This window comes from Caproiciproducens sp., from assembly GCF_053840905.1.
Map to the genome: position 1 here is coordinate 56,212 of NZ_JBNLXQ010000007.1, position 95,676 is coordinate 151,887.

Consider the following 95,676-nt stretch of genomic DNA (forward strand, 5'->3'; position numbering starts at 1 on the left):
CGATTTTCCTCGCGATTTTGACGCAGTCCTCAATATTTTCCGCAACGGCGCTCTGCGCGCAGGGCTGCTGGATACGCTCCATGGCTTCCTTGAACAGCTCCCTGTCCTCCGCCATCCGGATGGTGTCGGCGTTCGTGCCGATCATTTCCACGTTGTTTTCCTTTAAGAAGCCGGTCTCTTCCAGCTCCACCGCAAGGTTCAGCGCGTTCTGGCCGCCCAGGGTCGGAAGGATACTGTCCGGGTTTTCCTTGAGAATTACCTTTTTGATGGTTTCAACAGTCAGAGGCTCAATATAAACCTTATCGGCGATCTGCTTGTCCGTCATGATGGTAGCCGGGTTTGAGTTGATCAGGATGACCTCTACGCCCTCTTCGCGGAGTGCGCGGCAGGCCTGTGTTCCGGCGTAGTCGAACTCCGCGGCCTGACCGATAATGATCGGACCGGAGCCAATGATGATCACCTTTTTGATATCTGCTCTCTTCATATCTGGCCTCCTCCTGTCAGCTTGAAAAATTGATCGAAAAGAAAGCCTGTGTCAAGCGGGCCCGGAGAAGCTTCCGGATGGTACTGCACAGAAAACACTTTTCCGTTTTTATAGTTCAATCCCTCAATACTGCCGTCATTCATGCTGATAAAGCGGACGTCGGCTACTGAAGGATTGATCGTGTCGCCATTGACCACAAAGCCGTGGTTCTGGGAAGTGATATACACCCTGTTGGTACTTAAATCCTTGACCGGGTGATTGATTCCTCTATGGCCATATTTTAATTTATAAGTATCAAATCCCTGAGAAAGCGCCATCAGCTGATGTCCCAGGCAGATCGCAAAGGTTGGGACGCCATGAGCGTACACCCTTTTCAGTTCAGAAATAGCCTTTGTGCACTCCTTCGGGTCGCCGGGGCCATTGGAGAGCATGATGCCGTCCGGTGAAAAAGACATCATATCCTCAAAAGAGGCGTCGTACGGGAAGCATTTTACGGTACAGCCGCGCTTCACCAGCGAACGGATGATGTTGCTCTTCACCCCATAATCCGCCAGAGCGATCTTAACGGGTCCGTCGCCGTACACCTTCTGTTCCCCGCTGCTGACAAGAGGGACGCAGGATTCCAGCACAAAGGCTTCGATCTGTTTTTTCATTGCCGAGGGATCAATCTGATCTCCGTATGCAATCATGCCGCGCATGGTGCCGCTCTCACGCAGCACCTTCGTAACGGTGCGCGTATCCACCCCCTGAATACCGGGAACGTGGTTCTGCTTCAAAAAGGTGTTCAAATCCACGTCACGGCGGAAATTACTGGCCGCGCCGGAAACGGACCGTACGATAAAAGCCCGCAGCCACGGCTTTGTAGATTCCGCGTCGTCATAGCAGATGCCGTAATTCCCGATGAGGGGATAGGTCATGACGACGCCCTGCCCCGCATAGGACGGGTCGGTCAGCAGCTCCGTGTAGCCGCACATGGCGCTGTTGAACACGACCTCGCAGAGAACGTCATGTTCATCGCCAAAACCCGCCCCCTCAAAGGTCATTCCATTTTCAAGCATCAGCAATGCTCTCATTTAATCACCAACCATTCTTATTATTCAACATCAATCGCAATTGTTCAGACAGCAAATCGGCTCGTTACGCTTTGAAGGAGCGGATGATTCTTTCCACCGCTTTTTCCGTATTTTCCTTCGTGTTAAAGGAAGTCAGGCGGAAATAACCTTCGCCGCCCACGCCGAAGCCGGAACCCGGAGTACCGACCACGCCGGTTTTTTCAAGCAGAAGATCGAAAAACTCCCAGGAAGTAAGTCCGTCGGGCGTTTTCAGCCAGACATAGGGCGAGTTCACGCCGCCGTAGACTTCAAATCCCGCCTTTTGCAGGCCGTCCACAATGATTTTGGCATTCTTGAGATAGTAAGCGATATTTTCCCTGACCTCACGCCGCCCTTCCTCGGAAAAAACCGCCTCTGCGCCGCGCTGGACGACATAGGAAACACCGTTCATCTTTGTAGACTGGCGCCGGTCCCACAGCTTGTTCAGAGAGACTCCGCCAAATACCAGCTCCTTCGGAATCACAGTGTACGCGCAGCGCGTTCCGGTAAAGCCGGCGGTCTTTGAAAAGCTTCTGAACTCGATCGCGCATTTTTTCGCGCCCTCTATTTCATAAATGCTGTGCGGCATGTCCTCTTCCGTGATAAACGCTTCGTACGCGGCGTCGTAGAGGATAACAGACTGATTCGCAAGCGCGTAATCCACCCACTTTTTCAGCTCCCCGCGGCTGATTCCCACACCGGAGGGATTGTTGGGAAAGCAGAGATAGATCATATCGGCGCGCTCTTTGGGCAGCTCGGGCAGAAAGCCGTTCTCCTTCCGGCAGGGCATGTAAACGATCCTGCTCCATCCCCTGCCCTCGCCGTACTCCCCGGCTCTTCCGGCCATCACATTGGTGTCGACGTAAACCGGGTAAACCGGGTCGCACACCGCAACCACGTTATCCACGCCGAAGATATCGCCGATGCTGCCGGTATCGCTTTTCGCGCCGTCGCTGACAAAAATCTCATCGATATCAATCTGTACCCCGCGCTTTATAAAATCGTTTTCCGCGATCGCGGTACGAAGAAATTCATAACCGGCTTCCGGGCCGTAGCCGCGGAAGGTTTCCGCTTGACCCATCTCTTCCGCGGCGGCCTGCATGGCCTTTACCACCGCTTTCGGCAGCGGGCGGGTAACATCCCCGATTCCCAGGCGGATGATCTCCGTTTCCGGATGTTGTCCGGAAAATTCGTTTACCTTTTTCGCAATATCCACAAAGAGGTAGCTTGCGGGCAGCTTTACAAAGTTTTCGTTCACTTTTAACAAAATACTACATTCCCTTCCTTCATGATTTCCGGCAGACAGAAGCTAAATCTCTATCGTCCCGTCAAAGACGAATTCCGCCGGACCGCGCATCAATACCCTATCCGTCTTTTCTTCCCATTGGATATGCAAATCACCGCCCCTGAGACGGACGGTTATACTGCGGCCTGTTTTCCGGTTCGCCGCACAGGCGACCGCCGCGGCGCACGCCCCGGTTCCGCACGCCCAGGTTTCCCCGGAGCCGCGTTCCCACACGCGCATGTTCACTTCTTCCGGACTCAGCACCTGGACAAACTCAATGTTTGCCCTGTGCGGAAAAATTTTGTCGCACTCCAGCATCGGACCGATTTTTTCAATCTCCGCCTTGGTTACGTCATCGACAAACAGCACGCAGTGCGGATTTCCCATGGAAACGCAGGTCACCCTGTATTCCGTTCCGCCGAACACGACGGGCTCGTCGATCATCCGGTCCTTCGGGTACGCCGCCGGGATCTTTTCGGTCCGAAAGTCCGGGCAGCCCATATCCACGGTAACGGAAACGACTTTCCCGTTCTCGACGTCCAGATAAAGCGTTTTTACGCCGCTCATGGTGTCGACCTTCAGAACGTCTTTTTTTACAATTCCGCGTTCGTACACGTATTTGCCCACACAGCGGATCCCGTTGCCGCACATCATAGCCTGCGACCCGTCCGCGTTGTAAATATCCATACGGCAGTCGGCTTTGTCAGACGGCTCTATCAGAATGATTCCGTCCGAACCGACGCCGAAATGTCTGTCACTGAGCTTCACGGAAAGCCCGGATGGATTTTGGACTTTTTCCTCAAAACAGTTGAGATAGATATAGTCGTTGCCGATACCCTGCATCTTTGTGAATTTCAACAAAATCCACCTCCTATAAATTCAGAATAATCATTGCGGTTTCTATCATTTTTTTACCGGAATCCATACTTTTCTTTTGAATAAAGCGGTGGGCCTGCGGTTCGGTAAAATGATTGCGTTCCATTAAAATGTTTTTTGCCTGTTCAATCACCTGTTTTTCATCAAAGCTCCCACCGGCGATCTTCTTTTGAATGGTAAGGCTGCTGTAATCGGAAATATTCAGCAGCATATTCACGGAAGAAATCAGGTCCATCCGATTGATCGGCATGATCAGGCTGGCACAGGAAAGCGATTCGGAAATATCCATCTGCCGGGACTTTACGATAAACAGAAAATCGTAATTGGAACCGGCCGTTCCCGGAAGGTTCAGCGCCGGCATATCCATCAGCTTTACACTGCAGACCACCACGCCTCCGTGATAATGCCTGTTCGCAAAATCGATTACCTGTGCGCCGGTTGTACACACACCGCTGACATTCAAACCGCCGGTACGGAGGACGGCCGCTATTTTTTTAGCGTAGTCCGCGTTTGAATTCGCTACAAGAATACTGCTCATCTTTCACAACTCCGTAGAAAGGAATGCGGTGTTTTTGGCTGCCTCATCAGAATTTATTCAGATACTGATCCAGTTCCCACTCCGTAACCGTAGTGGAAAAATCGTGCCACTCTCTTTCCTTCGCCTCGGTGTACTTGTTAAACACATGGCCGCCCAGGACTTTTTCGATAAAAGGGTCCGCCTTCATTTCCGAAACGGCGATGCTGAGGTCGGTCGGCAGCGCCTCTATCCCCGCAGCCGCTCTTTCCCCGATATCAAAATCATAAATGTTCGCAGCAACCGCGTCAGGCGGCATCAGGTCGTTTTTGATTCCGTCCAGCCCCGCCGCGAGCAGCACCGCGAACTCCAGGTAAGGGTTGCAGGCGGGATCGGGGTTGCGCAGCTCCACCCGTGTGCCCTCCCCTCTGGAGGCGGGCACACGGATCAGCGCGCTGCGGTTGCTTAAGGTCCAGGCAATATTGCAGGGCGCCTCAAAGCCCGGGACCAGTCTTTTGTAGGAATTGACCAGCGGATTGGTAATGGCGCACATCCCTTTGATATGCTTTAAAATTCCTGCAATGAAATTATATGCAATATGGCTCAATCCGGTCTCGCTGTCCGGATCGTAAAAGGCATTCTTTCCGTCTTTGAACAGGGACATGTTGGTGTGCATTCCGGAGCCGCAGCGCCCGTAAACCGGCTTGGGCATAAAGGTGGCGCAAAGCCCGTGAGAATCCGCGCAGGACTTCACGACCATCTTAAATGTCAGAATATTATCCGCCGCGGAAAGCGCCTCGCTGTATTTAAAATCGATCTCGTGCTGCGCAAAGGCGACTTCATGGTGCGACGCTTCGATTTCAAACCCCATCTCTTCAAGATTCAGGCAGATATCGCGGCGCGCGCTTTCGCCCAGGTCGGACGGCCCCAGATCAAAATAGCCGGCGGTATCGTGCGTAACGGTCGTGGGATGCCCGAATTCGTCCGTGTTGAAAAGGAAAAATTCACATTCGGGGCCTACGTTGAACGCGTATCCCATCTCCGCCGCTTCCTTCAGCGTCCTTTTCAGGACATAGCGGGGGTCGCCCTCAAACGGATCTCCGTTCGGCTTGTAGATATCGCAGATCAGCCGGGCGACACGGCCGTGCTGCGTGTGCCACGGAAGGATGGTAAAGGAATCCAGGTCCGGCCTGAGGTACATGTCGGACTCCTCAATCCTGACGAACCCTTCGATGGACGAGCCGTCGAACATGCACTGATTGTCAAGCGCCTTTTCGATCTGACTGGTCGTAATGGCCACATTTTTCAAGGTACCCAGAATATCTGTAAACTGCATGCGGATAAACCGCACATTATTTTCATCGATCATCCTGATGATGTCGTCTTTCGTATATTTACTCAAATCGATACCTCCCTGAAAATAAAAATAACAAGGGTGCTCCCTTACAGAACCTCCTTGTCTACATCATTTCAATAATAAGTATATTTTATTATATTCTGTATGCAGTGTCAATCTTTTTCGAATTGAAAGGAACATTTCATTTTAATGCACAAATTTTCGATCGTTCCCCTTTATTTTCCGTCTTTTTGCAGAATCGATGCGTTTGTCCTGCAAAAAGCAAAGATTTTTTTTATAAATTTTAATTGTAATGATTGTATCCGGGCTTTTGCTGTGCTAAACTGTTGAATTGAGAAGGATTGTTAAGTCGGATAATACCGTTCTCAATTTTATATAGGAGGATATCCCCATGTCTTATGTGAAAGAGCAGCTCGCAAACATAATCCAGCAAAATCCCAGCCAGCCCGAATTTATTCAGGCGGTAACCGAAGTTTTAACGTCCCTGGCTCCGGTTATTGAGCAAAATCCCCAGTATCAGAAAGCCGGTATTCTGGAAAGGCTGACCGAGCCGGACAGACAGGTGAAGTTCCGCGTAGCCTGGGTGGACGACGCGGGCAGCGTACGGGTAAACCGCGGCTACCGCGTTCAGTTCAACAACGCGATCGGACCGTACAAGGGCGGCCTTCGCTTCCATCCGTCCGTAAACATCGGTATCTTGAAATTTCTTGGATTTGAACAGATCTTCAAGAATTCCCTGACCGGCCTGCCGATCGGCGGAGGCAAGGGCGGTTCCGACTTTGACCCGAAAGGCAAATCCGACCGCGAGGTCATGGCTTTCTGCCAGAGCTTTATGACGGAGCTCTGCCGCCACATCGGACCGGACACAGACGTTCCCGCCGGTGACATCGGCGTAGGCGGCCGCGAAATCGGCTACCTGTTCGGCCAGTACAAGCGCCTCCGGAACGAATACTCCGGAATTCTGACAGGCAAGGGGCTGACCTTCGGCGGCTCCCTCGTCCGCACGGAAGCGACCGGTTTCGGCCTGCTTTACTTCACCGACGCAATGCTCCGTAAAAATGGCAAATCCATCGAAGGAAAAATCATCGATATTTCCGGCTCTGGCAACGTCGCCATTTATGCCTGCCAGAAGGCACAGGAGCTCGGCGGCAAGGTCGTGACCATGAGCGATTCCACCGGCTGGATCTACGACGCCGAGGGAATCGACCTCAAGGCGATCAAGGAAATCAAGGAAATCAAGCGCGGACGCCTGTCCGAGTACCGGGCATATCGCCCGAATTCCGTATACCAGGAAGGCAAAGGCGTTTGGAGTACTCCATGCGACATCGCACTTCCCTGCGCCACCCAGAACGAGCTGCTTCTCGACGACGCGAAAGAGCTCGTGAAAAACGGCGTATTCGCCGTGGCGGAAGGCGCCAATATGCCGACCAGCATTGAAGCCACGGAATACTTCCAGGCAAACGGCGTTCTGTTCGCCCCCGGCAAGGCGTCCAACGCCGGCGGCGTCGCAACCTCCGCACTGGAAATGAGCCAGAACAGCATGCGCCTTTCCTGGAGCTTTGAGGAAGTCGATGGAAAGCTGAAGAGCATTATGGAAGACATTTTCACAAACGCCTCCGACGCCGCGGAAAGATACGGCTGCCCGAAGAATTATGTAACGGGCGCCAATATTGCGGGCTTCGTCAAGGTAGCGGACGCCATGCTCGCGCAGGGCACGGTTTAATAGCCGGATTTAGACATACCAACATAAAAACCGCCGTCCGAAAATTTTCCGGACGGCGGTTTTTATGTGCCCATACTGTGCAGACCGCACTGTTCAAAAGCGATTATTTGTGGTATTTGCCGTGATGGATGATCTGAAAGGCGCGGTATATCTGCTCGCAGAGCATCACACGGGCCAGCTGATGAGGAAAAGTCATCGGCGACATGGAAAGGCGGAAACCGGCCCTTTGTTTTACCGCCTCGCTGAGCCCGAACGAGCTTCCGATGACGAAGCTGACCGTGCTGGTTCCGCTTACGGCCAGCGTATTGATCTGATCGGAAAGCTGCCCGGAGGAAAGCGTTTTTCCCTCAATGCAAAGCGCAAACAAGGCGGATTTCCCCGCGGCGGAAAGAATGGCGTCCCCCTCTGTTTTCAGGGCGGACCTGATCTGAGCGTCCGACGGATCGTCCGGCAGCCTGCACTCGGGAAGCTCAACGATGGAAAAACCGCAGAACGCGCGCAGCCTTTTTTCGTACTCCGCGCAGGCGTCCCTCCAATAGGCTTCCTTCAGTTTTCCGACACAGATAAGACGAACCGTAAGCATAAATTCCACCTAAAAAATGATTCCTTTTCCCGTATTGTTTTCTCTCGGCGCAACGGAAAGCTGAAAGTCGACTCCCTCTTTCAGCCCGGCCACGGAAAGAGAGCACAGGGCCGTTTGAAACGCAAGCTCCGGCGTGTTGTTTTCAGCGCTCAGGTGCGCCAGGATAAACCGCGTTGTTCCCTTTTGCGCCAGATCCGTAAGTTCATCCGCGCAGGCCTGATTGGAAAGGTGGCCCGTGTCGGACAAAATCCTCCGTTTCAGCGGGTACGGATAAGGCCCGTTTTGCAGCATTCCGACATCATGGTTTGATTCCAGCACCACCAGATCCGCGCCGGTCAGCTGATCGCGCACCGTGTCGGATAAAAAGCCGAGGTCGGTGGAAAAGCCGACACTTCGCCCGTCGTGGGTCTGCACGCGGTATCCGACGCTTTCCGCACAGTCGTGGGAGGTACGGAAGGGCCTGATAAACATACCGGCGCATTCCATTCCCTTTTCACCGATCACATCCGCCTGAAAAGTCCCGTTGGCGCACCCCATCTTTTCCAGCGCGTTTAAAGTGCCGGAAGAGGCGTAAACCGGAATATGCTTCCGGGAAGCCAGGACGCGCAGGCCCCGGATATGGTCGATATGTTCATGCGTGACAAAGATCGCTTTCACCGACTCGATGCCTATCCCGCAGGTTTCCAGCATATTGTTGAGCTGCTTTGCCGTTCTGCCCGCGTCGATCAGAATCCCCGCGCAGGAAGAACCTATGTAATAACTGTTTCCGCTGCTTCCGCTGAAAAGCGGACAAATTCTCGCCATGGACGACCCCCCAAATTAAAGAAAAGGGAAAGACCGGTGTCAATCCCTTTCAAATCGTTCAAAAATATTCAGATCGCCTGCGCCACTGCCGGCTCAGGAACATGAACCCGCTGAATATCCGCCCCTAAATTCAAAAGCTTCTGCTCTACATTTTCATATCCGCGCTCAATATGATTGATGTCCTCAATCTGAGTAGTGCCCGACGCCGCAAGCGCCGCAATCATCATCGCCGCACCGGCACGCAAGTCGGTTGCCTTTACAGGTGCCGCATTCAGATGATCGACGCCTTCCACAACAGCAAGCTTGCCGTCAACGGAAATCTGCGCGCCCATTCTTCTGAGCTCTTCCACATAGCGGAAGCGATTGTCCCAGACACTCTCGTTAATGATGCTCGTCCCGTTCGCCATGGAAAGAAGCACCGCGATCTGCGGCTGCATATCCGTCGGGAAACCCGGATGGGGCATTGTCTTGATATTGCATTTGTTCAGTTTTCCCGTCCGGCTGACACGGACCGCGTCGTCGAATTCCTCCACCTGAACGCCCATTTCCTCCAGCTTGGCGGAAATGGATTCCAAGTGCTTGGGAATTACGTTTTTGACAAGGACGTCCCCGCAGGTCGCCGCAGCGGCGACCATATAGGTACCCGCTTCAATCTGGTCGGGAATAATGGAATAGGTCGTTCCGGCCAGATGGGTCACACCGTATATTTTGATCACGTCGGTGCCGGCGCCCCTGATATCCGCTCCCATGGAATTCAAAAAGTTGGCAAGGTCGACAATATGGGGTTCCTTTGCAGCATTTTCAATGACTGTCATCCCTTTTGCCTTTACAGCAGCCAACATAATATTTACGGTTGCGCCGACAGACACAACGTCAAGATAAATATTGGCTCCTGTTAAAGCCTGCGTATAGACGTCCACCATGCCGCCTTCCAGCTTATAGGCCGCGCCGAGGGCCGCAAAGCCCTTCAGGTGCTGGTCAATCGGGCGGACCCCGAAGTCGCATCCGCCCGGCATGGTAACCACCGCGTGGTTAAAGCGGCCAAGCAAAGCGCCTAAAAGGTAATAAGACCCACGTATATGGCGCGCAAGCTCGTAGGACGCCACGTGGGTATGAATCGGTCTTGGATCAATTTCAATCGTCGATTTATCGATATTGCGAATTTTAGCCCCCATATCATACAGGATCCTTGTAATGGAAGCAACGTCTGTAATATTCGGAATATTTTCGATACGGCACACATCATCTGCCAAAATCGCTGCGGGGATAATTGCGATCGCGGCATTCTTTGCACCGCTGATGCTGACTTCACCGGTCAGGCGATTGCCACCTTTAATAACGTACTTGTCCAATGCGGCACGCTCCAATCTAAAGTTAAACAATACTATTATTACATTTTTACGCAAAATATTAAGCGTTTTCAATGAATATATTGTTGTAAATATTTTGAAAGTAATCAAGTAAAATATACGAAAAAAGCAGGAAAAAATAGCCAGTTATTGATTTCGTTGCACTGTTAATGATCATAATACACAATGATGGAAAAGTCAATAACCAACAAAACAAATAGTATGTTTTTGTAATTATTACTAAAAAGCGTTCGTTTCCCCGTTCTGGGAAACAGAACGCTTTCCATATTTTGCCCAAACGTTACCTGCTGACATAACTCAGCGGATTCACCTTGGTACCGTTTTTAATCACTTCAAAATGACAGTGCGGACCCGTGGAGTTTCCGGTGCTTCCGACAAGGGCGATCGCCTGCCCCTTGGAGACCCTCTGGCCCGCCGAAACCAGGATTTTGCTTGCATGGCCGTAAAGCGTCTGCAGACCGCCGCCGTGGCTGATTTTTACACAGTAGCCGTAGCCGTTGCTCCACCCCGCCGATACAACGGTGCCGCCGTCGGCCGCAACAATCGTTTTCCCGTAAGCGCTGCCGCCGGAGATATCGATACCGGTATGGAAGCTGCCCCAGCGCCATGTGAAATAAGTGGTAATGGTGTGAAGGGACGGAACCGGCCACATCAGGCTTCCGCTGCTGACGCCGGAGCCGCTGTATTTCGGCCGTTTTTTGGTTCCCGTGATGACCACCTTATCGGTAGACGGCACTACAACGGCTCTGCTGATGACGTCGCGCTTTTGCTCAACGCCGTTTACATAATACACCTTGTCAACACATTTCTGTGTTCCGCTTACGCCCTCGGTCTTCACCTTGGAATAATCGGTATACTGGGAATCGTCTTTGATCGTTACCGTCTTGTACGAAAGAGGAACCTCATACGTCACATTTTTAGTCAGCTGAACATCCAGCATCGGGACCGCAATCTGCAGGTTGATCAAATCCCCCGGCATCAGGTTGTCCCCCAGCTGATTGTTGTTGATTTTGTTCAGCTCCGAAATGCTCGTATGGTTTGCCCTGGCAATGGAAGTAACCGTATCTCCTTCCTTTACGGTATAGGTTACCGCCGCCTGAGAAGTGCCGTTGATCAGTTTATCCATTGACTCGGTAGCCATAATGGTCGTGGTCGGAAACAGTCCGTTGATGGTTTCCACATCCTGCGCAAAGTCCACCGAAGCGCTCGTGTCCCCGCCCTTTTCCTTGTTCAGAAGATTCTGCAGCATATAGCGCAGATCCGCGCTGCTTTTCACCGCGCCGAGCAGCTCGCCGTTTACATAAAGGCCGCTCGCTTCCTCAATGATTCCGTTTGACTGCTGGATAATCTTGTCGCAGACCGAATTGACCTCCAACAAGCTGCTTGCATCCACTACTTCGAGCCGGAACGTGGGGGTGACATTGATATTGATATCACTGTCGGCAGTGTCGTGAACCATGCGCTGGCTCACCATTTCGCTCGCCTCTTCAAAGGTCTTTTCATCCTGAATGGTAGCGACTTCCTTCCCGTCATAGGCAAGAATCAGTCCATAATTCAGTCCGTTCCAGAAACGCACGGTAGCCCCCAAAAGGAAAATGGCTCCTATGGGAACAACCATGTTCAAAATCGAAAACACAAAGCCCCGGTGACGGACAAAGCTTTTTCCCGTAACGGTAAGATACTCTTTTAAAACACGTCCGTAGCCCAGTTTTCTCGCCTGCGCGATCCTGCCGCGGGCAATGGAAAATCCTTCCCGGATGGACTGAAACTCTTCTTTCAGACGGGCAATCCGTTTGCCGACTGTGGCGGCGCAGATCGATTTGCATAAATTCGTAAACGGTCTGAAAAACCGGGAAAGTCTGCGTCCGACTCTTTTCAGGATTCTGACTGTCTGGATACCTACAATATATAAATCATCCGCTGTTTGATTCAATCTCTTATAACCGGAATCTTTGTATGCGCTTTTTGTTTTCTTTAGCCTCGAGAGCTGCATGAAACAAAATCCTTTCGGGTTGATAAATTGTTACAAGTTTGTAATACGTTTTTAATCATATAACAAATTTGCCTATTTTGCAACCCGTTGGAATCAAATTAACAAATATGCAACAATTTGGCAATTGAAATTCAGCTTAAATAACGGAGCTTCTCCTCGGTCCACCCCATGATCACCGGAAGGAACGCTTTTGCCTCTTTCTTCGCTCCTTCAAGGTCGTGCTCCAGATAATTTCCGCACTCCACCGCCGCGGCCCCCGGAATAGCCCCTTCAAAATCAGCGATAAAGGCAAAGGCCTCGGTGATCAGCTGAACAGCGTCGGCGTGGCTCAGGTTTCTGGTCAAAAAATAAAAACCGGTCCGGCAGCCCATCGGGCCAAAATAAATAATATGGTCCTTATGCCTGCTGTTGCGCACAAAGGTCGCAAACAGATGCTCGATGGTGTGCATGGCGGCATTCGGGAGAAACGGCGGAATATTCGGCCTTCTCATCCTGATATCATAGGTTACGATATCGCCGTCGATACGGGAAGTGTAAATACCGGGCATCAGCCTGGTATGGTCGACACAAAAACTTGCGATTCTTTCCATTATAAATCTCCTTCATATAAAGAAAATGTTGTCCGTCAATTTTTCAAAATCATCCGTTTCCAGAAAACCGCCGATCAGGTGGAGACTGTCCCCGACGGACTGCTCATAAAGCTCCGGAAAGCTTTCCGTACGGACGGTTTCACTGTCCGCAGGCCAGCTCCATTCATTGTGCAGGATATTGGCATAATCACACCCGTCGCCTTCGCTGAGCCCGCGGAAATGGCAGGAAACGGTCCGCTTCCCTTTTCTTTCCCTCCGCTCTATCCATGCCTGCTTCAGAGTGGTGCGGTCGTTTAAAAGGCCGAACACCGTGCGGCAGTCGTTGGTCGCCTGATACATCGGGACGCCCGCGTCCTCAACCCCGAATAGCCCGTGAAGCAAAAAAGCGTACAAATCCGCAATGTGCAGCTGGACGCTGTCATTTTTCGGAACCGTCCGTTTCAGGTCAAACTCCGTCGGCAGCGCCGCTCTTTCATACCGGAGCAGAATCACGTCGAGCGCGGATTCTATCTGGTTGTGGAGGATTTTCTCATCCTGCATCGGCTCCCGCTCAAGAAGCGCCTTTGCCCCGGACTGAATAAAGGGATGGCAAATCCGGTCCAAGGAGTAATGGCAAAGGAAGCCGTCGATATACGATAAAGCCATTTCCTTATCCGGCTGCCGCAGATAATATTCCCGCATCAGCGCCAGTGTTTTGGAAGGATTCTCCCGATGAAGCTTTCCGGCGCAGCCCTTCAGGCTTTCTCCCCTCTGCCACGGCAGACAGCGGTGGCAGTACAAAAAGTCCGGACCCTGTGCTCCCCAAAGGAACGCGTCCAGATTCCGTTCACCGTTCGCCTGTGTCTGCTGCAGCTGTTCCAGAACCCTTTGCGCGTGAAGATAATGCGTGATCGCAGCCGGCATCTTTCAAGAACCACCTTTACAAAAATAAGAACGCGGTCTGTGCCACGCTCTTATTTTATCATATTCGTATTGTTTTTTAAAGAACTTTAGATAAAAAGTCCTGCAGGCGCGGATTCTGCGGATGGTCGAAAAATTGGTCCGGGGCGGCTTCTTCCAGAACCTGACCGTCGTCCATAAAGAGTACCCGGTTGGCAACCTCGCGGGCAAAGCCCATTTCATGCGTCACCACGACCATGGTCATCCCTTCGGCGGCAAGCTCTTTCATCACCTGTAAGACTTCCCCGACCATTTCGGGGTCGAGCGCACTGGTGGGTTCGTCAAAAAGCATGACGTCCGGGTTCATGGCAAGCGCGCGCACGATCGCGATCCGCTGCTTCTGTCCGCCGGACAGCTGAAGCGGGTACGCTTCCGCCTTGTCCGCCAGCCCGATCCGCTCCAGCAGCTGCTTCGCCTGCTGCTCCGCCTGCTCCTGTGTTTTCAGCTTGAGCGTGATCGGCGCAAGCGTAATATTCTGGAGCACCGTCAGATGCGGAAATAAATTGAAGTGCTGGAACACCATCCCCATCTTCTGGCGGAGCTGGTTGATATCGCACTCCGGCACATTGATCTGAACGCCCTCAAACCAGACCTCGCCGCCGGTCGGCTGCTCAAGCAGATTCAGGCAGCGCAGGAACGTGCTTTTTCCGGAACCGGAAGGACCGACAATGACGACCTTCTCGCCTTTTTCAATCTTTTGATCAATGCCCTTCAGAACATCCAGACCGCCGTTCAGGGTCTGGAACGTTTTGTGCAGATTCTTAACGGTTATCACTTCTGTGCAGCCTCCTTTCCAACTTGCCGAGCAGGGCGGTCAGGCCCATGACGATCAGCAGATAAATTCCCGCAACAGCCAGAAGGGAGGTGTACGGATCATAGGTGATGCTTCTGATGATGTCGCCGCCCTTGGTCAGGTCCTGTATCGCGATGTAGCCCGCGACGGAGGTTTCTTTCAAAAGAGCGATAAATTCATTGCCGATTGCCGGCAGGACGTTTTTCAGAGCCTGAGGAAATACGATCTTCACCATGGTGTCGCGCTGGCTCAGTCCAAGGGAACGCCCGGCCTCGACCTGTCCTTTGTCCACGGACTGGATCCCGCTCCGGATAACTTCCGCAACGTAGGCGCCGGAATTGATGCCGAACGCAAAGATCGCCGCGACGACCCGGTCCAGATTCACGGGCGGCTGAAAGACGATGTACCACATAATCATCAGCTGGACAACGACCGGCGTACCGCGTATCACCGTCAGATATACGCTGCACACCGCGTTGAGGAATTTCAGCTTCGATTTGTCATTACTGTGCGTCACCTTGACAAGCGCGATGATGGTCCCCAGAATCACCCCGATGATCACCGCAAAAAAGGTAATCATAAGGGTATTTCCCAAACCGAACACTATGTTTGTATATCTGTTTTTCAGAATAAACGCATCATAGAATTTCTGTGGAAATTCCGAAAAATAAGAGAGCGGCAGAGCCGCCGTCAGTGTATCCATAACTTACCCCCGTTTTTAAACTGAGAAAAGCAGGGGGAGCAGATTTTTCCGCCCGCCCTGCATTCTGTTGATAAGTGGGAAAATCAGGCGCCCAGAGCCTCTTTGTACTTCTCAATCATCTTGTCAAGCTCACCGCTCGATTTTAATTCGCTCAGAACGCTGTTAACGGTATCCAGCATTTCTTTATCGCCCTTCGGCACCGCGATGGCATACTGCTCGGTGGTCAGCGCCTCATCCAGCTTAACCAGTTTATCGGAATTTTTATCCACAAATTTTTTGGCTGGGAAATCGTCGATGACGACCGCGTCGATTTTGCCGTTAATCAGATCGGTGACGGCGTCCACGCCCTTGGCATAGCGCTCGGTGGATCCAACCTTGATGTCGTTTTTTCCGTCCTCATTGGTGCAATAGGTATCTCCGGTGGTCCCCTGCTGCACACCGACCTTCTTGCCGTTCAGGTCCGTACGGGATTTGATCGCGCTGTCCTTTAATACGATGATCGCCTGGGAAGCGTCGAAATAGGTGTCGGAAAAATCAACGTTTTTCTTTCTGTCCTCATTTGCGGTCATACCGGCGGCTACGAAATTGGTCTTTCCGGAAGCAAGTTCCGTGGTGAGAGTGTCGAAAGCAATGTCGTTGACTTTCAGCTGAACGCCGAGCTTCTCCGCGATTTTATTGGAAATATCAACGTCGATGCCAACGATCTTGTCCCCGTCCTTGTACTCGAACGGCTCAAATTCCGCGTTGGTGGACATGGTGACAAATCCGTCCGCCTTAACCTTATCCACGCTGGTCTGCCCGCCGGCAGAAGCGGCGGCCTGGCTGCCCGCCGCGGACGCCGTGGTTCCCGATTGGGCACAGCCCGCCGAAGAAAGCATCATGGCGGCAACGAGTAAAAGCGCCGCTATTTTAGAAAACTTTTTCATCTTGTTAACCCTCCGTAAAATGAAATTGATTTGTTTGTTCAGGATCGTTTGTATTATAGCGCATAAATATGCAAAAATCAAGTATAATATAAATAAAAATTCATTTTAATGGATTTGTATGCATTTGCGCTGTATTTTTACTCTGTTTTTGTGTATTCTTCCATACCGCATCCGGCAAGCAGCGATTGCATATCGCTGGGAAGCGCGCAGGAAAGGTCTGCTTCCTTCTGGGTGACCGGATGAATAAAATGAATATTCATGCAATGGAGTGCCTGCCTTGAAAGGAACCGCAGGCTGCCGCCGTAAAAATCGTCCCCCGCGAGAGGATGACCGATATGCGCCATATGCACGCGAATCTGATGGGTTCTGCCCGTCCTCAGCCGGAAGGAAACCAGGGTGTGCCCGCCGCCGTTTCTCAGCGCCCTCCAATGCGTGACCGCCTTCTCCCCTTTTTCCGTGACCTCGCGCTGAATGCTGTGGCCCTCTTTCAGCCCGATCGGTTGATCGATCGTTCCCTCGCCCATAAGAGTTCCCTCACACACGGCAACATATTCCTTTTCAATTTTTGCCGCGAGCCGCGCCGCGCAGTAAGTGTTTTTTGCCAGAACGACCAGCCCGGTTGTATCTTTATCCAACCGGTATACGGGACGGAAGGAAAACCGCTCCCCTTTGGAAAGGGAATACGCCGCGGCGGCGTTTGCAAGGCTGTCGCAGTCGTGGCCAGGCGCGGGATACATCGGCATACCGGAAGGCTTGTCGACAATCAGAAGATCGCCGTCCTCATAGACGACCGCAAGGGGGACGCTGAGCGGTTCGTGCAGCTTTGTGTCGTCCGGAATCCGGATACATACCGTATCCCCCGCTTCCAGCGTTTCCGTCACAATGGCGTGCAAACCGTTTTTCGCAATGCCCATGGGCTCGCGTTTGAGCCGGATCATCAGCCGGGCGGAGATTCCGCAGTACGAACGCAGAAAGCTTTTCAGCCTGATTCCATCGTATTCCTGCGGCACTGAAAAAGAAAGCTCGCGCATAAATCCTCCTGAAAAGAAAAAGGCGGCGCAACCAACGCCGCCTGAAAAGCTTTTTGACACCTGAAATTATTTTACTTCAACAGTCCAGCCGAATTCGTCCTTGATCTTTCCCCATTGAATTCCCGTCAGGGTATCGTAAAGGCGCTGGGAAATCGGCCCGATTTCTCCGTTGTTGATGTTCATCACATCGTCCCCCCATTTCAGATGGCCGATCGGGGAAATGACGGCGGCGGTACCGGTACCGAACGCTTCCTTCAGCTGACCGTTTTCCGCGGCCTTCGCAAGCTCATCGATGGACAATCTGCGCTCGACGACCTTCATGCCCCATGATTTGAGCAGTTCAATGGAGGACATACGGGTGATTCCCGGAAGAATGGAGCCCTGCAGCTCGGGGGTTACGATTTCATCCCCAATGGCAAAAAATACATTCATGGTGCCGACTTCTTCAATGTATTTGCGTTCCACGCCGTCCAGCCAGAGAACCTGGGTGTAATTCTGTTTTTCCGCTTCATCCTGGGCTTTTAAGGAAGCCGCGTAGTTGCCGGCTGTTTTGGTATAGCCCATCCCGCCCTTGACGGCACGCACATAGTTGGTTTCCACGTAGATCTTCACCGGATCCAATCCTTCCGGATAATAGGCCCCGACGGGCGAGCAAAGAATGAGGAAGAGCAGGTGCTGTGCCGGATGCACTCCGATATGGGGATCGATTCCGATAATGAACGGACGGATATAAAGGGAGGTTCCCTCCGCGGACGGAATCCAGTCCTTTTCAATGGACACCAGCTTCTCGATCGCTTTCTGGCCGAAGGCTTCATCGATCAGCGGAATGCAAAGCCGGTCATTGGAAGAATTGAGACGGGCCATATTTTTGTCCGGTCTGAAAAGCAGGACTCTGCCGTCGACCGCACGGTAAGCTTTCATTCCCTCAAAAACAGACTGGCCGTAATGCAGGCACATCGCCGCCGGCGATAGCTCAATCGGTCCAAACGGGACAATCCTGGCGTCGTGCCAGCCCTCTCCCTCATCATAGTTCATAAGGAACATATGATCTGTAAAGATCGTACCGAATCCGAGTTTATTTGAATCGGTTGGCTTCGATTTTGGATGTTCAGTCAGTTCCACTCTGATTTCCTGCATTTTAAATGCCCTCTTTCAACTTAATTACCGCTTATTATAGCATCCTTTTCGGGCAATTTCAAGCTTTAGTGTCTTAAAGTGCTTTGAAAAATGTGCTTCAGGAAGAAAGCATCAATGATTGCGCAGCCCTTTGGGATACCGGTTTTTCAGGCGGCCGCCGGAGCATTTTCCGAAGCCCGTAAGAACGCCGTCAACCGCAACGCCGGTAAAGCCGTGACAGCGCGGGTCCGCCTCCGTTTCTTCCCCACGCAAAAAAGCGGCGATCTGCTCCGAATCGTGAGGCAGGTCGACGACCGAATGGAGCTCCTGCGGCTTTGCGGCCATGAACAGCGCGTGAGCCGGTTCCATACGGTTTTTCTTTGCTTCCCCAAGCAGTACGCCCGCGCGGATCACCCCAAGTCCTTTCAAATGGGGAAGCTCCCGCGGAAGGATCAGGAAGGATTCGCCCACCCGCTCCACCGGGGAGGACAGCTCCATTTTAAAAATCTGTCCGTATAAATCCTCCGCCATCTCCATCATGGGCGGCTTCTTTGGCGAATAGGAAGCCGGATACGCGCTGTTGCCGGAAATCCGGCGCATAACGGCGACGAAATGCCCCTCGCCCCCGTCCAAGGGGAAAACACGGCGAGCCTGAGGGAGAAAAGCGGGACGGCCGAACGGTTCCCCGCAATCGATCAGGGCAAAATCGCCTCTTTCCTTCAAAAACGCGGAAACGACTCCTTCGTTCTCTTCCGGGGAAAACGTACAGGTGGAATAGACCAGCACGCCGTTTTCCTTTAAAGCGCGGGCGGCGCTGCGCAGAATGGCGAGCTGGCGGACGGCGCAGGCTTCCACGTGTTCCTGGCTCCAGTCCTGCAGTGCCTGTTCGTCGCGCCGGAACATCCCCTCCCCCGAGCAGGGAGCGTCCACCAGCACCTTGTCGAAATATCCGGCAAGCCCGCCGCAGAGCGCCTCCGGATGGCAGGAAGAAACCACGGCGTTCCTGACGCCCGTCCGTTCCAGATTGGAAAGCAGCGCGTTGGCCCTGCTCCTGACGATTTCATTGGACCAGAGCAGCCCGCTTCCCTGTAAAAGGGCCGCGATCTGCGTCGATTTTCCGCCGGGAGCGGCACACAGATCCAGCACCCGATCCCCGGGCGCGGGGTTCAGCGCGGTAACCGCGCTGGCCGCGGACGGTTCCTGCGAGTAAAACGCGCCCGCATGGTGCATGGGCAGGGAACCGATTTTTCGCGCATCCTGCGGAATGTAATAGGAAACCGGCGAAAAGGGCGTCCGCTCCAAAGAAAACGGCAGAGAGGCTTTGAGCGTTTTTTCATCACATTTCAGCGTATTCAGTCGGATACCGCGGTAATACGGTTTCCGATAACAATCTGAAAACGCCGGATATTCCCCGCCCAGCATGGTTTCCATTTTATTTTGAAAGCTCTGCGGCAGCTCGATCAAATGCGTCAACTCCTGAATTGGTCTGTATAATTCGCGTAAAGATACTAATAATAGGGATGAAGGGGGTGAAAATTTTGGATAATCAGACTTCAAAAACGAACCGCGCTTCCAACAACAGTACAAATGAAAGCACAAACCGTGCTTCCAACAGTACGAACCGTGCGTCAAACAACAGCACGAACACCAGCAACAACAATCATTACAACAACAAAACTTCCAACAATGCAACACAGGCTACAAACAAATCTTCCGATAACTGCAAATAACGGAAAAGCGGCAAGCCAAAGATTGATTCACCAATGCGAGAACAGGCGATTCTGTATGGAAATACAAGACCGCCTGTTCTTCATTTTTCATTCTTCTTTGCGTTAACGTGCGCAATCAGTTCTTTCAGCGTTTTATCTTCCGGTTTGGCCTCCCGGAAGCCCTCGCCGGAGATTTCTCCCGCGTCGCCGATAATCATAAAGGCGTCGTGGTCGTGCGAACGGACAATGTCCTTCACCTTGACGACCTCGTAACGGCGGACGGCGCACAGCAGAACTTCCCCCTCGCGTCCGCTGTACGCGCCGCGCGATTTCAGCACGGTGACCCCGCGGTCCATATCGGTCAAAATATCCTGCGCAATTTCGTCGTTTTTCACAGACATGATAAACAACAGCTTCCCGGTTCCGATGTCGGTGCCGTAAAGGAGCGCGTCGATCAGGCGGGTGGAAACAAAAATGGTGATCGTGGCGTAAAGCGCGCTCTCAATATTGCCGTACACAAAGGCTGAGGCGACGACAATTGTCATATCCACACAGAGCATCAGCTTCCCCATGGACAGATTGCGCAGCCTTCTGCCGAGCAGACGGGCCACAAGGTCGGTGCCGCCCGTGGTTCCCCCGCGCATGAATACGAGGGAAAGCCCGATTCCTTCTATGATTCCGCCAAAAATGGCAGCCAGCATCTTTTCGCCGGTGTAAGCGGGTACGATTCTCCCGACCAGGTCGATGGCGACCGACACGAATACCGTCGCCACAATCGTTTTGCCGACGAGCTTGTACCCGATTTCCATAATCGCCCAGATAAAAATAGGAATATTCAGGAGCAGGCCGGTCATACCGATCGGCCAGCTGAACAGATAGTTAACCATCGTGCTGATACCGGTAACGCCGCCCGGCGCAATCTGGTTCGGGGCGGTAAACACATTGACGGAGACCGCGTAAATCAGGCTGCCGACGACGAAAAAAAGGACATCCTTTAACATCTCTGTTGCTTTTTCCTTCGGAGTTTCGGAAAGCATAACAGCATCTCCCAAATCAAATTAAATCGTCACAGACAATCTTAAAAATCTCACGCAGGCGGTCAATGTTGCCGGAAAGGTAAAGATAGCCGAACAGGGCTTCAAAAGCGGTTGCGGCGTGATAGTCCTCAATCGCCGCATTTTTAGGGACATGGTTCGTGTGCGCGTTGCGGCCGCGTTTGAAGACCTCCAGCTCCTCCCCCGTCAAAAGGGGAAGAAGCTTCTGGGAAGCCTTTGCCTGCGCGCCGCAGCAGACCTGTTCCACCGACTTTTTATGAAGGGATTTGACCGGACAGTTCCCCTGGCACACAAGGCGTTCGCGTACAAAAAGCTCAAAGACGCCGTCGCCTACGAAAGCGAGCGTCAACGGGCTCAACAGCTTCGGATTACAGTCCGCGGGAAATAATCGTTCCAAGCAAAGCGCTCCTCGTCATTGATAGATTGGAAAACATTACTCCATAAAATCAAATTCAATATCGTAGATACTGACGGTGTCGCCTTCCTGAACACCCGCCTCATGCAGCGCGTCGATGACGCCGGAATGGATGAGCACGCGCTGAAAATACTGAAGCGATTCATAATCGTCAAAATTAACCGAATTGATGACGGGTACCAGCCACTCGCCCTCCACCACAAACACGCCGTCCTGGTTGGTCACCTTCACGTCATTATGTCCGATTTCCTCCACAGAAACAAGCGGGGCGGGTTCCGGCTCGAACTGCCTGACCGGCGGCAGTTTGCCGAGCATCTCTGAAATTTTATTGAGCAGCGGGTCGACCTGATAGCGGATCGCCGCCATGATCGGGAAAAACTCATAGCCCAGCTTTTCCGCATAATTTTTGAAATCCTCGATCTGCCCGTCCGTCGCGAGGTCGCATTTGTTCCCGGCGACGATCATCGGCCTTTCGGCTAAATCGGGATTGAATTTTTTCAGCTCCGCGTTGATGGTCTGAAAGTCCCGCTTCGGGTCCCGGCCTTCGCTGCCGGCGACGTCGACAATGTGTACGAGCATCCTGCAGCGCTCCACATGCCGCAGGAACTGGTGCCCCAGCCCCGCGCCTTCCCCCGCGCCCTCGATCAGCCCGGGAATATCGGCAATGACGAACGATTTGCCCTCGCCCATGCGGACAACGCCGAGCACGGGGGTAATCGTCGTAAAATGATAATTGGCGATGGTAGGTTTCGCCTCGCTGACAACGGAGACAAGAGTCGATTTTCCCACATTCGGATAGCCGACCAGCCCGACATCCGCCAGAAGCTTTAGCTCCATCAAAAGCTCCACGGACTCGCCCGGCATCCCCGCTTTCGCAAAGCGCGGAGTCTGGCGCGTCGCGGTCGCGAAATGGGTGTTGCCCCAGCCGCCCCGGCCGCCTTTCGCAATCGTCTGCGGCTCGTCGGCGGACAGGTCAGCGATCAGCCTGCCGGTCGCGGCGTCCTTTAACAGGGTTCCCCGTGGGACCCTGATTATCAGGTCGTCCGCTTTTTTTCCAAAGCAGCGTTTTCCCCTGCCGTCTTCACCGTTCGGAGCAACGTATTTTCTTTTATAACGGAAATCCGCCAGCGTGGAAAGGTTGTCGTCCACCTGAAAGACGATATTTCCGCCCCGGCCGCCGTCGCCGCCGTCCGGGCCGCCGGACGCCACATATTTTTCGCGGTGAAACGAAACCTTGCCGTTGCCGCCGTTTCCCGCTTTGATCGTAATTTTCGCACTGTCTATAAACATCTGAGCCTTACCGCCATTTCTGTGAAATATTGCCTTCGATTAGTATATCATGTTTTGTTTGGAAAAGCCAAAAAATCCCGGGCGAAAACGGCCCGGGATTTTCATTCACCTGAAAAGGCTTATTGCTCCACCGCGTAAACGCTGACCTTTTTGCGGTCACGGCCAAGACGCTCAAACCTTACGCGGCCGTCAACCAGGGCAAAGAGGGAATCGTCGGAGCCGATGCCGACGTTCTCACCCGGATGAATATGGGTTCCGCGCTGTTTGACAAGGATGTTTCCGGCAAGTACAAACTGGCCGTCCGCACGCTTCACACCAAGACGCTTGGATTCTGAATCACGGCCGTTCTTGGTGGAACCCATTCCTTTTTTATGCGCAAATAACTGAATATTTATCTTTAGCATTTCCTTACACCTCCGTATAGCTTACATGAATATTTTGAGGATACTGTTCTTCAAGCTCCAGCATATGGAGTTTGAAACCCGCGAGAATGTCGCGGCAGTCTTTCGCCTCATTTGATGAAATTCTGACGAGCATATAACCGTCTTCAACAGTAACCTGGGCATTTGCTCTGACAACTTCCGTAATGGTGTTGGCAGCCATATATGCCGCGGAGGAAACCGCCGCACAGACGATGTCCCTGCCCGCCGTCCCGTTGTGACCGCTCAGGGAAAATCCCAGAAGAGCGCCGTCAGGCCGGGTGAAAAATTCTGCACAAATCATGACAATTATGCGTTAATTGCGGTAATCTGTACTTTGGTATAGGGCTGTCTGTGACCCATCTTACGCTTCTCGCTTTTTTTCGCCTTGTAAGTAAAGACCGTGATTTTCTTTCCCTTACCGTTTTTAAGAACCGTACCGGTTACGGTAGCTCCCTCAACATAAGGAGCACCCACCTTGAGTCCGTCGTCGCCGTCAAGTGCAACCACTTTGAAATCGACGGAGGAATTTTCTTCAGCCGCAAGCTTCTCGATATAAATGACATCGTCATTCTGTACCTTGTACTGCTTGCCGCCTGTTTCAATTACTGCAAACATGAATGAAAGGTCCTGCCTTTTCTCTAAACTCGCTATCATCGGGCGGGTTTCCCGCTTATAAAGCCCGTAATATGCGGCTTAACAATATTATCATATCCCGTCAATTTTGTCAATAAATACGGGAAATTTCCTCACTTTTTACGAACAGCCAGCTTTTTCGCAAATTCGGTGAGGTATTCGGCTTCCCCGCCAAAGCAGCCGAGCGCCTCCACGGCCTTCGCGGTCAGCACGTCGACGGTTTTCGAGGCGTCTTCCAGCCCCAACAGGGAAACATAGGTGCTTTTATTGTTTTCACTGTCGCTGCCGGCCGGTTTTCCCAAGGTCCGGGTATCCCCCGTCACATCCAGAATGTCGTCCACAATCTGAAACGCCAGGCCGATTGCCCGCGCGTAGCTTTCGGCGGCCCGCAGCCGTTCGCCGCCGGCCCCGGCAAGGACGCAGCCCATCTGCGCGGACGCCAGAATCAGCGCGCCGGTTTTATTTTCATCCATTTTCTTCAGAGTTTCCAGCGAAACGGCACGGCCTTCGCTCGTCAGGTCAATCACCTGTCCCCCGACCATTCCGTGCGCACCGGCGGCGCGGGCAAGGTATCCCGCGGCCTTCGCGGCCCTTTCGGGGCCGGCAAGCCGCACGGCTTCCCCGGAGAGCATGGCTTCAAAGGCCATGGTCAGCAGCGCGTCCCCCGCGAGCAGGGCGATGTCCTCGCCGAACACCTTGTGGTTGGAAGGACGTCCGCGGCGCATATCGTCGTCGTCCATGCACGGCAGGTCGTCGTGGATCAGCGAATAGGTGTGGATCATTTCGACCGCACAGGCAAAAGGCAGCGCGGCTTCTTCTTCCCCGCCGCAGAGCCTGCAGAATTCCAGCACCAAAATCGGCCGGATCCGTTTGCCCTCTCCGAGCAGGCTGTAGCGCATGGCGCGGATCAGGTCGGCCTGTATGATTTCTTCTTCGGGAAGGTACTGTGCCAGTTTGGCGTCTATCCTCCCGATCAGATGTTTCTCCCGCGGATCAAGCATCTTTTTCACCGCCGGCTTCTTCGAGTTCGGTGATCTGCCTGATTTTCTGCTCGGCGCCCTCCAGCTTGCCGTAGCACAGGGCGGCCAGCGCGGAGCCTTCCTCAAACAGCTTCAGGGAGCTTTCCAGCGGCTCATCGCCGTTTTCCAGCCGGTCGACAATTTCGCTCAGTTTGATCATGGCTTCTTCAAAGCCCATTTTCTTATTCATGTTTCTCCTCCATGCTGTCCACTACACAGCCCAGCGTTCCTTCATTTAACAGCACCGAAATCCGTTCCCCCGTTTTTACGTCGGAAACACGGGTGACGATATGTCCGTCCTGACCGTAAATAACAGAATATCCCCGGGAAAGCGTTGCCAGCGGGCTTAAAGCGTTCAGCCTGCCGCTGACGGAAGAAAGCGCGGACCGGGCGTCCGCCGTTTTCCTGCGCATGGATTGATTGAGCCTTACGGCAAGCTGATCCGTACGAATCCGCTCCAGTTCAATCCGATTCAAAGGATCTTTAAAAGAATGGCGGGAGGTCAGCGCGTCCAGATTCTGTTTGAGGCCCGCGAGCTTTTTCCGCATGCTTTGCTTTAGCCTCGACAGGTCGTAGCGAACCGTATACTCCAGCTCCGCGCGGTCGGGCACGGCGAGCTCCGCGGCAGCCGACGGGGTCGGCGCGCGAAGGTCGGCCACAAAGTCGCAGATCGTAAAGTCGGTTTCATGCCCCACGGCGGAAATGACCGGAATTTCGGAGGCGGCTACGGCCCTCGCCACCATTTCCTCGTTAAAGGGCCAGAGGTCTTCCAGCGAACCGCCGCCGCGCCCGAGAATAATCACATCAGCACACAAAAGGCGGTTGAAACGGGCAAGCGCGTCCACAATCTGCGGCGCCGCGCCCTCCCCCTGTACCAGCACGGGACAGAAAACAATTTCAGCCAAAGGGTACCGCCGCGCGAGAATCGAGGTAATATCATGTACCGCCGCACCGGTGGGCGAGGTAATCACACCGATCCGTTCCGGAAAAGCGGGCAGCGGTGTTTTCCGCTCCGGGGCGAACAGGCCCTCCGCTTCCAGCTTTGCTTTCAGCTGTTCAAAGGCCAGGTTCAGCGCGCCGAGACCATCCGGCTGCATATCGTCAATATAAAGCTGATACTGTCCCGTCGCCTCATAGACGCTTACGCGGCCCCGCACGATCACCTTCATGCCGTCCTGCGGCAGAAAACGGATACGCCGGGCGTTCTGGACAAACATCACCGCCCGAATCACGCATTTTTCATCCTTGAGGGACAAATAGAAATGTCCGGACTTATAATGATTGGTGAAATTGGAAATTTCACCGCTGACAAAAACATGCGCCAGATTTTCGTCGCCGTCAAATTTGGATTTGATATAAGTGTTCAGCTGCGTTATGCTCAGCACAACCGGAAAATCCACCATAAGTCATTATGCCCCCTTTATTGAGGTTAAAACCGCAATTCCCGCCGCGTTGTCCGCTGAAAATTCCGGGGCGGCGAAAGCGGCGCCGTATTTTTCCGTCATTGCGTCCCGGATCAGGCTGTTGGACATGACCCCGCCCGCAAACAGCAGGGGAAGCTTGCCGTATTGCTTCAGCAGTTCGGCGGTCATTCCGTCCAGCGCCGCCAAGATCGAGCACAGGCAATAGGCCGCGACTTCTTCTTTCGGCGCTCCTGCTTTCAGCATTCCGGCACATTGGTTTTCCACGCCGGAAAGGGAACAGTCCGCCCCCCTGAGCGACGGTCTGATACGATAGGTTTTATTCGCCTGCAGGGCCAGCTGCTCCAGCGCTTTCCCCGAAGGAAACGGCAGGCCGAGCATGGCCCCCACCCTGTCCACAGCCTGTCCGCCTTTTAAATCCAGAGACTGCGCGATGATCCGCGTGCGGAAGATCGTCCGTTCGTCCGGCGTGACAAGGACCGCCTCCGTCGTACCGCCGGAAACATGGAACGCAATGAATTTTTCGTGAAGCAGGTTCAGTTTGCCAGCGGAATACAGCGCGGCGGCAATGTGTCCCGCCTGATGGGAAAACGGATACAGCGGTACCCCCAGCGAAAGCGCGAGGGCCTTTGCGGTACCGAACCCGACCGTAAAGCAGGGCATGTAAGAGCCTTCCAGATCGCGCGGTCTGTCCGATACCCCTACCGCGCCGACGGAAAGCTTTTCCCGAATCAGCGCTTCCAGCACCTGCGGCAGCTGCCGCACATGGTGGAACACGGCGTCGCTCTGCCGCAGTCCGAGCTCCCCCCGCTTTACGGGCAGAAGCATTTTCCGCTGAAAAATCGTCCCGCCCTGAAAAAGAGCGGCGGAGGTCGTGTAATTGCTGGTATCGATGCCAAGCGCGTCAATCGGCTGTTTCATGGGATTCCTTCTCACCAAGCTCTTTTGCCACCGAGCCCAGCACGCCGTTGACAAACGGAGCGTCGTCCGCGCCGCCGTATTCTTTCGCAAGATCGACCGCCTCGTTGATGGAAACACTCACGGGAATGTCCTTCTCAAACATCATTTCGTAGATAGAGAGCTTCATCAGGGCCAGAGCCACCTTGGAAAGGCGGTTCATTTTCCAGCCGCGAATATTTTTTTCGATCCGGGCGTTGAGGGCATCTTCGTTTTCTTCCACGCCGACGGCGACTTTTTCGGCAAAATCATCAATGATGACATCCCTGGACAGGCCGGCCGCGTCAATAATCTGTTGCGTCGGATCGTGATTGATGCTTCTTTCAAAAATCAGGGCAAACGCCTGTTCCCTCGCCTCGTGTCTTTTCATTTTCTTCCTCCGTCTTTTCAGCCGTCTTTCTTCCGTATATGAAAAGAACCCTCCACTGAACTGTGGAGGGTTTTAACCGCTGATTATATTTTCAAACATCCACGGGTACATTATACCACAATCTTTTTCAGAATCAAATATTTTATCTGATACTACGGCAATTCCATTTCAGCTTGCAAGATAAAACACGTTCCTCCCCCGTCGAAGGTGGGGGAGGAACGCAACCTTGTTGCAGAGTCAACTGGAAATGCTGTAATTTCTCAATAATCAGCAGAAATAAATTTCAGTTTCTCCTGCTGTTTACAGAAAATCAGCACAAACAGAAGGAATTAAAGATTCCATGTGCGGCAATCAGGCTGTAAAATCCGGGGACCTATTTTACTTCGACGATCTTAATCTTGTCATAGGAGACGCCCGACTGGCCGGAAACAATGTCTTTGATCACAATCGCGTTGTTCTGTGAAGAATCGTTCGTCTTCACCACAACATTGCACTCCGAGTTCTGGAGAAAGACCACGCAGTCCGAAAAGCCCTTTGCCTTGATCAGGCTTTCGGCATTGTTTTCCTTCAGAGTATTCTGTGCGATGACAGTCGCCTGCGCGACCGCGTCCTTTTTTGCCGCATCGCTGGATTTCGCGTCGGTCAGAACCTTTTCCAGAAGCTCAACCGCCGTGTCCCTGGCTTTCTGGCGCGACAGGCGCGCCTCACTGAAATAGCTGGCCGCAGGCGCGTTCGCCTGTACGGACGACGATGAGCCGGAGGCCGTCTTGGACGATCCGGATACCGGGGCATCCGCAAGCTGGGCTTCCCCGAACTCATGATCCGCCGTTGACGTAACCGCGTTGGTGGCGAGCAATTGATTGTCGCCCGAGAACTGCCAGTTTAAATACACCGCCGCACCGAGCGCCACAATCAAAGCCGCAAGAACAAGCTGACGCTTTCCCATAGTCATAGAATAAATTCCCCCCGTTTAAAATTATTTTGCTTTTATAACGCATACCCGTACAGAAGTAATATCCAGCGCTGTTGTCACAGCGGAAATAATATCCTGCTGTACGACCGGATTGTCGCCGCCGTCACAGACAACGACAACACCCTTTATGATCGGCTGAACCTCAGTTACCGCAAGCGCTTTCTGGGCGCCGTCGGCATCCTTGACAAGTATGTAAGTGGTCTCCGTATTGTCATTCGCCTCGTTTTTGGTGGTGGAACCGTCAGATTTGTCCTCGGCGGTCTGATTGCTTCTCTTTTCCTCGGTGGCATACACATACTGCGTACTCCGTTCAAGCGTTACCAGGACCTTGGCCTCCCCCGCCCCCTGTATCCGGTTCACAAGATCCGTCAGGCTGGTTTCCAGCTCTTTGGCGTACTGTTCGGCCGTAACCACGGACTGGGACGATACGTCTTTCGTATCGGTGCGGTCATGGTTCAGATATCCCGAGAGGAAAATCAGGGCAATTCCGATCAAACCGCCGATAATAATGACCTTGCGGTAAAAATCGTTTTCCGCCAGCTTAGAGAAAACCGTCTTCTTTTCCTCCTCGAAGCCGCTGTCCTTAGCTTTCATCGGAAGATACCTCCATTTTCAGTCCTAACGTTTTTTCCAGATGGGCCGAAGCCTTTTCCTTGTCCTTGCCATACCCTTTTGCCAGAATGACAACCACCTTGTTAATTGATATGCTGCCATCTTCGTTTGTATCCATAATCACATTAACATTTTTGCATTTCATATCGATCTTGTTCAACTCCGATACGACCAGGTTCGTAATACTCTCCTGCGCGGCGGCGGAATACTGCTTTTCCACCGTTTTTTCAAGCTGTGAATTGACCGGGCTTTCTGAATCCGTCTGAATGCTCATGGAGATTTCCGGCACGATTTTTGCGAGCGGAACGATCAGCGCGCAGATCACAAAAGCGCCGATGACAAATTTGACCATCCTTTCCATGGAGCCGCTCGGAACAAGCCCCTGCAGCATTGCGGCGACAAGGGCCGCCATGCAGATCGCGGCCGACCATTCCCTGACCGCGTTCATGACCCACCTCCGATAATCAGCAGAATCACGGTGGAAACCATCAGGATCATCATACAGCACAGAATGATACTGATCAGCGTTTCGATCACGTCTCCCGAAGCCTTCAGCAGCGAGCTGATTTCCTTCAGCTCAAAAATATCGCCGATCCCGATGCAGATCTGAAGGGTCAAAAGCCAGACAAGGCACTCGATGAGAATGGGCAGGAAAACAAAAAGCCCGGCTAGCAATCCGAAAGCGCTGACACCGGATTTCAGCATTTTGACGCATCCGTTGATGGTATGGAGCGCCTCCCCCAGCGCGCTGCCCACCACGGGCACAAAGCTGCTGACGACAAACCTTGCCGCGCGGGTCCCTGTTGTGTCCAGCGCGGTTGCGACAATGCCGTGCATGGTCAGCAGCCCGGTAAAAATGGTCATACAGAACCCCATAATCCATTTCACGGCCTTGCTGAAGGCTTCGCACAGCCCGTTCAGGTTGATATTCGGGGAAATCGCGGACACGATGGAAAGCGCCAGAAAGATGTTCATCATCGGCACCAGAATATTGGAAGACAGCAGAGAAATCACATTTCCCGCCGCCATCATCAGCAGATTGTAGGAACCGGCCGCAGCGGGCTGTCCGGCCACGATCATGATTCCCGCCAGGACCGGAACACAGGCCAGCAGAAACCCGGCGGCCGTTTTGATCACCGCCGCCGCGCTGGAAATACACGACACAATCGGATTCACAACGATCACACAGATACAGAGCGTGGAGACCATGCCGATGACTCCGCCCAGCGACTTTTCCCCGAAGGAAAGCTTCATCCCGTTCAAAAGCGCGCACAGAAGCATGACCGCGATTACCGAAACCGCCGCCCGGAACGGCTCCCCCGTTTTTCCCGCGACCACGGAAAGGATCTGGTCAAACAGGCTTTTCGGCGTGATGGAGGTGATATTTTCCCAGTTGGTATCTTCAATCCCCATCTCTTCCAGCGCTTTTCTGGTGTCGTTGGGCAGTTTGTCCGCAAGGTCCGCCGCCCCGCTCTCCTGAAGCTGGCGGGAGTAATAATCGTCCTGCTTCGACGCAGCGTGCACCGGCATGGAAAACGCCGTCACCAGGAGCAGCAGAACGGCTAAGCATACAATTTTTTTCATCCTTATCCACCAATCAATCCTACCGCCGTGCTTGCGATCTTTTCAAAGAGCGGCAGCGACAACACCACAATCGCGATTTTTCCGGCGAGTTCCACTTTCGAAGCCAGCGCGCTTTCCCCCGCGTCCCGGCAGGAATCGGCGGCGAACTGCGCCAGAAAGCAGATTCCCAGAGATTTGAAAAGAATTGCGGCGTACTCCGCGGAAAGTCCTGCCGAGGAAAGCAGGGTATTGATCTGCTGTACCGCGGGGGCAATATTCCCCAGAATCGCAAACAGGATGAGAACACCGGCGCAGATACTGACGACGACGGAATATTCCTGATGATACCGCCTCAGCATAACTGAGAGGATCGCCGCGATCACTGCAATTCCCGCAACGGCAATCATATTCATGGCTTACAAACCGAATATGGATTTAATAGACTTAAACAAAGCGTCTATTTGCTGGATAATCATCATGAGCACTACGATCAGACCGGCAATAGTCGTCATCATTGCCTGGTCTTCCCTGCCCGAACGAATCAGCAGCTGGTTCAGCACCGCAACGATGATGCCGATCGCGGCAATTTTAAAAATCAAATCCACATCCATTTTTTGATTCCTCCATCCTTAACATAGCAGGAGTGCCGCCGCCATTCCGGAAAACACGCCAAACATTTGATACAGCCTTGATTTTCGTTCCTTTTCGCCCCTTGCCTCTTTCAGGTTCTGGGCCGTGAGCTCATAATAGAGAGCGCAGTGCGAAAGCTGCCCGTCGGTATCGCTTACGCCGAAGCCGCTCCCAAAGCCTTTCAGCAATTCCACATCTTTATCGTTAAACCCGCCGCTTTTCGCGCAGCTTTTGACCCCGTCCTGCCACGCGGACAGGAAATCCCCGCTCTTTTGAAAAGAGTCCCCGCACTGCCGCAGAAACTCCAGATCGCCGCCGTGCCTCCGCACGATCTGCTCTACCGGCAGCGCGGAAAAGCGGATTTCCGTCTGTGCACAGGAAACAAAACGCAGAAACCGTTCGAGCTGCTCCACCCGCACGGCAAGCCTATGCGACTCCATATACCCCGCAAGCGCCCCTGCGGCTATCAGAATCAAAGCGCCCGTCAATTTTAGCAAGCAAATCACCAGCCTTGTAAATTCCTTGTATTTTCCCCGGTTCCCTGTGCCCGTTCAGCATGGCCACACAGCCGAAGGCCCCTGTTTTCAAGAGGCGCACCGCCTGTTTTTTCATCATGAACTCCTCGATGCAGCCCGCGTGAATGGAGGAAATCATGCTGACGCCCGCGTTCAGGCTCTGCTCCACCGCGGCAACCTCGTCGTTTCCGCCAAGCTCGTCACAGATAATGAATTCCGGAGAAAGACAGCGGACGGCCTGCATGATTCCTTCCGCCTTGGGGTACCCGTCCAGCACGTCGCAGCAGAAGCCAAGGTCGTTCTGCGGTATCCCCAGACAGATACCGGCCAGTTCCCCGCGTTCGTCGACCACGACCACCTTCCGGATATCCCCGCAGGTGCCGCTGGACAGCTGGCGGGCAATGTCGCGCAGGAGGGTGGTTTTTCCGCTTGCGGGCGGGCCGGCAATGAGCAGTCCGGAAGAAATCTCCTTTTTCAGGGAATGAAAAATTTCGGCGGCCGATCCGGGAATCTCCCGGGAAACGCGGATGTTGATGGAAGAAATATCCCGGATACCGGTAATTTCACCGTTCTGGAACACCGCCGTTCCGCTGATGCCGACCCGGTGCCCCCCGGCCAGCGTGACAAACCCGTTTTTGATCTCATTCTGATGGCTGTAGATCGAATAGCTGCAGATATTCCGGAAGCATTCCTCAATATCTTCCCTGGTGGAAATCATGGCGTCCCTGCCCGGATAGCACGTCAGTCTTCCCGTTTGATTCAAAAAGTAGATTCCGCCCGTACAGCAGACGGAAATCGGTTTGTTGACGCGGAGTCTGATCTCCTGCGCCTGTTTTTTAATGTCGCCGGGCAGAAGCGAAAAATGGCCTGCGATTCTGCCGCAAACCGCTTTTGCCGCCGAGTCGAATCTTGGGTCGCTGTAGTTATCCATATCCCTTGTCCTCTCTTTCAATAACATAGATATGGACAACTTGGCCGTGTTAGAACCAAAAAAATAACTCCGCGGGAGGATTTCCCGCGGAGCCCGATTTCTCTTTTTTATTCCGTTGGAAGGCGGAGAGCCGTCCATTTCTGCAGATTCATCTGCTGAAATTCGATTTTCTGCGGATTCTGGTCCCGCAGAAAAATTTCCAGTTCCTTCTTTAAGAAAGCATCCTTTGTGCTCCGGTACAGCTCCAGCGCGTAAGGCTTTGCCGCATCCGGCGCGCCGTACATCATACCCACGTCGACGGTTTCCAGCGTCCCGTTTTGGTACCGGCCGATATTATACCCGATAATCCTGCCGTCGATATTTGCGTAGCAGAGAATCAGGAAGCTGACGGCGCAGGTCAGTACGATGCCGCGGGCCAGGTTGATCTTTTTAAACCGGGAGACGATAATCAGCACGAAAATCACCGCCAGAACCGCCATGAACCAACTGGTATACACCCGTTTCGGAGTCAGCCCGTAACGGGCGATATACAGAATCATCTTGCTGAGCGCGGAAGCAATCAGCAGAAGAGTCTCCGCTGAAAGGAAAATATGAATGGCCCTCATCAGGCGGAATTCCCCTTCCTCCCTCCGGATCAGTACGGAGGAAAAAGTGATCACGGCAAAGTTGATCGTCGCGACTTTGCAGAGCTCAAAGAACCCCCGCCGGGCAAATTCCGCAAGCGTCAGCCCGCTCTGCCCCCGCCCCGAAAAGGCGCTGAACAGGGAGGCCGTCTGCGCCCCGAAGAAAATCAGGTACAGAATGCACAGGAGCACGGTTCCCGTTACAGCGGCGGCCGTGGGAACGACTCTGCACTTTTCGGAAAATCCGGCGGCTTTCTCAGCCGTAATCGAGTCGGTACGCCTTTTCTGAAGATTGCCGTACAGCATGCCGAACAGATAGCTTCCCGTCAGAAAGGCCGGAAGAAGCCGGAACAGAAAATTGACGATATGGGTTCCCGCGTCGGCGGAAAACTGCTTTACCAAAGCCTGAAACGCCCCGTCCGCCTGCATCAGGAGCGAAAGGACGATCCAGAGAACCGGCAGTGCCGCCAGCGCGCCGCCCAATGAAGCCAGAAGGACCCTGCTTTTCTTGTTTTTCACCGCCGAACGACGGATGATTTTGGATGCGCAGCCGAAATTCAAAAACGGGATTTTGAAAAGCTGATTCACCATATCGGGTATAAAATACGCGCCCAGCCCTTTTTCCATCCGGCCCGAGGTCAGCACCGCGACCCAATAAACCGCGCAGCCCATCAGAAACAGGAGGTTGAGAAATTGCAGAGAGACATTGGTGAACAGGGAAAAATTGACGGACGACAGAACCACCGGAGCCAGCCATAACCAGCTGCTTTTCGGAACGGTTTTCCCGCGGTTTTTCAAGTACAGAAGAACCAACGTACAAAACGCTGCGGTAAAGAGGGTCACGCCCAAGCCAAAGCATTCCGGCGTAATCAGCCAGACAAAAAGATAACCGCACACCAGAAACAACAGCGCAAACAGGGGATCCGCACCGGTAAAAGGGATCGGGATTTCCGGTCTTTTAGCGGCGGGGATTTGACCGTACCCCAGCGTTGAGGGCAAAACAGGCGCACCTGTGGTTACGGGTACCGAAGCGGTCCCGTTTTCTTCAGCGATATTCATAGCAATCTCCTTTATTCCGTATCGGTATATTCCAAAATATCCGCGGGCTGGCACTTCAGCTCACGGCACAAAGCTTCCAGGGTGGAAAAGCGGATTGCCTTCGCCTTATTGTTTTTTAAGATGGATAAATTTGCCGGCGTGATTCCTATCTTTTCCGCAAGATCACCGGAGGTGATTTTCCGCTTCGCCATGACGACGTCTAAATTAATGATAATGGGCATATTTTTCCATCCTTTAAATCGTGAAGTCATTTTCGCTTTTCAGCTCGATCGCCTGCTCAAAGACGTTTTTAATGACGCGGATAATCAGCGCAAAGAAAGCACAGGCCACCGCGACAATAAAAAACGAGGCGTAATAAAAGCCCGAACCAAAAGTGATGACGCCAGCGGCAATACAGCTCCAGGAAATAATCCGCAGCATTTTTGTGTTTTCCGGCACAAAGACGCTGCCCACTCGGATATTTTTCAGCAGGGTATTCAGGCAGTAAAGCAGGATAAACCCCGGCACCGCGCAAAGATAGATGGTGACGCGAAACGGCAGATGCAGCGCCTGTATCGCCGGAGCATCCCCGAAATACCAGCTCACAATCGCGGGCGCGGCGCATACCCCCACCGCCAGCAGGACGGTAAACAGCCTGGTACAGAAAATGGAAAGCGTCAAAGATTTTGAGTTGTTCCACATACAGCAGAATCCCCCTTCTGTTTTCCTTTGTATTATATCACATCAATTATTAATTATCAATATTATTTTATTGTTTATCAATATATTATATTCGTTCTACGATATTCTATTCTCCACGTCCAGGAGACGCAAAACGCCGCGGAACACAAAACGTGCTCCGCGGCGTTCAAAACATTCTATAAAAAGTCACTATTGAATCATCTCATTGAATTCCTCTTCGGAAATGACCGTTATTCCCAGCTGCCGCGCCTTTGTCAGCTTGCTGCCGGCGTCTTCTCCCGCCAATACATAATCGGTCTTTTTGGAAACGCTGCCGGACACCTTCCCGCCCATCTTTTCTATGACGGCGCCCGCCTGCGTCCGGGTCAGGGTCGGGAGCGTTCCCGTCAGCACAAAGGTCTTGCCGTAAAAGCGGTTGTCGTCCACCACTGTTTTACAGAGCATGTTGACTCCCGCGTCGCGCAGCCGGCCGATCAGATGCGCCGTATTGTCCAGCGCAAAAAACTGAACGGCGCTGTCCGCCATTACCCCGCCAAAGCCGTCGATCGCGGCGATTTCTTCCGCCGTAGCATGAAAGATCGCGTCCATATTCCGAAAACAGGAGGAAAGCAGTTTGGCGGCCTTCAGACCGATATGGGGAATTCCAAACGCATAAACCAGCCGGTAAAGGTCGTTTTCCTTCGACCTCTCAATTGCGTCGATCAGATTCTGAGACGATTTTTCGCCCTTGCGTTCCAGAGAAACGATCTGGTCGTGACGCAGGGTATATAAATCCGCGGGAGAGGAAAGCAGTCCCTGCTGAATCAGCTGTTCAAGCACCGCCGGGCCAAGTCCTTCGATATCCATGGCATCGCGGCTGGAAAAATGGATCATATGGCGCAAAAGCTGCGCCGGACACTCGGGATTGGTGCAGCGCGTAGCCGCCTCCCCCTCCTCGCGCGCCACCCTGACCCCGCAGGACGGACATACCTCGGGCATGACGTACGGTTCGGAATCCTGCATATGCGATACAACGGAAACAACTTCCGGAATGATTTCCCCGGCTTTTCTCAGGATGACGGTATCACCGATACGGATATCCTTTTCATGGATAAAGTCTTCATTGTGAAGCGTGGCGCGGCTTACCGTCGTTCCCGCCAGCGTGACCGGCTCAAAAACGCCCGTCGGGGTCAGGACGCCGGTACGCCCGACGTTGATTTCAATACTGAGCAGTCTGGTTTCCTTTTCCTCCGGCGGATACTTGAACGCTTCCGCCCATTTGGGGAATTTTGAGGTGCTCCCCAAAACATCGCGCTGAGCAAAGGAATTGACCTTGATGACGGCGCCGTCGATGGAATAGTCCAGCGAGCCGCGCAGCTCCCCGATCCGGTTGACCTCGGCTATGGCCTCCTCCACCGTGGAACAGGCCGTAAAAAAGGGCGGTACGGCAAAGCCCAGCTCTTTTAAAAAGTTCAGGGCGTCGTCATGGTTGCGAAGCTCCTCCCCCGCCAGCTGCTGCACATTGAACACAAAAATGTCCAGAGTGCGGGAAGCGGTAACCCTTGAATCCTTCTGCCGGAGGGAGCCCGCCGCGGCATTGCGCGGATTTTTAAAGGGCTTTTCATCGTTCAGCTCCTGACGCTCGGAAAGGCGGAAAAAGCTCTCGTGCGACATATATACCTCGCCGCGCACTTCCAGAAACGGCAGCGGCCGGGTCAGCTGTTTCGGTACGGTGCGGATGGTCCTGAGATTATCCGTTACATCCTCTCCAACCGCGCCGTCTCCGCGGGTGGAGCCCCTGACAAACCGGCCGTCGCGGTACTCCAGCGAAACGGAAAGCCCGTCGAATTTCGGCTCGACAATGTAGACCGGGTTGTCTACGGCAGCACGCACCCTGCGGTCAAAATCGACCAGCTCCTGCTCGGAAAAGGAATCGTGCAGGCTCTCCATGGGAACGGTGTGCACAACGGGCTGAAACTTATTCAGGACCTCCGCACCGACCTTCTGCGTGGGAGAATCGGGAGTGACCAGCTCCGGAAACTGCTCCTCAAGCTGCTGCAGACGGCGGTACATCATATCGTACTCATAGTCGTCGATCTCCGGCGCGTCCTCCGTATAGTACTTTTTATTATGATATTCGATTTGCTTCCTCAGTTCCTTCAGCTGCTTTTTCGCTTCTTTAACATCCATGAAAATCAACCCTCTCGCTACTAATAATAGCAGATTAATTTATGTTTGCAACTACCTGCGGCACATCGCCTACAATGATTGTTTCCGCAACGGGGACATTGGTGTCCACTTCCGTAGTGGTATCAAAACCCGGCAGAAAAGAATACACACTGGTGTGTATATTCAGAACGATCTGATGCTTCGTCTGGTTGATTCCGGCGGTCTCAAAGGAGCTTTTGAAGTCCGCGTTCACGTTTCCGGAAAGCGTCAGCCTGAGCGGTACCTCCGGGCCCCAGCCGTGAAGCAATTCATTCCCTGTAAGCGTCCCCAAGGGGACGCCCGTATCCATATGGCCGTCGTCGCCGATTTTCTTTTGCACATTGGCAATAATGGCGGATTTCAGCTGATTCATCTTTATCATCTGCGTTGTAATCGCCAATATTTTGCCCGAACTGTCCCGTTCCACCGATACCAGATCCTGATAGGTTACCCCGTTTTGGGCCAGTTCTTCGGTCACGGCGTCATTGATGGTATCGATGGACTGAATGCGGGCCTGATTGGTCGTAATCGATTTGATGATGGGACGGAAGTGGGAATCAATTAATATTATAAACCCCAGGCAAAAAATTATGACAATCAGCGATTTCCAGTAAATCCGCGTATGTATATGGTTACCGGATCCGAACCTGTGCCACCTTCTCATAGCAACACCTCCCAAGTCTTCTACCCTCATAATACTCGGAAGGAATCAAAATGTGAAAAGACAGCAAAAAAGCGCAAAGAAACCTGAGTTCCTTTGCGCCGTTTACGATCGAAAATTATTCGGCAGGTGCTTCTTCCGCAGCCTGCTCAACAGGTTCGAGCAAAGCTCTGATCGAAAGGCTGACACGCTTTTTGTCAAAATCGATCTCGGTGATTTTGGCTTTTACAACGTCGTTGACCTTCAAAACATCCTGCGGCTTTTCGATTCTGTGATCGGCGATTTGAGAGATATGTATCAAACCGTCGATACCAGGAATAATTCTTGCGAAAGCGCCGAAAGCGGTCATGCCGACAATCGTAACATCGCAGACTGTACCCACAGGATAGTCACGCTTGAGAATTTCCCACGGATTGTCCTCCGCACGCTTGTAGCCAAGGGAAATCTTACCCTTTTCCTGATCGAGACCCTTGATATAAACCTGAACCGTATCGCCGACATTGACGACCTCGGAAGGATGCTTGATCCTGCCCCAAGAGAGCTCGGAAATATGGATCATTCCGTCAATGCCGCCCAGATCGACAAACGCGCCGTAAGCGGTCAGAGACTTGACAACACCGGTATATTCCTTGCCTTCCTCCGCGGTTTCCCAGAACTTTTCCGCCTGTGCTTTTCTCTCGTCCTTCAGTACGGAACGGATGGAGCCGACGGCGCGTCTGCGGCCGCGGTTAACTTCGATAATACGGAACTTGACTTCTTTCTTCAGCAGGTCCTCCAGCGGATCGCCGCGGGAAGCGGTAGCCTGAGAAGCGGGGATAAACACGCGTACGCCGTTTGTGACGGCGATGACGCCGCCCTTGATGACCTCGGTGACAACGCCGGTCAGAACAGCTTCGCTTTCCTCAGCTGCGGTAACGGCTTCCCAGCCCTTCGCGGCATCCAGGCGCTTCTTGGAAAGCATGATGGTTCCTTCCTGGTCGTTGGTGCGCATGATGAGAAGATCCATCTCATCGCCTACCTTAACAAGGTCCTCGGGCCGTACGTTGGGGTCGGCGGAAAGCTCCGCGGCAGGAATAAAACCGGCCTGCTTTCTGCCTACGTCGACATAAACTTCGCTGGGAGTAATGCCGACAACTACACCGTGTACCTTTTCATCTGTATTTAAATTCTTTAGGGATTCCTCGAGCATTTCCTCGAAGTTTCCCTCGGCATTATTCTCCATTAAATTTTGACCAGCACCCTCATTGATTTCTGACATGGTATCAAGTACCTCCTTTATAATGCTTGCCGGCGTTGAAGCACCGGCAGTAATGCCAATACATTCGGATTCTTTTAGAACCGACAGCGGCAGCTCGTCCGCTGTTTCTATCAGATAGGTGGTGCAGTTTTTCATGCACACATCACGAAGTTTTGCTGTATTGGAACTTTCCCTGCCGCCGATCACAATCATCGCGTCGCACTGTCTGGACAGAAACTCCGCTTCCGATTGACGCTTAGCAGTCGCATTACATATTGTATCAAAAATTGTTGCATTTGTATATACCCTTTTTAGCATTTCCAAACAATTTTCCCATTCAGAGACGCTGAAAGTCGTCTGAGCAACCACACAGGGAGAATCTTCCTGTACAGCCGGAAAACGTTCCAAAATATTTTGCAGCTCCCCGGCGTTTTTAAAAACATGACATTTTCCCGTGCAGTGCCCCCGGATACCCTCCACTTCCGGATGGTGGGCGTCGCCGGCAATCAGCACCGTTTTTCCCTCGGCGGAAGCTTTTGAAACAATATTGTGTATTTTGGCGACAAAAGGACAGGTTGCGTCCACAAAATCGGCCTTTTTCTCAAGCAGGCTGTCATAAACCGCCTTCGGCACTCCGTGGGAGCGGATGACCATGGTCGAATCCGGAGGCGCCTGATCGGGCGATTCCACGATCGTCACGCCGCGCGAGGCAAGCTGTTCCAAAGTCTGCGGATTGTGAATAATCGGGCCCAGCGTACAGACCTTCTTTCCCTGATCCAAAAGCCCATTGACCATTTCCACTGCCCTGTTCACGCCGAAACAGAAGCCAGCGGAACGGGCGACGATGATTTTCAATATTTTTCCTCCAGCATGTTGTTGATTTTTTCCGCGATCATTCCCGCCGCCGCGCGGAGGGAAACGGACGAACGGTCCCTCAGCCCCAGCTCCTCAAAGGGAATCGGTTCGCCGAAACGGACGGTCACCCGGCGAAACGGCCTGATGACGCCGGCGCAGTAAATGGATACCGGCAGTACGGGCGCCTGCGCCTTATAGGCAAGCATCGCCACCCCGGCTTTCGGCCGGAACGGCGCGTTGTCAAAGACACATTTCCCCTGCGGAAAAATCCCCAGAATCCCGCCGTCGTGCAGGATGCGCAGAGCGGTCTTCATGGACTGCGCGTCGGCGCTTTCCCTTACAACCGGAAACGCGCCCATGCGGTACAGCCACCAGCACGCCAGCTTTCCGTGATTTTCAAAGAGTTCGGACTTCGCCATATAACGGACCTGCCGTCTGAAAGGCGCCGCAAGAAAAAGCGGGTCGATCACCGATTTGTGGTTGCTGCAGACAATCAGCTTTCCGCTGCCGGGAATATTTTCAACTCCCCTGTACTGTACCCGGTAAATGAGCCGGGCCAGCGGGGCAGCCAGACGAAGACAGAAAAAATACAGCATTCTTTCAGACCCCTGCGGCAAGAAAAGTGTCCAGGTCCCGCTCGCGAAGCTCGGCTATTCTCCCCATCACAAAACGGGAGGCATTGCGGTATTCGCTGCCGGAGCCGTTTTCAATGCCGAGCTCGTCCGGCTGGATCAGCTTCCCGTACGATACCATGCATTTGTGGAACATTTTCGGCAGCCCGCCGTCCTTCGCGGTAATGCAGCACGGCAGAATCGGGGTGTTGTATTTATGGGCAAGCATCACCGCGCCCGCCTTCGGCTGAAGAAACTCCCCCGTTTTGGAGCGCGTCCCCTCAATAAAGACGCCCAGCGCCTGCTCGTTTTCAAGCAGCTCTCCCGCCCGGTTGATCGCTGTTCTATCGCCTCTTCCCCTTTGTACGGGGAAAGCTCCGAGCGAAGAAAGCAGCAGACCCAACGCTTTGTTCTCAAACAATTCCGCTTTGGACATGAAAAAAATCTGACGCTGCTGCGTGAAAGCCAGCCGGACCGGGTCCGACAGGCTGACATGGTTGCAGCAAACAATCACCCTGCCGTATTCCGGCATATTTTCCCTGTTATTCACCCGATAGGGAATAAAATATTTCAGAAAGCCCTGAACAAAAATCTTGCCAAAATTATAAAGCGGCGTACGTTTCATAGTCTCACCAGTTTCATTTATGATATTGCAGATTTTCTTTAATAATTGCAACCAGCTGTTTCACCGACTGCTCCAGCGTATTGCCCGTAGTGTCCACGATCACGGCGGCTGCAGCGGGGACAAGGGGCGCGACGGCGCGGTGCGAATCGTTGTAGTCCCGCGTTTTCAGATCGCTCAGCACGTCGTCATAATCCACGCGCTCACCCTTTTTTATCATTTGCTCATATCTTCTTCGGGCCCGCTCCTCCGGAGAAGCAGTCAGAAAAATTTTGACCTGCGCGTCCGGCAGCACGACCGTTCCGATATCGCGGCCGTCCATCACCACATCATTGTTCCTTGCGATATCCTTTTGCAGGGAAAATAAGAAATCCCTGACGGCGGGAATCGCCGAAACATTGGACGCCGCCATGGAAACCTCCGCGGTGCGGATCGCGCCGGAAACGTCTTCTCCGCAAAGGATCACCTTCTGCTCTCCGTTTTGAAAGGTAAGCGTAAGCTGAACCCGCCGGAGCAGCGGAGTCACGGCGCGGGCGTCCGACGCGTCCACTCCCTGTTGCAGCATAAAAAGCCCGACGGCACGGTAAAGCGCGCCGGTATCTACGTAAATAAAGCCGATTTCCCTGGCCGCACGGCGGGCGATCGTGCTCTTTCCCGCTCCGGCAGGCCCGTCAATGGCAACTGCGGTCATTCGTTTTCCTCCTGCCTTTTCAGTGAATTCGCCGCAAGGCGGCCGGTGCAAAAAGCGATCTGCAGATTGAAGCCCCCGGTGTACGCATCCACATCGAGCACTTCCCCGGCGAAATAAAGTCCCCTGACCAGCTTTGATTCCATGGTTTTGGGATTGATTTCCGAGGTTTTCACTCCGCCGGAAGTGACAATGGCCTCCTCGATCGGCCGGAACCCCGAAATGGAAATTTCAAAGGACTTCAGCAGATCCGCAAAAGCCCTGCGCATTTCCCTGGTGATCTGGTTGCATTTTGTTTCAGCGGGAATCCCGGATTTCTCTACGACGACGGGAATCATTTTGCTGGGCAGCAGCGCCGACAGCGAGTTTGAAAAGTCCTTGTTATGGTTCAATTCAAAATCGCGCTGAATCCGGGCGTCAAGCTGTTCCGGAGAAAGCGCCGGCTTCAGGTCGATCGAAACGCGGTAGCGCCCCGGCGACATCTCCCCCATATGGGCGCTCGCGCTCAGGATCATGGGACCGGAAACGCCGAAATGCGTAAAGAGCATTTCCCCGAAATCCTCGTAGATGTTTTTTTTCTTTACCGTATCCCACACCTTTACGGCGACATTTTTCAAAGAAAGCCCCATCATTCTGCGGCACTCTTCGCCGTAAGCGGTCAGCGGAACCAGAGAAGGACGCAGCTGAGTCACCGTATGCCCGGCCTGTCTGGCAAGGCGGTAGCCGTCGCCGGTGGAACCGGTCCCGGGATAGGAAACGCCGCCGCAGCAAACGATAACGGAATTGGCCGGGATCCGGGAACCGTTCTGCAATTCCGCGCCGAAAACCATATGGTCCTTTAAAATTAACCTTTTTACCTCGCCGGTGATGAGATCCGCCCCACTGTCCCTGACAAACCCGGCCAGCTTATCGACTACGTCGGCCGCTTTGTCCGACTGGGGGAATACCCGGTTCCCCCGTTCCGTTTTGACCGGCAGGCCCAGCTCCCCGAAAAAGCGGATGGTGTCCTGCGGGGAAAAGCGGCTGGCGGCGCTGTAAAGAAACCGTCCGTTTGACGGAACGGAAGCGATGAAGGTCTGCACGTCGCAGTTGTTGGTGAGATTGCATCTGCCCTTTCCCGTAATCATCAGCTTCCGGCCGGGGCGGGTGTTTTTCTCGACCAGGCAGACGCGCAGCCCGTTGCCCGCGGCAGTCCCGGCGGCCATCAGGCCCGCGGCTCCGCCGCCGATGATCAGCGCGTCATAAGGCCGGTTCAATGGATTTATCATCTACCTTTTCATACACTCCGTATTCATCCCAAATATCTTCCAGACGCTTAAACACCTGAGAAACCTCTTCGGACTTCTTCAGCGTGGTCGTGACGATCAGCGCGTTGATCAGGCTGAGCGGCGCCACCAGCGAATCCACAATGGACGCGATGTCGCTGCGGGCAAGCAGAAGGTTATCCGCTTCCATTGCCAGAGGGGACAGCGCGCTGTCCGTAATGGCGACGACCGTAGCGCCCCGTTTGTGGGCAAAGTTCAGCGCTTTGACCGCCTTTTTGGAGTACCGCGGGAAGCTGATGCCGATCACAACATCCCGCTCGTCCACGCGGATCATCTGCTCAAAAATCTCACCTTCGCTGGTAGACTGCACCAGAAGGACGTTTTCAAAAATCAGATTGAAATAATAGGATAAAAAGGTGGCCAGAGCCAAAGAGCTTCTCGCCCCTAAAATGTAAATTTTGCGCGCCTTGACAATGGCGTCCACCGAACGGTAGAAGTCTTCGTGCGGCGTTTCTTCCATGGTTCTGCGGATAATATCGATGTCCTGATTAAAAACGGAATCAAGGATATCGTTGTTGCCGATGCGGCTCGCCGTTACTTCCATTCTCTGTACGGAGGTAAGCTTGTTGCGGATCATCTCCTGCATGGCCTGCTGAAGCTCCGGGTACCCGGTGTAGCCTATTTCCGTCGCGAAACGGACGACCGTCGACTCGCTGACACCGACGGTGGCGCCCAGCTTGGAAGCGGTCATAAACGCCACCTTGTCGTAGTGTTCCTCAATATATTTTGCAATCAGCTTTTGCCCTTTTGAAAAGTCGCCCATCCTGTTTCTTATTCTGACGGCTAACAAATTATTCATTCTACCAACTCCTGTTATCCATATTAATTCGAAACGGCATAAAAATCAAGTGCCTTTCTATGTTTTTGCAGGAAGGAATTCCCCGCGATTCATTTTCTGCCTTTCGCAAAAAAAATTCCCCTTTACAGGGGTAGTATTAGCATTAGCCCTCTCTTATTTCAGCCATTTGCCGACAAACCGGTGAAATCTCTGAAAATACAGCGCAACGAGGGAGGAAATCGCGTAATCGTACACGGCGAACACGAAATTGCCGGCAGCCAGAAAGGCCCACGGAAGATAGATCCCGAAAACGGTAAAGCTGTCCTCCGGTACGCCGAGCACCCGGATGCTGAGAAAAAATCCCAGGATCATCGCGGCATTAAAAACCGCAAACTTCAGGAAATAAGACAAAGCACGGCGGTGCAGCCCCTCAATCTGGGCTTTCAGAATCGGGTAATAGCCGAAAAAAACGACGAACAGCAGAGCCGCCTCTTTATCTCCCGCAAGCAGAAGAGAAAGAACCGACGACGCGAGATAGACAGGCCACGCCCAGCCCACGCCCAGCTCAACGACGACCACGATCAGCAAAATGCCGGCAAAAGCGGGCAAAGCATAGGTTCCGATGGAAACCAGTCCGGTCAAAAACATCGTCACGGTGCAAAGCGCCGTGATAACTCCGCAAAAGGCCAAACGAATCGTTCTGCTCAAGTCGATTCCTCCCCGAACAAAATCAGCAGCAGGGAATCAAATCTCCGCCCATACATTCGCAGCAGCAGTCGGTACAGATCAAGGAAGAGCAGATATCGCACCCGCTGCAGCTGCCGGTGCGCGGCACACTGGGGTTGTACCCTCCATACACGCCGTTGCGCTGATTGGTAACCTGGTTCATAGCGGCGCGGTATTCGCCGTTGTAGGGGTCCATCTGGCAGGCCCTGGAAAAATGATTGTAGGCCTCTTCCAGCCATCCCCTTTTGTACAGCACGGTACCCTTTAAAAAATACCATTCGGCATTCCTGCTTTCCGACGGAACGCCGTTCAGAATCTGTTCCGCGTCCGCAATACGGCCCAACATAATCAGATTCCGCACGTCATTGAAGCCGGAGGAATAAGAATTCCCGTAGCTCTGGCCGGGATAGCCCGTATTCGGCGCCGTATACCCGGCGTAGCCGCCGTTTTTCTGCTGTTTTCTTTGTGCGACAACCGTATCGTAAGCCTCGTTAATTTCTTTCATCTTTTCACCGGCAAGGTCGGCGATCGGACTTCCGGAGTAATTATCGGGGTGATATTTTTTGGCAAGTTCGCGGTAAGCGGTTTTTATCTCGTCGTCTGTCGCGTTTGGAGATACTCCCAATACCTTATAAGGATCTGACATGCGCTTTCTCCTTCTTAAATAGTAATTCTTTTTGTATTTCCGGCAAACCTTTCAAAACGACATTCTGAACGATCTCGCCAAAATGATCCAAATCCAAAATATTCAAAGCGGCCGTCAGTTGGGAAAGCGTCAGGTTCAGAACCTCGTTTGCATAGCTTTTCGCCTTTTCCAGTTCCTCCGGGCTGCTGGCCTCATTCAAGCCGCATCGGATAATAAACGGATTGAACGACGCTGTTTTCAGATCCTTTTCCATATCGTCCGCGGCGTCCATAATATATACCCAGCGGCCTAAAAAATAACCAAACTGCCGCAAAATCCGTACTTTGGGAGCATCGGGCCCCTCGTCCTCCCCGGCAGAAGCCTCAAAAACCTGCCGCAGCATCTTCGCCGTAGGCTCCGCGCAGGAATCAAGGCACGGGTCGGGCGACTGCTCCGCGGCCTTCTGTTCTTCCACGGAAGCCGAAACAATTGCGTCCAGCCGGGGAAAATCGGCGGCGGCTTTTCTGTGCGCCCGCGCCGCGAGAAGCAGCAGGGCATACGCGCGAAGCTTTCCCCAGAAGCGGGAATCCGCAATATCGTCCCGGATTTTATAGTAAGTCATAATGACGGAAAGGGCTGAAGCAGAGACGAATTCCGGTTCCCCCGAACTGCAGAAGGAGCATTTTTTCAGCGGATTGACAACGCAGCGGCCGCTTTGAAAGCCGGGACACTCCGGACGAAACGCAAGCAGCATCAGTGCATAGAAAGTGCAGTCATAGCTTAAAGTAAGACGCGACACGATTCCGTAGCTTTTGCCCAGCTGACGGCACAGGGAACAGTATACCCCCTTGTACTGTTCATACTCACGGACAAGCAGCTCCGATTTTTGCGGTCTTACGTAACCAAACACAGAATCATCCTTATAATCATAGCATATTTTAAAGTATTCGTATATTATTTTACTATATCTGACACCATAATTTAATGAACGATATGTAAATTTTATAGATTCCACATTCAAAGGAAAGGAATGGCTGAAATGTTTTCCAGTTTCCTTTTCAAAATGAATTCTTGCACAAATTTATTCACTTGCAATTGTGCATAATGTATGGTAATATCATCATAGAAAGAAAAGGATCCTTTTCTTTGATACCCTTATTTTGAACAGTAAAAAAAGATCAGCCGGCGGGTTATTGTATTTGTCAAAGGCACATGCTATAATCTGCTCAGAAGGAGATCCCATTATTTAGGAGGTTTAAGAATATGAAGCTGTACGACATCGATGTGGTAAAACTGATTGAACTCTTGGACAAAGCAAAAGGGAATGTCTACCTGATTACCGAGGACGGAAACACCCTGAATCTGAAAAGCAAGCTCTGCCAGCTGTACGGTGTGCGGGCGCTTTTGGAAAGTGCGAAAAATTCGACGGTTTCAGCCGAACTGAACGTAGAAAACCCGGAAGATGAACTGATGTTTATCAACTATATGATGAGCAAATAAATTCTGCCGATAACGACAGCCGCCGCTGCAGCACTGCAGCGGCGGCTGTTTTTGGAATTATTTCTGTTGAATTAATAAGCGGAACTCAGCGGATTCAGTACGCCGTACCTCTTATTTTGTATGTCGTCAATAAACTGAATGGCCTTGCCCGCTCCCAGCGCAACGCAGATCTGGGAATCCTCGGCAAGCTTCACCGGCATTTTCGCCTTTTTGGAAATCAGCGTATCGACTCCGTAAAGCTGGGCCGACCCGCCCGTCAGAATAATGCCGTCCGAATAAACATCCCCCATCAGCTCCGGCGGCGTTTTTTCCAGCATCTCCTGAATGGTCCGGACAATCTGCATCGCCGGTTCAATCAGAGCTTCCAGCATTTCGTCGCAGGAGATATCCGCCCACTGCGGCAGCCCGGTCATTGCATTTCTGCCCTTAATTCTGTGACTGCACAGATCCTTTCTGGGATACACGCAGCCGATCGCGGTTTTCGCTTCCTCAGCCATCCGCTGACCGATAATTAAATTGTATTTTCTTCGGATATACTTGATGATTGCTTCGTCAAAGGCATTCCCCGCGACCTTAATGGAACGCGAGATCGCGATGCCGCTCAGGGAAAGCACCGCCATATCCGTCGTGCCTCCGCCGATATCGACGATCAGGGTACCGTGCGGCGTGGAGATATCCACACCGGCGCCGAGCGCCGCGGCCACAGGTTCCTCGATCAGACAGATTTTACGCACGCCCGCCGCGCTGATCGCGTCCACCACCGCGCGTTTCTCAACCTCTGTAATCTGGCACGGCACGCTGACGACAACGCGGGGCATAAAAACCTTGCTCCCGCTGATTTTTTTCAAATAATTGCTAATCAGATACTGCGCCAGATCAAAATTGGAAATGACGCCGTTGCAAAGCGGATGGGAAACGGAAATCTTGTCCGAGGTACGTCCTACCATCCTGTAGGCTTCCGAGCCGATTGCCACAACTTCGTCCGTCTCCACGTTAACGGCAACAACTGCCGGTTCGTTAAGTATAATGCCTTTTCCGTCAAGGTAAATCTTGACGGCTGATGTACCAAGATCTATCGCAATGTCAGTACCCAGCACGTAATCACATCCAATCTATATTCATCCTATTATATTATTACAAAGCCGGAAATTTTTCAACTCAAAGTGCTCGGGCTGCCGCGGCACACGTTATCTTCTTTGCTCCGCCGTCAAGCAGAACACAGCCGCACTCCCCCAGCGTGGCGCCGGTAGTCACAATATCGTCTATCAGCAGGAGGCTTTTTTCCGCTGTCTGTTCCCCGTCCCTGATCCGGTAGACGCCCCGGACATTGCTGCGTCGTTCCTTTTCGCTCAGCTTGTGCTGTTCCCGGTTGTCCCGGAGCTTGACCAGATATTCCCGGTAAGGGAGGCCGAGGCGTTTTGCGACCGCCCTTGCCAAAAGCTCCGACTGATTATAGCCCCTCGATTTGTAGCGCTCCCCGGAGATGGGAACGGACGTAACGGAATCGAACCGCGCTTTGGGAAAGCTTTTTCTGATTTGCGCGGACATGCTCTCCGCATAAAAATCCGCGAAATCCTTTTGCCCGTAAAATTTGAACCGGAGAATGGATTCCCGGATTTTCCCGCTGTATAAATAGGGCGCGGCACATAAAATAGTTTCACCGGAACCCGGCAGATAAATGCATTTTTCGCCGGAGGTATGTAAAATTTCTTTTTCGCATTTTTCACATACGGATTTCCCGGAGGAAACGATCCCGCGGCAGAAAATGCACTTCGGAGGAAAAACCATATCCAGAAGCACGGAAAAAAGCTTAGCACTCATTCTGCGCGCCTCCGGTCAAAAAATAGGAAAGCCCGGAGTACCGGCGCATTTTTTTATCGTTTTCAACCATATGCTGAATCGCTTTCTGCGACCCGACAAGAATCAGAAGGGACTTTGCACGCGTAATTGCGGTATACAATAAATTCCTGTAGGAAAGCTGGGGCGCTCCCTGAAACATGGGCATCACGACGGCGGTGAATTCATTTCCCTGGCTCTTGTGTACCGTCATGGCATAGGCAAGCTCCAGCTCCGCCGCGGTCTCCAGCTCGTAAAGCACCATGCGGTCATCCATCTGCACGGTAATAGTGGAAGCGCGGCGGTCAATGCCGCACAGAATACCGAGATCGCCGTTAAAAACGCCTTCCCCGCTTGTCCCGTCCGGTTTCACCCAAGCCAGGTTATAGTCGTTTTTGATCTGCATCACCTTGTCGCCCTCCCGGAACAGGGTGCCGTTAATGGTGATTTCATTTTTTGTTTTCTCCGGAGGATTGATCACTGCCTGCAGCCTTTTGTTGAGCTCCACGGTACCCAACTCCCCTTTTCTGGAAGGAGACAGCACCTGGATATCCGACAAAGGCGAGTATCCGTAGCTCGCGGGCAGACGGGCCGCACACAAATCAACAATCGTGGAACTGATTTCCGCGGGGCTTCCGTACGGCAGAAAGAAAAAGTCGCTGTTTCTGACGGAAAGCTCCGGCATCTGCCCTTTTACAATTCTGTGCGCGTTCATAACAATCAGGCTCTGCATGGACTGGCGGAAAATCTGATTGAGCTGGACAACGGGCAGCAGTCCGGTGGCGATCAGGTCGCCCAGCACGTTGCCCGGCCCGACGCAGGGCAGCTGGTCGCAGTCGCCGACCATGATAAGGCGGCAGCCGAGCGGCAGGGCGCGCAGAACCGCCTCGAAAATACTGGCGTCCACCATGGACAGCTCGTCAATGACCAGCGCGTCGCATTCCAGAAGGTTCTTTTCGTTTTTGGAAAACACGGGCAGATCGTTTTCATCCCATTCCACCTGCAGCAAGCGGTGGATCGTTTTCGCGTCCTGTCCCGTCAGCTCGGACATCCGCTTGGCCGCTCTGCCGGTCGGCGCGGCGAGCAGAACCTTCTCCCCCTTCGTTTCCAGAATCCTGATGATCGCGTTGAGGGTGGTGGTTTTTCCGGTTCCCGGTCCGCCCGTCAAAATCAGCATTCCTTTGGAAAGAGCCTCTTTTATCGCCCGCTTCTGTCCGTCGGCGTACTGAATCTGAAACGTTTCCTCAATATCTGAGATATAATTGTCGATTCCAAGGATGGACTGCGCCGGAAAGCGAAGCATCATGTTCAGCCTTCCCGCGGAGTACAGCTCGGACCGGTACAGCTTGGGGGTAAAAATATACTCCCGGCCATCAAAAAGGACGGCGCAGACAGACGCTTCCGCCTTCAGGGCTTCCAGCGTGTCAAAGGCCTGCTCCGGCCCAATGCCGAGCATCTTCTGCGCGGCGGTCAGAAGCTTGTCCGCGGGCAGGCAGGTGTGGCCATTGCTGATATTGTGCTTCAGAACGTGCAGAATGCCTGCGCGGACCCTGCAGCCGTCGTCCTGCGGCCGCTCAAGCGAAGCGGCAATCTCGTCGGCACGCTCAAAGCCGATTTCCAGCCCGTCCCCGCACAGGCAGTAGGGGTCCTCCTGCACGCGCTCCGCGGCCTGCGGGCCATAGAGCTTCCAGACTCGGACGGCCTCGTCGGGCGAAATGCCGAAGCTGCTCAAATACAGCATGATTTCCCGGATGCCGTGTATCTTTTTGAACTCATCGCCCATTTTTTTCGCCTTTGCCCTGGTAATGCCCTTAATGGCGCAAAGGCGCTCCGGTTCCTCTTCCAGCACCTGCAGCGCGTTCATGCCGAACATGTCCACAATTTTCCCGGCGGTAGCCGGGCCGATGCCCCGGACGGCGCCCGACGAGAGGTATTTCAGCATGGCGGCCGCAGTGGAAGGCTTCGAGCGCTCGAAGCCTTCCACCTTAAATTGGGTCCCGTAGTTCGGATTATTGATCCAGCCGCCCACAACGCGCACTTCCTCGCCCGCGCTGACCAGCGGCATCGTGCCCACGGCCGTAACCAATTCTTCCCCGTTATTGATTTCTATAATCGCATATCCGTTTTTCTCATTTTTAAAAATGACCTGTTCCACGGAACCGGTCATTTCCAGCATCTGATCTTCCCGCATAAAACTCCCTCGTATTTTATGATTCATAAATTCAGTATAATACATGAGCTATGTATTTGCAAATTTATTGACATAGAATATCCGGCAGTTCTTCGGGAGTACAGACCTCTACCCCGGGGTTTCGGTTGGAAATAATCCTGCATACCACGCTTGTTTCTTCATCCATTCCCTTGTCAAGACAAATCAGCATTTTTTCGCCGCCGCGAATCCATTTCAGTCTTTCGATCGCGCTTTCCAGCAGCATTTCGGCGCCTTCATCGTGGCCTTCCATGGAAACGACCAGATAAAGCTTGCCCGGGCGGGAGGGCCTGAGCATCCAGAAAATGATATTCCTGACGATTTCAGCGGCGCCGACGACAGCCAGAAGAACAAAAGCGATCTTCGCAAGAATCTCAAGCATAAAAAGTCACCTCAACACAGTTTATGTGCCGAGGCGACCAAATGCTATGCTTATTTTGCCAGCGCGGCTTTCAGGGCGTCGGCCTTGTCGCGCTTTTCCCACGCAACGTTCAGGTCCTCACGGCCCATATGGCCGTAATTGGAAACGGAACGGTAAATGGGACGGCGAAGGTCCAGGTCATGGATAATCGCCGTGGGACGAAGGTCAAACACCTTTTCCACCGCCGCCGCGAGCTCGTCGTTGCTGTATTGGGAAGTGCCGAACGTATCCACCATAATGGAAACGGGCCTTGCCACGCCGATCGCGTAGGCGATCTGAATTTCACATTTTTTCGCCAGTCCCGCCGCAACAACGTTCTTTGCCGCGTAGCGCGCCGCGTAAGCCGCGGAACGGTCGACCTTGGTAGGATCCTTTCCCGAGAAAGATCCGCCTCCGTGCCTGCCGTAGCCGCCGTAAGTGTCAACGATGATTTTTCTTCCGGTCAGTCCGCTGTCGCCCACCGGGCCGCCGATCACGAAACGGCCGGTCGGGTTGACAAAGAACTTCGTCTTGTCGTCCAGCCATTTTTCGGGGATCACCGCTTTGATTACATGCGTGATAATATCCTTTCTGATCTGCTCCAGCGTGGCGTCGGGGTCATGCTGGGCGGAAACGACAACGGTGTCCACGCGCACCGGCTCGTTCCCGTCGTACTCCACGGTTACCTGCGTTTTTCCGTCCGGCCGCAGATAGGACAGGGTACCGTCCTTTCTGACCTGGCTCAGGCGCTTCGACAGCCTGTGCGCCAGAGAGACGGCAAGCGGCATCAGCTCCGGCGTTTCGTCGCAGGCGTATCCGAACATCATGCCCTGGTCGCCCGCGCCGGTCACGTCGTTTGCGTCTGTCGCGCCCTGCTTCGCCTCATAGGACTGATTGACGCCCATCGCGATATCGGGCGACTGGATATCGATGGAGGTGATCACCCCGCAGGTGTTGCCGTCAAAGCCGCAGGCGGGGTCGTCGTAGCCGATGTCCTTGACCACCTGCCTTGCAATCGAAGCGATATCCACATAGCAGTCGGTGGAAATCTCTCCCATGACGTGGATCACGCCGGTGGTGGCCGTCACCTCACACGCAACGTGAGCCTGCGGGTCCTGCGCAATAATTTCATCCAGCACGGCGTCCGCAATCTGGTCACAGAGTTTGTCCGGATGGCCTTCCGTCACTGATTCCGATGTAAAAAAATGTCTTGCCATTGAGCAATCCTCCTAAAATAAAAATAGAAAACGCCGTCCGGAAAATCCGAACGGCGTTTATGATTACCTCATCTTTCGGCTTTACCGCAGGAATTGGCACCTTACGCTTTGTAGGTTGCCGGACATCATAGGGCCTGTTCCCTCCGTCACTCTTGATAAGGGCATATTTAATTTTCTGGTATGATTATACCACAGATCAGATGGATCGTAAAGAACAAAATTGGCAAAGCGCATGTCCCCGATCGGGGATAAACTGTACGGTTTCAATAAAGGATTATCTTCTGCCGATCCTGTTGTGCAGAATCGGGCTGACACGCTTATAGGTCAGCATGGTCACAGCGGAGACCAGCACTCCCTTCAGCAGGTTGAACGGCGCTACCGCAAGCATGACAAAGGATGTAAGATCGTTGATGGAAGGATTGACCGCATGGCCCATCGCGACAAGCGCGTCCAGCGGCATATTAAACATCTTGGCGTAAAACGGCAGCAGCACGAAAGCGTTCAGCAGGCTTCCCGCCACAACCAGCGTAAACGTACCGACCGCCATACCGATCAGCGCGCTTTTCTTCGATTTATGGTGTTTGTAGATCAATGCGCTGGGAATGACAAACGAACAGCCGACGATAAAGTTCGCGATATCGCCGACTCCGCCCGTCGAGCTTCCGTGAATGACAAGGTAGAGCAATATCTTGACCAGCTCAATAACAACGCCGGCAAAAGGGCCCATCGCAAAGCTGCCGATCAAAACGGGAAGCTCGCTCAGATCGATCTTATAAAAGCTGGGCGCAAACCAGAGCGGTATTTCCACGACCATCAGGACGGCGGCGATCGCGGACAGAATTCCGATCTGCGCGATGCCCCTGGTATCCAATAATTTCGCTGACTTTTTTTCGTTTGTAATCGTATTCATGATTTCTCCTATCTTCTTCCTATGTATTTTCGCTTCGGCCTGGAGCGGGTGAAAAGGATGCAGGAAACGCGCGGGCTACTTCATCTTTCTCATTTAAAAACTCCTTTTTTAGCTGCCAACGAAAAAAAGTCCCACAGTAAAAAACTGCGGGACGAAAGTATACGCAAATACGCGCAATCTTCTTCCATCCGGACTATACCGTCGGCTTTGGAATCAAACCAAATCAGCTTTCGCTCGCGGGCTCGTCGGCTTGCGCCGCTTTACCGCCGGTGGGGAATTGCACCCCGCCCCGAAGACAACTATTATTTAATTGATATTATTATAGCACTGTGAAAATGGTGTGTCAATCTTTCTGCAGATATTCTTTCGGAATACTCTGACTGACAATATTGTTGATGTATTTCAGGCTGAACGCCGGAGTATAACGCCTTACGCCGTGAGCGGCGGCCAGAGCGTCCGTATACTGGCTCAGCGGATAGATCGTAATCCCCGCGCATCCCTTGCCGTAGTGCGTGACGATCGGCTTGAATTTCATATCCGTAAAGGTCGTTTTGTTCGTTGTAAAATCCTTGGTCATCGTAACGGTCAGGATGCCGCTGACCATATTGTCCCCGCTCTGCTGGGCGGAAACAAGGTTGCCGAACGCAAAAATAACGGGGCACTGCGTCCCGTCCTTCCGGGTCAGGACCGTCAGCTTCTGCAAAACGTGGGGGTGATTTCCGAAGATGATATCCGCTCCCCAATCGACCATATTCTGCGCAAGCGTTTTCTGCTTGTCCGAAAGCGTGTAGGTATTCTCATTTCCCCAATGTACGGAGATAACCACGACGTCCGCCATTGATTTCGCTTTTTTGATCAGTTTTTCTATCCGGTCGGTCTCACTTGCGTAAATCAGCCGGTATTTGGAATTTTTGGGAAGATAAAGCCCGTTTGTCATTTCCGTAATGCCGATATGGGCGGTTTTGATCCCCTTCGATTCCACGATCCGGATATTCTGCAAATCTTCCTCATCGCGGTAGGCGCCCACGACCTTTACGGACGGTTTGGTCGCCCAATAGTCCAGCGTGGCGGCAAGGCCCGCCTCGTTTTTGTCCAAAACATGGTTGTTGGCGTGATTAATGACGTCAAACCCCAGATCGACCAGCTCGTCCCCCAGTTCCGTGGGGGAGTTGAAGCGCGGATAGCCCGACGGCGGCGCAATCTTTCCCGCAAGCGGCGTTTCCTGATTGATGACGGAGACGTCCGCATTTTTGATATCCGCCGCTATGCGCGCATAAACCGGAGAAAAATCAAAGCCTTTTCCTCCCGCCCGGCTCTGTGCCTGCTGATAGATCACATCGTGAATCAGGTCGTCGCCGACGCCCAGAATCGTAATGGAAACCGGCTTTTGAACCGGTTTGGACTCCGCTTTTGACACCGCTTCCGACGAAGCCGCCACGGATACTCCGGACGGCAGACTTGCCATTCCGTTTCCCTGATTCCGCAGGAAGAAAACCATGGAGGCAACACAGGCGCCTGTCAGAACCACAGCAAGACACACACGGAAAACGACCCGGGATAGATTGTTTTGATCCTTCTTCATATAAAAACCCCTAAAAAGTTATTTGAATCCTTCCCTGCCAGGCGGTTAGTATGGTTTCTTTCAATAAAAATGATATTTTGGCGAACCCACGCTTTATTGGTCTACATTATAACATGACTGTCGTCAGAAAGCTACTTTTTACCCGCACAAGCGCACCCGCTTAAAACGTAAAAAGGCCCTGCCCTTTCGGGCAAGGCCTTACAAACAAGAGTCACAGATTACTGAACGTTGATCTTGATAACAACGCCGGAGCCAACTGTGTGGCCGCCTTCACGGATAGCGAAGCGGAGGCCCTCTTCAATAGCGATCGGAGTGATCAGCTCAACGTCCATTTCGACGTTATCGCCGGGCATGCACATCTCAGTGCCTTCCGGCAGGGAGATAACGCCTGTTACGTCTGTCGTTCTGAAATAGAACTGAGGACGGTAGTTGTTGAAGAAAGGAGTATGACGGCCGCCTTCATCCTTGGTCAGGACGTAAACCTGGCCGCGGAACTTTGTGTGCGGATGAATGGTTCCCGGCTTTGCAAGAACCTGGCCGCGCTCAATTTCCGTTCTCTGAATACCGCGGAGAAGAACACCGACATTATCGCCGGCTTCTGCGAAATCAAGGGTCTTTTTGAACATTTCAAGGCCTGTGATAACGGACTTTCTGCGCTCTTCGGTCAGACCGATGATCTCAACTTCTTCGCCGACCTTAGCCCTACCGCGCTCGACCCTGCCGGTAGCGACCGTGCCGCGGCCGGTAATGGTGAAGACGTCTTCAACAGGCATAAGGAAAGGAAGGTCGGATTTACGCTCAGGAGTCGGGATGAAGCTGTCGACAGCGTCCATCAGCTCATGAATGCATTTGTACTCCGGCGCGTCCGTATCCGTAGATTTGGATTCGAGAGCTTCAAGGGCGGAGCCGCGGATGACCGGTGTGTCGTCGCCCGGGAACTCGTACTCGTTCAGAAGGTCACGGATTTCCATCTCAACAAGATCAAGGAGCTCGGGATCGTCAACCTGGTCGACCTTGTTCATGAATACAACAATATAAGGCACGCCAACCTGACGGGCCAGAAGGATGTGCTCTCTGGTCTGCGGCATCGGGCCGTCAGCAGCGGAAACAACAAGGATAGCACCGTCCATCTGTGCAGCGCCGGTGATCATGTTCTTTACATAGTCGGCGTGGCCCGGGCAGTCAACGTGAGCATAGTGACGGGCAGCCGTCTGATACTCAACGTGAGAAGTATTGATGGTAATACCGCGCTCTCTCTCTTCAGGAGCCTTATCAATATTTGCATAGTCAACGAAATCAGCCTCACCGCTGAAGTTAAGGACCTTGGTAATCGCCGCGGTCAACGTGGTCTTGCCATGGTCAACGTGGCCGATAGTACCAATGTTTACGTGGGGTTTGGATCTGTCAAATTTTGCTTTTGCCATTGGAATTCCTCCTTTTTATTTACACGATAATAATTTTAACGATTCAGCTATGCCTATCATTTTATCAATAACATCAATAAAAATCAAGCGTATTTTTACAAGTTATTCGGACTTTTTGCTGCGTGAAGAAATAATGTTTTCCGAAACCGACTTCGGCACTTCCGTAGAAGTGGCGGGTTCCATGACGTACTGGCCTCTGCCCTGTGTCTTGGAACGCATATCGGTTGCGTAGCCAAACATTTCAGAAAGCGGAACATGCGCCCTGATCTGCTCTGCCCCCGGAATCGCATCCATGCCTTCGATCATGCCGCGGCGGGAGTTCAAATCGCCGATGATGTCGCCCATGTACTCCTCTGGCACGGTAACGGTAACCTTCATGATCGGTTCCAGAATGACCGGATTCGCCTTTCTCATAGCCTCTTTGAAAGCCATGGAACCGGCGATTTTAAACGCCATTTCGGAGGAGTCGACCTCGTGGTAAGAGCCATCGTAAAGGGTTACCTTGGTGTCGACTACCGGATAGCCGGCGAGAACGCCGGTGAGCATAGCGCCCTGAATACCCTGGTCAACGGCAGGGATATATTCCTTCGGGATCGCGCCGCCGACGACGGCGTTGACAAACTCGTAGCCTTTGCCCGGATTCGGCTCAATGCGGATCTTAACGTGGCCGTACTGGCCGCGGCCGCCGGACTGACGGGCATACTTGGTGTCGACGTCCGCATTTCCGCGGATGGTTTCCTTATAGGATACCTGCGGCTTGCCGACGTTCGCTTCCACATGGAACTCGCGCAGCAGTCTGTCGACAATGATCTCAAGGTGAAGCTCGCCCATGCCCGCGATGATCGTCTGACCCGTTTCCTCATTGGTATATGCCTTAAAGGTAGGATCTTCTTCCGCAAGCTTTGCGAGGGCAATGCCCATTTTTTCCTGGCCGGCCTTTGTCTTCGGCTCAATTGCGACTTCAATAACCGGATCCGGGAATTCCATGGATTCCAGAATGACCGGATGCTTTTCATCACAAAGCGTATCACCTGTGGTGGTGTTTTTCAAACCCACCGCAGCCGCAATATCACCGGCATAAACAACGTCGATATCCTGACGGTGATTGGCGTGCATCTGAAGAATACGGCCCAAACGCTCGTTGTTGTCCTTGGTCGAGTTATAAACGCTGGAGCCGGCCTGAATGGAGCCGGAGTAGACGCGGAAGAAGCACAGCTTTCCGACATACGGATCCGTGGCAATCTTAAACGCCAGAGCGGCGAACGGCTCTTCGTCACTGGAATGGCAGTCCTGTTCCTCGCCGGTTTCCGGATTGATCCCCTTGATCGCGGGGACATCCGTCGGAGCGGGCATATAAGCGATAATAGCGTCGAGAAGCTTTTGAACGCCCTTGTTTCTGTAAGAAGTACCGCAGGTGACGGGAACCATATGGTTGGCAATCGTGGATTTACGGATTGTAGATATGATTTCTTCCTTCGTGAGGGTCTCCCCGTTCAGGTACTTCTCCATCAGAGCATCGTCCTGCTCCGCAACATGCTCAATCAGTTCGGTATGATACTTGTTGGCAAGCTCGAGCATATCCTCCGGGATATCCTCCACTTTCATGTCCTTGCCCATATCGTCGTAGTAAATATCAGCCTTCATATCGACAAGGTCGATGATGCCCTTAAAGGTATCCTCGCTGCCGATGGGGAGCTGGATCGGCACGGCATTGCACTTCAGCCGATCTTTCATCATCTGGACGACGCGATAGAAATCCGCGCCCATGATGTCCATTTTATTTACATAAGCCATACGGGGGACATGATATTCCTCAGCCTGACGCCAAACCGTTTCCGACTGCGGCTCAACACCGCCCTTGGCGCAGAAAACCGTTACCGAACCGTCGAGCACGCGCAGCGAACGCTCAACTTCCACGGTAAAGTCAACGTGGCCAGGGGTGTCAATGATGTTGATCCGGTGGCCCTTCCAAAAGCAGGTAGTCGCAGCGGAGGTAATGGTAATCCCTCTCTCCTGCTCCTGCACCATCCAGTCCATGGTCGCAGCACCATCATGCACTTCGCCAATCTTATGGTTAATCCCTGTGTAATACAGGATACGTTCCGTTGTTGTTGTTTTACCGGCATCAATGTGCGCCATAATACCGATATTGCGGGTTAATTCAAGTGATACCTGCCTTGGCATAGTTTCCTCCTTAAAGTCTGAAATGTTGGGGTTTGTACACTATTTCAGGTAACAGACCAACAAGTGTTGGATTACCATCTGTAATGAGCAAACGCCTTATTGGCCTCCGCCATCTTATGCGTATCGTCACGCTTCTTGGCAGCGCCGCCAGCACCATTTACAGCATCAAGAATTTCACCGGCAAGTCTCTCTCTCATCGTCTTCTCAGATCTAAGTCTTGAATAGTTGGTTATCCAACGTAAGCCTAATGTTTGTCTTCTTTCAGGGCGAACCTCCATAGGAACCTGGTAGGTTGCACCGCCGACACGGCGGGCCTTGACTTCGAGGGCCGGCATAACATTTTCCATAGCGGCCTCAAAAACCTCCAAAGGCTCTTTCCCTGTTTTCTCGTTGATAATATCAAATGCGCCATAAACGATCTTCTGGGCTACGCCCTTCTTACCGTCGACCATAATATTATTGACGAGACGTGTTACAAGCTTGGAATTATACAGTGGATCGGGCAAAACGTCGCGTTTTGCGATATTACCTCTTCTTGGCACTTTACTTCCCTCCTTCACATGAATGATATCACAGGTACTCGAAAGCGACAAACTCCCGTGGCCAACACAGAGGCGTTTCTATATGAAAAACGCCGCCGCATTCTGTTTCAAAACATGCAGCCGTTCGGTTTCTGTCAATTTAAACTACCTTATTTTTTCGCAGCCTTCGCCGCGCCGGCCTTCGGCCGCTTTGCGCCATACTTGGAACGAGCCTGCATACGCTGTGCCACGCCCTGCGCGTCAAGCGTACCGCGGATAATGTGGTAACGCACGCCAGGCAGGTCCTTCACACGGCCGCCGCGGATCATCACGACACTGTGTTCCTGAAGATTGTGGCCGACACCGGGAATGTAAGCACTGACTTCGATTCCGTTGGAAAGCCTGACTCTGGCGATCTTTCTGAGCGCGGAGTTCGGTTTCTTCGGGGTCGCGGTCTTTACCGTTGTGCAGACACCACGTTTTTGCGGGGAATCCTGGTCGATGGAAACACGTTTCTTGGAATTCCAGCCCTTCAAAAGCGCAGGGGCTTTCGCCTTTGCCACAGCAACTTCTCTGCCCGTATGGACTAACTGGTTAAATGTTGGCATAAGACACCTCCTCACATCAATTTTTATATGTTAAGCGAATATATAGTATATCCGCCGTAACAGTAAAATAATCTTTAAACAACTGATTCCTGTCCCGAAGGATCAGCCTCAGAACAGGAATGAAGCGCTCAATCAGTAAACCATCACAATTGTTTATTATAAGGCTATACCGCGTCGTTTGTCAAGTCTTGATTTACGGGCTCGATCCTTACGTCGCTGTAGCATTTCATGCCCGTGCCGGCGGGGATCAGCTTTCCGATAATGACGTTTTCCTTCAGTCCGAGCAGCGGGTCGACCTTGCCCTTGATGGCGGCGTCGGTCAGGACACGCGTCGTCTCCTGGAAGGAGGCGGCCGACAGGAAAGAATCGGTCGCGAGCGAAGCCTTCGTAATCCCAAGCAGAACCGGTGAAGCGGTAGCCTCTTTCAGGTCCGCCTCGCCGTTTTTGATACGGTCGCGGATGGCCTGGTTCTCTGTTTCCAGCTCCGCCTTCTCAATCAGCGAGCTCGGCAGAAGCGTGGTATCGCCGGAGTCCTCGATCTTGACCTTCTTCATCATCTGGCGGACAATGACCTCGATATGCTTATCGTTGATATCAACGCCCTGCATCCGGTAAACGCGCTGGACTTCCTCGATGAGGTAGTCCTGAACGGCGTGGGTACCGCTGATCGCAAGAACGTCGTGCGGATTGACGGAGCCTTCGGTCACCCTTGTTCCGGCTTTGATCTGCTGGCCGTCCGCGACAATCACGCGGGAACCGTACGGGATCAGGTAGGACTTGGAATCGCCCGTTTCGGAGTTCGTCACGACGACATGGCGGTTCTTCTTGATCTCCTCAAAGGAAATCGAGCCGGCTATCTCACTGATAATGGCAAGATGCTTTGGCTTGCGGCCTTCGAAAAGCTCTTCAACACGCGGAAGGCCCTGTGTGATATCCTCCGAACTGGCGACACCGCCGGTGTGGAAGGTTCTCATGGTAAGCTGTGTGCCCGGCTCGCCGATGGACTGCGCCGCGATAATTCCGACCGCTTCGCCGACCGCGACCGTCTGGCCGTTCGCAAGGTTCGCGCCGTAGCACTTCTTGCAGACGCCGTGCTTCGCGCAGCAGTTCAGCACGGAACGGATCTTAATACGCTCCACGCCGCTCTTGACAATGATGTCGGCGTCCTCATCGCTCATCAGCTTATCCTTGGAAACAAGGACCTCGCCCGTCTTCTCATCGACAAAGTCCTCGACAAGATATCTGCCGAGCAGACGCTCGTGAAGGGGTTCGATCGCTTCCTTGCCCTCGCGGATATCGTATACCTCAAGGCCGTCGGTCGCGCCGCAGTCGTCCTCACGAATGATGACGTCCTGGGAAACGTCGACCAGGCGGCGGGTCAGGTAACCGGAGTCGGCCGTTCTCAGAGCGGTGTCCGCCAGTCCCTTTCTGGCGCCGCGGGAGGAAATGAAGTATTCCAGAATGTTCAGCCCCTCACGGTAGTTGGCCCTGATCGGAATTTCAATGGTTTTACCGGATGTGTTGGCAATCAGTCCGCGCATACCGGCCAGCTGGCGAATCTGGCTCATGGAGCCACGGGCTCCGGAATCCGCCATCATGAAAATCGGGTTGTATCGGTCCAGGTTCTTCTGCAGCGCAACGGAAACATCCTCCGTCGCCTTTGCCCAGGTTTTCAGAACCGCGTTGTAACGCTCATTGTCGGAAAGAAGACCCATTTTGAACTGGCCGTCAACGACATCGATCTGCTTTTCGGCGGCTTCAATGATCTGTTTCTTCTCCGGCGGAATCGTTGCGTCGCTGACGGCGACGGTAATCGCGCTCAGGGTGGAGTATTTATAGCCCTGCGACTTGATGCTGTCCAGCACGTCGGCCGTCTGAGCGGTGCCGTGCGTCTTGATGCATTTGTCAATGATGGCTCCCAGCTGCTTTTTGCCGACCAGAAAATCAATTTCATACTTAAACAGATTATCGGGATTGGAGCGGTCAATGTAGCCCAGATCCTGAGGAATCGGCCTATTGAAGATCATGCGGCCCACGGTGGTGTCCACCAGCCGGGAAACCTCTTCCCCGTTGATCTCCATTGTCCTGCGGACCTTGATCTTGGCGTGAAGGCCGACGATCTTGGAATCATAGGCCATAATGGCTTCGTTATAATCCCTGAATACTTTGCCCTCACCGGGTTCCCCGTCCTTTTCCAAAGTAAGGTAATAGGAACCCAGCACCATATCCTGTGTAGGAACGGTAACGGGGCGTCCGTCGGAAGGCTTCAGCAGGTTGCCCGCGGCCAGCATCAGGAAGCGGGCCTCAGCCTGCGCCTCTGCGGAAAGCGGAACGTGAACAGCCATCTGGTCGCCGTCGAAGTCTGCGTTGTAAGCCGTACAGGCCAGCGGATGCAGCTTCAAGGCACGGCCCTCAACCAGAACCGGCTCAAACGCCTGAATACCGAGTCTGTGCAGCGTAGGCGCGCGGTTCAGCAGGACCGGGTGGTTCTTGATGACGATTTCCAGCGCGTCCCAAACCTCGGGCTTCGCGCGCTCCACCGCCTTTCTGGCGGCCTTGATGTTTCCGGCGGCGCCGGTTTCCACAAGGCGTTTCATGACAAAGGGCTTGAACAGCTCCAGCGCCATTTCCTTCGGAAGGCCGCACTGGTACATTTTCAGCTCCGGGCCTACCACGATAACGGAACGGCCGGAATAGTCCACGCGCTTGCCCAGAAGGTTCTGGCGGAAACGTCCCTGCTTGCCTTTCAGCATGTCGGAAAGGGATTTCAGCGGACGGTTGTTCGGGCCGGTTACCGGACGGCCGCGGCGGCCGTTGTCGATCAGGGCGTCGACGGCCTCCTGCAGCATGCGCTTTTCGTTGCGGACAATGATATCGGGAGCGCCGAGCTCCAAAAGCCTTTTCAGGCGGTTGTTTCTGTTGATTACACGGCGGTAGAGGTCGTTTAAGTCGGACGTTGCGAAACGGCCGCCGTCGAGCTGCACCATCGGACGGATATCCGGCGGAATAACCGGAACCACATCGAGGATCATCCATTCCGGACGGTTGCCGGAAAGACGGAAGGCTTCGATCACTTCCAGGCGCTTCAGAATGCGGACGCGCTTCTGTCCGGAAGCACCGGCAAGCTCGCTCTTGAGCTCTTCGGAAACAACGTCGAGGTCGATTTCCGCCAGAAGCTTTTTGATGGCTTCGGCGCCCATGCTGGCTTCAAAGTCGTCCTCGTACTTTTCACGCATATCGCGGTACTCTTTTTCGTTCAGGAGCTGCTTTTTCTGCAGCTCGCGGACGTTGCCGGGATCCGTTACGATATACAGCGCGAAATACAGGACCTTTTCCAGCATACGGGGGGATATATCAAGGATCAGTCCCATCCTGGAGGGAATTCCCTTAAAATACCAGATGTGGGAAACAGGAGCGGCCAGCTCGATGTGGCCCATGCGCTCGCGGCGAACCTTCGCCCGGGTTACCTCAACGCCGCAGCGTTCGCAGATTTTCCCTTTGTAGCGAATTCTCTTATACTTTCCGCAATGGCATTCCCAGTCCTTTTGGGGCCCGAAGATACGTTCACAGAAAAGACCATCGCGTTCGGGCTTGAGGGTACGATAATTGATCGTTTCCGGTTTTTTTACTTCGCCATGGGACCATTCCCTGATTTTTTCCGGTGAAGCAAGTCCGATCTTGATTGATTCAAAAACATTAAATTCCATATTGCAACCCCATTCTATTATATTTCGTCGCTGCCGTCAGAATTAAGGTCAAAGGGTTCGTCCTTATCAAATTCATCTTCCTCGTCACTGTCATCGCTGTTGTTGTCTTCAATATAGTCGTCCGCGTCGTCAAACAGGCTTTCGTCGTCTTCCGAGTCCTCTACCGAATAGCCTTCCAGGTCGTCGGCAACGTTCGGCTCGTCAAAGTTGTCGTCCGAAGGATTGAAGCCGATGTCGTCGTCGTCGTCAAAGTTCTGCTTCAGATCGATTTCCTCGTTGTTCTGGTTCAGTACCTTGACGTCAAGGCCCAGGGACTGCAGTTCCTTGATCAGAACCTTAAACGATTCCGGAACGCCCGGCTTCGGAATGTTCTGACCCTTCACGATCGCTTCGTAGGTCTTTACGCGGCCCACGACGTCGTCGGACTTGACGGTAAGGATTTCCTGCAGGGTGTACGCCGCGCCGTATGCTTCCAGCGCCCAGACTTCCATTTCGCCGAAGCGCTGGCCGCCGAACTGCGCTTTGCCGCCCAGAGGCTGCTGCGTGACAAGGGAGTAAGGGCCGGTGGAGCGGGCGTGGATCTTATCGTCAACCAGATGGTGCAGTTTCAGGTAATACATGATGCCGACGGTGACCGGGCTGTCAAAGAACTCGCCGGTACGGCCGTCCTTCAGAATGGTCTTGCCGTCCTCGCTGATGCCGGCCTTCTTAAAGCATTCGACGATGTCGTCTTCGTGCGCGCCGTCGAATACCGGGGTCATGATCTTCCAGCCGAGCGCCTTTGCGGCATAGCCGAGGTGAACCTCGAGCACCTGTCCGATATTCATACGGGAAGGAACGCCCAGCGGGTTCAGAACAATGTCCAGCGGGGTGCCGTCCGGCAGGAACGGCATGTCTTCCACCGGAAGGATACGGGAAACAACGCCCTTATTGCCATGGCGGCCGGCCATCTTATCGCCCACGGAAATCTTGCGCTTCTGGGCGATATAGCAGCGGACAACCTTGTTGACGCCGGGGCTGAGCTCGTCATGGCTGTTTTCGCGGGTAAATACCTTTACATCGACCACGATGCCGTATTCGCCGTGAGGCACTCTCAGGGAGGTGTCCCTCACCTCTCTGGCTTTTTCGCCGAAGATGGCGCGCAGCAGGCGCTCTTCGGCGGTCAGCTCCGTCTCGCCCTTCGGCGTGACCTTACCGACAAGAATATCGCCGGCGCGCACCTCGGCGCCGATGCGTATGATTCCGTTTTCGTCCAGATCGTGGAGCAGATCCTCGTTTACGTTCGGAATATCCCTTGTGATTTCCTCCGGCCCGAGCTTCGTGTCCCTGGATTCAATTTCGTATTCTTCAATATGAATGGAGGTGTAAACATCGTCGCGGACAATCTTTTCGCTGATGAGAACAGCATCCTCGTAGTTGTAGCCTTCCCATGTCATAAAGCCGATCAGGGCGTTTTTACCCAGACTGATTTCGCCGTCCTTGGTCGCGGGGCCGTCGGCAATGACGGAACCGGCCTCCACCCTCTGGTTGACATCGACAACGGGAACCTGATTGATACATGTTCCCTGGTTGGAACGCATAAACTTAATAACATGGTAAACGTCGACGCTGCCGTCGTCGCAGGTCACCCGGATTTCATCCGCGCTTACGCTGCGGACAACGCCGGAGTGTTTGGCGATCACGCATACGCCGGAGTCGACGCCGGCTTTATATTCCATGCCGGTCCCGACGATCGGAGATTCGGTTTTCAGAAGCGGAACCGCCTGCCGCTGCATGTTGGAGCCCATCAGCGCACGGTTGGCGTCGTCGTTTTCCAGGAAGGGGATCATCGCGGTGGCGACGGAAACAACCATCCTTGGCGAAACGTCCATATAGTCCGCTTTTTCTCGCTCAATTTCAAGGAACTCGTCGCGGTAGCGGGCGTTGACCTTGGCATTCCTGAAACGCCCCTGCTCGTCGAGCGGTTCGTTCGCCTGCGCAACGATATAATCGTCCTCAATATCCGCGGTCATATAAATCACATCGCTGGTAACGCGGCCGGTCGCTTTGTCCACGCGGCGGAACGGCGCTTCAATAAAGCCGTATTCATTGATTTTGGCAAAGGTCGCCAAATAGGAAATCAGTCCGATGTTCGGACCTTCCGGCGTTTCAATCGGGCACATGCGCCCATAGTGGCTGTAATGGACGTCTCGGACCTCGAAGCCCGCGCGGTCTCTCGACAGGCCGCCGGGGCCCAGGGCGGAAAGACGGCGCTTATGCGTCAGCTCCGCAAGCGGATTCGTCTGATCCATGAACTGCGACAGCGGGGAGGAACCGAAGAATTCCTTGATCGCCGCCACAACGGGACGGATATTGATTAAGGAATGCGGGGTCAAAACTTCCAAATCCTGCGCCTGCAACGTCATTCTTTCACGTATAACGCGCTCAAGTCTGGAAAAACCAATTCTGAACTGATTCTGAAGCAGTTCGCCGACCGAACGGATACGGCGGTTTCCCAGATGGTCGATATCGTCGAGATTGCCGAGGCCCATGGCCAGGCAGTTCATATAGTTGATCGAAGAAAAAATATCGTCGATAATGATGTGCTTCGGAATCAGCTCATCCGCTCTGGTTTTAATGGCTTCTTTCAGTTCCTCGTCCGAGGAACAGGAGTCCAGGATTTCAGCCAGCACGCTGAAACGCACTCTCTCGTTGACCCCGCATTCGGCTTTCGCGTCAAACCCGACAAAGCTGCTGATGTCAACCATGCCGTTGGAGATCACCTTTACCTCGCGCTCGTTGACATTGACGAACGCGATGGACACGCCGGCGTCGTCGATTTCGTGCGCCTTGTCATGAGAAAGGATTTCGCCCGCTTCCGCCATCAGCTCGCCGGTAAGCGGGTTGACAATGGGGCGGGAAAGCTTCTGGCCGGTGATGCGCCCGGCAAGATTCAGCTTCTTATTGTATTTGTAGCGGCCTACACGGGAAAGGTCGTAGCGGCGGGCATCAAAAAACAGGCCGTTGATGTGGGATTGGGCGCTCTCAATCGTCGGCGGCTCGCTCGGCCTTAATTTTCTGTATACTTCAAAAAGAGCCTCTTCGGTGTTTTTGCAGGGGTCTTTTTCAATGGTGGCGTTCATACGGTCGTCGTCGCCGAAATATTCGCGGATTTCCTCGTCGGTTCCAAGGCCGAGCGCGCGGACAAAGACCGTCACCGGAATTTTTCTGTTTTTATCGATCCGGACATAGAAAACGTCGTTGGCGTCGTTTTCATATTCCAGCCACGCGCCGCGGTTCGGGATAACGGTGGAGCTGAACAGCTCCTTGCCCGTCTTGTCATATTCCATTTTATAATAAACGCCGGGTGAACGGACCAATTGGGAAACAATCACGCGTTCCGCACCGTTGATAACAAAAGTGCCGCTGTCCGTCATAAGCGGGAAGTCGCCCATGAAAACCTCGGATTCTTTTATTTCGCCGCTTTCCTTGTTGAGCAGGCGGGCGGTAACTCTCAGAGCGGCCGCATAGGTAGCGTCGCGCTCTTTGCATTCTTCCACGCTGTAGTTCGGTTTGTCGTCGTCCAGTTTGTAATTCACAAAATCCAGCACAAGATTGCCGGTATAGTCAGTAATCCCGGAAACATCTTTGAAAACCTCTTTGAGGCCTTCTTCAAGAAACCACTGATAGGAATTCTTCTGTACCTCGATCAGGTTTGGCATGTCCAAGACTTCATCAATACGCGCGAAGCTCATGCGAACATTTTTGCCTACTTGCACCGGTTTGACATTCACCATTGGCTCGATCACTCCATTCATATATTTACCATCTTCGCAAGAAATAAAGCACAAAAATACACCGCATCCATCTCCCCTTTTGGAAGGTTTTCATGGGAACCTCTTGCCTTTTTGAAATTGTTGTGATATGATAGAGCAAGATACACGTGAGTATATGTTTCCATGATGATGCAGTATATTATTTTATTACAATATATTGTGTTTGTCAAGCCATATTTTACAAATTTATTATTGAAACGGTAAAAATCCGACGGCTAAACAGCCGCCGGATTTTTTTATGTTTATTTTTCCCCTTTTTTCCCCACAATATCGCCTGTGCCGCCATTCCTGAGGGAATCGAAGGTATAGGAGTCCAGTTTTTTACGTACAATGGACGAAATCTCGTCGTAGATCTGATGAACCTTGCAGCAGGCGTTGTGCTGGCAGGCGTACTCGTCCTGCTGGCACCGGCTGATCATATACGGGCCTTCGACCGACTCAATCACTTCCCGCAGGGTGATTTTGCCGGGTTCCCGCGCAAGCATATAGCCGCCGTGCGCGCCCTTGTACGAGACGATCAGGCCGCCCGCCACCAGCTTGCGCAGAATTTTCAGTGCAAACCGCAAAGGCACATGGGCCTGGTCGGAAAGGGACCTCGCGTCTATTTTTTTGTTGGATACCGCCAGCATCTCCACAATTCTGACGGCGTAATCGGCTTCCAGTGTCATGACCATCGCAGTCGTCCCCTTTAATCCAGGAAATCCTTCAGTTTTTTGCTGCGGCTCGGGTGGCGCAGCTTGCGCAGGGCCTTCGCCTCAATCTGTCTGATCCGCTCTCTGGTAACATTGAATTCCTTTCCGACTTCCTCCAGCGTACGGGAGCGGCCGTCTTCCAGGCCGAAACGCAGACGGAGCACCTTTTCCTCCCTGGGGGTCAGCGTGTCGAGCACGTCGGCAAGCTGTTCCTTCAAAAGCGTGTGGGAAGCGGCGTCCGCCGGCGCCGGGGCGTCGTCGTCCGGAATAAAGTCGCCGAGATGGCTGTCCTCTTCCTCGCCGATCGGCGTTTCCAGGGAAACCGGCTCCTGTGCGACGCGCATGATTTCACGCACTTTGTCCACCGGCATATCCAGCTCTTCGGAAATCTCGTCGGCGGTCGGCTCGTGGCCGTTGGTGTGCAGAAGCTGGCTGGAGACCTTCTTTACCTTATTGATGGTTTCCACCATGTGAACCGGGATACGGATGGTCCTTGCCTGGTCGGCAATGGCGCGGGTAATCGCCTGACGGATCCACCACGTCGCATAGGTGGAAAATTTAAAGCCTTTGGAGTAATCGAATTTTTCCACCGCCTTAATCAGGCCGAGGTTGCCCTCCTGAATCAGGTCCAGAAACTGCATGCCGCGTCCCAGATAGCGCTTTGCAATGCTGACGACCAAGCGGAGGTTTGCTTCGGAAAGGCGCTTTTTTGCGGTCTCGTCCCCGTCGGAAATACGGATGGCAAGGTCGATCTCCTCCTCCGGCGTCAAAAGGGGAACCCGGCCGATTTCTTTCAGGTAAACCTTGACAGGGTCGTCGATCGCGATTCCTTCCGTGCTGAGCGCGGATTCCATATCTTCGTTTTCGTCCACCTGCGTGTTAAAATCAAGATCATCCAGCGCAACGTCGGCAAAGTCCTCAATGATTTCCACACCCTGCGCTTCCAGCGTATCATAGAATTTTTCGATCTGCTCGGGTTCAAAATCCAGTTCTCCGATCGCGTCCAGAATTTCCTTGGTCGAAAGCTGTCCTTTGCTTTTGCCCTGCTCGATCAATTCCCTGATCACTGTTTTCTTGTCCGGTGCTCCCATAAATTAGTCCCCCTATTTCTTCTGTGACCTCAGCTTTTGCAGGTAATCCTGTATCTCCTGCGGCTCTGCTGAATTTACGTTTTCTACGCTCATTTTTTCATATTCCTGCTGAATAACATCGACATATTCCTCCGCGTCCCGCATCGTAACGGAAACACCGTGAAATTTCGCAAAAATCTTGGCAATGGAAGAAATCTCCTCCACGGAGAACTCTTCCGCTATATCTGTAAGGCTGACCGCCTTCGCATTCCTAATTCTTTCCATTATTGTCCCATATACACGGCGGTTAAACGCTGTCGCAAATTTTTCGGCCGGCAAAAGCCTTTCTACTGCTATAGCGTTCTCCGGGTATTGAACAATATACGCAATCAGCGCCTCTTCCGCGCTTGCAGCCCTTAAATGCCGCGCTTTTTCGGGATTGATGCTGTCGCGCACACCCGCCGACTGCTGCTGGAACGCCCTGAACGCCTTTTGCTCCTGATTCTTTTTCAGCTTCGAGCGGTTCTTCCGTACCTGCTGCAAAATAGCCGTACGCTCAATTCCGATTTCCTCCGCAAGCTTTCCCGCGTATACCTCCTGCTCAATCGGGTTGTCCAGCGTCGCCAGCACCGCGGAAGCGCCCGTGAGGTAATCCACCCGGCCCTGCGGTGTCTGAAGGTTGCAGCCCTGCCGGATTTTCTGCAAACGGTATTCCACGTCGTTTCCGCTGGCGTCGATCAGCTGCTTGAATTTCACCCGGCCGTTCCGGCCGTTCGATCGTATGTATTCGTCCGGATCCTTTCCTCCGGAAATCGTAAGCACCTTCACAAGCAGCCCCGCCTCGCGGAGAATCGGGATGGCGCGCGCGGTCGCCTTCTGCCCCGCCTCGTCGGAATCGTAGGAAAGGACCACTTCTTTCGTATACCGCGCCATCAGGCGGGCCTGATTCGGCGTCAGCGCCGTGCCCAGCGTGGCGACCGCGTTGGTGAACCCGGCCTGATGCATGGAAATCACGTCCATGTAGCCCTCGCACAGGATCAGCTGCTCGGTGCCGCTGTTTTTGGCAAAATTCAGCGTGAACAGAAAATTGCCTTTATTGAACACGGGCGTGTCCGAAGTATTGAGGTATTTCGGCTTTTCATCGGTCAGCACGCGGCCGCCGAAGGCAATCACGTTCCCCCTCAGATCGATGATGGGGAACATCACCCGCGAAAAAAAGCGGTCAACAGCTTGTCCCGACCTGCCCTTGAAAGCGACATTGGCCAGAATCATTTCGTTCTGTGTATAGCCCTTCTTCTCCAGATATCCCACCAGAGAGTAACGGGAAGCCGGAGCGTACCCCAGCCCGAAATGGCGGATCGTATTGGGCGATAAGGCGCGGCGGTTCAGATAATCCATTCCCGCCTTCCCCTGCTCTGAATTTAATATCGAATAATAGTATCGCGCGGCCTCGCGGTTGATTTCCAGAATACGTGCCCGCAGCCTGGCCATGCCGTCGTCGACCTGGTTTTCCGGCACCTGAATCCCGGCGCGCTGCGCCAGAAAGCGAACCGCCTCCATGTAATCCAGATTTTCAATGCGGCGGACAAACGTAATGACGTCGCCGCCCGCACCGCAGCCAAAGCAGTAAAACGAACCGTTTTCCGGATACACGTTGAAGGACGGCGTCTTTTCATTGTGAAAAGGACAAAGTCCGACCAGATTCCTGCCGCTGTGCCTGAGATTGACATAAGAAGCGACGACTTCGGATATTTCGCAGCGCGCCTTCAACTCCTGCATAAAAGCTTCCGGCAATGGCATATCGTCACCTCGTTTTTATTCAAATTTACAATTTCCAGGATTTCGGCACATAAATATCCTGAAACAGCTGAACCGCAAAATGGTCGGTCATCCCCGCAATATAATCGCACGCGGCGCGCTCGATTCCGTCCTGCTCCGCAACCAGGCACATATCGGGCGGAAAACGCCCGGGCCGCTGCAGATAATAGCTGTACAGCGCGCCGATCAGGTTCGGGACTTTTTTTTCTTCCGCCTTTGCGTAGGGATTCAGGTAGACGGACTCAGACATAAAATCGTGCAGCCTGTCAAAGGCCTCCTGCACCCCCGGGTCCATTCTGATTTCCCCGTTTTGGCTGTTTTCCACGACGGAATGGACCAGAGTATCGATTCTTTCCGTCCGCCGACCGCCCAAAACGGATTTGATGTCCTGCGGAATATCGCTTTCCAGCAGCACTCCCGCCCGCTCGGCGTCGTCCATATCGTGATTGATGTAGGCAATCCTGTCCGCCGTACGCACGACTCTTCCCTCGAGCGTCATTGCCTGCCTGCCCTTGGTATGGCACAGAATTCCGTCGCGCACCTCTTTTGTCAGATTGAGGCCGGCGCCGTTTTTCTCAAGCTTTTCCACGATGCGCACGCTTTGCTCGTAGTGGCGGAACCCGCCGGGACAAAGCTGGTCCAGCGCCCGTTCCCCCGCGTGGCCAAACGGCGTATGCCCCAGATCATGGCCGAGGGAAATCGCCTCCGTCAGATCTTCGTTCAGCCGGAGCGCCCTTGCTATGGTGCGGGCAATCTGCGAAACCTCCAGCGTGTGGGTCAGGCGCGTGCGGTAGTGGTCCCCCTCCGGGGAAAGAAAGACCTGCGTCTTATGCTTCAGCCGGCGAAAAGACTTGCAGTGAAGGATTTTGTCCCGGTCCCGCTGATAGGGCGTGCGCAGATCGCACTCCTCCTCGGGAACATTCCTGCCCAGCGTATTTCTGGAAAGCGCGGCATAGGACGAAAGGGTCTGTTCCTCAATCTCCTGTGTGCGTTCACGGACTGTCATCATAATCACCGCCTGTTTCTATCAACCTTTGGGTTTCATATAGATATACGCAGGAGGATACAAAATCCCTTCCATTCTCAGGAAAATTTAAAAAACTTTTCCCCCGTGACCTCCGCCCTGCACTGACCGCAGGTGGCGTCGGCCAGTTTTTGTTCAAAGGAGCGCATATCTTCGCAGCTCATATGAAAAGATAGCCTTACAGAGTCGGTAAACTCCGCGTCGTCCACCGTCCCGCCGCTTTCCGGTATCAGCGCGCTGACTCTGCCGTACTGATTGTAATCGCAGCGGACCCCGGCCGTCAGGCAGATCCTCATCGTAATGATTCCGGCCTGCTCCAGCGCGATGGAGGCCCCGTGGGAATAGGCCCGCACAAGCCCCCCGGCGCCGAGCAGGATCCCGCCGAAATACCGGGTTACCACAACCGCCGTATCCACCACGCCGGACTTCACCAGTACGTCCAGCACCGGGATCCCCGCCGTGCCCTGCGGCTCTCCGTCGTCCGAATAGCGCCTGATCTGTCCCTGGCGGAGCGAATACGCGTAGACGTTATGGGACGCGTTCCAGTTTCTGGATTTTACGGAATGGATGAATGAAACCGCCTCTTCCTCGGTTTTTACGGGCTTTACGCAGCCGATAAAACGAGAGCGCCTCTCGACGAACTCCGCGAGGGCTTCCTTTTCAACCGTTCGATATTCAACCACTGGCATCCTCCATAAAAAATAAGCGGCGCAGAAAGCCTGCGCCGCCTAAGCTAATCCAAGAAAACTCAAGAGTGTCGATTACTTGCCCATACCGTAACGCTTCTTAAACATATCAACACGTCCGCTTGTATCAACAAGCTTTTGCTTACCTGTAAAGAACGGGTGGCACTTGGAGCATATTTCAACGCGGATATTTTCCTTCGTGGATTTTGTGTTTATAACATTCCCGCATGCGCATGTGATCGTAGTTTCTTTATACTTGGGATGTATATTTTCCTTCATTACCTGTCACCTCTTTCAACCAAACTGCAACTTAACATTTGAATTTTACCATAGGGATTCCCAAATTGCAAGTAAAAAATCGTATTTCTGGAATATTTCCGCTTATTTCGGACTTTGCTTGCGGATATAGGCCGCAAATTCTTCCAGGCACATGGAATATTCCCGCATCTTTACGGCGTTTCCGCTGCCGACATACCGAAAATGACGCGGGCTGAACGCCACACCGGTGATTGCAGTCTTTGCTTCGCTGTACCGCAGCACGAAGCCGTACTGCACGCTGTTCTTGACAAGCCATTGATACTGCGGGGAATCGAAGAAATCAGCGCCCCCGGCTTCGCCCTCCGCCGCAAATTCCACCGCCATGCCGGTCTGGTTTTCATTGTACCCCCCGCGCCCGACGGTATTCTGCACCTGATTTTCCGCCCGCACCTGCGTAAAACCCTGATTCTTCACCAGATCCTGTACGGCGGCGGCAAAGAGCTTGTCCTGCTCCTTCGCGTCCACATAACCCCTCGTCAGCTTCAGAGGGCATCCCGCGGATTTCGCATCGTCCATCATGTTCCGGAGCGCGGGAACGATTCTGGTATCGACGGTGATTCCCTCCAGCTGCCCGGGCTGGACCTGAAAATCGGACCTGATCGGGGTGGAGGCGTTTACCACCACCAGATTATAGGAATCGTCGTAGACAGGCAGCGCCTCACTTTTGGAAGAGGCTTCCTCCGCCGTGCCGGAAACCGAAACGGACGCCGGCTTCGTGAAAGGATGCTTGAGCTGGACCCACACCAGAATGGCTCCTGAGGCAACCGAAATACAGACGATCACCGCAATGACGGTCATAACGATTTTTATTTTTCGCACCTGATCGGCATTCCGCCAGCCGGTACGGCTTTTCATGATCTTTTCTCCGTGTCTGCGCAATGAGCCGCCCCCTTTCCTACGGTTCGTTTTACCGCAATCCGTCAAACCGGTTTTCCTTTGCGGACGAAAAATCGGCATCTTTCTTATCATGATATTATTGTATAACTTAAATCAAATAATTTCAACCGCTTTCTCGATTTCAGGCTTGTATACAATATCTGCCAATTCATTTGATTTATGGCGACAAATAGAATATCATATATACTGGGTAAAATTTTTGATTTCTATTTTTACGTTAGGATTGGAGTCTTAGAACATGAGGAAAACCAAGATCATATGTACTCTCGGCCCTGCGACGGATAATATCGACATCCTGCGGCAGCTGATGCTCGCCGGCATGGATGTCGCCCGACTGAACTTCTCCCATCAGACCTCTGCGGAACAGAAGGTGCGCGCGGACGCGGTCAAAAAGCTGCGCGGCGAGCTCAGGATTCCCGTTGCGCTTCTGCTCGACACCAAAGGGCCTGAAATCCGTGTCAGGGACTTTAATCAGCCGAAAATCACGCTGAAAACCGGGGAAAGCTTTACGCTGACCAGCCGGGATATCGTCGGTGACGAAACCATTGCTTCCATCACCTTCGGGCGGCTTCCGCTGGAGGTTTCCGCCGGAGCCAGAATCCTGATCGACGACGGCCTGATCGAGCTGAAAGTGCTTTCCTGCACCGAAACCGACATCCACTGCAGCGTTGTCAACGGCGGGACCATTTCCGCCCATAAGGGAATCAACGTACCGGGCATCAAGCTCTCCCTTCCGTTTATCAGCGAAAAGGACAAGGAAGATATTGCCTTTGCCGTTCGGGAGGACTTTGACTTTATCGCCGCTTCCTTTACGCGCAGCGCAAAAGACATCATCGACCTGAGAACGGAACTGGAAAAGCACAACTGCCATAAAATCCGCATCATTGCGAAAATTGAAAATTCCGACGGCGTGGAAAATATTGACGATATTATCCGGGTATCGGACGGCATCATGGTCGCCAGAGGCGACCTCGGCGTAGAGATTCCGCTTCAGGAAATCCCCGTTATCCAGAAAAAGCTGATCAAAAAGGCTTACAACGCCGGGCTGCAGGTCATTACGGCGACCCAGATGCTGGATTCCATGATTAAGAATCCGCGCCCGACGCGTGCGGAAGCTACCGACGTTGCAAACGCCATTTACGACGGAACCAGCGCGATCATGCTCTCCGGCGAAACCGCCGCGGGGAACTACCCGATTCAGGCCCTGAAGACCATGGCGGTCATTGCGGAGCGCACCGAACGCGATATCGATTACAAGGGCCGCTTTCAAAAACGCGATTTTACCGAACAGCCCAACGTCACCTCCGCAATCTCCCACGCAACCTGTACAACCGCCCAGGACCTCGGCGCGGTTGCGATTATAACCGTGACAAAATCCGGCAGAACGGCCCGCATGATTTCCAAATACCGACCGGAATGCCCGATCATCAGCGGGACCACCGATCCCACCGTCCAGCGCCAGATGAATCTTTCCTGGGGCGTTGTACCGATTATAGTGGATGAAAAGGACAATACCGACGAGCTGTTCGACCACGTAGTCGACATCGCCCGCAGCCAGGGCCTTGTCAAAAACGGCGACCTTGTGGTGATTACCGCCGGTGTTCCGCTCGGCGTTTCCGGCACCACCAATCTTCTGAAGGTCCAGCTGGTCGGCGACGTGCTGGTGTCCGGCATCGGCGTTACCAAGGGCGCCGTCTGCGGCAACCTGTGCGTCTGTGCCGACGAGGACGAGGCTTTGAAAAATTTTAAGGACGGCGATATCCTCGTCATTCCGCAGACCAGCAACAAAATTCTCCGCATCATAAAAAGCGCGGCGGGGATCATCACCGAATTCGGCGGAATGAACTCCCACGCGGCAATTGTCGGGCTGACACTGGACAAGCCGGTGATCGTCGCGGCGGAAAACGCGGTGCAGATTTTAAAGAGCGGCACAACGGTCACGCTGGACGCGGCCCGGGGCATTGTGTTCAGCGGAATTGAAAAATGCACGCTGTAAGCCGTCCGTTCAGCCTCAAAAAAATCTGAGGCTTCATTTGAAGCTACTGCAAAAAAACAGCCTGACCTGTGTTTTCCCCACAGTGTCAGGCTGTTGTTATTCTTGTAAGGTTTCAATCGCCCGAGAGATAATCCGCAAAGCTGATTTTTTCAACGGAATCGCTGTAATACTTAGGGCTGATATCGACCGATTTCAGATACGCCTGTAAATTCTTTTTGAGCAGAGTTTCATAATCTTCCCTGGAATACCGGGAAATCATCTTTTCCGCAACGTCGTGATGCGTTCCGCAGAACTCCCTGATGGACGGCGCCCAGTAGCTTCCGTCCTTCGCCTGCGTATACGCCGTGCAGGCGGAAATTTTCCCGTCGCTGCCGACGGTTCCCGTAATGGCCGCGGGAATCACCGCTCCGCCCGTATTCGTGACAGTGTCGCCAAGCACCTGAAAATCCTTAACCAGTACCGTGGCAAAAACCGTGACCGTCGTCCCCTGCGTCTCGCTCCCGTAAAGGACGGGAGCGGCAATTGTGACAGTATCATCTTTTTGAGAAGCGTACCGATCCATGGCCGTCGTATAAACAAAATCAAGATTGCGGTCGTTCGTTGTTTCCCAATATTCCTTTTTGGGCAGAGAGACCGGCTCATAGGGATCCAGCTTTTCGTACCATTCCCGCGCCGTTTGAAAGCTGCCCTCCGGCACATTGTTTCTGTCGCCAAGCAGATCGATGCAGATCGCTTTCATGATCTCGCCGCGAAGCCCATCCGATCTGCCGCTTTTGAATTCTGCGAGCAGATAGGTAAGCGCCGTATCCCCCTTTTTGAGAATATTTTCATACTCCTGCCGATGCGCACGGATATAGTCGTTCGGTGCGGAGCCGGACAAGGGGGAGGACAGGATCGTTTCAAGGTCCGCTTTGATGCTTTCCTGTGCGGCGGACCGGGAGGAAAAAGAGTCCTCTTCCCCGGTTTTCCCCTCTGAAACAGCCGGGAGGCTTCCCGCCGCGGAAGCCGGTTTTTCCGGAGAACCCGAGCGGCAGGCCGCAAGGATGCCCGCACAGGCCATCAGCGCCAACAGAGCGCAAAAAACAGCCGTGCTTTTTCTAAGCGGCGATAAAAGCGGGTTCATGTCAGCCCTCCTGTCTCCGGATAACGGTGTTTTTTCAGCTTGCTTCGTAAAACGCCTTGATTCCCTTATAGGTCATATAGACGTCCAGCTTCGCCACAACCTCAAACGGTGAATGCATCGAAAGAACCGGAACGCCGACGTCGAGAACATCCACATTCAGGTTGGCAATGTATAACGCAACGGTTCCGCCGCCGCCGGCGTCCACCTTGCCCAGTTCGCCGATCTGCCAGAGCACGTTATTCTGCTCAAAAATATTTCTGACCTCGGCGACGAATTCCGCGGACGCCTCGCTGGAGCCGCTCTTTCCGCGGGAGCCGGTGTATTTGGCCATACCGATACCATCGTTGATATAGCAGGAGTTGGTCGGCTCGTACGCGCTGGCGTAGTTCGGGTCATACGCGGCCGTCACGTCGGCGGAAAGGCACTTGGATTTGCTTAAAACATGCCTTGCTTCCAGCCCTTCGGCGTGGGCCAGGTCGGAAATGAAATAGCGCATGAACTGGGAATTCAGGCCGGTGTTTCCGTCGCTGCCGATCTCCTCCTTGTCGGCCAGAACCGTAAGGACGGTGCTGTCGGGTGTTCCGGCCTGCAGCGCGGCCATCAGGGCCGGATAGGCGCAAACCCTGTCGTCGTGGCCGTAAGCGCCGATCATGCTGTGGTCGAAGCCGATGTCGGAGGCTTTGAATGCCGGTACGAACTCAATATCCGCGGAGACGAAATCCTCCTCGGTCATGCCGTATTTGTCATGAATCAGCTTCATAATGTTCAGCTTCACCAGATTTTCACCCTCGTCGGCCCGGACGGGACGGCTGCCGGAAACGATGTTCAGGTTTTCGCCCTCGATCGCTTTGGAAAGCTTCTTTTCCATCTGTTCGGCACTGAGGTGCGGAAGCAGATCGGTGATGCAGAACTGCGGTTCACCCGGTTCCTCGCCGATGCGGATTTCCACCGGGACGCCGTCCTTGCGCACGGCAAGGCCGTGCATCGAAAGCGGGATAGCGGTCCACTGATATTTTTTGATCCCGCCGTAATAGTGGGATTTGAAAAACGCGATATCGTCCTTCTCATAAAGCGGATGGGGCTTCAGATCCAGTCTTGGTGAATCGATATGGGCGGCGGCGATGCGCACGCCGTTTTTGCAGCCGTTTTTGCCGATCACCGCAAGGATCACGGCTTTTCCGCGGTTGTTATAATAAACCTTATCCCCCGCCTGATATTTTTTCTGAGGGTCAAACGGCACAAACCCGGCCTTTTCAGCCGCCTTCAACGCAAAAGCGGTCACTTCACGCTCTGTCTTTGCAAGATCCAAAAACTTTTTGTAATCCTCGCAAAAATCATCGGCTTTTTTTACCGTCTCGTCCTCCATCTGAAAATAGCCGTTTTTCCGGTTGAGCAAAAGTTCCTCCGTCAGCTTTTTCAATTCGTCTTTTTCATATTTCTTAGCCATCGATCGTTTCTCCTTTGCTGTTAAATTGATATAATTTTTTATAATTCGCATAATTCTTTAAAACGGCGTCCACATAGTTCCTCGTCTCCTCGTAGGGGATGCTGTCAAGCGCGGCGCCGTCTTTGGAAATATCCGGATTTTTCAGCCACGTGTTTACCGTACCGATTCCGGCGTTGTACGCACTCAGCGCGGTGGCCTTTTCGCTGTATTTCTCCAGCAGAAGGGCCAGAAGCCTGCAGCCGTAACGAATGTTGATGTCCGGCGCGTAAAGGTCCTCTTCCACATATTTGGTGTCGCTTTTCAGCTTGGTCTGCACCCACTCAAAGGTATCCGGCGTCATCTGCATCAGGCCGACGGCCCCGGCGTGCGACCGGGCGTTCGGGTCAAAATTGCTCTCCGCCTTGATCACGGAATAGACCAGCGCGGGGTCAAGGCTGTTGGCCGTCGCCTCTTTCGCCACAAGCTGTGTATATTGAAGGGGATACGCCCTTTTCATGAAAAAAGTATACCCCCGATTCAACGCAAAATAACCGATCAGCAATAAAATGACGGCCGCCGCGCAGGCCAGAAGAATTCTTTTAAAATGTTTCATGCGTAATCTCCGATAATTCTCTCCAAAAGCTGATTCACTCTTTCCTGGATATCGCCGTCACTCATCGTGCCGGTAAGCTGATACCGCGCGCGGGAACTGTAATACGCGTCGTCCTGCTGCGTGCTCATCCGTGCCCTGGCCAGCTCCGGCGTGATGGAATCGCGGTTTACAATACGGTAAAGCCGGACTTCGACGGGCGCGGCGACAGCCACGGAGGTCGTGCAGAGCGAATCGACTCCGCTTTCAAAAAGGAGAGGAGCGTCCAGAATAATCGCCTTCGCCGTTTGTTGCCGGTATTCGGCGATCTTACGGATCATTTCCTCTTTAATCAGCGGATGGGTGATCGCGTTCAGTCGCTCTGTGCTTTTTTTATCGGCAAAGGCACGCTGCGCCAGCAGCGTGCGGTTCAGCCGGTTGTCTTCCCCAACAATATCATTCCCAAATTCGGCTTTTAAAGCCGCAAGGCATTTTTCGTCCGCAATGGTTTCGCGGGCGATCCGGTCCGCGTCCACAATCAGGCAGCCCGCCTTCTGAAAGGCGGCGGCCACGGTCGATTTTCCGGCGCCCGTCGGGCCGGTCAGTCCGATTACCAGATCAGTCAAGATGAAGCACCTCAAATCCAGCCGCGCGGATCAGCCGGTTATAAACGGCAAGGCCCACGCCCTTCGGCTCCGGGCAGCGCGCGTAAACGGTTTTCGCTTGAATTTCGTCAAGGCGGCGCAGCGCGTCGAAAAGCCCGCGCGCCTGCTCGCCGTAATCGTCTTCCCCGCCGTAGCAGACGGTCGGAACCGTCAGCTCCGCGTCCTCCCCGCTGTAGCAGAGGGCCGCGGTACCGTCGCCGCCGTGGCTGTTTACATAATCTCTATATGCGTCAAAACTGCCGTCAATGATAATTACGTTCGCTTTCGGCGAATAATGCTTATACTTCATGCCGGGAGAAGAAGCGCGAACGCCTTCCTTCAGCGGATGCAGCACCGCGCTGTCCATTTCCACCGTTCCCAGAACGCCGCGGAGCTGCTCCAGCGTAATGCCGCCCGGCCTTAACAGGCGCGGGGGATCGCAAGCCAGGGTAACGACCGTCGATTCCACCCCGACCCCGCAGGGGCCGCCGTCCACCACCGCCTCTATTTTCCCGTCCAGATCGTTGAGGACGTGCCCGGCGGTCGTGGGGCTGGGGTGCCCGGAAAGGTTGGCGGACGGCGCGGCAAGCGGAATCCCCGCGGCATCGATCAGCGCCCTGGCGGCGGGATGGGACGGAAAACGGATGGCGACCGTGTCAAGCCCGGCGCTCACCTCGTCCGGAATTTTGTCCGACTTCGGCAGAATGACCGTCATCGGGCCGGGCCAGTATGCCTTTGCCAGCTTTTCGGCTTCGGGCGTTACTTTCCGAACCAGCTGATCAATCTGGTCAAAATCAGAAATATGTACAATTAAGGGATTGTCCATGGGCCTGCCCTTCGCGGCAAAAATACCGGCGACGGCTTTTCCGTCCAGCGCGTTGGCGGCAAGCCCGTAAACCGTTTCCGTCGGGATGCCGACCAGACCGCCGTCCCTGAGAATCCGGGCGGCGGTAAGGATGTCTTCCCGATTGTTTGCGTTCAGCCTTAGGGTCTGCATCACTTTATTCTCTCTCTTCCGATTGGTTGTCTATGGTATTTTGAAGCTTTGCGGCCCTGTCCGCCGTAATCAAAGCGTCTATAATCTCATCGAGACTTCCATTTAAGATATCGTCCAGACGGTAAATGGTCAGGCCGATCCGGTGGTCGGTCATCCGGCCCTGCGGATAATTGTAGGTGCGTATCCGCTCGGAACGGTCGCCGGTTCCCACCTGTGACCGGCGTTCGGAGGCGATTTTTTCGTCGTGCTCCCGCAGCTTCGCCTCAAACAGCCTGGAACGCAGCACTTTCATTGCCTTGTCTTTATTTTTGTACTGGCTCCGCTCATCCTGGCATTCCACCACCGTGCCGGTAGGCAGATGGGTGATCCGGATCGCGGAGGAGGTTTTATTGATGTGCTGGCCGCCCGCCCCGCTGGAACGGTAGGTGTCGATCTGTAAATCCTTCGGATTGATCTCGATTTCCACTTCGTCGGCTTCCGGCAGAACGGCGACCGTGGCGGTGGAGGTGTGCACCCGGCCCTGCGTCTCCGTTTCCGGCACGCGCTGCACGCGGTGCACGCCGCTTTCATATTTCAGGCGGGAATACGCCCCGTCGCCGGTAATCATAAAGCTGATTTCCTTAAATCCGCCCAGCTCCGTTTCGCTGACGTTCAGAATTTCCGTTTTCCAGCCCTTCGTTTCCGCGTACATGCCGTACATACGGTACAGGACGGCTGAAAAAAGGGCGGCTTCCTCCCCGCCGGCGCCGCCCCGGATTTCAACGATGACGTTTCGGTCGTCATTGGGGTCGCGCGGCAGAAGCAGGATTTTCAGCTTCTCGGAACACCGCGCGATATCCGATTTCGCGGTCTGAAGCTCCTCGTCGGCCATCTCCTTCAGATCTTTATCGAGGCTGCCGTCCTCCAGCAGCTCGCGCGCGTCCGCCATGGAACGGACGGCCTTTTGGTATTCCCTGTATTTTTCGACGATGGGCGTGATATTTTTATGCTCCTTCATCAGCTCGGTATACTGGGCCTGATCGGATAAAACCGAAGGGTCGTAGAGCTTCTGGTTCAGCTCCTCATACCGTTTTTCAAAGACTTCCAGATTTTCAAACATAGTCATTCTCCTTTATTGATTCTATTGATAAATAAAGGAGCTACAATTCATGCTGCGGCTCTTCCCTGATGATCTTTTTGATATTCTTTTCGCATTTCAGCCTCGGAACCATGATCTCATGCCCGCAGGAAGTACAGCGAATTTTAAAGTCCATGCCGGAACGAAGAACAAGAAAGGTTTTACTTCCGCATGGATGCGCTTTTTTCATCTGCAAAATATCACCCGGCCTGACATCCATGTTAAGCACCCCGCTTTCCTCAATTTACTTTCTTTAGAACACATATGATATAGTATATCACTAAATCCGCTGAACCTACAATATATTTTTCATATTTGCTTGCCCGCGTACGGGGAAAAAGGGTATAATCTGCTTATGATTATAAATAAAGGCCGTGATCGCATGTCTACGAAGGAAGAAATATTAAAATACCTGCAAGGGCACAACGACTATGTTTCGGGCGGGGAGCTCAGCGAACAGCTGCTGGTCTCCCGCACCGCCGTCTGGAAGCACGTCAACGCCCTGAGAAGCGCGGGCTATGAAATCGAATCCGTCACAAACCGCGGCTACCGCCTTGTTTCCTCCCCCGATCAGATCACGCCGGAATCGATTCTTTCGGGCCTGGAAACAAAAACGCTCGGAAAAACCGTTTTCAGCTTTGACAGCATCGATTCCACCAACGCGCAGGCAAAGCGCCAGGCCCTTTCGGGCGCTCCGAACGGCAGTCTGTTCATTGCGGAGCGGCAGACCGGCGGCAAGGGCCGCCTTGGACGAGTCTGGGAATCCCCTTCCGGAACGGGGCTGTGGTTTTCCGTGCTGCTGCGGCCCGACAGCCTGCCCGTACAGGTAACGGGCATCACGCTCTTAGCCGGGCTCGCCGTCTGCCGGGCGATCCGAAAGCGGACGGATACCCCGGCCATGATCAAATGGCCGAACGATATCGTGATCGGAGGCAAAAAGGTCTGCGGCATCCTGACGGAAATGGCCGCGGAAATCGACCGGATCGAGTACGTCGTCGTCGGCATCGGCATCAATGTGAATATGGAAAATTTCCCCGAAGAGCTGTCCGGAAAGGCGACCTCCCTGCGCAGGGAATGCGGCCGTCCGGTCGCCCGCATAGGACTGCTTCAGGAAATTCTGAAGGAATTCGAAGAGATCCTGTGCGATGATATCGACCGTCCCGAAGCGATCCTTGCGGAGTATAAAACGCTCTGCGTTTCCTTAAACCGCACCGTCGGCTTTACCCGGAATCAAGAGTCCGTCACCGCGACGGCGGTGGATATCTCCCCCGCCGGGGAACTGATCGTCCGGTGCGGGGACGGGAGCCTGTTATCCGTCAATGCCGGAGAGGTCGCCGTACAGGGAATATATGGGCAGACATAGCTTCTTTCGTTACTACGAAATTTGTCGCATAAATGACGGCCTCCGGTAAAACGGGGGCCGTCATTTATGTAGAGAATGCCCAGAGATTCCGGATCTGGGGCTTTAATGTTCCATAACTCCACGTCTGCGCGCTGCGGCTTTTGCTGTTCGGGTCGTTCACCAGAAAATTCCCGTTTTCATATCCGTATAAAACAATAAAATGCCCTACTGAAGTAAAGTCGCCCGGGCGCAGACTGCAGATGATCGGGTGCCCCTTTGTAAGCTCCTGGGCCATAAGGCTTTCATCCAGAGGGATTTCCCGGGAGGAAAGGCCCAAATTCTTCGCTCCCTTGGACATCAGCGTCCAAAGCGTGCTGCCGGTTGCATCCAGATATCCGTTTTTCTCGCTGAATTCGGCGACCGCTTTAGGGTTTAAGGCGGAATTTCCCGTCAGTCCGACGGCTACCATGGAAAGACAGGTGGGGCCGCAGCCGTCCAGCGCAATGATTCCATCCCCATAGGAAGCATATCCCCAATCCTCGTCCCATTGCATCAGAAGCGGAATCCGGCCCTGCCGGTCCTTTCCGGAAAGGTCGATGTTTTTAGCCGAAGTGCCTTTTTTCTCCGGATAGTCCAGAGTGAAATCGAGAAGCTCCGGGTTTCGGGCCAGCGATTCAAGAAGCCTTTCGGGGTAACGCCCCGGATTTTGCAGGATCGGTCCGGCTTTGGGGTTCTGTGCCGCCATGGCCTGCAGCGTCTCCGCCGTTTTTTCGGGAATGGTTCCCGTTTCCAGCCCGGCAGAAGGGGACTTCTGTGACAATAATTTGCCGGGAAGGACATCCTGTTCCAGCGGGATTACTTTGAAATGTATCAGGAGGGCCGCCGCTGCCAGAAGAATCAGCAGCAGCAGGAAAGGATACTTTTTTCGCGGTCTCTTATATTGATATTCTTTTCTGTTCCGGTTGTCCAAATTGCAACTTCCCTTCTTGAACATATTTCTGTAAAAACACAATTCACCGCATTCACGGAGATGCTTCCGCGGAACTTAAGCGGGGATAAGTGCCCGACTAATTAATCTATTATATCAGATGAAAATGATTTTTGTTTTAAGAGATTTTGGCAAATTTCTTACGAAAATCTTATGTTTTCAAAAATTCTTTATGATCTTGGCCTTACAGCTGCCGCCACCGGACAGTTGACTGAGCTTATCTGTCGGCATTCCACGATATGGCAATCAGTTTAAGAGGCTGATAGAAATAAGACAGGCTGCCGAAGACGAGGGCTTTACGATTTTACAGTATAATCAAAAAGGTCCAGCGAGAGCTGGACCTTTTTCGACCAACCGGAGCCGCCCCAAAAATCGTTTTGTGACGGCCCGTTGTATCGACAGTCAATTAATTAATTTTCCAGCTTAGCATAGACGCTGTAGACATAAGGGTCGTTTTCGCCAGCCAGCTCGGGCAGAACTGTACGAATATGATTTTCACCATAGACTATTTTTAACTTGCCCGTTTTCAGATTCAGGCTTTTCGTCTGCTGAGATCCGTCCCTGAAAGTGGCGGTTATCCTAAGGGTTGCGCCGTTGAAGATATCGATATTTTTATGGGCGGCTTCTCTGGGATCTTCCTCCCCGCTGCTCAGCGTCGATTCCGGCGGCACCCAGAAACCGAAAACCGAATCTGCGGTCCAATTCTCGGAAAAGCTGCTGCCGAGCGCCGTCATTTGCTCGGAACACCATGTTTTTTCATCATCCGAACTGGCAAACTGGCAATCGGCTTTTAAAGTGCCGTTTGCCTCAGCGGCATAGATGGCTTTAATCTCGTCCTTTGTCAGATTCGGCACTTTCTGATATCTGTAAAGGCCTCCGCGGTCTATTGTAATATTGAGCGTTTTAATTTCGTCACCGGTCACGCGGAACAAGCAGCCGGTATAGTCGCCCTTCCCGAAAATCTCGCCTCCGCCGGCGTTGGAAACGGAAAAGGCAATTTTGTTATCCTGCGGCTCAAAGGTTTTATTGATATCCGCCGCGTAAGCTACCAGTCCGAAATGATAAGCCGGGGATAAGCTGCTGCCTGCTCCCTTCTCATTACTAATTTTCTCTATGCCCGGTTTAGAAAGGAAAAAACCGCCGCCCAGTAAAACGGCAAAGGCGCAGACTGCGCAAACTGCCGTACGAAAAACAGTATGACGCTTCGGCTGGCGCCAGATATTTTCGGTGACAGGAAACGAGGCGTTACAAGCGGCACTCAAAACTTTATCTTTCAAGGAACTCGGGGCCTTGATTTTCTCCATCATATTTTTGCAACGGTTCTTCATCCAAATTACCTCCCATCATTTTTTTAAGCTTTCGCCTTCCGCGGTACAGGCGGGAACGGACAGTTGCGTCCGGGCATTGTATCAGAGCTGCGATTTCCTCAGTCTTGTAGCCCTCTACATAATACAGAAGCACTACGATTCTGTACTTTGCGGGAAGTCGGCCAAGCGCTTCCCATAGCTCATAGTCACTTTCCGTTAACTCAGACGTTACCTCCGGTACTTCCTCCAGGGAAATCACCTTCCTCCTCAACCTGTTTCGCACCAGATTGTGGCAACAGTTAATCGTCACCCGCAGCAGCCATGCTTTGAGATGCTCCGAATTCCACTGGCCGACGTTTTTCTCTTTCAGCAGATGAAGAAATACATCCTGAAAAACATCCTCCGCGTCCGCCGTATTTTGCAGGCGACAGAGTGCCAGCCGATAAACCGCATCCCCATGGGTATCGATGGCATTCCTTAGGAAGGTTTCGGTTTCCACCATGCCATATACCTCCTTCTTTTAAAAAAGCGCTTTCACCCATAAAACAACTGAAAGCAGTAAAATGTTTCATAAATTCAAAAATTTTTTCTGGTTTGCCTTGTATGGTCCCAAATCCGTAAGCTGGGGGACTGATATGTTTCATGAATCCGGCCGTTTTCGGGCGGTTTGCATGAAACGGTGCGCAAAAATGCGCCTTGATCTGGCCAAAAACCATTTCAAGGCGCATTCTTAAACGCTGTAAATTCTATATTTTGCTGTGCAGGCAACGACTACAGTTACACAACAGTCTTCTTTTTTATTTCTTTTTGAAGCTGTCTTTCAGAGATACGCAGCGGTTAAAGACCGGGTGCTCCGGCGTACTGTCGCAATTGTCCTGGCAGAAATATCCCTGGCGCATGAACTGATAGGAATGAACTCCCTCCGCCCGGGCGAGGGACGGTTCCACCTTGCAGTTGGTCAGCACCTTGAGCGAATCCGGGTTCATCTGGGTAAGGAAATCCCCCGCTTCCGGGTCCGGCACGGTAAACAGGCTGTCGTACAGGCGGACTTCCGCGTCGGCGGCGGTTTTGGCGTCCACCCAGTGGATGGTGCCCTTGATCTTTCTGCCGTCCGGCGTATTGCCGCCGCGGGTCTGCGGGTCATATTCCGCGTAAACCTCGGTGACATCGCCGTTTTCATCTTTCTTACAGCCGGTGCAGCGAACAATATACGTCGTTTTCAGCCGCACTTCATTGCCCGGGAAAAGCCGGAAGTAGCCTTTTCCCGGCTCTTCCATAAAATCTTCCTTCTCGATCCACAGTTCACGGGAGAAGGAAACCGTCCTTGTGCCGTCCTCAGGGCGCTCGGGATTGTTCTCCACTTCAAATTCCTCGGTTTTATCCTCGGGATAATTTGTCACGATCAGCTTGACTGGATTCAGCACCGCCATGGTGCGCTGCGCGTTCTTATTTAAATCTTCCCGCAGGCAGTGCTCCAAAAAGCCGTACTCCACCGTGCTGTTGACCTTGGAAACGCCGATACGCTCACAGAAATTCCGGATGGAGGCCGGCGTGTAGCCCCTGCGGCGAAGCCCGCAGAGCGTGGGCATGCGGGGGTCGTCCCAGCCGCTGACATCATTGTTTTCCACCAGCAGGCGAAGCTTGCGCTTGCTCATGACGGTGTTGTTGATGCCCAGACGGGCAAACTCGATCTGTCTGGGCTTGTCCGGAAGATCGATATGATTGATGACCCAGTCATAAAGCGGCCTGTGGTCTTCAAACTCCAGCGAGCACAGCGAATGGGTGATTCCCTCCAGCGCGTCCTCGATAGGATGCGCGAAATCGTACATGGGATAAATGCACCAGGTGCTGCCGGTGCGGTGATGCGTCATATGATTGATGCGGTAAATCACGGGGTCGCGCATGTTGAAATTCCCGGAGGCCAGATCAATTTTGGCGCGGAGCGTCATTTTCCCGTCTTCAAATTCCCCGTTTTTCATGCGCTCAAACAAATCGAGGCTTTCCTCCGCCGGCCTGTCGCGGTACGGGCTGACCGCCGGGTTTGTCAGGTCGCCGCGGTTCTCGCGCATCTGCTCCGGAGTCAGCTCGCAGACATAGGCAAGGTCCTCCCGGATCAGCTTGAGGGCCAATTCATACATTTTCGGAAAATAATCGGAGGCATAGTAAAAACGGTCGTCCCAGGTGAAGCCCAGCCAGCGGATGTCCTCCTGAATGGCGTCCACGTACTCCGTGTCTTCCTTGGTCGGGTTGGTGTCGTCCATCCGCAAATTGCAGATGCCGCCGAACTTCTCAGCGGTACCGAAGTCGATGCAGATCGCCTTGGCGTGGCCGATGTGCAGGTATCCGTTCGGCTCGGGCGGAAAACGGGTGTGGACCCTTTTCCCCTCAAACCTGCCCTGCGGAGCAATATCTTCTTCTATAAAGGTATGAATAAAATTACCGGAAGCTTCCGCTTCACCGGCAGTCGTTATTTCGTCACTCATTTTCGTTTCCGCTCCTTATGCCTGCAATTTTTCAAGACCGATATGCAGCCTGCGGATGGATTCCCGCTTGCCCAGTATGGCAAGAATTTCCATCGCTCCGCCGGGCGTGACCGTCATCCCCGCCGCCGCGATGCGCACCGGCCACAGCAGGGTCCCGTTTTTCACTTCCAGCCTTTGCGCAAGCGCAATCAGCAGCTCGTGCAGCCCTTCCACCGACCAGTCGTCCGTCTTCTCCAGTTCCGCAACGGACTCCTGCAGCATCTGAACCGAATTTTCAAGATTGGTTTTGCTCTTCTTGTTCACAAAGAAATCGGCCGGATAGTCCGGCAGCTCCTTCAAAAATCCGATCATTTCCGGAATTTGCGTAAACCGGGTCACACGGGGCTGCAAAATGGAAGCGAGCACCTGCCAGTTCAGTTCCGCGTCCGGGAAAACCTCTCTGAAATACGGCATGGCGTTCTCTATGAATTCCCGCTCCGACATGGCGCGGATATATTCCCCGTTAAACCAGGTCAGCTTGTCGTAATCGAACACGGCGGGCGATTTGCTGATGCCGTCGATCGAAAAATTCTCCACAAGCTCGGAAAGCGTAAACAGCTCGCGGTTTTCCTTCGGACACCAGCCCAGAAGCGCGATATAATTGACGATGGTCTGCGGCAGGTACCCTTCCCGTATCAGATCCGCAAACCCGGTGGAACCGTGGCGCTTGGACAGCTTGGAAACGCTGCCGTCCTCATTTTTTCCCATAATCAGCGGAAGATGGACATAGGTAGGCACGTCCCACCCGAAAGCCTGATAAAGCAGGTTGTACTTCGGCGTGGAAGTCAGATACTCGCAGCCCCTGACCACGTGGGTGATCTGCATCAGGTGGTCGTCGATGACGTTCGCAAAATTATAAGTCGGGTAACCGTCGGATTTCACGAGGATCTGATCCTCCAGCTCCCTGTTTTCAATCGTGATGGAACCGTATACGGCATCTTCGAAGGTGGTGGAGCCCTCGATCGGCATCTTTTGGCGGATCACATACGGCGTACCCTCCCGAAGCAGCCGGTCGACCTCCTCTTTGGGCAGGTCGCGGCAGTGGCGGTCATATCCCCCGGAAAAAGTTCCGTCCTCTTTGCTTTCATGCAGCGCGTCCAGCCGCTCCTTCGTACAGAAGCAATAATACGCTTTTCCTTCCCTGACAAGCTGTTCCGCGTACGGTTTGTAAATATCCTTGCGCTCGCTCTGCACGTAAGGACCGTACCCGCCGCCGACATCCGGTCCCTCGTCGTGCTTCAGGCCGACTTTTTCAAGCGTATGGTAAATCACATCCACGGCGCCTTCCACAAGCCTCTCCTGATCGGTATCCTCAATACGCAGTACAAAAGTGCCGCCGAGCGATTTTGCAATTAAATATTCATACAAGGCCGTACGGAGATTCCCGACATGCATAAAGCCTGTCGGGCTCGGTGCGAACCTTGTCCTTACTGTTTTTTGCCGCATTGATTGCCAGACCCCTCTCGTTGTTATGAAATTGGAAACCTGTTTATTGGTTCATTATACCAAACTCGAGGGTAATATTCAATGAGAAGCAGTTTGATTTTTATTGAAATAGTCTATATATTCCTCAAGGCACAGATTCAGTTCTTTCATTTTCCTCGCGTGCTCCACCCCGACATAGCGGAAATGCCATGCTTCGTATTTGATATGGGTGATATCCTGCTTGTCCATTGGATAACGAAGGATAAAGCCGTAATCCTGCGCGTGCTCCGAAAGCCAATGGAATTCTTTGGTGCCGCCGAAATCTTCAAGCACCCCGTTCACATCAACGGCAAGCCCCGTAATATGCTCGCTGGTACCCGGAGGCGCAACCGATTTGGCGGCCTTGCTTACCGCGTCTTCATAGCTGATCCCGGTTTTGTAAAAAGCTTCAATTTCTTCCGAATAGAGCTTCTGCTGCTTCTCATCATTGCGATAGCCCGAAGACAGCCACAGGTGGATATCATCCTTTAAAGCGGCGTCGCGCATTTGGCGAAACGGTTCGACGATTCTCGAGTCCATATCCACATTGAATTCATGTACGATTTTCGATTCAAAAGTATCCGGAAGCGTATGCTCGTAATTGACTAAAACCAGCCTCCAGTCATCCGGCTGCTTGAACTGCTGACCGGCCGGCTGACTTGACCGGCCCGGGCTCGACTGTGCGGCGGAGGACGAGGGCGCACTGCTGCTGGCTGTCGGCTTTGCTTCGGTGTTCTTTGCGTCCACGTGTTCAAACGCCATAACAAAAACGACAGTCGTCGCCGCCATAAGAGCCAGTTCTACTATAACAACAGCAAATGCTGAAAGTGTTTTCCGAATTTTATTCTTTTCCTGATACATCCTTTTCCCACCCAATAAAAACAAATCATTTTTATTATAATACAAACCCTGCTAAAAATGCATCCTCCTTTTTCTGTCAATTACATTTTTTCCGCGTATAATATAGTATTTGGAATAAAGAGATGATATTTTATGTATGACCATTATCCATTTCAGTGGCTTCCTCTTCCCTATGCATATCATGCTCTGGAATCTTATATCGACGCGGAAACAGTAGAAATTCATTTTTTCAGAAAGTTTGAGCTGACATGAACAACGGTTGTGGTGAAAAACTTGTAACACTTGCCGCGGCTATTTCCATACAGATCGCCCAGTGCGTCACCGAGGACGAACTGGCGATATTAGCAGAGCTCTTCACCGTCATTGGAGATCAGTTATCCCTGCTGGCCGTCGCAAATCCTTTATGCTGCCCGAACAGCAGTAAAAAAGTATCGCCAAAACAAGAAACCGGCAGCGCATGAATCCACTGCAAGTGCGTAGAATACTCTTCGGGGTGAAATTATGAACGAAAAATCCGGCCATCGTCCGCTGGAATTCAGTATGCTTTTCTCAAACGATCTGAGAGTTCAGGAATACCTGAACTCAAGGCCCGTTTCTCAGCGATATCAGGCGGAAAAATATCAATATGAGAACTATTCAAAAAACGAGTCGCCGCACGGCGTACGGAAAAAAGAGGGTGAAGAATAGTCAGGTCAGCATCAGAGCTTTTCTGATGCTGATTTCTTTACGATTACTGTCCCTTCAGGTTCGCTGCAGCCGCGTCATCAAATTCAGCGGAGAGATTTTTTTGGCAGTTTATCGGTAAAAATAGAAGTTTTCACTTGCAAGGCTTTGGATGTTGTGATATACTAATTAACGTTGTTTCCGGGTGTGGCGCAGTTGGTAGCGCGCTTGACTGGGGGTCAAGAGGCCGTGAGTTCAAGTCTCGCCACTCGGACCATAGAATAATAAAGAAAACCCGCATGGATACTGAATTTTTCAGTGATTCAAGCGGGTTTTCTTTTTGGTAAAATATATGCTGATATATGCTCATTTAGCGTCGGTTACTACCGCGTTACTACCGCTTTTTCTCCGTTTTGCTGTATATCAGCCCGAAAAATAGGATCAGCTTTCTACCGAACTGGAAATTAATCCGGGGCGGTTGCCTTTAGTCGCTCCATGCGCTCGTCTATGGCTGTCACAATGAAATCATTCAAGCTCTCCCCCTGCGCATCTGCTATGGCTTGTATCTCAGCTTTTCGACCTTTGGGAACGAAGGGATACAGACGGTCATAGGATTTCTCTGCATACCGCCGGTTCGCGTCAATACGCGCTTTACTATTTTTAGGCATGATATCACCTCAAATTAATAATACAACTTACAGTGTAATTACGCTATTGTATTTTTGTACAAATGTAATAGCGTAAGTTCATGCAATATACCTATTGATGTAATAACGCTATTGTATTATACTATAATCACAGTAAAGAAAGGGGCGGTTGAGGATGAAACTTGACAATACATTTTCCAGAGAGATCAAAAAAATCAATGGTGATGGAAGTAGAGAAGCAAAATTCGCATTCTTAAATCCAACAAAGCAAGCTGCAAAAGAATTGTCAACCACACAAGTAAGCGATTTATCCCGTGAAGTTCTTCGCAAATACGGCAGAGCGTCTGTTGGAATTTGCGTGGCAGCTACCGTGATCGAAAGAGAAGATAGGCTAGAATATGAAACCGTTCAATGGGCGAGAGAAGTAATGAGACTGTGGACAAATCGCCCAATTGATACAGGTTGCGTCTTAATTCAAGATGGATTGCATCCTACCAAAATTGAAGAATATGCCAGATCGTTTATTCGAGCAACATCAAATAATTAAATATCACATGCCGCCCCCCGGCGGCTAATCCGGGCAGAAAGGATATTAACATGAACACATGGAATCGCTTGGACCTGCGCAATAAAGATCAACGGCCAAAAGTCGACGCCTTGGTTGCTTTACATTTTTCACCAAATAACGCTAGGGCAACGTTTTACCAGAATGAAGATTATCAGATCGGCCACTTTATTCTTGACCGAAATGGTAAAAAGCTTTGGTGGCAGCATAGCCACGGAACATCTGACCCAGCGCGTTTAAAGCAACATTATTACATTTGGTGGTGCTATGTGAAACCGTTCGATGGAATATAAAAAATCCCCCGTCAGCCAATAGGAGCGGGGGATTGTCATATCTATTATTTATCGTCAGGCAGCGCCGTGTCCTGCTTAACCTCTGCGGCCTGATCTGCTCCGGTACTTGCTGTGTCCGCCGCGGACGTGCTGACGGTTCCAATTACATTACCTACCGCCTCAGTCGCTTTGTCCAGCAACTTAGCAGCGTACTGCCGCATACTATCAAACACGCTCTGCACAATCATACTCAGCAGCGTCTTAGTGAGAATGGGCCGCAGCCATGCCGGGAGGATTGCATAAATCTGACTGACCACCCACTCTTTTTTCTCCTGGCCGGTAATATCAAGCGATTCTGCATCGTTGACCAGGGCGGCCACGAAGCTGCGAAACTTGGCGTTGGCCTTGTAGTAGCTGACCAGCAGCCCGAGGACGGCCAGCAGCAGCGTATACAGCACGCTGACCCAATTAATTGTCATACCCAAAATATTCATATGTACCTTCTTTCCGCCGGGGCCTACCCGGCTATGTTATTGTTATCGCCATCTGCAGTCGGCTCTACTTGCTGTGCAGCCTGTGCGATCTGCCCCGGCCCGTAAGCCAGGTCGTTGCTCTGCATGGCCTGTGTGGCGGCTGTAATGATCGGATTGTTGAAGATACCCTTGCCATGCTCATACGCGCTTTTGCCGCTATATTGCGCAAGGTTAGTGATTTCCACCCACGCGACATACTGGAGCATCTGCGCCGCGTCTGTAACGGTGCCACGCTGCCACACAGCAAGGATATACACCGCAGCCGCGAGGCATGAGATGTGCACCAATCCGGTAATGATCTTATGTGTGGTGGGCTTTTTCATGCGGCCCCGCCAACTTTCAGAATGGCCGCGATAATCGTACCGGCCACCGCCGCGCCGATAGCCCCGATAATTGCGGCGATCAGCTTATCCCACCATTTCCCCGGGCGGCTCGTAATGGCCTTAACGTCTGATTTTATCTCCTTGACGTCGCTGTCCAGCCCGTCTACTTTCGTGTTGACCGTCGCTACTGCCGCCGTCAGGCTGCGAATATCCTTGATCTCCCGCTCCACTCCGTCAATACGGTGGTGGGCCGATTTTGCGCTGTCAAGCGCCTCCTGTGCAATGTCCGGCATAATAGACCCCCTTTATTCTATATTGACCGCGAACAGCTTTTTCCCGTTGGCGAACACGCCGGCGCCGGTCCCAGGCTTTCCGACGGCCTTAATCTTGACGAAATAGTCGTTCCCAGTCTGCCTGACTAATTCCTGGGTAAGCACGCCCGCGGTTCCGATGGTAACGGCCGGCTGAATTACGGACGTCAGTTTCAGCTGATACGTCGCGCCCTGCCGCATTTTCATGTCACAGGTAGTGTCGCTCTTGACCTCAATTTTCCCTAAAATCCCCGCAAGAATGGAATCGTATGGGAAATACGCCCCCGGGCAGGACGGCTTAGTCTTTGGTGCAATGTAGCAATGCCCGGTAATGTGTTCCCGGTCGATCGGGATCGTGATACCGTAGATGTGCTTGACCTCGGCAATGATATATTTATGTAATTCAATGCTGGCCGCGAGCTGCGGAGCCGTCAGCACGCCGCCGCCCGCATTGACATGTTCAATGCTGACCGTGTACAGGTTCGCGTTTACCTTTCGATCACGGACGGTTTTCAGTTTGCTATCCCCGGAATATGGGTTGTCCCCGGGCTTAGTGGTTGTCCCGTTCCCCCACGCAGCTTGTCTGATATCCACGCACTGATATACGGTACCGTCCAAGTCAACCACGAAATGCGCGGAAGCCCGGTCGTTTACCGTAAATTCATTGATTGCGCTGCTGACCTTATTGCCGCCGGTGATATGGTTTACGATCATGTTTGGTGCCCACGGCCCGCGGCTGTTAAAATTCTTGCTGGGTTTCTGGATGATGTTCATGCGAATTCCTCCCCTGTAATTGTCTGAAACTGTTCCGGTGTGATCTGACCGTATGGATTGCTGTCCGTCTTTACGGCCTGCCGGAGCTGATCGATTGTTACCCATTTACGGGTAAAAGCAAGCAGCCAAAATGCCATCAGGATGCGCCTCCTTTCAAGGCTATAATATCAAGCTGGGATTGCGCGGCCATTGCGCCCAGCGTGTCCACTGTGGAGTTAAGCTGCATGGTCTGTAGCTGGACATCGGCAAGGGTCTGGCCTAAGATATCCAGTTCCGTCGATTGCTGCGCTGCTTCATCCGCTGCGGTTTGATCTGCAATGATCTGGTTGATATGGTTCTGCGCGGACTCTTCCATCGTGCCGCCGGGGTGCGGAATGTAGCCGTCCTGAACAACCCACGGCACCCCGTCACGGAGTATGGTATAGCCCTTGTCTGATACTGTGTAAGATAAATTCATATTATCCCTCCTATTGCGCTGAACGCGCTAAATTCCATTGTGTTCCATCCCCGATACGTAACTCAGGGAACGTGATGTCACTGTCCTTGAACAACATGCAATCCTTGAAATATACCGGCATTTCATCAATGATTTTTCCAGAAACTAAAGAGGCTGAAAGTGTGGTATCCTTCGGCAGTCGGTAGAAAATAAAGGACGGCAAATCAGGGTACTGCTTGGTGGTTAATTTCAGGCAGTTGACTGATTTAGAATAGGAGTCAGCGCCGTATCCGCCAAAAACAAAAGCAGTATCACCGATCAACCCACAGCCAGCGTCCTGCTTTGACTGTGGCATAGGTTTTATACCTCGATAGGCATTGGTCTGTGGATTGTAAGCTGTGGATGAATTCAAATAATTCGTGCGATATCCGCCAAATATGAAAATTTCATCTCCAACCAATGTACCGCAAGCTCTGCTCCTTGTTGCTGGCATACTCGCTAAACTGCGGTAAGTGTTGGTGGAAGGCTTATAGGCAACGGCGGAACTCATAACGTTATTTAAACTGTCTTCACCACCAAATATGAGGATCTCGTCTCCAAATGCCACGCCAAATACTTTAGATCGTGCTTCTGGCAAAGGTTCCAGACCGCGATAAGCGCCAGTTGATGGTTTGTAGGCAACGGCAGAAGACAATTTTGAAGAAGCAGATTCCCCACCAAAGATGAATATTTCATCCCCTAACGCGGCGCAGAATAATGATGCTCGAACACCTGGCATATCCGCCAAACTGCGATAAGTATTGGTGGAGGGCTTATAGGCTACCGCAGAGGATAAAAATCCAGCACTTGAACTCGTATTACGACCACCGAAGATGTATATTTCATCCCCTAACGCTGCGCAGAATAATGATGCTCGAACACCTGGCATATCCGCCAAACTGCGATAAGTATTGGTGGAGGGCTTATAGGCTACCGCAGAGGATAAAA

101 protein-coding genes, 1 tRNA gene and 2 riboswitches (1 of these 104 only partly in view) are annotated in these 95,676 nt (G+C 52.9%); of the genes, 10 read left to right on the forward strand and 92 right to left on the reverse strand.

Going from position 1 to position 95,676, the window contains the following annotated elements:
- From carB to glnA, 6 genes are all read right to left on the reverse strand, one after another.
- Positions 1-484 carry the beginning of a carbamoyl-phosphate synthase large subunit gene (gene carB, locus ACQGQ5_RS08750; RefSeq protein WP_455736141.1) on the reverse strand. Its footprint begins 2,732 nt before the window's first position, so only the first 484 of its 3,216 coding nucleotides appear in the window; it begins with the start codon at positions 482-484; its stop codon lies beyond the left edge, outside the window.
- Entirely contained in the window at positions 481-1,557 is a 1,077-nt protein-coding gene (locus ACQGQ5_RS08755; protein WP_455736142.1) for a carbamoyl phosphate synthase small subunit, read from the reverse strand. Before ACQGQ5_RS08755 ends, carB begins: the two co-directional genes overlap by 4 nt.
- 64 nt (positions 1,558-1,621) lie before the next feature.
- Positions 1,622-2,842 (reverse strand): LL-diaminopimelate aminotransferase, encoded by a 1,221-nt coding sequence (locus ACQGQ5_RS08760; RefSeq protein WP_455736143.1) that lies wholly within the window; start codon positions 2,840-2,842, stop codon positions 1,622-1,624.
- Positions 2,843-2,884: 42 nt separating this feature from the next.
- A complete protein-coding gene (dapF, locus tag ACQGQ5_RS08765) occupies positions 2,885-3,718 on the reverse strand; it encodes a diaminopimelate epimerase (protein ID WP_455736305.1) in 834 nt (277 codons plus the stop codon).
- Positions 3,719-3,731: 13 nt separating this feature from the next.
- Entirely contained in the window at positions 3,732-4,274 is a 543-nt protein-coding gene (locus ACQGQ5_RS08770) for an ANTAR domain-containing response regulator (RefSeq protein WP_455736144.1), read from the reverse strand.
- A 46-nt stretch (positions 4,275-4,320) separates the two neighbouring features.
- Complete coding sequence (gene glnA / locus ACQGQ5_RS08775; RefSeq protein ID WP_455736145.1) at positions 4,321-5,652, reverse strand: type I glutamate--ammonia ligase; 1,332 nt, start codon at positions 5,650-5,652, stop codon at positions 4,321-4,323.
- 346 nt (positions 5,653-5,998) lie between these two features.
- On the opposite strand from glnA, the gene gdhA reads away from it, so the two are divergent.
- Complete coding sequence (gene gdhA, locus ACQGQ5_RS08780; RefSeq protein WP_455736146.1) at positions 5,999-7,330, forward strand: NADP-specific glutamate dehydrogenase; 1,332 nt, start codon at positions 5,999-6,001, stop codon at positions 7,328-7,330.
- A gap of 103 nt (positions 7,331-7,433) precedes the next feature.
- Here the strand turns inward: gdhA and rlmH are convergent, their stop codons facing one another.
- From rlmH to ACQGQ5_RS08840, 12 genes are all read right to left on the reverse strand, one after another.
- Entirely contained in the window at positions 7,434-7,913 is a 480-nt protein-coding gene (gene rlmH, locus ACQGQ5_RS08785) for a 23S rRNA (pseudouridine(1915)-N(3))-methyltransferase RlmH (RefSeq protein WP_455736147.1), read from the reverse strand.
- 9 nt (positions 7,914-7,922) lie between these two features.
- Positions 7,923-8,717 carry an MBL fold metallo-hydrolase gene (locus ACQGQ5_RS08790; RefSeq protein ID WP_455736148.1) on the reverse strand — a complete coding sequence of 265 codons (795 nt, stop codon included), beginning with the start codon at positions 8,715-8,717 and terminating at the stop codon, positions 7,923-7,925.
- A gap of 68 nt (positions 8,718-8,785) precedes the next feature.
- Positions 8,786-10,069 carry a UDP-N-acetylglucosamine 1-carboxyvinyltransferase gene (locus tag ACQGQ5_RS08795; protein WP_455736149.1) on the reverse strand — a complete coding sequence of 428 codons (1,284 nt, stop codon included), beginning with the start codon at positions 10,067-10,069 and terminating at the stop codon, positions 8,786-8,788.
- A gap of 298 nt (positions 10,070-10,367) precedes the next feature.
- Entirely contained in the window at positions 10,368-12,020 is a 1,653-nt protein-coding gene (locus ACQGQ5_RS08800; RefSeq protein ID WP_455736150.1) for a peptidoglycan DD-metalloendopeptidase family protein, read from the reverse strand.
- Positions 12,021-12,211: 191 nt separating this feature from the next.
- Positions 12,212-12,670, reverse strand: a complete 459-nt coding sequence (locus tag ACQGQ5_RS08805; RefSeq protein WP_455736151.1) for an S-ribosylhomocysteine lyase — start codon at positions 12,668-12,670, stop codon at positions 12,212-12,214.
- A gap of 12 nt (positions 12,671-12,682) precedes the next feature.
- Positions 12,683-13,573, reverse strand: coding sequence for a zinc dependent phospholipase C family protein (locus tag ACQGQ5_RS08810; protein WP_455736152.1), 891 nt, complete (start codon positions 13,571-13,573; stop codon positions 12,683-12,685).
- Positions 13,574-13,649: 76 nt separating this feature from the next.
- The gene (locus ACQGQ5_RS08815) at positions 13,650-14,384 is read right to left on the reverse strand and encodes an amino acid ABC transporter ATP-binding protein (protein ID WP_455736153.1); all 735 of its coding nucleotides are present in this window, start codon (positions 14,382-14,384) and stop codon (positions 13,650-13,652) included.
- A complete protein-coding gene (locus tag ACQGQ5_RS08820) occupies positions 14,371-15,105 on the reverse strand; it encodes an amino acid ABC transporter permease (protein WP_455736154.1) in 735 nt (244 codons plus the stop codon). Before ACQGQ5_RS08820 ends, ACQGQ5_RS08815 begins: the two co-directional genes overlap by 14 nt.
- 83 nt (positions 15,106-15,188) lie before the next feature.
- Positions 15,189-16,031: a transporter substrate-binding domain-containing protein gene (locus ACQGQ5_RS08825; protein WP_455736155.1), complete on the reverse strand. Its 843-nt coding sequence runs from the start codon at positions 16,029-16,031 to the stop codon at positions 15,189-15,191.
- 137 nt (positions 16,032-16,168) lie between these two features.
- The gene (locus tag ACQGQ5_RS08830; protein ID WP_455736156.1) at positions 16,169-17,062 is read right to left on the reverse strand and encodes an RluA family pseudouridine synthase; all 894 of its coding nucleotides are present in this window, start codon (positions 17,060-17,062) and stop codon (positions 16,169-16,171) included.
- A 66-nt stretch (positions 17,063-17,128) separates the two neighbouring features.
- The gene (locus tag ACQGQ5_RS08835; protein ID WP_455736157.1) at positions 17,129-18,199 is read right to left on the reverse strand and encodes a branched-chain amino acid aminotransferase; all 1,071 of its coding nucleotides are present in this window, start codon (positions 18,197-18,199) and stop codon (positions 17,129-17,131) included.
- 111 nt (positions 18,200-18,310) lie between these two features.
- Positions 18,311-19,642 carry an RsmB/NOP family class I SAM-dependent RNA methyltransferase gene (locus ACQGQ5_RS08840; RefSeq protein WP_455736158.1) on the reverse strand — a complete coding sequence of 444 codons (1,332 nt, stop codon included), beginning with the start codon at positions 19,640-19,642 and terminating at the stop codon, positions 18,311-18,313.
- Positions 19,643-19,716: 74 nt separating this feature from the next.
- Between ACQGQ5_RS08840 and ACQGQ5_RS08845 the strand changes: the two genes are divergently transcribed.
- Positions 19,717-19,908: a hypothetical protein gene (locus ACQGQ5_RS08845; RefSeq protein ID WP_455736159.1), complete on the forward strand. Its 192-nt coding sequence runs from the start codon at positions 19,717-19,719 to the stop codon at positions 19,906-19,908.
- A gap of 80 nt (positions 19,909-19,988) precedes the next feature.
- Here the strand turns inward: ACQGQ5_RS08845 and ACQGQ5_RS08850 are convergent, their stop codons facing one another.
- From ACQGQ5_RS08850 to ACQGQ5_RS09010, 33 genes are all read right to left on the reverse strand, one after another.
- Positions 19,989-20,924, reverse strand: coding sequence for a YitT family protein (locus ACQGQ5_RS08850; RefSeq protein WP_455736160.1), 936 nt, complete (start codon positions 20,922-20,924; stop codon positions 19,989-19,991).
- Positions 20,925-20,940: 16 nt separating this feature from the next.
- Entirely contained in the window at positions 20,941-21,339 is a 399-nt protein-coding gene (locus ACQGQ5_RS08855) for a Mini-ribonuclease 3 (protein ID WP_455736161.1), read from the reverse strand.
- 36 nt (positions 21,340-21,375) lie between these two features.
- Positions 21,376-22,647, reverse strand: coding sequence for a GTPase ObgE (obgE, locus tag ACQGQ5_RS08860; RefSeq protein ID WP_455736162.1), 1,272 nt, complete (start codon positions 22,645-22,647; stop codon positions 21,376-21,378).
- A gap of 119 nt (positions 22,648-22,766) precedes the next feature.
- Positions 22,767-23,051, reverse strand: coding sequence for a 50S ribosomal protein L27 (gene rpmA / locus ACQGQ5_RS08865; protein ID WP_455736163.1), 285 nt, complete (start codon positions 23,049-23,051; stop codon positions 22,767-22,769).
- Positions 23,052-23,055: 4 nt separating this feature from the next.
- The gene (locus ACQGQ5_RS08870; protein ID WP_455736164.1) at positions 23,056-23,370 is read right to left on the reverse strand and encodes a ribosomal-processing cysteine protease Prp; all 315 of its coding nucleotides are present in this window, start codon (positions 23,368-23,370) and stop codon (positions 23,056-23,058) included.
- A gap of 5 nt (positions 23,371-23,375) precedes the next feature.
- Entirely contained in the window at positions 23,376-23,684 is a 309-nt protein-coding gene (gene rplU, locus ACQGQ5_RS08875) for a 50S ribosomal protein L21 (RefSeq protein WP_038323986.1), read from the reverse strand.
- Positions 23,685-23,815: 131 nt separating this feature from the next.
- A complete protein-coding gene (locus tag ACQGQ5_RS08880; protein WP_455736165.1) occupies positions 23,816-24,703 on the reverse strand; it encodes a polyprenyl synthetase family protein in 888 nt (295 codons plus the stop codon).
- The gene (xseB, locus tag ACQGQ5_RS08885) at positions 24,696-24,911 is read right to left on the reverse strand and encodes an exodeoxyribonuclease VII small subunit (RefSeq protein ID WP_455736166.1); all 216 of its coding nucleotides are present in this window, start codon (positions 24,909-24,911) and stop codon (positions 24,696-24,698) included. The genes ACQGQ5_RS08880 and xseB overlap by 8 nt, the downstream gene beginning before the upstream one ends.
- On the reverse strand, positions 24,904-26,124 hold the full coding sequence (gene xseA / locus ACQGQ5_RS08890; RefSeq protein ID WP_455736167.1) for an exodeoxyribonuclease VII large subunit: 1,221 nt from the start codon (positions 26,122-26,124) through the stop codon (positions 24,904-24,906). Before xseA ends, xseB begins: the two co-directional genes overlap by 8 nt.
- A gap of 6 nt (positions 26,125-26,130) precedes the next feature.
- Positions 26,131-27,063, reverse strand: a complete 933-nt coding sequence (locus ACQGQ5_RS08895; protein ID WP_455736168.1) for a peptidase M22 — start codon at positions 27,061-27,063, stop codon at positions 26,131-26,133.
- Positions 27,047-27,469 (reverse strand): transcription antitermination factor NusB, encoded by a 423-nt coding sequence (gene nusB / locus ACQGQ5_RS08900; protein WP_455736169.1) that lies wholly within the window; start codon positions 27,467-27,469, stop codon positions 27,047-27,049. Before nusB ends, ACQGQ5_RS08895 begins: the two co-directional genes overlap by 17 nt.
- Before the next feature lie 373 nt (positions 27,470-27,842).
- Positions 27,843-28,421, reverse strand: a complete 579-nt coding sequence (locus ACQGQ5_RS08905) for a SpoIIIAH-like family protein (protein WP_455736170.1) — start codon at positions 28,419-28,421, stop codon at positions 27,843-27,845.
- Between the two features lie 24 nt (positions 28,422-28,445).
- Entirely contained in the window at positions 28,446-29,036 is a 591-nt protein-coding gene (locus ACQGQ5_RS08910) for a stage III sporulation protein AG (protein WP_455736171.1), read from the reverse strand.
- Positions 29,026-29,502, reverse strand: a complete 477-nt coding sequence (locus tag ACQGQ5_RS08915; RefSeq protein ID WP_455736172.1) for a stage III sporulation protein AF — start codon at positions 29,500-29,502, stop codon at positions 29,026-29,028. Before ACQGQ5_RS08915 ends, ACQGQ5_RS08910 begins: the two co-directional genes overlap by 11 nt.
- Positions 29,499-30,638, reverse strand: a complete 1,140-nt coding sequence (locus ACQGQ5_RS08920; protein WP_455736173.1) for a stage III sporulation protein AE — start codon at positions 30,636-30,638, stop codon at positions 29,499-29,501. Before ACQGQ5_RS08920 ends, ACQGQ5_RS08915 begins: the two co-directional genes overlap by 4 nt.
- Positions 30,639-30,640: 2 nt before the next feature.
- A complete protein-coding gene (locus tag ACQGQ5_RS08925; RefSeq protein WP_455736174.1) occupies positions 30,641-31,030 on the reverse strand; it encodes a SpoIIIAC/SpoIIIAD family protein in 390 nt (129 codons plus the stop codon).
- A gap of 3 nt (positions 31,031-31,033) precedes the next feature.
- Positions 31,034-31,228 carry a stage III sporulation protein AC gene (spoIIIAC, locus tag ACQGQ5_RS08930; RefSeq protein ID WP_038323975.1) on the reverse strand — a complete coding sequence of 65 codons (195 nt, stop codon included), beginning with the start codon at positions 31,226-31,228 and terminating at the stop codon, positions 31,034-31,036.
- Positions 31,229-31,246: 18 nt separating this feature from the next.
- On the reverse strand, positions 31,247-31,687 hold the full coding sequence (locus ACQGQ5_RS08935; RefSeq protein ID WP_455736175.1) for a stage III sporulation protein AB: 441 nt from the start codon (positions 31,685-31,687) through the stop codon (positions 31,247-31,249).
- The gene (locus tag ACQGQ5_RS08940) at positions 31,674-32,693 is read right to left on the reverse strand and encodes a stage III sporulation protein AA (RefSeq protein WP_455736176.1); all 1,020 of its coding nucleotides are present in this window, start codon (positions 32,691-32,693) and stop codon (positions 31,674-31,676) included. The genes ACQGQ5_RS08935 and ACQGQ5_RS08940 overlap by 14 nt, the downstream gene beginning before the upstream one ends.
- A 107-nt stretch (positions 32,694-32,800) precedes the next feature.
- Entirely contained in the window at positions 32,801-34,375 is a 1,575-nt protein-coding gene (locus tag ACQGQ5_RS08945) for a DUF4153 domain-containing protein (protein WP_455736177.1), read from the reverse strand.
- A gap of 11 nt (positions 34,376-34,386) precedes the next feature.
- The gene (locus ACQGQ5_RS08950) at positions 34,387-34,596 is read right to left on the reverse strand and encodes a helix-turn-helix domain-containing protein (protein WP_038323972.1); all 210 of its coding nucleotides are present in this window, start codon (positions 34,594-34,596) and stop codon (positions 34,387-34,389) included.
- Between the two features lie 13 nt (positions 34,597-34,609).
- Positions 34,610-35,056 (reverse strand): DUF2975 domain-containing protein, encoded by a 447-nt coding sequence (locus ACQGQ5_RS08955; protein WP_455736178.1) that lies wholly within the window; start codon positions 35,054-35,056, stop codon positions 34,610-34,612.
- 189 nt (positions 35,057-35,245) lie between these two features.
- Entirely contained in the window at positions 35,246-37,225 is a 1,980-nt protein-coding gene (gene ligA, locus ACQGQ5_RS08960; RefSeq protein ID WP_455736179.1) for an NAD-dependent DNA ligase LigA, read from the reverse strand.
- A gap of 34 nt (positions 37,226-37,259) precedes the next feature.
- A complete protein-coding gene (gene yunB / locus ACQGQ5_RS08965; protein ID WP_455736180.1) occupies positions 37,260-37,907 on the reverse strand; it encodes a sporulation protein YunB in 648 nt (215 codons plus the stop codon).
- A 115-nt stretch (positions 37,908-38,022) separates the two neighbouring features.
- Positions 38,023-39,996: a bifunctional 4-hydroxy-3-methylbut-2-enyl diphosphate reductase/30S ribosomal protein S1 gene (locus ACQGQ5_RS08970; RefSeq protein WP_455736181.1), complete on the reverse strand. Its 1,974-nt coding sequence runs from the start codon at positions 39,994-39,996 to the stop codon at positions 38,023-38,025.
- On the reverse strand, positions 39,993-40,592 hold the full coding sequence (locus tag ACQGQ5_RS08975) for a lysophospholipid acyltransferase family protein (protein WP_455736182.1): 600 nt from the start codon (positions 40,590-40,592) through the stop codon (positions 39,993-39,995). The genes ACQGQ5_RS08970 and ACQGQ5_RS08975 overlap by 4 nt, the downstream gene beginning before the upstream one ends.
- A gap of 4 nt (positions 40,593-40,596) precedes the next feature.
- Positions 40,597-41,232, reverse strand: coding sequence for a lysophospholipid acyltransferase family protein (locus ACQGQ5_RS08980; RefSeq protein ID WP_455736183.1), 636 nt, complete (start codon positions 41,230-41,232; stop codon positions 40,597-40,599).
- 13 nt (positions 41,233-41,245) lie between these two features.
- The gene (gene cmk / locus ACQGQ5_RS08985) at positions 41,246-41,920 is read right to left on the reverse strand and encodes a (d)CMP kinase (RefSeq protein ID WP_455736184.1); all 675 of its coding nucleotides are present in this window, start codon (positions 41,918-41,920) and stop codon (positions 41,246-41,248) included.
- Entirely contained in the window at positions 41,917-43,185 is a 1,269-nt protein-coding gene (locus ACQGQ5_RS08990; protein ID WP_455736185.1) for an NAD(P)/FAD-dependent oxidoreductase, read from the reverse strand. Before ACQGQ5_RS08990 ends, cmk begins: the two co-directional genes overlap by 4 nt.
- Positions 43,157-44,041: a MurR/RpiR family transcriptional regulator gene (locus ACQGQ5_RS08995; protein WP_455736186.1), complete on the reverse strand. Its 885-nt coding sequence runs from the start codon at positions 44,039-44,041 to the stop codon at positions 43,157-43,159. The genes ACQGQ5_RS08990 and ACQGQ5_RS08995 overlap by 29 nt, the downstream gene beginning before the upstream one ends.
- Positions 44,042-44,194: 153 nt before the next feature.
- The gene (locus tag ACQGQ5_RS09000; RefSeq protein ID WP_455736187.1) at positions 44,195-44,728 is read right to left on the reverse strand and encodes a hypothetical protein; all 534 of its coding nucleotides are present in this window, start codon (positions 44,726-44,728) and stop codon (positions 44,195-44,197) included.
- A 22-nt stretch (positions 44,729-44,750) separates the two neighbouring features.
- Positions 44,751-45,392: a J domain-containing protein gene (locus ACQGQ5_RS09005; protein ID WP_455736188.1), complete on the reverse strand. Its 642-nt coding sequence runs from the start codon at positions 45,390-45,392 to the stop codon at positions 44,751-44,753.
- Positions 45,376-46,281 (reverse strand): DUF5685 family protein, encoded by a 906-nt coding sequence (locus ACQGQ5_RS09010; protein ID WP_455736189.1) that lies wholly within the window; start codon positions 46,279-46,281, stop codon positions 45,376-45,378. Before ACQGQ5_RS09010 ends, ACQGQ5_RS09005 begins: the two co-directional genes overlap by 17 nt.
- Positions 46,282-46,634: 353 nt before the next feature.
- Here ACQGQ5_RS09010 and ACQGQ5_RS09015 point away from each other — a divergent pair, with 353 nt between their 5' ends.
- Positions 46,635-46,871: a hypothetical protein gene (locus ACQGQ5_RS09015; protein WP_141825118.1), complete on the forward strand. Its 237-nt coding sequence runs from the start codon at positions 46,635-46,637 to the stop codon at positions 46,869-46,871.
- Between the two features lie 71 nt (positions 46,872-46,942).
- Here ACQGQ5_RS09015 and mreB read toward each other — a convergent pair whose 3' ends face one another.
- From mreB to ACQGQ5_RS09115, 20 genes are all read right to left on the reverse strand, one after another.
- Positions 46,943-47,968 carry a rod shape-determining protein MreB gene (gene mreB, locus ACQGQ5_RS09020; RefSeq protein ID WP_455736190.1) on the reverse strand — a complete coding sequence of 342 codons (1,026 nt, stop codon included), beginning with the start codon at positions 47,966-47,968 and terminating at the stop codon, positions 46,943-46,945.
- Between the two features lie 61 nt (positions 47,969-48,029).
- Complete coding sequence (locus ACQGQ5_RS09025) at positions 48,030-48,692, reverse strand: ComF family protein (protein ID WP_455736191.1); 663 nt, start codon at positions 48,690-48,692, stop codon at positions 48,030-48,032.
- Positions 48,682-50,898 (reverse strand): SF1B family DNA helicase RecD2, encoded by a 2,217-nt coding sequence (recD2, locus tag ACQGQ5_RS09030; RefSeq protein ID WP_455736192.1) that lies wholly within the window; start codon positions 50,896-50,898, stop codon positions 48,682-48,684. Before recD2 ends, ACQGQ5_RS09025 begins: the two co-directional genes overlap by 11 nt.
- 64 nt (positions 50,899-50,962) lie before the next feature.
- Positions 50,963-51,298, reverse strand: coding sequence for a hypothetical protein (locus ACQGQ5_RS09035; protein ID WP_455736193.1), 336 nt, complete (start codon positions 51,296-51,298; stop codon positions 50,963-50,965).
- 50 nt (positions 51,299-51,348) lie between these two features.
- Positions 51,349-52,533, reverse strand: coding sequence for a methionine adenosyltransferase (gene metK / locus ACQGQ5_RS09040; protein WP_455736194.1), 1,185 nt, complete (start codon positions 52,531-52,533; stop codon positions 51,349-51,351).
- A gap of 65 nt (positions 52,534-52,598) precedes the next feature.
- Positions 52,599-52,695: riboswitch (SAM riboswitch) on the reverse strand.
- A gap of 112 nt (positions 52,696-52,807) precedes the next feature.
- Positions 52,808-53,443: an ECF transporter S component gene (locus ACQGQ5_RS09045; RefSeq protein WP_455736195.1), complete on the reverse strand. Its 636-nt coding sequence runs from the start codon at positions 53,441-53,443 to the stop codon at positions 52,808-52,810.
- Positions 53,444-53,615: 172 nt separating this feature from the next.
- Positions 53,616-53,744: riboswitch (FMN riboswitch) on the reverse strand.
- A gap of 42 nt (positions 53,745-53,786) precedes the next feature.
- Positions 53,787-55,025 (reverse strand): CapA family protein, encoded by a 1,239-nt coding sequence (locus tag ACQGQ5_RS09050; protein WP_455736196.1) that lies wholly within the window; start codon positions 55,023-55,025, stop codon positions 53,787-53,789.
- 218 nt (positions 55,026-55,243) lie between these two features.
- Positions 55,244-56,449 carry an elongation factor Tu gene (tuf, locus tag ACQGQ5_RS09055; RefSeq protein ID WP_455736197.1) on the reverse strand — a complete coding sequence of 402 codons (1,206 nt, stop codon included), beginning with the start codon at positions 56,447-56,449 and terminating at the stop codon, positions 55,244-55,246.
- Between the two features lie 102 nt (positions 56,450-56,551).
- Positions 56,552-58,633: an elongation factor G gene (gene fusA / locus ACQGQ5_RS09060; protein ID WP_455736198.1), complete on the reverse strand. Its 2,082-nt coding sequence runs from the start codon at positions 58,631-58,633 to the stop codon at positions 56,552-56,554.
- 71 nt (positions 58,634-58,704) lie between these two features.
- Positions 58,705-59,175 (reverse strand): 30S ribosomal protein S7, encoded by a 471-nt coding sequence (rpsG, locus tag ACQGQ5_RS09065; RefSeq protein ID WP_038323934.1) that lies wholly within the window; start codon positions 59,173-59,175, stop codon positions 58,705-58,707.
- Between the two features lie 149 nt (positions 59,176-59,324).
- Positions 59,325-59,762: a 30S ribosomal protein S12 gene (gene rpsL / locus ACQGQ5_RS09070; RefSeq protein WP_455736199.1), complete on the reverse strand. Its 438-nt coding sequence runs from the start codon at positions 59,760-59,762 to the stop codon at positions 59,325-59,327.
- A 164-nt stretch (positions 59,763-59,926) separates the two neighbouring features.
- Positions 59,927-63,469, reverse strand: coding sequence for a DNA-directed RNA polymerase subunit beta' (gene rpoC, locus ACQGQ5_RS09075; protein WP_455736200.1), 3,543 nt, complete (start codon positions 63,467-63,469; stop codon positions 59,927-59,929).
- Between the two features lie 17 nt (positions 63,470-63,486).
- A complete protein-coding gene (gene rpoB / locus ACQGQ5_RS09080) occupies positions 63,487-67,245 on the reverse strand; it encodes a DNA-directed RNA polymerase subunit beta (RefSeq protein WP_455736306.1) in 3,759 nt (1,252 codons plus the stop codon).
- A gap of 281 nt (positions 67,246-67,526) precedes the next feature.
- Positions 67,527-67,958 (reverse strand): RrF2 family transcriptional regulator, encoded by a 432-nt coding sequence (locus ACQGQ5_RS09085; protein WP_455736201.1) that lies wholly within the window; start codon positions 67,956-67,958, stop codon positions 67,527-67,529.
- A 14-nt stretch (positions 67,959-67,972) separates the two neighbouring features.
- Positions 67,973-69,067, reverse strand: coding sequence for an RNA polymerase sigma factor RpoD (gene rpoD / locus ACQGQ5_RS09090; RefSeq protein ID WP_455736202.1), 1,095 nt, complete (start codon positions 69,065-69,067; stop codon positions 67,973-67,975).
- A 12-nt stretch (positions 69,068-69,079) separates the two neighbouring features.
- Positions 69,080-70,846, reverse strand: coding sequence for a DNA primase (dnaG, locus tag ACQGQ5_RS09095; RefSeq protein WP_455736203.1), 1,767 nt, complete (start codon positions 70,844-70,846; stop codon positions 69,080-69,082).
- A 25-nt stretch (positions 70,847-70,871) separates the two neighbouring features.
- Positions 70,872-71,870: a deoxyguanosinetriphosphate triphosphohydrolase gene (locus ACQGQ5_RS09100; RefSeq protein ID WP_455736307.1), complete on the reverse strand. Its 999-nt coding sequence runs from the start codon at positions 71,868-71,870 to the stop codon at positions 70,872-70,874.
- A gap of 77 nt (positions 71,871-71,947) precedes the next feature.
- Positions 71,948-72,571: an IMPACT family protein gene (locus tag ACQGQ5_RS09105; protein ID WP_455736204.1), complete on the reverse strand. Its 624-nt coding sequence runs from the start codon at positions 72,569-72,571 to the stop codon at positions 71,948-71,950.
- Between the two features lie 78 nt (positions 72,572-72,649).
- Positions 72,650-72,853: a 50S ribosomal protein L31 gene (gene rpmE / locus ACQGQ5_RS09110; protein WP_038323919.1), complete on the reverse strand. Its 204-nt coding sequence runs from the start codon at positions 72,851-72,853 to the stop codon at positions 72,650-72,652.
- Between the two features lie 102 nt (positions 72,854-72,955).
- Positions 72,956-73,747: a M15 family metallopeptidase gene (locus tag ACQGQ5_RS09115; protein ID WP_455736205.1), complete on the reverse strand. Its 792-nt coding sequence runs from the start codon at positions 73,745-73,747 to the stop codon at positions 72,956-72,958.
- A gap of 280 nt (positions 73,748-74,027) precedes the next feature.
- Between ACQGQ5_RS09115 and pyk the strand changes: the two genes are divergently transcribed.
- Positions 74,028-75,785 (forward strand): pyruvate kinase, encoded by a 1,758-nt coding sequence (pyk, locus tag ACQGQ5_RS09120; RefSeq protein ID WP_455736206.1) that lies wholly within the window; start codon positions 74,028-74,030, stop codon positions 75,783-75,785.
- A 112-nt stretch (positions 75,786-75,897) separates the two neighbouring features.
- Here pyk and ACQGQ5_RS09125 read toward each other — a convergent pair whose 3' ends face one another.
- From ACQGQ5_RS09125 to ACQGQ5_RS09155, 7 genes are read right to left on the reverse strand one after another with little or no spacing between them, the layout of a single operon-like run.
- Positions 75,898-76,908 (reverse strand): hypothetical protein, encoded by a 1,011-nt coding sequence (locus tag ACQGQ5_RS09125; protein ID WP_455736207.1) that lies wholly within the window; start codon positions 76,906-76,908, stop codon positions 75,898-75,900.
- A gap of 34 nt (positions 76,909-76,942) precedes the next feature.
- Positions 76,943-78,355 carry an aminopeptidase gene (locus ACQGQ5_RS09130; RefSeq protein WP_455736208.1) on the reverse strand — a complete coding sequence of 471 codons (1,413 nt, stop codon included), beginning with the start codon at positions 78,353-78,355 and terminating at the stop codon, positions 76,943-76,945.
- Positions 78,348-78,947, reverse strand: coding sequence for a lytic transglycosylase domain-containing protein (locus tag ACQGQ5_RS09135; RefSeq protein ID WP_455736209.1), 600 nt, complete (start codon positions 78,945-78,947; stop codon positions 78,348-78,350). Before ACQGQ5_RS09135 ends, ACQGQ5_RS09130 begins: the two co-directional genes overlap by 8 nt.
- Positions 78,944-79,549, reverse strand: coding sequence for a dephospho-CoA kinase (coaE, locus tag ACQGQ5_RS09140; RefSeq protein ID WP_455736210.1), 606 nt, complete (start codon positions 79,547-79,549; stop codon positions 78,944-78,946). Before coaE ends, ACQGQ5_RS09135 begins: the two co-directional genes overlap by 4 nt.
- Positions 79,542-80,564: an L-threonylcarbamoyladenylate synthase gene (locus ACQGQ5_RS09145; protein ID WP_455736308.1), complete on the reverse strand. Its 1,023-nt coding sequence runs from the start codon at positions 80,562-80,564 to the stop codon at positions 79,542-79,544. Before ACQGQ5_RS09145 ends, coaE begins: the two co-directional genes overlap by 8 nt.
- 4 nt (positions 80,565-80,568) lie before the next feature.
- Positions 80,569-81,663 carry a peptide chain release factor 1 gene (gene prfA / locus ACQGQ5_RS09150; protein ID WP_455736211.1) on the reverse strand — a complete coding sequence of 365 codons (1,095 nt, stop codon included), beginning with the start codon at positions 81,661-81,663 and terminating at the stop codon, positions 80,569-80,571.
- A 40-nt stretch (positions 81,664-81,703) separates the two neighbouring features.
- Positions 81,704-81,901 carry a DUF951 domain-containing protein gene (locus tag ACQGQ5_RS09155; RefSeq protein WP_038323909.1) on the reverse strand — a complete coding sequence of 66 codons (198 nt, stop codon included), beginning with the start codon at positions 81,899-81,901 and terminating at the stop codon, positions 81,704-81,706.
- Positions 81,902-82,063: 162 nt separating this feature from the next.
- Between ACQGQ5_RS09155 and ACQGQ5_RS09160 the strand changes: the two genes are divergently transcribed.
- Positions 82,064-83,044 (forward strand): biotin--[acetyl-CoA-carboxylase] ligase, encoded by a 981-nt coding sequence (locus ACQGQ5_RS09160; protein WP_455736212.1) that lies wholly within the window; start codon positions 82,064-82,066, stop codon positions 83,042-83,044.
- 64 nt (positions 83,045-83,108) lie between these two features.
- On the opposite strand, the gene ACQGQ5_RS09165 is transcribed toward ACQGQ5_RS09160, so the two are convergent.
- From ACQGQ5_RS09165 to ACQGQ5_RS09190, 6 genes are all read right to left on the reverse strand, one after another.
- On the reverse strand, positions 83,109-83,993 hold the full coding sequence (locus tag ACQGQ5_RS09165) for a C39 family peptidase (protein ID WP_455736213.1): 885 nt from the start codon (positions 83,991-83,993) through the stop codon (positions 83,109-83,111).
- A gap of 428 nt (positions 83,994-84,421) precedes the next feature.
- Positions 84,422-85,339 (reverse strand): hypothetical protein, encoded by a 918-nt coding sequence (locus ACQGQ5_RS09170; protein WP_455736214.1) that lies wholly within the window; start codon positions 85,337-85,339, stop codon positions 84,422-84,424.
- A complete protein-coding gene (locus ACQGQ5_RS09175; RefSeq protein ID WP_455736215.1) occupies positions 85,278-85,820 on the reverse strand; it encodes an RNA polymerase sigma factor in 543 nt (180 codons plus the stop codon). The genes ACQGQ5_RS09170 and ACQGQ5_RS09175 overlap by 62 nt, the downstream gene beginning before the upstream one ends.
- Positions 85,821-86,115: 295 nt before the next feature.
- Positions 86,116-87,801 (reverse strand): glutamine--tRNA ligase/YqeY domain fusion protein, encoded by a 1,686-nt coding sequence (locus ACQGQ5_RS09180; protein WP_455736216.1) that lies wholly within the window; start codon positions 87,799-87,801, stop codon positions 86,116-86,118.
- 15 nt (positions 87,802-87,816) lie between these two features.
- The gene (gene gltX, locus ACQGQ5_RS09185) at positions 87,817-89,286 is read right to left on the reverse strand and encodes a glutamate--tRNA ligase (protein ID WP_455736217.1); all 1,470 of its coding nucleotides are present in this window, start codon (positions 89,284-89,286) and stop codon (positions 87,817-87,819) included.
- A 78-nt stretch (positions 89,287-89,364) separates the two neighbouring features.
- Complete coding sequence (locus ACQGQ5_RS09190; RefSeq protein WP_455736218.1) at positions 89,365-90,165, reverse strand: M15 family metallopeptidase; 801 nt, start codon at positions 90,163-90,165, stop codon at positions 89,365-89,367.
- Positions 90,166-90,413: 248 nt separating this feature from the next.
- Between ACQGQ5_RS09190 and ACQGQ5_RS09195 the strand changes: the two genes are divergently transcribed.
- From ACQGQ5_RS09195 to ACQGQ5_RS09205, 3 genes are all read left to right on the forward strand, one after another.
- Entirely contained in the window at positions 90,414-90,626 is a 213-nt protein-coding gene (locus ACQGQ5_RS09195; RefSeq protein ID WP_455736219.1) for a DUF6774 domain-containing protein, read from the forward strand.
- A gap of 40 nt (positions 90,627-90,666) precedes the next feature.
- Positions 90,667-90,852, forward strand: a complete 186-nt coding sequence (locus ACQGQ5_RS09200) for a hypothetical protein (RefSeq protein WP_455736220.1) — start codon at positions 90,667-90,669, stop codon at positions 90,850-90,852.
- A gap of 177 nt (positions 90,853-91,029) precedes the next feature.
- Positions 91,030-91,105: transfer RNA gene (locus ACQGQ5_RS09205), tRNA-Pro, on the forward strand.
- Between the two features lie 187 nt (positions 91,106-91,292).
- On the opposite strand, the gene ACQGQ5_RS09210 is transcribed toward ACQGQ5_RS09205, so the two are convergent.
- Entirely contained in the window at positions 91,293-91,496 is a 204-nt protein-coding gene (locus ACQGQ5_RS09210) for a hypothetical protein (RefSeq protein WP_455736221.1), read from the reverse strand.
- 154 nt (positions 91,497-91,650) lie between these two features.
- Between ACQGQ5_RS09210 and ACQGQ5_RS09215 the strand changes: the two genes are divergently transcribed.
- Positions 91,651-92,022: a hypothetical protein gene (locus ACQGQ5_RS09215; RefSeq protein ID WP_455736222.1), complete on the forward strand. Its 372-nt coding sequence runs from the start codon at positions 91,651-91,653 to the stop codon at positions 92,020-92,022.
- Positions 92,023-92,072: 50 nt separating this feature from the next.
- Positions 92,073-92,333, forward strand: coding sequence for a hypothetical protein (locus tag ACQGQ5_RS09220; protein WP_455736223.1), 261 nt, complete (start codon positions 92,073-92,075; stop codon positions 92,331-92,333).
- Between the two features lie 44 nt (positions 92,334-92,377).
- Here the strand turns inward: ACQGQ5_RS09220 and ACQGQ5_RS09225 are convergent, their stop codons facing one another.
- The 7 genes from ACQGQ5_RS09225 to ACQGQ5_RS09255 form a co-directional block, all read right to left on the reverse strand.
- A complete protein-coding gene (locus tag ACQGQ5_RS09225; protein WP_455736224.1) occupies positions 92,378-92,806 on the reverse strand; it encodes a hypothetical protein in 429 nt (142 codons plus the stop codon).
- 23 nt (positions 92,807-92,829) lie between these two features.
- Positions 92,830-93,087, reverse strand: coding sequence for a hypothetical protein (locus tag ACQGQ5_RS09230; RefSeq protein WP_455736225.1), 258 nt, complete (start codon positions 93,085-93,087; stop codon positions 92,830-92,832).
- A gap of 77 nt (positions 93,088-93,164) precedes the next feature.
- Positions 93,165-93,461, reverse strand: a complete 297-nt coding sequence (locus tag ACQGQ5_RS09235) for a hypothetical protein (protein ID WP_455736226.1) — start codon at positions 93,459-93,461, stop codon at positions 93,165-93,167.
- A gap of 12 nt (positions 93,462-93,473) precedes the next feature.
- A complete protein-coding gene (locus ACQGQ5_RS09240; protein WP_455736227.1) occupies positions 93,474-94,253 on the reverse strand; it encodes an N-acetylmuramoyl-L-alanine amidase in 780 nt (259 codons plus the stop codon).
- Entirely contained in the window at positions 94,250-94,390 is a 141-nt protein-coding gene (locus ACQGQ5_RS09245; RefSeq protein WP_455736228.1) for an XkdX family protein, read from the reverse strand. The genes ACQGQ5_RS09240 and ACQGQ5_RS09245 overlap by 4 nt, the downstream gene beginning before the upstream one ends.
- Entirely contained in the window at positions 94,390-94,710 is a 321-nt protein-coding gene (locus tag ACQGQ5_RS09250) for a hypothetical protein (protein WP_455736229.1), read from the reverse strand. The genes ACQGQ5_RS09245 and ACQGQ5_RS09250 overlap by 1 nt, the downstream gene beginning before the upstream one ends.
- Before the next feature lie 10 nt (positions 94,711-94,720).
- The coding region (locus ACQGQ5_RS09255) for a Kelch repeat-containing protein (protein WP_455736230.1) at positions 94,721-95,676 on the reverse strand (956 nt) is incomplete at its 5' end.

Coding starts and splice junctions, on each gene's coding strand:
- ACQGQ5_RS08910 (WP_455736171.1), bottom strand. CDS start 29,036: ATGAAAGCTAAGGACAGCGGCTTCGAGGAGGAAAAGAAGACGGTTTTC.
- rpsL (WP_455736199.1), bottom strand. CDS start 59,762: ATGCCAACATTTAACCAGTTAGTCCATACGGGCAGAGAAGTTGCTGTG.
- ACQGQ5_RS09190 (WP_455736218.1), bottom strand. CDS start 90,165: ATGTATCAGGAAAAGAATAAAATTCGGAAAACACTTTCAGCATTTGCT.
- pyk (WP_455736206.1), top strand. CDS start 74,028: ATGAGGAAAACCAAGATCATATGTACTCTCGGCCCTGCGACGGATAAT.
- ACQGQ5_RS08920 (WP_455736173.1), bottom strand. CDS start 30,638: ATGAAAAAAATTGTATGCTTAGCCGTTCTGCTGCTCCTGGTGACGGCG.
- recD2 (WP_455736192.1), bottom strand. CDS start 50,898: ATGCGGGAAGATCAGATGCTGGAAATGACCGGTTCCGTGGAACAGGTC.
- ACQGQ5_RS08945 (WP_455736177.1), bottom strand. CDS start 34,375: ATGAATATCGCTGAAGAAAACGGGACCGCTTCGGTACCCGTAACCACA.
- ACQGQ5_RS09200 (WP_455736220.1), top strand. CDS start 90,667: ATGAACGAAAAATCCGGCCATCGTCCGCTGGAATTCAGTATGCTTTTC.
- ACQGQ5_RS08955 (WP_455736178.1), bottom strand. CDS start 35,056: ATGTGGAACAACTCAAAATCTTTGACGCTTTCCATTTTCTGTACCAGG.
- ACQGQ5_RS09035 (WP_455736193.1), bottom strand. CDS start 51,298: ATGCTTGAGATTCTTGCGAAGATCGCTTTTGTTCTTCTGGCTGTCGTC.
- xseB (WP_455736166.1), bottom strand. CDS start 24,911: ATGAATAAGAAAATGGGCTTTGAAGAAGCCATGATCAAACTGAGCGAA.
- ACQGQ5_RS08755 (WP_455736142.1), bottom strand. CDS start 1,557: ATGAGAGCATTGCTGATGCTTGAAAATGGAATGACCTTTGAGGGGGCG.
- ACQGQ5_RS08810 (WP_455736152.1), bottom strand. CDS start 13,573: ATGCCGGCTGCGATCACGCATTATCTTCACGCGCAAAGGGTTCTGGAA.
- ACQGQ5_RS08825 (WP_455736155.1), bottom strand. CDS start 16,031: ATGAAAAAGTTTTCTAAAATAGCGGCGCTTTTACTCGTTGCCGCCATG.
- ACQGQ5_RS08940 (WP_455736176.1), bottom strand. CDS start 32,693: ATGGATAACTACAGCGACCCAAGATTCGACTCGGCGGCAAAAGCGGTT.
- ACQGQ5_RS08995 (WP_455736186.1), bottom strand. CDS start 44,041: ATGAATAATTTGTTAGCCGTCAGAATAAGAAACAGGATGGGCGACTTT.
- rpoB (WP_455736306.1), bottom strand. CDS start 67,245: ATGGTGAATGTCAAACCGGTGCAAGTAGGCAAAAATGTTCGCATGAGC.
- ACQGQ5_RS09225 (WP_455736224.1), bottom strand. CDS start 92,806: ATGAATATTTTGGGTATGACAATTAATTGGGTCAGCGTGCTGTATACG.
- ACQGQ5_RS09125 (WP_455736207.1), bottom strand. CDS start 76,908: ATGAACCCGCTTTTATCGCCGCTTAGAAAAAGCACGGCTGTTTTTTGC.
- rlmH (WP_455736147.1), bottom strand. CDS start 7,913: ATGCTTACGGTTCGTCTTATCTGTGTCGGAAAACTGAAGGAAGCCTAT.
- ACQGQ5_RS09170 (WP_455736214.1), bottom strand. CDS start 85,339: ATGAAGAACCGTTGCAAAAATATGATGGAGAAAATCAAGGCCCCGAGT.
- rpmE (WP_038323919.1), bottom strand. CDS start 72,853: ATGAAGGAAAATATACATCCCAAGTATAAAGAAACTACGATCACATGC.
- ACQGQ5_RS09240 (WP_455736227.1), bottom strand. CDS start 94,253: ATGAACATCATCCAGAAACCCAGCAAGAATTTTAACAGCCGCGGGCCG.
- ACQGQ5_RS08990 (WP_455736185.1), bottom strand. CDS start 43,185: ATGATAAATCCATTGAACCGGCCTTATGACGCGCTGATCATCGGCGGC.
- ACQGQ5_RS09155 (WP_038323909.1), bottom strand. CDS start 81,901: ATGGATGTCAGGCCGGGTGATATTTTGCAGATGAAAAAAGCGCATCCA.
- ACQGQ5_RS09250 (WP_455736229.1), bottom strand. CDS start 94,710: ATGAATTTATCTTACACAGTATCAGACAAGGGCTATACCATACTCCGT.
- metK (WP_455736194.1), bottom strand. CDS start 52,533: ATGGCAAGACATTTTTTTACATCGGAATCAGTGACGGAAGGCCATCCG.
- ACQGQ5_RS09085 (WP_455736201.1), bottom strand. CDS start 67,958: ATGGTCATGACACTGGAAGCCGATTACGCCGTCAGAATTGTGGAGATG.
- ACQGQ5_RS08850 (WP_455736160.1), bottom strand. CDS start 20,924: ATGCTTTCCGAAACTCCGAAGGAAAAAGCAACAGAGATGTTAAAGGAT.
- ACQGQ5_RS08935 (WP_455736175.1), bottom strand. CDS start 31,687: ATGGAGTCGCATAGGCTTGCCGTGCGGGTGGAGCAGCTCGAACGGTTT.
- prfA (WP_455736211.1), bottom strand. CDS start 81,663: ATGTTTGAAAATCTGGAAGTCTTTGAAAAACGGTATGAGGAGCTGAAC.
- ACQGQ5_RS09235 (WP_455736226.1), bottom strand. CDS start 93,461: ATGCCGGACATTGCACAGGAGGCGCTTGACAGCGCAAAATCGGCCCAC.
- ACQGQ5_RS09025 (WP_455736191.1), bottom strand. CDS start 48,692: ATGAGTGCTAAGCTTTTTTCCGTGCTTCTGGATATGGTTTTTCCTCCG.
- ACQGQ5_RS09135 (WP_455736209.1), bottom strand. CDS start 78,947: ATGAAACATTTTAAAAGAATTCTTCTGGCCTGCGCGGCGGCCGTCATT.
- dnaG (WP_455736203.1), bottom strand. CDS start 70,846: ATGCCATTGCCGGAAGCTTTTATGCAGGAGTTGAAGGCGCGCTGCGAA.
- ACQGQ5_RS09100 (WP_455736307.1), bottom strand. CDS start 71,870: ATGACAGTCCGTGAACGCACACAGGAGATTGAGGAACAGACCCTTTCG.
- ACQGQ5_RS09015 (WP_141825118.1), top strand. CDS start 46,635: ATGAAGCTGTACGACATCGATGTGGTAAAACTGATTGAACTCTTGGAC.
- ACQGQ5_RS08950 (WP_038323972.1), bottom strand. CDS start 34,596: ATGCCCATTATCATTAATTTAGACGTCGTCATGGCGAAGCGGAAAATC.
- rpoC (WP_455736200.1), bottom strand. CDS start 63,469: ATGGAATTTAATGTTTTTGAATCAATCAAGATCGGACTTGCTTCACCG.
- ACQGQ5_RS08790 (WP_455736148.1), bottom strand. CDS start 8,717: ATGGCGAGAATTTGTCCGCTTTTCAGCGGAAGCAGCGGAAACAGTTAT.
- ACQGQ5_RS09115 (WP_455736205.1), bottom strand. CDS start 73,747: ATGAAAAGCCGTACCGGCTGGCGGAATGCCGATCAGGTGCGAAAAATA.
- rpmA (WP_455736163.1), bottom strand. CDS start 23,051: ATGCTAAAGATAAATATTCAGTTATTTGCGCATAAAAAAGGAATGGGT.
- ACQGQ5_RS09130 (WP_455736208.1), bottom strand. CDS start 78,355: ATGGCTAAGAAATATGAAAAAGACGAATTGAAAAAGCTGACGGAGGAA.
- ACQGQ5_RS08830 (WP_455736156.1), bottom strand. CDS start 17,062: ATGCGCGAGCTTTCTTTTTCAGTGCCGCAGGAATACGATGGAATCAGG.
- spoIIIAC (WP_038323975.1), bottom strand. CDS start 31,228: ATGGATGTGGATTTGATTTTTAAAATTGCCGCGATCGGCATCATCGTT.
- ACQGQ5_RS08895 (WP_455736168.1), bottom strand. CDS start 27,063: ATGAAACAGCCGATTGACGCGCTTGGCATCGATACCAGCAATTACACG.
- obgE (WP_455736162.1), bottom strand. CDS start 22,647: ATGTTTATAGACAGTGCGAAAATTACGATCAAAGCGGGAAACGGCGGC.
- ACQGQ5_RS08880 (WP_455736165.1), bottom strand. CDS start 24,703: ATGCTTGATCCGCGGGAGAAACATCTGATCGGGAGGATAGACGCCAAA.
- ACQGQ5_RS08770 (WP_455736144.1), bottom strand. CDS start 4,274: ATGAGCAGTATTCTTGTAGCGAATTCAAACGCGGACTACGCTAAAAAA.
- xseA (WP_455736167.1), bottom strand. CDS start 26,124: ATGGTGGATTTTCCGGTTGTGCTGAGCATAACGCAGCTGAACACTTAT.
- ACQGQ5_RS08915 (WP_455736172.1), bottom strand. CDS start 29,502: ATGAACGCGGTCAGGGAATGGTCGGCCGCGATCTGCATGGCGGCCCTT.
- ACQGQ5_RS08870 (WP_455736164.1), bottom strand. CDS start 23,370: ATGATTTGTGCAGAATTTTTCACCCGGCCTGACGGCGCTCTTCTGGGA.
- ligA (WP_455736179.1), bottom strand. CDS start 37,225: ATGGATGTTAAAGAAGCGAAAAAGCAGCTGAAGGAACTGAGGAAGCAA.
- yunB (WP_455736180.1), bottom strand. CDS start 37,907: ATGAGAAGGTGGCACAGGTTCGGATCCGGTAACCATATACATACGCGG.
- ACQGQ5_RS09220 (WP_455736223.1), top strand. CDS start 92,073: ATGAACACATGGAATCGCTTGGACCTGCGCAATAAAGATCAACGGCCA.
- ACQGQ5_RS09145 (WP_455736308.1), bottom strand. CDS start 80,564: ATGCAGACCCTAAGGCTGAACGCAAACAATCGGGAAGACATCCTTACC.
- ACQGQ5_RS09245 (WP_455736228.1), bottom strand. CDS start 94,390: ATGGCATTTTGGCTGCTTGCTTTTACCCGTAAATGGGTAACAATCGAT.
- tuf (WP_455736197.1), bottom strand. CDS start 56,449: ATGGCAAAAGCAAAATTTGACAGATCCAAACCCCACGTAAACATTGGT.
- nusB (WP_455736169.1), bottom strand. CDS start 27,469: ATGAAAAGACACGAGGCGAGGGAACAGGCGTTTGCCCTGATTTTTGAA.
- ACQGQ5_RS08905 (WP_455736170.1), bottom strand. CDS start 28,421: ATGACTATGGGAAAGCGTCAGCTTGTTCTTGCGGCTTTGATTGTGGCG.
- ACQGQ5_RS09045 (WP_455736195.1), bottom strand. CDS start 53,443: ATGAATACGATTACAAACGAAAAAAAGTCAGCGAAATTATTGGATACC.
- ACQGQ5_RS09160 (WP_455736212.1), top strand. CDS start 82,064: ATGTCTACGAAGGAAGAAATATTAAAATACCTGCAAGGGCACAACGAC.
- ACQGQ5_RS09175 (WP_455736215.1), bottom strand. CDS start 85,820: ATGGTGGAAACCGAAACCTTCCTAAGGAATGCCATCGATACCCATGGG.
- ACQGQ5_RS08975 (WP_455736182.1), bottom strand. CDS start 40,592: ATGCTGTATTTTTTCTGTCTTCGTCTGGCTGCCCCGCTGGCCCGGCTC.
- cmk (WP_455736184.1), bottom strand. CDS start 41,920: ATGACCGCAGTTGCCATTGACGGGCCTGCCGGAGCGGGAAAGAGCACG.
- ACQGQ5_RS08805 (WP_455736151.1), bottom strand. CDS start 12,670: ATGGAAAGAATCGCAAGTTTTTGTGTCGACCATACCAGGCTGATGCCC.
- ACQGQ5_RS09005 (WP_455736188.1), bottom strand. CDS start 45,392: ATGTCAGATCCTTATAAGGTATTGGGAGTATCTCCAAACGCGACAGAC.
- ACQGQ5_RS08980 (WP_455736183.1), bottom strand. CDS start 41,232: ATGAAACGTACGCCGCTTTATAATTTTGGCAAGATTTTTGTTCAGGGC.
- fusA (WP_455736198.1), bottom strand. CDS start 58,633: ATGCCAAGGCAGGTATCACTTGAATTAACCCGCAATATCGGTATTATG.
- ACQGQ5_RS08925 (WP_455736174.1), bottom strand. CDS start 31,030: ATGAATATGATTGCCGTTGCGGGAATTGCAGTGATCGCGGCGATCCTC.
- ACQGQ5_RS09210 (WP_455736221.1), bottom strand. CDS start 91,496: ATGCCTAAAAATAGTAAAGCGCGTATTGACGCGAACCGGCGGTATGCA.
- ACQGQ5_RS08835 (WP_455736157.1), bottom strand. CDS start 18,199: ATGCAGGAAATCAGAGTGGAACTGACTGAACATCCAAAATCGAAGCCA.
- ACQGQ5_RS09195 (WP_455736219.1), top strand. CDS start 90,414: ATGAACAACGGTTGTGGTGAAAAACTTGTAACACTTGCCGCGGCTATT.
- rplU (WP_038323986.1), bottom strand. CDS start 23,684: ATGTTTGCAGTAATTGAAACAGGCGGCAAGCAGTACAAGGTACAGAAT.
- ACQGQ5_RS09050 (WP_455736196.1), bottom strand. CDS start 55,025: ATGAAGAAGGATCAAAACAATCTATCCCGGGTCGTTTTCCGTGTGTGT.
- gltX (WP_455736217.1), bottom strand. CDS start 89,286: ATGCGGCAAAAAACAGTAAGGACAAGGTTCGCACCGAGCCCGACAGGC.
- gdhA (WP_455736146.1), top strand. CDS start 5,999: ATGTCTTATGTGAAAGAGCAGCTCGCAAACATAATCCAGCAAAATCCC.
- rpoD (WP_455736202.1), bottom strand. CDS start 69,067: ATGGGAGCACCGGACAAGAAAACAGTGATCAGGGAATTGATCGAGCAG.
- ACQGQ5_RS08820 (WP_455736154.1), bottom strand. CDS start 15,105: ATGGATACACTGACGGCGGCTCTGCCGCTCTCTTATTTTTCGGAATTT.
- ACQGQ5_RS09215 (WP_455736222.1), top strand. CDS start 91,651: ATGAAACTTGACAATACATTTTCCAGAGAGATCAAAAAAATCAATGGT.
- ACQGQ5_RS09180 (WP_455736216.1), bottom strand. CDS start 87,801: ATGAGTGACGAAATAACGACTGCCGGTGAAGCGGAAGCTTCCGGTAAT.